This window comes from Frigoribacterium sp. AC759, assembly GCF_979256015.1.
In genome coordinates this window covers 1-82,690 of sequence record NZ_CEEDMT010000011.1, presented here as the reverse complement: position 1 = coordinate 82,690, position 82,690 = coordinate 1, and the positions used below count along the sequence as shown (strand labels likewise).

The 82,690-nt window shown below is 71.7% G+C and carries 84 protein-coding genes; 35 read left to right on the top strand and 49 right to left on the bottom strand.

Annotated features, from left to right (window positions below; all coding sequences use genetic code 11):
* The 3 genes from ACZ6JE_RS09905 to ACZ6JE_RS09895 all read right to left on the bottom strand — a co-directional run.
* On the bottom strand, window positions 1-1,156 hold a 1,156-nt coding region (locus tag ACZ6JE_RS09905; protein ID WP_464318846.1), incomplete at its 3' end, for a hypothetical protein.
* Between the two features lie 68 nt (window positions 1,157-1,224).
* Window positions 1,225-1,650: a DUF3060 domain-containing protein gene (locus ACZ6JE_RS09900; protein WP_243214107.1), complete on the bottom strand. Its 426-nt coding sequence runs from the start codon at window positions 1,648-1,650 to the stop codon at window positions 1,225-1,227.
* 101 nt (window positions 1,651-1,751) lie between these two features.
* Window positions 1,752-4,112 (bottom strand): hypothetical protein, encoded by a 2,361-nt coding sequence (locus ACZ6JE_RS09895; RefSeq protein ID WP_464318845.1) that lies wholly within the window; start codon window positions 4,110-4,112, stop codon window positions 1,752-1,754.
* 249 nt (window positions 4,113-4,361) lie between these two features.
* Between ACZ6JE_RS09895 and ACZ6JE_RS09890 the strand changes: the two genes are divergently transcribed.
* From ACZ6JE_RS09890 to ACZ6JE_RS09875, 4 genes are read left to right on the top strand one after another with little or no spacing between them, the layout of a single operon-like run.
* Window positions 4,362-5,495, top strand: a complete 1,134-nt coding sequence (locus tag ACZ6JE_RS09890; RefSeq protein WP_192061786.1) for an ABC transporter substrate-binding protein — start codon at window positions 4,362-4,364, stop codon at window positions 5,493-5,495.
* An 11-nt stretch (window positions 5,496-5,506) separates the two neighbouring features.
* A complete protein-coding gene (locus ACZ6JE_RS09885; RefSeq protein WP_464318844.1) occupies window positions 5,507-6,424 on the top strand; it encodes an ABC transporter permease in 918 nt (305 codons plus the stop codon).
* Window positions 6,412-7,368 carry an ABC transporter permease gene (locus ACZ6JE_RS09880; RefSeq protein WP_464318843.1) on the top strand — a complete coding sequence of 319 codons (957 nt, stop codon included), beginning with the start codon at window positions 6,412-6,414 and terminating at the stop codon, window positions 7,366-7,368. Before ACZ6JE_RS09885 ends, ACZ6JE_RS09880 begins: the two co-directional genes overlap by 13 nt.
* Window positions 7,365-8,438: an ABC transporter ATP-binding protein gene (locus ACZ6JE_RS09875; RefSeq protein ID WP_464318842.1), complete on the top strand. Its 1,074-nt coding sequence runs from the start codon at window positions 7,365-7,367 to the stop codon at window positions 8,436-8,438. Before ACZ6JE_RS09880 ends, ACZ6JE_RS09875 begins: the two co-directional genes overlap by 4 nt.
* A gap of 75 nt (window positions 8,439-8,513) precedes the next feature.
* Here the strand turns inward: ACZ6JE_RS09875 and ACZ6JE_RS09870 are convergent, their stop codons facing one another.
* Genes ACZ6JE_RS09870 through ribB form a run of 3 tightly spaced genes read right to left on the bottom strand, consistent with a single transcriptional unit; the run spans window position 8,514 to window position 10,824 of the window.
* Window positions 8,514-8,933 (bottom strand): SRPBCC family protein, encoded by a 420-nt coding sequence (locus ACZ6JE_RS09870; protein ID WP_192061788.1) that lies wholly within the window; start codon window positions 8,931-8,933, stop codon window positions 8,514-8,516.
* A complete protein-coding gene (locus tag ACZ6JE_RS09865; RefSeq protein ID WP_464318841.1) occupies window positions 8,930-10,141 on the bottom strand; it encodes a lysophospholipid acyltransferase family protein in 1,212 nt (403 codons plus the stop codon). Before ACZ6JE_RS09865 ends, ACZ6JE_RS09870 begins: the two co-directional genes overlap by 4 nt.
* Window positions 10,141-10,824, bottom strand: coding sequence for a 3,4-dihydroxy-2-butanone-4-phosphate synthase (ribB, locus tag ACZ6JE_RS09860; protein WP_192061790.1), 684 nt, complete (start codon window positions 10,822-10,824; stop codon window positions 10,141-10,143). Before ribB ends, ACZ6JE_RS09865 begins: the two co-directional genes overlap by 1 nt.
* 194 nt (window positions 10,825-11,018) lie before the next feature.
* Between ribB and ACZ6JE_RS09855 the strand changes: the two genes are divergently transcribed.
* The 3 genes from ACZ6JE_RS09855 (at window position 11,019) to ACZ6JE_RS09845 (ending at window position 14,534) form a co-directional block, all read left to right on the top strand.
* Window positions 11,019-13,235: an MMPL family transporter gene (locus ACZ6JE_RS09855; RefSeq protein ID WP_464318840.1), complete on the top strand. Its 2,217-nt coding sequence runs from the start codon at window positions 11,019-11,021 to the stop codon at window positions 13,233-13,235.
* Window positions 13,232-13,744 (top strand): MarR family winged helix-turn-helix transcriptional regulator, encoded by a 513-nt coding sequence (locus ACZ6JE_RS09850; RefSeq protein WP_464318839.1) that lies wholly within the window; start codon window positions 13,232-13,234, stop codon window positions 13,742-13,744. The genes ACZ6JE_RS09855 and ACZ6JE_RS09850 overlap by 4 nt, the downstream gene beginning before the upstream one ends.
* Window positions 13,745-13,835: 91 nt before the next feature.
* Window positions 13,836-14,534: a Rho termination factor N-terminal domain-containing protein gene (locus tag ACZ6JE_RS09845; protein WP_464318838.1), complete on the top strand. Its 699-nt coding sequence runs from the start codon at window positions 13,836-13,838 to the stop codon at window positions 14,532-14,534.
* A 66-nt stretch (window positions 14,535-14,600) separates the two neighbouring features.
* Here the strand turns inward: ACZ6JE_RS09845 and ACZ6JE_RS09840 are convergent, their stop codons facing one another.
* The 6 genes from ACZ6JE_RS09840 to ACZ6JE_RS09815 form a co-directional block, all read right to left on the bottom strand.
* Complete coding sequence (locus ACZ6JE_RS09840) at window positions 14,601-16,454, bottom strand: immune inhibitor A domain-containing protein (protein ID WP_464318837.1); 1,854 nt, start codon at window positions 16,452-16,454, stop codon at window positions 14,601-14,603.
* A gap of 190 nt (window positions 16,455-16,644) precedes the next feature.
* A complete protein-coding gene (gene mtnN / locus ACZ6JE_RS09835) occupies window positions 16,645-17,400 on the bottom strand; it encodes a 5'-methylthioadenosine/S-adenosylhomocysteine nucleosidase (protein WP_320479817.1) in 756 nt (251 codons plus the stop codon).
* Complete coding sequence (locus ACZ6JE_RS09830) at window positions 17,397-17,849, bottom strand: S-ribosylhomocysteine lyase (RefSeq protein ID WP_192061808.1); 453 nt, start codon at window positions 17,847-17,849, stop codon at window positions 17,397-17,399. The genes mtnN and ACZ6JE_RS09830 overlap by 4 nt, the downstream gene beginning before the upstream one ends.
* A gap of 233 nt (window positions 17,850-18,082) precedes the next feature.
* Window positions 18,083-18,928, bottom strand: a complete 846-nt coding sequence (locus ACZ6JE_RS09825; protein WP_374231384.1) for an ABC transporter ATP-binding protein — start codon at window positions 18,926-18,928, stop codon at window positions 18,083-18,085.
* A complete protein-coding gene (locus ACZ6JE_RS09820) occupies window positions 18,925-19,956 on the bottom strand; it encodes a FecCD family ABC transporter permease (protein WP_464318836.1) in 1,032 nt (343 codons plus the stop codon). Before ACZ6JE_RS09820 ends, ACZ6JE_RS09825 begins: the two co-directional genes overlap by 4 nt.
* Window positions 19,953-21,014 carry a FecCD family ABC transporter permease gene (locus ACZ6JE_RS09815; protein ID WP_243214120.1) on the bottom strand — a complete coding sequence of 354 codons (1,062 nt, stop codon included), beginning with the start codon at window positions 21,012-21,014 and terminating at the stop codon, window positions 19,953-19,955. Before ACZ6JE_RS09815 ends, ACZ6JE_RS09820 begins: the two co-directional genes overlap by 4 nt.
* Window positions 21,015-21,104: 90 nt before the next feature.
* Between ACZ6JE_RS09815 and ACZ6JE_RS09810 the strand changes: the two genes are divergently transcribed.
* From ACZ6JE_RS09810 to ACZ6JE_RS09780, 7 genes are all read left to right on the top strand, one after another.
* Complete coding sequence (locus tag ACZ6JE_RS09810; protein WP_464318835.1) at window positions 21,105-22,100, top strand: ABC transporter substrate-binding protein; 996 nt, start codon at window positions 21,105-21,107, stop codon at window positions 22,098-22,100.
* A 14-nt stretch (window positions 22,101-22,114) separates the two neighbouring features.
* Window positions 22,115-22,987, top strand: a complete 873-nt coding sequence (locus ACZ6JE_RS09805) for a siderophore-interacting protein (RefSeq protein WP_464318834.1) — start codon at window positions 22,115-22,117, stop codon at window positions 22,985-22,987.
* Between the two features lie 53 nt (window positions 22,988-23,040).
* The gene (locus ACZ6JE_RS09800; RefSeq protein ID WP_192061798.1) at window positions 23,041-23,409 is read left to right on the top strand and encodes a hypothetical protein; all 369 of its coding nucleotides are present in this window, start codon (window positions 23,041-23,043) and stop codon (window positions 23,407-23,409) included.
* Between the two features lie 176 nt (window positions 23,410-23,585).
* Window positions 23,586-25,892, top strand: coding sequence for a transglycosylase domain-containing protein (locus ACZ6JE_RS09795; RefSeq protein WP_464318833.1), 2,307 nt, complete (start codon window positions 23,586-23,588; stop codon window positions 25,890-25,892).
* 460 nt (window positions 25,893-26,352) lie between these two features.
* Window positions 26,353-26,805: an endonuclease/exonuclease/phosphatase family protein gene (locus ACZ6JE_RS09790; RefSeq protein ID WP_464318832.1), complete on the top strand. Its 453-nt coding sequence runs from the start codon at window positions 26,353-26,355 to the stop codon at window positions 26,803-26,805.
* 295 nt (window positions 26,806-27,100) lie between these two features.
* Window positions 27,101-28,408 carry a hypothetical protein gene (locus ACZ6JE_RS09785; protein WP_464318831.1) on the top strand — a complete coding sequence of 436 codons (1,308 nt, stop codon included), beginning with the start codon at window positions 27,101-27,103 and terminating at the stop codon, window positions 28,406-28,408.
* A 107-nt stretch (window positions 28,409-28,515) separates the two neighbouring features.
* Window positions 28,516-29,211 (top strand): DUF2238 domain-containing protein, encoded by a 696-nt coding sequence (locus tag ACZ6JE_RS09780; protein WP_464318830.1) that lies wholly within the window; start codon window positions 28,516-28,518, stop codon window positions 29,209-29,211.
* Here ACZ6JE_RS09780 and ACZ6JE_RS09775 read toward each other — a convergent pair.
* The 3 genes from ACZ6JE_RS09775 to ACZ6JE_RS09765 all read right to left on the bottom strand — a co-directional run bounded on the left by ACZ6JE_RS09775 (window position 29,201) and on the right by ACZ6JE_RS09765 (window position 31,693).
* Window positions 29,201-30,175 carry a glycosyltransferase family A protein gene (locus ACZ6JE_RS09775; protein ID WP_464318829.1) on the bottom strand — a complete coding sequence of 325 codons (975 nt, stop codon included), beginning with the start codon at window positions 30,173-30,175 and terminating at the stop codon, window positions 29,201-29,203. The two genes, ACZ6JE_RS09780 and ACZ6JE_RS09775, sit on opposite strands and share 11 nt — an antisense overlap.
* 329 nt (window positions 30,176-30,504) lie before the next feature.
* Window positions 30,505-31,215 (bottom strand): hypothetical protein, encoded by a 711-nt coding sequence (locus ACZ6JE_RS09770; protein WP_243214311.1) that lies wholly within the window; start codon window positions 31,213-31,215, stop codon window positions 30,505-30,507.
* A 187-nt stretch (window positions 31,216-31,402) separates the two neighbouring features.
* Complete coding sequence (locus ACZ6JE_RS09765; protein WP_192060625.1) at window positions 31,403-31,693, bottom strand: DUF4190 domain-containing protein; 291 nt, start codon at window positions 31,691-31,693, stop codon at window positions 31,403-31,405.
* A 159-nt stretch (window positions 31,694-31,852) separates the two neighbouring features.
* Here ACZ6JE_RS09765 and hutH point away from each other — a divergent pair, with 159 nt between their 5' ends.
* The gene (hutH, locus tag ACZ6JE_RS09760) at window positions 31,853-33,436 is read left to right on the top strand and encodes a histidine ammonia-lyase (protein WP_464318828.1); all 1,584 of its coding nucleotides are present in this window, start codon (window positions 31,853-31,855) and stop codon (window positions 33,434-33,436) included.
* A 181-nt stretch (window positions 33,437-33,617) separates the two neighbouring features.
* On the opposite strand, the gene ACZ6JE_RS09755 is transcribed toward hutH, so the two are convergent.
* Both ACZ6JE_RS09755 and ACZ6JE_RS09750 read right to left on the bottom strand, forming a co-directional pair.
* Window positions 33,618-36,221 carry an MMPL family transporter gene (locus ACZ6JE_RS09755; RefSeq protein WP_464318827.1) on the bottom strand — a complete coding sequence of 868 codons (2,604 nt, stop codon included), beginning with the start codon at window positions 36,219-36,221 and terminating at the stop codon, window positions 33,618-33,620.
* A 130-nt stretch (window positions 36,222-36,351) separates the two neighbouring features.
* Window positions 36,352-36,996, bottom strand: a complete 645-nt coding sequence (locus ACZ6JE_RS09750) for a TetR/AcrR family transcriptional regulator (protein ID WP_320477866.1) — start codon at window positions 36,994-36,996, stop codon at window positions 36,352-36,354.
* A 169-nt stretch (window positions 36,997-37,165) separates the two neighbouring features.
* On the opposite strand from ACZ6JE_RS09750, the gene ACZ6JE_RS09745 reads away from it, so the two are divergent.
* Window positions 37,166-38,464 carry an NAD(P)/FAD-dependent oxidoreductase gene (locus tag ACZ6JE_RS09745; protein WP_464318826.1) on the top strand — a complete coding sequence of 433 codons (1,299 nt, stop codon included), beginning with the start codon at window positions 37,166-37,168 and terminating at the stop codon, window positions 38,462-38,464.
* An 84-nt stretch (window positions 38,465-38,548) separates the two neighbouring features.
* Here ACZ6JE_RS09745 and ACZ6JE_RS09740 read toward each other — a convergent pair whose 3' ends face one another.
* From ACZ6JE_RS09740 to ACZ6JE_RS09685, 12 genes are all read right to left on the bottom strand, one after another.
* Window positions 38,549-40,639 carry a PTS fructose transporter subunit IIABC gene (locus ACZ6JE_RS09740; RefSeq protein ID WP_464318825.1) on the bottom strand — a complete coding sequence of 697 codons (2,091 nt, stop codon included), beginning with the start codon at window positions 40,637-40,639 and terminating at the stop codon, window positions 38,549-38,551.
* A gap of 33 nt (window positions 40,640-40,672) precedes the next feature.
* On the bottom strand, window positions 40,673-41,641 hold the full coding sequence (locus ACZ6JE_RS09735) for a 1-phosphofructokinase family hexose kinase (RefSeq protein WP_464318847.1): 969 nt from the start codon (window positions 41,639-41,641) through the stop codon (window positions 40,673-40,675).
* A gap of 83 nt (window positions 41,642-41,724) precedes the next feature.
* The gene (locus ACZ6JE_RS09730; RefSeq protein WP_243216470.1) at window positions 41,725-42,513 is read right to left on the bottom strand and encodes a DeoR/GlpR family DNA-binding transcription regulator; all 789 of its coding nucleotides are present in this window, start codon (window positions 42,511-42,513) and stop codon (window positions 41,725-41,727) included.
* Window positions 42,514-42,650: 137 nt separating this feature from the next.
* Complete coding sequence (locus ACZ6JE_RS09725; protein ID WP_192060632.1) at window positions 42,651-43,862, bottom strand: Fic family protein; 1,212 nt, start codon at window positions 43,860-43,862, stop codon at window positions 42,651-42,653.
* Window positions 43,863-43,982: 120 nt separating this feature from the next.
* Window positions 43,983-44,831 carry an NADPH-dependent F420 reductase gene (locus ACZ6JE_RS09720; RefSeq protein ID WP_464318824.1) on the bottom strand — a complete coding sequence of 283 codons (849 nt, stop codon included), beginning with the start codon at window positions 44,829-44,831 and terminating at the stop codon, window positions 43,983-43,985.
* Window positions 44,732-45,142, bottom strand: coding sequence for a hypothetical protein (locus ACZ6JE_RS09715; protein ID WP_464318823.1), 411 nt, complete (start codon window positions 45,140-45,142; stop codon window positions 44,732-44,734). The genes ACZ6JE_RS09720 and ACZ6JE_RS09715 overlap by 100 nt, the downstream gene beginning before the upstream one ends.
* Window positions 45,142-46,110, bottom strand: a complete 969-nt coding sequence (locus ACZ6JE_RS09710; RefSeq protein WP_464318822.1) for an Asp23/Gls24 family envelope stress response protein — start codon at window positions 46,108-46,110, stop codon at window positions 45,142-45,144. The genes ACZ6JE_RS09715 and ACZ6JE_RS09710 overlap by 1 nt, the downstream gene beginning before the upstream one ends.
* A gap of 148 nt (window positions 46,111-46,258) precedes the next feature.
* The gene (locus tag ACZ6JE_RS09705) at window positions 46,259-46,864 is read right to left on the bottom strand and encodes an Asp23/Gls24 family envelope stress response protein (RefSeq protein WP_192060636.1); all 606 of its coding nucleotides are present in this window, start codon (window positions 46,862-46,864) and stop codon (window positions 46,259-46,261) included.
* Window positions 46,861-47,439: a hypothetical protein gene (locus ACZ6JE_RS09700; RefSeq protein ID WP_464318821.1), complete on the bottom strand. Its 579-nt coding sequence runs from the start codon at window positions 47,437-47,439 to the stop codon at window positions 46,861-46,863. The genes ACZ6JE_RS09705 and ACZ6JE_RS09700 overlap by 4 nt, the downstream gene beginning before the upstream one ends.
* Complete coding sequence (locus ACZ6JE_RS09695; RefSeq protein ID WP_192060638.1) at window positions 47,436-47,789, bottom strand: hypothetical protein; 354 nt, start codon at window positions 47,787-47,789, stop codon at window positions 47,436-47,438. The genes ACZ6JE_RS09700 and ACZ6JE_RS09695 overlap by 4 nt, the downstream gene beginning before the upstream one ends.
* The gene (locus tag ACZ6JE_RS09690; RefSeq protein WP_192060639.1) at window positions 47,786-47,974 is read right to left on the bottom strand and encodes a DUF2273 domain-containing protein; all 189 of its coding nucleotides are present in this window, start codon (window positions 47,972-47,974) and stop codon (window positions 47,786-47,788) included. The genes ACZ6JE_RS09695 and ACZ6JE_RS09690 overlap by 4 nt, the downstream gene beginning before the upstream one ends.
* Window positions 47,971-48,411, bottom strand: a complete 441-nt coding sequence (locus tag ACZ6JE_RS09685) for an Asp23/Gls24 family envelope stress response protein (RefSeq protein WP_192060640.1) — start codon at window positions 48,409-48,411, stop codon at window positions 47,971-47,973. The genes ACZ6JE_RS09690 and ACZ6JE_RS09685 overlap by 4 nt, the downstream gene beginning before the upstream one ends.
* Window positions 48,412-48,668: 257 nt before the next feature.
* On the opposite strand from ACZ6JE_RS09685, the gene ACZ6JE_RS09680 reads away from it, so the two are divergent.
* The 4 genes from ACZ6JE_RS09680 (at window position 48,669) to ACZ6JE_RS09665 (ending at window position 51,464) form a co-directional block, all read left to right on the top strand.
* A complete protein-coding gene (locus ACZ6JE_RS09680) occupies window positions 48,669-49,265 on the top strand; it encodes an RNA polymerase sigma factor (protein WP_243216454.1) in 597 nt (198 codons plus the stop codon).
* Window positions 49,262-49,900 (top strand): Asp23/Gls24 family envelope stress response protein, encoded by a 639-nt coding sequence (locus ACZ6JE_RS09675; protein WP_192060642.1) that lies wholly within the window; start codon window positions 49,262-49,264, stop codon window positions 49,898-49,900. Before ACZ6JE_RS09680 ends, ACZ6JE_RS09675 begins: the two co-directional genes overlap by 4 nt.
* Window positions 49,897-50,292, top strand: coding sequence for a hypothetical protein (locus ACZ6JE_RS09670; RefSeq protein ID WP_464318820.1), 396 nt, complete (start codon window positions 49,897-49,899; stop codon window positions 50,290-50,292). Before ACZ6JE_RS09675 ends, ACZ6JE_RS09670 begins: the two co-directional genes overlap by 4 nt.
* A gap of 218 nt (window positions 50,293-50,510) precedes the next feature.
* On the top strand, window positions 50,511-51,464 hold the full coding sequence (locus ACZ6JE_RS09665; RefSeq protein WP_243216421.1) for a diacylglycerol/lipid kinase family protein: 954 nt from the start codon (window positions 50,511-50,513) through the stop codon (window positions 51,462-51,464).
* 111 nt (window positions 51,465-51,575) lie between these two features.
* Here ACZ6JE_RS09665 and ACZ6JE_RS09660 read toward each other — a convergent pair whose 3' ends face one another.
* Entirely contained in the window at window positions 51,576-52,361 is a 786-nt protein-coding gene (locus ACZ6JE_RS09660; protein ID WP_192060644.1) for an SDR family oxidoreductase, read from the bottom strand.
* A gap of 206 nt (window positions 52,362-52,567) precedes the next feature.
* Between ACZ6JE_RS09660 and ACZ6JE_RS09655 the strand changes: the two genes are divergently transcribed.
* Window positions 52,568-53,593: an SDR family NAD(P)-dependent oxidoreductase gene (locus ACZ6JE_RS09655; protein ID WP_464318819.1), complete on the top strand. Its 1,026-nt coding sequence runs from the start codon at window positions 52,568-52,570 to the stop codon at window positions 53,591-53,593.
* A 105-nt stretch (window positions 53,594-53,698) separates the two neighbouring features.
* Entirely contained in the window at window positions 53,699-54,301 is a 603-nt protein-coding gene (locus ACZ6JE_RS09650; protein WP_464318818.1) for a TetR/AcrR family transcriptional regulator, read from the top strand.
* A 7-nt stretch (window positions 54,302-54,308) separates the two neighbouring features.
* Here ACZ6JE_RS09650 and ACZ6JE_RS09645 read toward each other — a convergent pair whose 3' ends face one another.
* A complete protein-coding gene (locus ACZ6JE_RS09645) occupies window positions 54,309-55,598 on the bottom strand; it encodes an acyl-CoA dehydrogenase family protein (RefSeq protein ID WP_464318817.1) in 1,290 nt (429 codons plus the stop codon).
* A gap of 162 nt (window positions 55,599-55,760) precedes the next feature.
* Between ACZ6JE_RS09645 and ACZ6JE_RS09640 the strand changes: the two genes are divergently transcribed.
* From ACZ6JE_RS09640 to ACZ6JE_RS09625, 4 genes are all read left to right on the top strand, one after another.
* On the top strand, window positions 55,761-56,822 hold the full coding sequence (locus ACZ6JE_RS09640) for a MetQ/NlpA family ABC transporter substrate-binding protein (protein ID WP_464318816.1): 1,062 nt from the start codon (window positions 55,761-55,763) through the stop codon (window positions 56,820-56,822).
* On the top strand, window positions 56,819-57,856 hold the full coding sequence (locus ACZ6JE_RS09635; protein WP_320477879.1) for a methionine ABC transporter ATP-binding protein: 1,038 nt from the start codon (window positions 56,819-56,821) through the stop codon (window positions 57,854-57,856). The genes ACZ6JE_RS09640 and ACZ6JE_RS09635 overlap by 4 nt, the downstream gene beginning before the upstream one ends.
* Window positions 57,849-58,529, top strand: coding sequence for a methionine ABC transporter permease (locus tag ACZ6JE_RS09630; RefSeq protein WP_243215034.1), 681 nt, complete (start codon window positions 57,849-57,851; stop codon window positions 58,527-58,529). The genes ACZ6JE_RS09635 and ACZ6JE_RS09630 overlap by 8 nt, the downstream gene beginning before the upstream one ends.
* Window positions 58,530-58,631: 102 nt before the next feature.
* A complete protein-coding gene (locus ACZ6JE_RS09625; RefSeq protein WP_464318815.1) occupies window positions 58,632-59,219 on the top strand; it encodes a sugar O-acetyltransferase in 588 nt (195 codons plus the stop codon).
* 40 nt (window positions 59,220-59,259) lie between these two features.
* Here the strand turns inward: ACZ6JE_RS09625 and ACZ6JE_RS09620 are convergent, their stop codons facing one another.
* From ACZ6JE_RS09620 to ACZ6JE_RS09610, 3 genes are all read right to left on the bottom strand, one after another.
* Window positions 59,260-59,553, bottom strand: a complete 294-nt coding sequence (locus ACZ6JE_RS09620; RefSeq protein ID WP_192060651.1) for an ArsR/SmtB family transcription factor — start codon at window positions 59,551-59,553, stop codon at window positions 59,260-59,262.
* An 88-nt stretch (window positions 59,554-59,641) separates the two neighbouring features.
* The gene (locus tag ACZ6JE_RS09615) at window positions 59,642-59,797 is read right to left on the bottom strand and encodes a zinc transporter permease (RefSeq protein WP_192060652.1); all 156 of its coding nucleotides are present in this window, start codon (window positions 59,795-59,797) and stop codon (window positions 59,642-59,644) included.
* Window positions 59,798-59,935: 138 nt separating this feature from the next.
* Window positions 59,936-61,120, bottom strand: coding sequence for an ROK family protein (locus tag ACZ6JE_RS09610; protein ID WP_464318814.1), 1,185 nt, complete (start codon window positions 61,118-61,120; stop codon window positions 59,936-59,938).
* Between the two features lie 83 nt (window positions 61,121-61,203).
* On the opposite strand from ACZ6JE_RS09610, the gene ACZ6JE_RS09605 reads away from it, so the two are divergent.
* Window positions 61,204-62,211 carry a bile acid:sodium symporter gene (locus ACZ6JE_RS09605; RefSeq protein WP_464318813.1) on the top strand — a complete coding sequence of 336 codons (1,008 nt, stop codon included), beginning with the start codon at window positions 61,204-61,206 and terminating at the stop codon, window positions 62,209-62,211.
* 1 nt (window position 62,212) lies between these two features.
* Here the strand turns inward: ACZ6JE_RS09605 and ACZ6JE_RS09600 are convergent, their stop codons facing one another.
* Window positions 62,213-62,593, bottom strand: a complete 381-nt coding sequence (locus ACZ6JE_RS09600; protein WP_192060654.1) for an MmcQ/YjbR family DNA-binding protein — start codon at window positions 62,591-62,593, stop codon at window positions 62,213-62,215.
* 215 nt (window positions 62,594-62,808) lie between these two features.
* Here ACZ6JE_RS09600 and ACZ6JE_RS09595 point away from each other — a divergent pair, with 215 nt between their 5' ends.
* Entirely contained in the window at window positions 62,809-63,357 is a 549-nt protein-coding gene (locus ACZ6JE_RS09595; protein ID WP_243215040.1) for a GNAT family N-acetyltransferase, read from the top strand.
* Between the two features lie 8 nt (window positions 63,358-63,365).
* Here ACZ6JE_RS09595 and ACZ6JE_RS09590 read toward each other — a convergent pair whose 3' ends face one another.
* A complete protein-coding gene (locus ACZ6JE_RS09590; RefSeq protein ID WP_192060656.1) occupies window positions 63,366-63,749 on the bottom strand; it encodes a MerR family transcriptional regulator in 384 nt (127 codons plus the stop codon).
* A 203-nt stretch (window positions 63,750-63,952) separates the two neighbouring features.
* Here ACZ6JE_RS09590 and ACZ6JE_RS09585 point away from each other — a divergent pair, with 203 nt between their 5' ends.
* Window positions 63,953-65,467, top strand: coding sequence for a SulP family inorganic anion transporter (locus ACZ6JE_RS09585; protein WP_464318812.1), 1,515 nt, complete (start codon window positions 63,953-63,955; stop codon window positions 65,465-65,467).
* A gap of 61 nt (window positions 65,468-65,528) precedes the next feature.
* On the opposite strand, the gene ACZ6JE_RS09580 is transcribed toward ACZ6JE_RS09585, so the two are convergent.
* The 6 genes from ACZ6JE_RS09580 to ACZ6JE_RS09555 all read right to left on the bottom strand — a co-directional run bounded on the left by ACZ6JE_RS09580 (window position 65,529) and on the right by ACZ6JE_RS09555 (window position 71,232).
* Window positions 65,529-67,430: an ABC transporter ATP-binding protein gene (locus tag ACZ6JE_RS09580; RefSeq protein ID WP_464318811.1), complete on the bottom strand. Its 1,902-nt coding sequence runs from the start codon at window positions 67,428-67,430 to the stop codon at window positions 65,529-65,531.
* Window positions 67,431-67,478: 48 nt separating this feature from the next.
* The gene (locus ACZ6JE_RS09575) at window positions 67,479-68,126 is read right to left on the bottom strand and encodes a signal peptidase I (RefSeq protein ID WP_192060659.1); all 648 of its coding nucleotides are present in this window, start codon (window positions 68,124-68,126) and stop codon (window positions 67,479-67,481) included.
* Window positions 68,123-69,421: an RICIN domain-containing protein gene (locus tag ACZ6JE_RS09570; RefSeq protein ID WP_464318810.1), complete on the bottom strand. Its 1,299-nt coding sequence runs from the start codon at window positions 69,419-69,421 to the stop codon at window positions 68,123-68,125. The genes ACZ6JE_RS09575 and ACZ6JE_RS09570 overlap by 4 nt, the downstream gene beginning before the upstream one ends.
* 2 nt (window positions 69,422-69,423) lie before the next feature.
* Window positions 69,424-69,987: a hypothetical protein gene (locus ACZ6JE_RS09565; RefSeq protein ID WP_192060661.1), complete on the bottom strand. Its 564-nt coding sequence runs from the start codon at window positions 69,985-69,987 to the stop codon at window positions 69,424-69,426.
* Entirely contained in the window at window positions 69,987-70,553 is a 567-nt protein-coding gene (locus ACZ6JE_RS09560) for an alternate-type signal peptide domain-containing protein (protein WP_463463397.1), read from the bottom strand. The genes ACZ6JE_RS09565 and ACZ6JE_RS09560 overlap by 1 nt, the downstream gene beginning before the upstream one ends.
* 301 nt (window positions 70,554-70,854) lie before the next feature.
* Window positions 70,855-71,232, bottom strand: coding sequence for a winged helix-turn-helix transcriptional regulator (locus ACZ6JE_RS09555; protein ID WP_464318809.1), 378 nt, complete (start codon window positions 71,230-71,232; stop codon window positions 70,855-70,857).
* 90 nt (window positions 71,233-71,322) lie between these two features.
* On the opposite strand from ACZ6JE_RS09555, the gene ACZ6JE_RS09550 reads away from it, so the two are divergent.
* Window positions 71,323-71,973: an NAD(P)-dependent oxidoreductase gene (locus ACZ6JE_RS09550; protein ID WP_243215046.1), complete on the top strand. Its 651-nt coding sequence runs from the start codon at window positions 71,323-71,325 to the stop codon at window positions 71,971-71,973.
* Window positions 71,974-72,022: 49 nt separating this feature from the next.
* On the opposite strand, the gene ACZ6JE_RS09545 is transcribed toward ACZ6JE_RS09550, so the two are convergent.
* A complete protein-coding gene (locus tag ACZ6JE_RS09545; protein ID WP_464318808.1) occupies window positions 72,023-72,586 on the bottom strand; it encodes a hypothetical protein in 564 nt (187 codons plus the stop codon).
* 145 nt (window positions 72,587-72,731) lie between these two features.
* Entirely contained in the window at window positions 72,732-73,679 is a 948-nt protein-coding gene (locus ACZ6JE_RS09540) for a GlxA family transcriptional regulator (RefSeq protein WP_243215048.1), read from the bottom strand.
* Window positions 73,680-73,808: 129 nt separating this feature from the next.
* Here ACZ6JE_RS09540 and ACZ6JE_RS09535 point away from each other — a divergent pair, with 129 nt between their 5' ends.
* From ACZ6JE_RS09535 to ACZ6JE_RS09525, 3 genes are all read left to right on the top strand, one after another.
* On the top strand, window positions 73,809-74,447 hold the full coding sequence (locus ACZ6JE_RS09535) for an isochorismatase family protein (RefSeq protein ID WP_192060668.1): 639 nt from the start codon (window positions 73,809-73,811) through the stop codon (window positions 74,445-74,447).
* A 126-nt stretch (window positions 74,448-74,573) separates the two neighbouring features.
* Window positions 74,574-75,461 (top strand): helix-turn-helix transcriptional regulator, encoded by an 888-nt coding sequence (locus ACZ6JE_RS09530; protein WP_464318807.1) that lies wholly within the window; start codon window positions 74,574-74,576, stop codon window positions 75,459-75,461.
* An 86-nt stretch (window positions 75,462-75,547) separates the two neighbouring features.
* The gene (locus tag ACZ6JE_RS09525; RefSeq protein ID WP_464318806.1) at window positions 75,548-76,759 is read left to right on the top strand and encodes an MFS transporter; all 1,212 of its coding nucleotides are present in this window, start codon (window positions 75,548-75,550) and stop codon (window positions 76,757-76,759) included.
* An 88-nt stretch (window positions 76,760-76,847) separates the two neighbouring features.
* Here ACZ6JE_RS09525 and ACZ6JE_RS09520 read toward each other — a convergent pair whose 3' ends face one another.
* The 5 genes from ACZ6JE_RS09520 to ACZ6JE_RS09500 all read right to left on the bottom strand — a co-directional run bounded on the left by ACZ6JE_RS09520 (window position 76,848) and on the right by ACZ6JE_RS09500 (window position 80,106).
* A complete protein-coding gene (locus ACZ6JE_RS09520) occupies window positions 76,848-76,970 on the bottom strand; it encodes a hypothetical protein (RefSeq protein ID WP_464318805.1) in 123 nt (40 codons plus the stop codon).
* A gap of 400 nt (window positions 76,971-77,370) precedes the next feature.
* Window positions 77,371-77,955, bottom strand: coding sequence for a DUF1349 domain-containing protein (locus ACZ6JE_RS09515; RefSeq protein ID WP_192060671.1), 585 nt, complete (start codon window positions 77,953-77,955; stop codon window positions 77,371-77,373).
* 77 nt (window positions 77,956-78,032) lie between these two features.
* Complete coding sequence (locus ACZ6JE_RS09510; RefSeq protein WP_243215051.1) at window positions 78,033-78,254, bottom strand: hypothetical protein; 222 nt, start codon at window positions 78,252-78,254, stop codon at window positions 78,033-78,035.
* Window positions 78,255-78,413: 159 nt separating this feature from the next.
* The gene (locus ACZ6JE_RS09505) at window positions 78,414-79,613 is read right to left on the bottom strand and encodes a Fic family protein (RefSeq protein WP_192060673.1); all 1,200 of its coding nucleotides are present in this window, start codon (window positions 79,611-79,613) and stop codon (window positions 78,414-78,416) included.
* 136 nt (window positions 79,614-79,749) lie between these two features.
* Window positions 79,750-80,106, bottom strand: coding sequence for a VOC family protein (locus ACZ6JE_RS09500; protein WP_192060674.1), 357 nt, complete (start codon window positions 80,104-80,106; stop codon window positions 79,750-79,752).
* A 334-nt stretch (window positions 80,107-80,440) separates the two neighbouring features.
* Between ACZ6JE_RS09500 and ACZ6JE_RS09495 the strand changes: the two genes are divergently transcribed.
* Together ACZ6JE_RS09495 and ACZ6JE_RS09490 are read left to right on the top strand one after the other, a co-directional pair.
* Complete coding sequence (locus ACZ6JE_RS09495) at window positions 80,441-81,487, top strand: NAD(P)-dependent alcohol dehydrogenase (protein ID WP_192060675.1); 1,047 nt, start codon at window positions 80,441-80,443, stop codon at window positions 81,485-81,487.
* Window positions 81,488-81,697: 210 nt separating this feature from the next.
* On the top strand, window positions 81,698-82,534 hold the full coding sequence (locus ACZ6JE_RS09490) for an alpha/beta fold hydrolase (RefSeq protein ID WP_464318804.1): 837 nt from the start codon (window positions 81,698-81,700) through the stop codon (window positions 82,532-82,534).
* Window positions 82,535-82,690: the final 156 nt, after the last annotated feature.

Below are 82,690 nucleotides of genomic sequence, written 5' to 3'. Positions count from 1 at the left end.
TGCGAACCATGAACTTCAACTCGGAGGTCTCACCACGCACCAGCTCCGTGGCCGGGACCTCGAGCGCCGAGACGGACTCGAGAGCGTCCAGGATCGAGACCGGAGCGCTGCCCGCGGTCTGGAAGTTGCCCTGGGCCGAGACACCCGAGAACTCGAAGGCCATCTTGTTGCCGGGCACGTCGACCGCGTCGACGGCCGTCTCGACCTTCACCGTGTACTCGTAGTCACGGTTCGCACCGACCGAGATCCCCCGGCCGGTGTTGTCGAAGGTCAGGGTCTTGCCATCGTTCGAGACGGTTCCGTTACGCAGGACGTTCTCTTCCCAGCTACCCCAGAACTCACCATCGGGAGCATCGCGGTAGCGCGACGTCGCGGTCGACTGCTCGGGGAACGTGGTCCCCTCGGGCGCGGTCAGCACGACCTTCGGCGCGAAGCCCGTGTGCGCCTGCGTGTTTCGGACGACGAACTTCACATCCGTCACGGCACCGCGGACCAGCTCGACCGACGGCACCTCCAACGCCGACACCGAACCGAAGTCGCCGGGAATGGAGACCGGAGCGCTGCCAGAAGCCTGGAAGTCACCCTGGGCCGAGACACCCGAGAACACGAAGCCCATCTTGTTGTCGGGCACGTCGAGGGCGTCAGCGGCCGTCTCGACCTTGACCGTGTACTCGTAGTCACGGTCCGCTACAGCGGTGATGCCGTGGTCGCTGTTGTCGAAGGTCAGGGTCTTCCCATCGTTCGAGACGACACCGTTCTTGAGGTCGTAGCCATCCCAGACCAACCAGCCGTCCGCGGTCGTGGCCTTGTACCGGCTCGACGCCGTCGCCTGCTCGGGGAACGTCGTCCCCTCCGGTGCGGTCAGCACCACCTTGGGCGCGAAGCCCAGGTGCTCCTGGGTGTTGCGAACCATGAACTTCAACTCGGAGGTCTCACCACGCACCAGCTCCGTGGCAGCGACCTCGAGCGCCGAGACCGAACCGAAGTCGTCGGTCGAGGCGTCGGCGGCGGGGGTGTTCGCGCTGGTGACGCTCATGGACGCAGCGGGAGCGGCGACGGCCCCGGGGCCGAATGCGAGCCCGGAGACGACGGTCGCCGTCGCGAGTGCGGCAGCACCCAGGCGCTGCGCCGGGGTGTTCTTCTTCTTGTTCTTCATGTGGCGGTCTGTTCTTTCTTTCGGGCCGTCGAGGGACGGTGTGAAGGGAGAGGTCTGTCGGCGCCGGGTCAGCGCGCGCTGACGGCGACGTCGTCGGCGCCGGTGGCCACCTCGGGGGCGTCTCCGCCGTGGGTGACGGTGTTGCCGAACGACAGGTTGTTGATCGTCTCGACGGACTCGACGTCGACGGTGTTGCCGTCGCTCTCGAGGATCAGGTTCGTGACCGGGCCGAGCGTGATGGTGTTGCCCGAGCCGATGATGTCGACGGTCTCGCAGCCGTCGGGCAGCTCGTACTCGGTGTCGTTGTCGACGAACGTGGCGATGCCGTCGATGCACTCGCCGGTCGGCTTCGGGAAGTCCGTGGCCGAGGCGGTCTCCGAGGAGGCGGGGGTCGGCGTGGCCTCGTCGGCCTCGGTCGTGCCGCTGGTGCAGCCGGTCAGGGCCAGCGCGGCGAACGCGATGCCGGCGGTGGTGGTGAGGAGTGTGCGGCGCATGGTGGTCCGTTCTGTCGTGTGGCGGCGAGCCGGGCGGCACGCCGAAGGGGAAGCTGAGAGGGAAGAGGAGGGCGGAGCAGAGACGGCCTGAGTTCCGAGCGTCACCGGCCCGCCTCGAGGCGGATCTCGTGTCGGCCGTTCTCGACGTCGGCGCGCGCGCTGGTCACCGTGACGGTGACGGGCCCGGCACCGATCCATCGGCGCGCGGTCCACGAGCCGTCGTACTGGACGGTGGCGACCGAGGGTGGTGTACCGGTGCCATCGTCGATCGAGATGCGTGACCAGGTCGTGCCGGTGCCGGTGAAGGTGACCCAGCCGGCCTGCGAGTGGTCGTCGCCGTCGACCGGGGCCGACACGACCAGCTCTCCTTGCGGCACCTGGTCGGAGTAGAGCCGGAGCTGCTGCTCGGTCGACTCCCCGCCCGTCGTCGTGTAGGTCACGGTGAAGGCGATCGAGCCGTTGCCGAGCCACCTCTGGATCGACCAGCGACCGCTGAGGTCGACCCGCGCCTCCAGCGGGGCCAGGCCGGGCGCGGTCAGGGTGACCGTGTCGCCGGTGGATCCGGTGCCCGAGAAGGTGATCGCGCCGGGGGTGAAGGTGCCGCCGTCGGAGTGACTGTCGATCGTGAAGGGCCGGTCGGTGACACCCGTGTTGAATGCGACGGTCTCGGACCCGTTCTCGACGTCGGCCCGGGAGGACGTCACCGTGAACGTGGTCGGCTCGGTGCCGACCCACCGCCGTGCCGTCCACGAGCCGTCGTACTGCACGGTCGCGGTGGTCGGGGCGATGGCGGAGTCGTCGGCGATCGACACCCTCGACCAGGTCGTGCCCGTGCCCGAGAAGGTCACCCACCCCTGTGCCCTGTGACCATCGCCGTCCGAGGGAGACGCCAGGGTGAAGTCGCCCTCGGCCACGGCGTTCGAGAACAGACGGATGCCCTCGATGGTGTTCTCACCCTCGGAGGAGGTGTGCGAGACGGTCAGGGTGTACGCGCCGTTGCCCAGGTAGCGCACCGCGCGCCAGGTCCCGTCGGGGCGGACCTCGGTCGAGACGGGGGCGCCCGAGGCCGGTGCGATGGTCACCGTCGCGCCGGGGAACCCGGAGCCGGTGAACTCGACCTCGCCCGGAGTGAAGCGATCACCGTCTGCGAAGTCGTCGAGGGTCCCGTCGCGGTACCGGTCGACGAACGAGACCGCCGAGCGACCGAAGACGTGGAAGGCCCCGCTGTTCGCCGTGCCGGAGTGCAGGAGGCCTAGCGAGCCCTGGTCGGCGACGCCGAACGGGGTGCGCACGACGGCCTCGAACCGCAGCCGGGACCCGGCCGGGAGGCGGAAGCCGCCGTTCGTCGTGTCGGCGTCGTAGGTGAGGGAGGTCGCGTCGGCCGACGGGGTGCCCCCGGTCAGACGCAGATAGGCGGACTCGCGCCAGTCGCGAGCCCCGGGCAGCAGGTAGGCCACCGGCCGATCATCGGCCGAGGCGAACGTCGTCCCGGCCGGCGCCGTGAAGGTGACCGTCGAGTCCATCGAGGTCAGCTCGGCGGTCGTCTCGACCTGGGCGGTCACCGCGCTGTCCAGCCCGCGGGGGATCTCGGCCGACGGCAGCTCGACGGGGGTGAACTCGCCGGAGGCCGCCGGGACCTCGACATCGAGCGTCGTCGTGCCGTGCACCTCGTCGTTCGGCAGGGTCTGGGTGACCACGAGCGAGGTGACGCCGACCTCGAGATCGGTCAGCGTGAGCGTGTACTCGCCGGTCTCGCCGACGACGACCGACTCGTCGCCGATCGAGACCGTCGACCCCGTGGAGGCGACCCCCGAGACCGCTGCCGAGCGCTCCATCGCGTCGACGACGGCCGACGCGGTGATCTCGCGCTCGGCGAGCATCGCCCCGTCGAGGGCCATCGGCCGCGTGTACGAGGCCCCGTCGACGGCGTGCACGTAGGTGCCGGCACCGCGCGGTGCGATCGCCCGTGCCGTGGCGGTCGACGGCGAGAGCGCCTTCGAGAAGCCCTGCCGCTCGGTCGTGTCGGTCCACTGCCAGTCCTGCTGGGCGGAGGCGTTGCAGCTCGCGATCGTGACCGTGCCGTTGCTCGGCGACGCCTTGGTCAGGCAGCGATCCGCCTTGTCGCCGACACCACGCACCGGGCCGACCTGGCCGACGGCCGGCACCAACCAGTAGTCGGCCTCGGCCTGCGCCTCGGCGAGGGTTCCGCCGCCGCCGGTGCGCATGGTGTCGGGATCGGCTCGGAGGCCGAAGGCGTGGGTCTCGCTCTGGACGATCGCGAGAGGCCCGACGAGGCGGGTGGATTCGGAGGCGATGACGACGGGCGTGCTGCCCGAGGCCCTCACCGACGGGTCGCCCGGCGAGGCGTCCGCGGCAGCGGCTGCTCCGTCGGCGATGCCGCCGAGCACGGTCGCCGTGGCGAGCGCGACTGCTCCGACTCGGAGTGCGGTCCTTCTCGTCATGTGTTCTGGTCTCCCCTGGTGTCATGCCCGGCGGGTCCCGGTGACAATGCGTCAAATATTACCAGAGGAATTCGTATATCGCATGCTAATACGTGTGATGCATGAGCTAGGACGACGCCAGCCGTTCATCTGCGCGACGTGCGGCGGCATCCCCACCGTCGCCGCGCCTCCCTACGGTGCTCGTGGGTCGACCGGCACCCCTTCGTCGCTCCCCGCGACGAGCCTCGGCCCCGCACCCGAAGGATCCCGATGCTCGCCAAGCGCCACCTCGCCGGAGCCGCCACCCTCGCCGCCCTGGCACTGGGCCTCACCGCCTGCTCGTCCGCCGACGCGGGGAGCTCAGGAGGCGCGGCGGGCGACACCGACGCCGCCACCGCCACCAGCGCGGAGGACTTCGGCGGCATGGACCAGCTCGTCGCCGCCGCCGAGGCGGAAGGCGAGCTGAACGTCATCGCGCTGCCCGACACCTGGGCGAACTACGGCGAGATCATCGACGCCTTCGAGAACGAGTACGACATCACCGTCAACTCGGACAACCCCGACGTGTCGAGCGCCGAGGAGATCACCGCGGCGCAGAACCTGAAGGGGCAGGACGGCGCCCCCGACGTCTTCGACCTCGGCTCGGCCGTCACCCTCGAGAACCTCGACCAGTTCGCGCCGTACAAGGTGACGACCTGGGACGACATCGCCGACGATCGCAAGGACGCCGACGGCAGGTGGGTCTACGACTACACCGGTCTGATGTCGATCGGCTACGACGCCGACGCCGTGCCCGAGCCGACCAACCTCGACGACCTGCTCGGCGACGAGTACAAGGGCAAGGTCGCCCTGAACGGCGACCCGACCCAGGCCGGCGCCGCAGCGGCCGCGATCCAGTGGGCCGCCCTCCAGGACGGCGGCAGCGTCGACGACATCACCCCCGGTGTCGATTTCTTCGGCGAGCTGAACGACGCCGGCAACTTCCTGCCGACCGACCCGACGCCCGCCACCATCGCCTCGGGCGAGACCCCCGTCGTCTTCGACTGGAGCTACAACAACCTGGCCGCCGCGGCCGACGCCGGCGGTCGCGACTGGAAGACCGCCGTGCTGCCCGGCACGGCCCTCGCCAGCTACTACAACCAGGCCATCAACGTCGACGCCCCGCACCCCGCGGCCGCCCGCCTGTGGCAGGAGTTCATCATGGGCGACACCGCCCAGAACCTCTACCTCGCCGCCGGCGCCTACCCCGTCCGACTCGACGCCATGGTCCAGGCCGGCACGGTCGACCAGGGCGCCCTCGACGCGGTCGGCGAGCAGCCCGCCGACACCGTGCAGTTCACCAGCGAGCAGACCGAGGCCGCCTCGGCGGTCCTGGCCGAGCGCTGGGCCGCCGTGATCGGCTGATCGTGACGACCGTGGCGAGAGGGGCGGAGTCGTCGACCCGCGCCTCCTCGACCTCCGGCGGCGCCGACTCCCCCCGGGGCCGGCGCCGCCTGCCGGCGTGGTGGGGGCTGACCCCGTTCGCGCTCTACGTGCTGGCGTTCCTGGTGCTGCCGTGCCTGCTGGCGCTCGGCACCGGCTTCGTCGACGGCGACGGCCGGTTCACCCTCGACAACATCGCCGTGCTCGGCGAACCCAGCGTGCTGCGCGCGTTCGGCAGCTCGGCGTTCGTCTCGGGCGTGACCGCCGTGGTCGGCGCCGTGGTCGGCGCCGTCGTCTGCTGGGGTCTCACCGCCCTCCGCCCCGACGGGCTCGTGCGCGGTCTGGTCGACTCGGCGGCCAGCGTGCTCGCCCAGTTCGGCGGCGTCATGCTCGCATTCGCCTTCACGGCCACCATCGGCATCCAGGGGGTCGTCACCCAGCTGCTGCTGACCCGCTTCGGCGTCGACGTCTTCGCCGACGGGGTCTGGTTCTATCAGGTGCCGGGGCTGCTGCTGCCGTACATCTACTTCCAGGTGCCGCTGATGGTGATCACCTTCATGCCGGCCGTCACCGGACTGCGGCCGCATTGGCAGGAGGCGGTGGCCACCCTCGGCGGAACGGGGTGGCAGCACTTCGCCCGCGTCGTGGTGCCCGTGCTCACGCCCGCATTCGTCGGCAGCCTGCTGCTGCTGTTCGCGAACGCGTTCTCGTCGTACGCGACGGCGGCGGCGATCATCAGTCAGGGCGCCCAGATCGTACCGCTGCAGATCCGCGCCGCGCTCGTCAGCGAGACCGTGCTCGGTCGCGAGAACGTCGCCGGGGCGCTCGCGCTCGGCATGGTGATCGTGATGGTCGTGCTGATGTCGCTGTACTCGGTGCTGCAGCGCCGGACCGAGCGGTGGCAGCGGTGACCGGCGTGTCGACCCGCGCCTCCTCGGGGCGCGCCCCCTCGGCGGGTGGGCCTGCCGGCCGCGCTTCGACGACGGCCCGCAGGGTCGCGCTCGGCGTGGTCGGGCTGGTGTTCGCCGTGCCGATCGCGGCGATGGTCGCGTTCTCGCTACGGAGCGCCGACGGCAGCGGGCACGACCTGAACCACTGGCTCGCGATCGTCGACCCCGAGAACGAGCGGGCGTATCGCAACCTCGTCGAGGGCGTGACGAACTCGCTGGTGCTGGCCGTCGTCGCCGCACTGCTGGTGCTCGCGCTGCTCGTGCCCGCCATGGTGCTCGTGCACCTCCGCTACCCGCGACTCGCGCGCCCGCTCGAACTCGTCTGCCTCGTGCCGATCACGGTGCCGGCCATCGTGCTCGTCGTCGGGCTCGCGCCGGTCTACTCGGTGGTGACGCGCATCGCCGGGTCGGGCGCCTGGACGCTCGCGCTGGCCTACGGGATCACCGTGCTGCCCTACGCGTACCGGGCCGTGCAGTCCGACCTCGCCGGCACGGATCTGCGCACCCTCACCGAAGCGGCCCGCACCCTCGGGGCCGGCTGGGCGCACATCGCCGTGAGCGTCGTCGTGCCGTCGCTGCGCCGAGGGCTGCTCGCGGCCGCGTTCATCACCGTCGCCGTCGTGCTCGGCGAGTTCACCATCGCGTCGCTGCTCAACCGCGTGACGCTGCAGACGGCCCTGGTGCAGGTCTCGCGGAGCGACCCGTACGCCGCGGTCATCTTCGCCCTGCTGGCGCTGGGCTTCGCGTTCGCACTGCTCGTCGTGATCGGGCGCGTCGGCACTCGCGGGCCGGGCGCCTCGCCCGCGGTCTCGGCAGGCGCCGCGTCTCCCGCCGGTGCTGCTGCGCCCGCCGCTCTCGCTGCACCCGCCCCTCCTGCTCCGCCCGCTCGAAAGGCCCGCTCGTGACCGCCACCCTCACCGCCCCCATCGACGTCGACCGGCGCGGTGGCGCGGCCGTCGAGTTCCGCTCGGTCGTCAAAGACTTCTCGGGGCACCGCGCGCTCGACGGCGTCTCGCTGTCGCTCAGGCCGGGCGAGCTCGTGGCCGTGCTCGGGCCGAGCGGCTGCGGCAAGACCACCGCGCTGCGGGGCCTGGCGGGTCTCGAGAGCGTGACGAGCGGCAGCATCACGATCGACGGCGACGACGTCGTCGGCGTGCCGACCCATCGCCGAGACGTGGGCATGGTCTTCCAGGCGTACTCGCTCTTCCCGCATCTGACGGTGCTGCAGAACGTCGAGTTCGGTCTCCGGATGCGCCGCGTCGGGCGTACGGAGCGCACGAGTCGCGCGCGCTCGATGCTCGAGCTGGTCGGCCTCGGCGACCTCGGCGAGCGCTACGCCCACCAGCTCTCGGGCGGCCAGCAGCAGCGCGTCGCTCTGTCCAGGGCACTCGTCACCCGGCCCCGCGTGCTGCTGCTCGACGAGCCGCTCAGCGCCCTCGACGCGAAGGTGCGGGTGCATCTGCGCGATGAGATCCGGCGGATCCAGCGCGAGCTCGCGATCACGACCATGTTCGTCACCCACGACCAGGAGGAGGCGCTCGCGGTCGCCGACCGCGTCGCCGTGATGAAGGCCGGGTCGATCGAGCAGATCGGCACCCCCGAGGAGCTCTACCGCGAGCCGTCGTCCGCGTTCGTCGCGGAGTTCGTGGGCACGAGCAACCGGGTGCGGGCCGAGGTGGTCGACGGGCGCGTGCGCCTGCCGGGCTGCCGTGAGATCGAGGCGGTCGGGTCACCGGCCGACGGCGCCGTCTGGGCCTGGGTCCGCCCGGAGGACGTCGTGTTCACCGACGATCCGCACGCGATCGCCGGCACGGTCGAGTCGGTGTCGTTCAGAGGGGCGGTCTCGCGGACAACTGTGCGGACCGACCCCGGCACGGTGCTCACCCTCGACCACCGCCCCGAGGTCGGCCGCCCGATCGGCACCGAGGTGCTCGTCTCGTTCGTCCCCGCCGCCGTGGCGGTCGTCCCGGTCTGATCGCCCCGGTCTGATCGCCTCGGCCGATCCGAGGCGGCCGGTCGACGTGAGCCGGGCGGCCGCCCCGGAGACCGATCAGCCGGCGCGTGCGTCGCCCGCCGTCTGGTCGAGCCTCTCGAGCCGCCACGACGGCACGGGTTCGAACGCCCGCCGCATCAGGCGGAGCACGGCGCCGCGGTGCTCCATCCGATGCGACACGAGGGTGCCGCCCGGCACCCTGTCCATCCGCCATTCGCCGAGCTCGTCGGCGCCGGGGGCCACGAGACGGTAGGCGACTCGTGCCGGCCCGGTCTCGAGGTACGTGATGTGGCCGCCGACCAGCCCTCGGATCCGGATCGGGTACGCCCGGCCGATCGTCGCGGGCCCAGGAGGCGCGGTGACGGACGACAGCGCCGGGTTCCAGTCGGCGACGGCCGAGACCTCGACGAGCACCCGCAGGACGTCCGCCGGGCGACGCCGCATCGAGCGGCTGGCCGAATGCACGACGGGCATCACGTCGCGGCCCCCCGCAGCTCGCCGACCAGGCGTTCGGCCCGGCGCACCCGAGACGCGTGGTGCGGGTGCTGCGTCGGCGTCTCGGCCACGACCCGTCGCAGCTGCTCGAGCGCCTGCCGATGCCGACCGAGCCGCTGCAGGGCCTCGGCCGAGGCCATGGCGGTGCGGGTCGGGTCGGCGGCGTCGGCCGCGGCGACCGCGAACCGTTCGAGCGCCCGCTCGGCGCCGCCGCCGAGGGCCGTCGGCACGGCGAGACACCATCGACCCAGCAGGTAGTTGGCCAGCGGATGGGCGGGGGCCTCGCCGAGGAGGCGCGCGAGGCGTCCGCGGATCACCATCGCGGCCACGAGACGGACCGGCCCCCGCCACCGGGTCGCCCGGAGAGCCGCGAGTCGGATCCGCTGCGTCCGCAGGTCGAGACCCCGACGCTCGACGGTGCCGACCACGGTGGTCAGCATGCGCAGTCGACGGAGCACCGCGGGGGCGATCCGCCCGTCGTCCGTCAGCTGGCGGACGATGGAGGCGTCGACGGCGTCGGCCGCGGGCGGCAGGGGGATCGCCGACGAACGCGCTGCGTTCCGGGCCGCCCGGGCCACGAGCGACTCGACAACCGCCCGGCTCGACCCGGCGAGGGCCTGCGCCGCCTCGGGCTTCGTCAGTGTGGAGTCGACCTCGAGGGGCGCGCCGATCACGACGTCGACGCGACCTCGTCGGAACCACCGGTCGCCCTTGCGGAGCACGTCGGCGGTGCCGTGCAGACCGATGGGGATCATGGGCGCCCCGTGGGCGAGGGCGAATCGGAAGGCCCCGGGCTTGAACTCGCGCATCGGACCGCCGTCTCCGCGGGTGCCCTCCGGATAGACGCAGAGCCCGTCGCCCGAGCCGAGCACCCGCCGGACCTCGCGGAGGGTGTCGGGCCCGGGGACGTCGCGGTCGACCGGGATGCCGTACCAGGCCGTCGCCCACAGACGAGGGAACGGCCGGGCGAAGCTCTCGCGCTTGGTGAGGAACCAGACAGGACGGCCCCGGAGGGTCTGGACCACCACCTGGACGACGAAGTGGTCGAAGTAGCTGGCGTGGTTCGGGACGACGACGAGCGGACCGTCGAGCGGGATGTTCTCGAGCCCTTCGACGCTGCCGATGCGCCGTCGGACGATGCGCCACACCACCGACCGGGTCGCCCCGCGGATGACGCGGAGGGCCAACATCAGTCGCGACCCTGCTCAGTGCGAGCCTCGTCGGCGCGGTGGCGGACGAGCTCCGCGATGCTCGTCAGCACGAGGCCGTGCTCGGCCGCGAACTCGCGCAGGGCGTCGAGACGGAGCATCTCGCCGTCGACCCCGATGATCTCGACGATGACGCCGGCGGGCGCGCACCCGGCCAGACGGGCGAGATCGACCGACGCCTCGGTGTGACCGGGTCGCTCGAGGACCCCGCCGGGGCGGGCGATCAGCGGGAACACGTGCCCGGGTCGGGCGAGGTCGTTAGCGTCGCCCGACACGGCGAGGTGGATGGTGGTCGCCCGCTCGGAGGCGGAGATGCCCGTGGTGACGCCGTGAGCGGGTGTGCCGTCGATCGACACCGTGAAAGCGGTCGACTGGTGGTCTTCGTTCTTCTCGACCATGGGGTCGAGTCGCAGCTCGGCCGCGCGCCCCTCGTCGAGCGCGAGGCAGACCAGGCCGCGACCGTGGGTGATCATGAAGTTCACGATCTGGGGTGTGACGTGCTCGGCGGCGACGATGAGATCGCCTTCGTTCTCGCGGTCCTCGTCGTCGACCACGACGACCATCTCGCCGCGGCCGATGGCGTCGATGGCGGCTCGGGCGTCGCTCAGGGGCGCGGCGCCGATGGCGGCGGGCGGTGCGTCGGGGGTCTCGGTCTGCAGGGTCATGGTGCTCCTCGTGAGGTGATGTGTCGCGTGGCGGGCTGTGCCAGCAGCCAGAATGTCAGATGTATGACTCCACAACAAATGTCGAGACATCTATCGGCCTCGAGTCTCGAATCGACGTCGGACCCGCTACGTGATACAACATGCATGTTCCATCATCTACCGGCGTCGTCCGACGCCCTCGACGGGAGACCGCCATGTCACGACCGAACCATCCCCTCCGGCGAGCACCTCGCCTCGTCCTCACCGCGTGGGTGATCCTGGTGGCGGTCGCCGCGGCCCTCGCCCTCCAGCTCGACGGCGCCCTGTCGGGCGGCGGCTTCACCGCACCCCGGGCGGAGGCGCTGGTCACCCAGGCGGGCATCGAACGCGACTTCGGCGACGCCCCCAACCAGGTCGTCGTGGTGCTCGACGGCGACGACGCCATCTCCCCCGCCGCGATCGACGAGACGACGGCGCTGCTCACCGACCATGGAGCGGTCTCGGTGACGACACCCGGGCAACGACCCGACTACGCGTCCGCCGACGGCCGGACGGTCGTGATCACCGCGGGCTTCGACGGCGACAACACCGTCGCTCAGAACCTCACCCCCGACCTGCAGGAGGGCGTCTCCGACCTGGCCGGCGGCGTCGACGGCTACGTGACGGGTCAACCCGCACTCGACTACCAGCTGAACGTCCACTCGAAGGAGGACGCCCTCCGGGCCGAGCTGATCGTCTTCCCCGTGCTGATCGTCGTCCTCCTCATCGTCTTCCGCTCGGTCGCCGCCGCCGTCGTGCCCCTGCTCATCGCCGGCTCGTCGCTCGCGATCGCCCTGGGAGTCGGCTACCTCATCGCCCGCGAGACCGACGTCTCGAACCTGTACTCGAACATCGTCTCGATGATCGGCCTGGCGGTGTCCGTCGACTACTCGCTGTTCATCGTGAAGAGATTCCGCGAAGAGCTGAGCCACGGTCGGAGCGTGCGCGACGCCGTCGACGTCGCGATGGCCCGCGCGGGTCATTCGGTGCTGTTCTCCGGCGCCGCGGTCATCGTGGCTCTGGCCGCCCTGCTCGTCCCCCGCGTCATGGCCTTCACGAGCATCGCCCTGGGCGGCATGATCGTCACCGCGGTGGCGCTGGTGCTCACGCACACCGTCCTGCCGTCGCTCCTGATCCTCCTCGGTCGTCGCATCGACTGGGGTCGCGTCCCCCTGCCCAGTCGTCGACCTCGCCGGGCGTCCGGCTCCACCGCCGCCGACTCGACGAGCACCGGCACGGGCCTGCGCGGTCGTCCGAGCCCGACCCGCGCGATGTCGGCCGTCGTGGCCCTCGTCGGCGTCGTGGGGCTTCTCGCCGTGTCGTCGCCGGCCCTCGGCCTCTCGCTGCAGTCGCCGGTCGCGAGCGCCACCGTCCTCCCCGAAGACGACCCCGCTCGCATCGGACTCGACGTGGCCGCGGCCCGGATCGGCGTGGACGACCTGTTCCCGCTCCAGGTCGTCATCGGCGCGGACGACGCATCGGAGCTCGTCGACGACGTCGCGAAGGCCAGCCGCCTGCTGCAGGAGCACGCCGACGTCGCCTCGGTCACGAGCGTCACCACCTCCGGGATCGACCCGGCGCTGCTCCCCGCGCTGCTGGCCAGCGACGAGGCTCCCGCCGAGCTGGGGGCGCTGTGGGCCGAGGGCTCCGCGGGGACGGTCGCGCGCCTCCTCGTCACCACCGACGACGGACCGGACTCGGTCGAGGCGCACGACCTCGTCCGCGAGATCCGCGACGAGCTGCCCGACGAGCTCGGCTCGTCGTCGACCGTCGCGGTCGCCGGGGCGACCGCCCAGGGGCTCGACTTCGACGAGACGCTCGTCGACTCGCTGCCGACCATCGCCGTCCTCGTGTTCGTCGCGACGTTCCTGCTGCTGATCGTGGCGTTCCGATCCGTGACGCTCTCGCTGCTGGCGCTCGCGTTCAACGCGCTCGTCGTCGGAGCGAGCCTCGGGGCGCTCACCCTCGTGCAGTCGCTGACGAGCGACGTGCCGCTGAACTCCGTCACCCCCGTCCTGCTCTTCGCCGTGATGTTCGGCCTGAGCATGGACTACATGGTGATCATCATCGCCCGGATCGCCGAGACCTACGAGCGCGGGGCCGTCTTCGGCTCGGCGGTGACCGACGGGCTGCGGGCGACCCGACCCATGATCAACAGCGCCGCCCTCATCATGATCGTCGTCTTCCTCGCGTTCATGACCGGGCAGATCAGCATCGTGCGCGAGATCGGCCTGGGGCTGGCGATCGCGGTGGCCCTCGACGCCGTCGTCATCCGCACGATCGTGCTGCCGTCCGTGCTGCGGGCCATCGGCCCGGGTGTCTTCGGGGCGCGGAGTCGTCGACGTCGACGTCGACCGCAGCCCCAGACGGCGGGCGGTAATCTCGTGTCGTGACATCCTCTGGCGGACCCCGAGCCGAGCTGGCCCCCTCCGAGTTGCGCTACCTCGTGCTCGCCGCCCAGCGCGAAGGCAACCGAGCCGTGGCCGACGCGCTGGCCCCCGTCGGGCTGACACCCTCGCAGGCCGAGGTCGTCGGGGTGCTTGACGACTCCGGCCCCCTGACGCTCAAGGCCCTGGGCGAGCTGATCGTCTGCGAGACCGGCAGCCCGAGCCGGATCGTCGACGCGCTGGTCCGCCGTGGGCTCGTCGCACGGGAGACGAGCCCCGACGACCGTCGCGCCGTCGTCCTCAGCCTCACCGACGACGGCCGGTCGCTCGTGCCGCACGTGCGGGCGGTCGACGCGGGGATGGACGACGTGCAGGGTCGCACCTCGGGCGACGACCTGGCCGGGCTCGTCGCGGTGCTCCGCGGGTTCCTCGCCGGCTCGGCCAGTGCGGAGGTGCTCGACCGCCGATTCGGCGCCGACCGCACGGTGGTCGAGGACGCTCCGCGTTCCGACTGAGCGGACTCCTCGACTCCCGCCGGCGGATCGGTCGGGCGCCGGAAAGGCATGAGGGGGTTGTGCGTACACCTCGAGGGTCGACAATGTCGGAGTGAGCAAAAAGATCAAGACAGCCCTCAGAGATCTCGTCGACGCCCTCGAGAAGCACGCGGCAGTGACCGCGGAGCGACCGACATCGTCCAAACGCGCTGGTCGTGCGACGGCGAAGGTCCGCTCCGCGGCCGCCGCCTACACGTCGATCGTCGCCGACAAGACCGGGCAGCCCAACCCGTTCGTCGACTTCCTCGACGACGAGACCGTCGCCTCGCTGCGCGCCGAACGCGACGCCGTCGCCCGCAAGCACGACGACAAGAAGTCGAAGGGCGACGAGAAGACCGTCGTCGCGCCGACCCCGTCTCTCGACGAACTCACGAAGTCGGAGAAGAAGGGCAAATCGGACAAGAAGGGCAAGTCCGACGAGAAGGGCAAGACAAACAAGAAGGGCAAGTCCGACAAGAAGGGCAAGTCCGACGGGAAGGGCGAGTCCGAGAAGACTGACAAGAAGGACAAGTCCGACAAGCCTTCGAAGACCGCCCCCGTCGCGTCGTCGATCTTCGTCCCGCCGCTGCCCCCCGTCGTCACCGTCGACGAGACCGTCGCCGACGACACCGCTACCGACCCGTCTCGCGACCTCACCGCGATGACGCTCGTGCAGCTGCGCGCCCTCGCGCGCGAGGCCGGGCTCTCCGGGGTGTCGCGGGCGACGAAGGCGCAGCTGATCGAGCACCTGCACCGCGGCGCCACCAGCTGAGTCGACGGACGACGGGAGGCGCGGGTCCACTGGACCCGCGCCTCCTTCATGTCTCCCCGCCTGCGCTCAGTCGACGCGGAGGGTCATCATCCCCTGCTTGTTGCTCTGCAGCACCTGGATGGTCGTTCCCGACCCGGCGACCTTGACCGAGCCCTGCGGGTTCGACGCGTCGTAGTACGCGAGCGGGTCGCTGTCGTCGAACATCGACACCGCCGGTCGCGCCGGCGCGGTCATCGTCAGCGACGCGCCGCCGAGCTCGCGGTGCAGCGTGATCGGGTCGGTGCGCTGGATGCCGAACGTGGCGTCGAAGCTCTGGATCCGGTTGCGGGCGACCGAGCCGTCCGACCAGGTCAGCGCCGTCGGATTCGCGTCGACCGGCAACGCGAGCCCCGCACCGGGGTGCTGCGCCGTGTTGTTGTCCGACTGCGCGGAGTCCCAGTAGGTGATGCTGAGGCCGTCCTGATACGGGAAGTGCTCGACGCGGTCGGGCTGCGACTCGAGCCAGCCGAAGTTGTACGGACCGGTGCGCAGGGTGTCGTCGTAGCCGCCGTACTGCCGGTTCTCGGCGAGATAGAAGCGGGCGTTCCCCTTCTTGTCGAAGGGCAGCGTGACCACGACGGCCTGCGGCTTCTTCGTGGCGTGGAACGACGGGCCGATCTGGTGCGTGGACTTCGCCGCCTTCGGGCCGCCCACGGCGATCTCGTAGTCGAGCCAGCCGAGCTGCAGCTTCTCCCAGGCGCCCATCTGGTTCGGGGTCGTGCCGATCGCCCCGTCGCCGTGACTCAGCCACGAACCCGAGCTCATGAGAGTCCAGAAACCGGTGCCGTTCTCGCCGCCGCTGGTGTCGTAGAGGTCGGGCAGACCCAGGTCGTGACCGTACTCGTGGGCGAAGACGCCGAGGCCGCCGTTCTCGGGCTCGGTCGTGTAGTCGCGCACCCAGAAGTCGGTGTCGCCGATCTTCACTCCGCCGAACGGGTTGACCGCGGGGCCAGCCGTGCCCTCCGCGTCCTGACCGACCGCCCAGCGGTGCGACCAGATGGCGCTCGAGTCGGCGCCCGCCTCCTCGCCCTCGCCGGCGTGGATGGCCTGGAAGTGGTCGATGTAGCCGTCGGGCTCGTCGAAGACGCCGTCGGCGTCGTAGTCGTAGCGATCCCACTGGTCGAAGGTCTGCAGGTACTCGGTGATCTGCGCGGCAGTCTTTCCGCGCGCGATCTGGTCGTCGTACCAGGCGTCGGCGGTGTCCTGCACGAAGCGGGTCATGTCGGCCTGACTCTCGGTCTCGCCGTAGCTGGCCGACGAGTACGGCACGGTGACCCAGTCGCTGACGTCGCCGTCAACCGTGTACCGGCCGCTCGACATCTCCTCGTAGACGCCCTTCAGCGACTCGCCCTGCTGGTCGAAGAACATGTCGAGGTAGTGGCCGCGGCTGAAGTCGTTGGTCCAGTACGTGGAGTTGTCGTTCGCCCTGTCGGGCTGGGCGATCTCGTTGTGGATCGGGCCGGCCGGCGCGTCGGCGTAGCGCGGGTCGACCTCGTCGCCGAAGTCGACGAGGAACGACAGGATCTGATCGCTCGACTCGACGCCGTACTGGGCCCACTGACCCGGCTTGATCTCGACCGACTCGCTGTCGCTGCGCGCGCTCCGCTGCTGCGGCTCGGCCTGACCGGTGATCACCTGGGCCACCGCCTCGCGGTTCAGCTCGCGCTGGGCCTCGGCGGCGGGATCGGGACGATCGTCTCTGCTGCGGGGCGAGAGCTGACCGTCGGCACCGGGTGCCGCGGCGGCGGCGGATGCCGCGGCGGCTGAAGGCCCGGCGGCGGACCCGGTGGTGGGAGCGGCGCCGGCCGGCGAGGCGAGCGAGGCGACGAGGAGCGACGCGAACGCCACTCCCCCGATCGCATTGACGTGGCGTTTCTTCACGAAGTGGACCCCTGTCGTTCATCCGAGAAAACTCTTAGGGAGAACATAGGTTCATGGGGACTTCGTGCACAGTGGGCACTTCAGAGGTCGATCGTGTCCCCCGAACGAGGGTGCAGGGAGCCGAGGAGGCGCGGGTCGACCCGACCCGCGCCTCCTTCATGCCCGATGGCGCGTCGGCGGACGCCGCCGGTCAGCGGCTCGCCAGGCCCCGCACCAGCGCGAGGGCGACGTCGGCCGAGCGCCCGGCCGTCAGGGCCAGGTTCTCGTCGTGCACGTCGTGGGCGTCGGGCCCCGCGAGATCGCTGACGCCGCGCACCGAGACGAACGGCACGCGATAGACGTGGCAGGTCTGCGCGATGGCCATCGACTCCATGTCGACCGCGTCGACGTCGACCACGTCGGCGAAGGCGCTGCGGACGCCGACCACCCGGTCGGCGGTCATGAACGCGTCGCTCGACGCGATCAAGCCGGGGCGCACGGCCCAGCCGGCCTCGGACGCGACGGACGTCCCGTAGGCGAGCGCCGCCTCCATCAGGTGGTCGTCGGCGTGGAAGCTGGCCGGCATGCCCGGCACCTGACCGAGGCGGTACCCGAAGACGCGCGCGTCGGCGTCGAGGTTGACGTACTCGGCGCCCGCGACCACGTCGCCGATCTCGATCCCGTGGCCCATGCCGGCCGCGGTGCCCGCGCTGACGACGGTCGGTACGACGCCGTCGAGCGCGCCCGCCCGCACGATGGCCGACGTCGTCGCACTGGCGGAGTTGACGAAGCCGATGCCGCCCTGCACGAGCAGCAGCTCGACCCCGTCGATCTCGACGACGCGCTGCAGCGAACCGCCGACCGCCACGGGCTCGTCGACCCGGGAGGCGCGGTCGACGAACGGCTGGGCCTCGTCGCTCATCGCGACGACGACGATGATCGGCGGGACGGCTGCGCCCCGGCTCATCGGGTGACGGTCGACCACTGGTCGCGGGCCGCGAGGAACCCGCGAGCGACCTCCTGTGCGGCCTCGAGCGAGTGGTTCGCACCCCAGCCGCACTGCGTCTCGTTCGCGGCCGGCACCTCGGTCGCCGTCGTGATGTCGGTCAGCGTGCCCTCGACGAGCGACATGACGTCGTCGATCTCGGGGGTGCCCTGCAGGATCAGGTAGAAGCCGGTCTGGCAGCCCATCGGCGAGAAGTCGATGACGTCGTTCGAGCGGTTGCGCGAGTGCTCGGCGAAGAGGTGCTCGAGCGAGTGCACGGCGGGCATCTCGAGGTGCGCCTCGTTCGGCTGCGTGAAGCGCACGTCGAACTTGGTGATCGTGTCGCCCTTCGGGAGCGTCTTGTGATCGGCGACACGGATGTAGGGGGCCGCGACGGTGCGGTGGTCGAGGTTGAACGACTCGACGTTCATCTTGGGCTGGGTCACGATGTCTCCTCTGCGCCCGGGGCGCGGTCTCGATGGGCGGATCACCCTGGGGGTGCAACGCCCGTACGAACCTAGGCCATTCCCTCCGGCCGTGTCGGCGGCGGCATCGAGGTGACGCGGAAGGGGCATCGTGCGGCGTGCAGGGGTCCCGTTGCGTCACCTCGATGCCGCGCGGGGGCGCGGGTGCAGGGGCGCAGCGGCGGCAGAGTCGGGGCGGGTCAGCGGCGGCGGGGGACGACGAGGGGCGTGCCGGTGACGGGGTCGGGCACGATCAGGCAGGGCAGGTCGAACACGTCGGCGACGAGCTGCTCGGTGAGCACGTCGGCGGGTGCGCCGGTCGCCACGACGTCGCCGTCTTTCATCACGATCAGGTCGGTCGCGTACCTCGCCGCCTGGTTGAGGTCGTGCAGCACCGCGACCACCGTCGTCCCCTGCAGGTGCAGTCGGGCGAACAGGTCGAGCAGGTCGTACTGGTGCGCGATGTCGAGATAGGTCGTCGGCTCGTCGAGCAGCAGCACGGGGGTCTGCTGCGCGAGCGCCATCGCCACCCAGACGCGCTGCCGCTGGCCGCCCGAGAGCTCGTCGACCGCCACGTCGACCAGCCCGGTCAGGTCGGTCTCGACGAGGGCGGCGTCGACGGCCTCGCGATCGGCCGTCGTCCACTGCCGGAACAGCCCCTGGTGCGGGTAGCGCCCACGCGACACGAGCTCGGCCACGGTGATGCCCTCGGGTGCGGTCGAGGTCTGCGGCAGCAGCCCCACCGTGCGGGCCGCCTCCTTCGGCGGGACGGACGCGAGCTCGCGCCCGTCGAGCAGCACCGACCCCGACCGGGGCTTCAGGAGGCGCGCGAAGGCCCGCAGGAGAGTCGACTTCCCGCACGCGTTCGGCCCGACGATCACCGTGAACGAGCCGTCGCGGATCTCGGCGTCGACGGACTCGCTGACCGTCCGCCGGTCGTAGGCGAGGTGCGCGGACCGGGCGACCAGACGCGGCGACGGAGCGACGGGCGCGGCGCCGGACCCGTCAGCAGCGGCGGCGGTGGTGGTGGGGGTTCTCTCGGTCACACGGACCTCCGACTCTCTCCGACGAGCAGCGTGATCAGGTAGACCCCGCCGATGACGAGTGTGACGAGCCCGACCGGCACCGGGCTCGACGTGATGTGCTGCGCCACCAGGTCGGCGACGAGCAGCAGGACGGCGCCCGTGAGGGCTCCGGCGACGAGGGGCACGCCCGCCGACCGGACGAGACGCCGGGCCAGCTGGGGGGCGGCGAGCGCGACGAATGCGATCGGCCCGGTGCTCGCGGTCACGACGGCCGTGAGCGCCACCCCGACGACGACCAGGGCCAGCCGCGCCCCCTCGGCCCCGAGGCCGTGCGACCGCGCGGCGTCGTCGCCGAGCTCGAGCTGACGCAGCGGGCGGGACAGCATCATCACGAGAGGCGTCAGCACGGCGATGAGCACGAGGGCGGGCACGAGCTGCGCCCAGCCGACGAGCGCGAGCGACCCGGCGCCCCAGAACGACGCGGTGAGGGCGACCTCGTTCTGCGCCCGCAGCAGCAGCCAGCTGTTGACGGAGTGCAGCAGCGCGGTCACGCCGATGCCGACGATGATCAGCCGCAGGCCCTGGACCCCGCCGCGGTAGGCCAGCAGATACACGACCAGCGCCGTCAGCAGCCCTCCGGCGAGGGCGCCTCCGGCCGTGCCGAGCGTCGACGACGCCCCCGTGACGATCACGACGATCGCGCCCGTGTACGCGCCGGTCGAGAAGCCGATCACGTCGGGCGAGCCGAGCGGGTTGCGGGTCAGCGACTGGAAGATCGCGCCCGAGACGCCGAGCGCGGCGCCGAAGACGAGGGCGGCGAGCACGCGCGGCAGTCGCCAGCCGAGCACGATGGTCGACGCGAAGCCGTCGCCGCCGGACAGGGCGCGGACGACCTCGATCGGGCTGAGCGGGTAGTCGCCGATGCCGAGCGCGACGATCGCCACGACGAGGGCGACGACGGCGAGCGCGATGGTCGCGATGCGGCGCCGGCCCCGTGCCGTCGCGACGCGGCGGGGGCGGGGGCGTGGGCGTGGGCTCAGGGCGGTCATGCGCCGCCCACCCGGCGTCGACGGGCGATGGCGATCAGCACCGGGGCACCGACGGCGGCGGTCACGAGCCCGGCGGCGAGCTCCCCGGGAGGCGCGACGACGCGACCGAGGACGTCCGCCAGCAGCAGCAGCGCCGGTCCGAGCAGGGCCGAGAGTCCGGTGATCCACGGCTGACTCGGCCCGACCAGACCTCGGGCGGTGTGCGCGACGATCAGGCCGACGAACGCGATGGGCCCGACGATCGCGGTCGCGCCTCCAGCGAGGAGCGTGACGACGATCAGCGACAGCACCCGGACGGTCGGCACCGAGACCCCCACCGACGCGGCGTGCTCGTCGCCGAGCGAGACGGCGTCGAGCGGCCGGGCGGCGACGAGGGCCACGACGAGGCCGACGACGACGAAGGGGGCGACGGTGAGCACGGGCTCCCAGCCGCGGTCGGCCAGCGAGCCGACCTCCCAGGCGCGGACCGCGTCGAAGCGGCGGGGGTCGGACAGCACGATGGACGACGTGATGCCCGCGAGGACGGAACCGAGCGCGAGACCGGCGAGGGTCAGACGGGCCGGACCACCGCCTCCTCGGCCCGCTCCGCCGATGAGCGAGACCGCGACCGTCGCGAGACCGGCCCCGACCAGCGAGAACCAGACCCAGCCGCTCGCGGCGGAGACGCCGAAGAAGCCGACCGCGAGGGCGACGGCGAAGGCGCTGCCCGAGGTGACGCCGAGGATGCCCGGGTCGGCGAGGGGGTTGCGGGTCACCGCCTGGACGACGGCACCGGCCACCCCGAGACCCGCCCCCGCGACGATGGCGGCGACCGTTCGGGGCAGACGGAGGTCGAGCACCGCGGCGGCGTCGGCGGAGTCGCGCGACGCGGCGCCGACGATGATGCGGACCACCTCGTCGAAGGCCACGGGTCGAGCCCCGACGGCCAGCCCGAGGACGGCGGCGAGCACGAGGAGGAGGACGGCGATCACCAGGGCGAGCAGGCGGGTGCGGCGTCGGCGGACGCCGCCGGCCGGCCGCTGAGCGCGGTCGACCCCGTGGACCTCGGACGTCGCCATGCGGATTAGCTTAGGCTACCCTCACCTGAGACCCCGTCGAGGGTCCGCCCCCCCCTCTCGTCGCCCACCCCTCCCCCACGCAAGGAATCCATGCGCAAGTCACTCACGCTCGCCTCCGTCATCGCCGTCGCCGCCCTCTCGCTCGCAGGGTGCTCGGCCGACTCCGACAACGATTCGGATGGAGGGTCGACCGGCGGCGGCGCCGGATTCCCTGTCACGGTCGAGACCGCCTTCGGCGACGTGACCGTCGACGAGAAGCCGCAACGCGTCGTCGCGCTCGGCTGGGGCGACGCCGAGACGGCCCTGGCGCTCGGCGTCCAGCCCGTCGGCGCCTCCGACTGGCTCGCCTTCGGCGAGGAGAACGACGGCGTCGGCCCCTGGGCGCAGGGTCTCTACGACACCCCGCCCGAGATCATCGGCACGCTCGAGCCCTCGTACGAGGCCATCGCGGCGCTCGAACCCGATCTCATCCTCGACACGAAGAGCTCCGGCGACCAGGCGCGCTACGACCGCCTCTCGGGCATCGCGCCGACCATCGGCGTCCCCGAGGGCGGCGAGAACTACCTGACCGACTTCGAGGACCAGATGGACCTCGTCTCCACCGCGCTCGGCGAGGAGGCCGAGGGCGATCGTCTCGTCGCCGAGAGCGAGGCGGCCGTCGAGGCCGTCGCCGACGCCCACCCCGAGTGGGACGACCTGACCGTGACCGCCGCCACGAAGACCAGCGAGGGCTGGGGCGCCTACATCGAGGGCTCCGAGCGCGTCGACCTGCTCGAGGAGTTCGGCTTCGACCAGAACCCCGAGATCGCGGCTCTGACCCCGAACGCCGGCGGCTTCTCGGTCGACATCTCGTCCGAGCAGCTCGACGTGATCGACGCCGACGTGATCATCGCGTTCCCGATCTTCATCGAGACGACCGAGATCACCGACGACCCGCAGTGGCAGCAGCTGCCCGCGGTGAAGGCCGGTCACGACATCGTGATCGACGGCGACGTCTCGTCGGCCTACTCGCTCGGCACCTCGCTCTCCCGTCAGTACGCCCTCGATCAGCTCGTCCCGCTGCTCGAGGACGCCACGGCGAACTGATCGGAGGGGACCGCGTGAGCGAGACGACTCCGGAGACCGGCACCGCGCCTCCTCGGCGCCCGGCCCGGCGGCAGCACGTGCTCGTCGTCGACCGGACCGCACGCGTGTCGCCGCATCTGATGCGCGTGCACCTGGGCGGACCGGCGTTCGACGGGTTCGTCGAGGCGGGCGAGGCCGCGCTGACCTCGACCGACCGCTACGTCAAGCTGCTGCTGGCCCGCCCCGGTCTCGGCCTGCAGCCGCCGTTCGACCTCGAGGCGCTGCGGGCCGAGCTCGCACCCGCCGACCTGCCGGTCCGTCGCACCTACACCGTGCGGTCGATCGACCGGGCGACGCGCACCATCGCGATCGACTTCGTCGTGCACGGCGACGAGGGTGTGGCCGGGCCGTGGGCTCTCGCGGCCCGGCCGGGCGATCGACTGCAGATGTCGACGCCCGCCGGTCTCTGGGCACCGGTCGACGACCCCGCGGTGCTGCACCTGCTGCTCGCCGACGACTCGGCGCTGCCTGCAGTGGCGTCGGCCCTCGAGTCGATGCCCGCCGACTCGCGCGGGCTGGCCCTCGTCGAGGTCGACACGACCGACGACGAGCTCGACCTCGTCCGACCGGCGGGAGTCGAGCTGCGCTGGCTGCACCGCCGCGGCACCGCCACCCCGGGGGCGCCGCTCGTCGCCGCCCTCGCGGCGCTCGACGCCCCCGAGGGCCCCGTCGCCGTCTTCGCCCACGGCGAGCGCGGAGCCATGAAGGAGGCGCGGGCCATCGTGCAGGACGCCTGGGGTCTCGATCGCGCGGCCCTCTCGGTGTCGGCGTACTGGGCGCTCGGTCGGGCGGAGGATCGGTTCCAGGAGGAGAAGCGCGAGCCGATCGGGGCGATCTTCACGGAGTGACCCGGGCGGTCGACGACGGCTGTGGTGCACAGGGAGCCGCGAAGAGGCGCAAGATGTCTTCCGTGCAGAATGTGCAGAACGACCTGATGTCGCCCGAGAACAACGTCCAGCGGATCATGTGGACGGGGACCTACTGGTTCATGGCCGCCGTCGGGAGCGTCGCGGTGAGCCTCGGTCTCCTCCTCTCGTCGGGCTGGCGCCCCACCGTGCTGCCGACCGGACTCGCCGTCCTGTTCTGGGCCGCCTTCGGCCTGGTGGCCTTGAGCATCGGCCTGATCGGCTGGTCGGGCTGCCCCATCCTCGAGGTCGACGTGCCCACCGCCAGTCGCAACAAGTCGCTGACCATGCAGGGCGGCACGATGTTCTTCATCGTCGGGATGACCGCCGCGGCGGCCGCCGTGCTGCTCGGCCCCGCCGCCTGACGGGGCGTCGCCGGCACCGTCTCCGTCGACCGACTAGGCATCACGGTCGGCTGACAATGTGCTGACGGGGCCCTGTGCGGGCTTCGCCGGGAGGCGGACCGGACCGTACGGTCGGAGGCGATGACACGACGACTCGACTCCCCCAGCCAGGCCGCCGCATCGATCGGCGCGATCGCATGAGCGACGACGGACACCGCGCCTCCTGGGCGTCCCGGACGGGCGGCGCCCTCGGGGCGATCGCCGGCATGACCGGGCTCTCGGTCGTGGTCGGCGTGCTCGTCACCGTGCTCGTGACACCGGTGATCGCCGTGGCCGGCAGCGGTGCCAGCTTCGGGGTCAGGGCGTTCAACACGATCCCCGAGGCGCTCGAGATCGGCGAGCAGGCCCAGACCAGCGAGCTCTACGCCACCCGCGGCGGCGAACCGGTCAAGATGGCCGAGTTCTTCTCGCAGGACCGCCAGGAGGTCGGCTGGGACGCCGTCGCCCAGAGCGCGAAGGACGCGGCCATCGCCACGGAGGACCCTCGGTTCTACGAGCACGCGGGCGTCGACTCGTTCGCGGCCGTCCGCGCGGTGTTCCAGAACGTGGCGAGCGGCGGCGTCGAGAGCGGCGCGTCGACCATCACGATGCAGTACGTCCGCAACGTGCTCGTGCAGCAGGCCGAGGAGATGCTCGAATCGGGCGACCCCGAGATCGTCGAGGCCGGCGAGGCCGCCTACGAGGAGGCCACCGTCACGACCCTGCCGCGCAAGCTGCGGGAGATCAAGATGGCGATCGGCGTCGAGGAGCGCTTCGAGAAGGACGAGATCCTGCTCGCGTACCTCAACATCGCCAACTTCGGCGGGCGCGTCTACGGCATCGAGTCGGCGGCGCAGTACTACTTCGGGGTGTCCGCCGCCGAGCTGACCCCGGCGCAGTCGGCCAGTCTCGTGGCCACGGTCAACTCGCCCGCCGAGCTCCGCATCGACGACGAGTCGAACATCGCCCTCAACACACAACGCCGCGACCTGCTGCTCGCGAACATGAACGAGCAGGGCATGCTCTCCGACGCCGACTACACGGCGGCCGTCGAGACACCCGTCGCGCCCGTCATCACCGCGGCCACCAGCGGCTGCGCGAACACGCAGCCCGCCTCGGCCGCGTACTTCTGCGACTACGTGCGATCCGAGGTGCTGAACGACCCGGCCTTCGGCGAGACCGCCGACGAGCGCGCCGCGCTGCTGAACCGCGGCGGACTGCGCATCATGACGACGCTCGACCTCGACGTCCAGGACGCCGCCGCGGGCACCCTGCAGGCCCAGGTGCCCGGCAGTGTCGGGTTCGCCGACCTCGGCGGATCGCTCGTGTCGACCGAGGCCCGCACCGGGCGCATCGTCGCGATGGCCCAGAACACCGCCTACGGCAGCAGCCAGGACGCCGCCGGCACCACGCAGGTGAACTACGCCGCCGACTCGAGCCACGGCGGCTCGACCGGGTTCCAGGTCGGGTCGACGTACAAGGCCTTCACGCTGGTCGACTGGCTGCGCAACGGCAACTCGCTCTACGACGTCGTCAACGCCTCGAAGAACAACTGGAACACCTCGGAGTTCTCGTCGTGCCAGGGCGGCTTCGGCGCGCAGCCGTACCCCGTGACCAACGACACCGGAGGCGCACGCAGCGACATGACGCCGCTCCGCGCGACGACGCAGTCCGTCAACACGGCGTTCATCGCGATGGCCGCCGAGCTCGACCTCTGCGACATCGCCGACGCCGCCTCCGACCTCGGGGTCACGAACGCCGACGGCCGCGAGCTCAGCATCTTCCCCTCCGACGTGCTCGGCTCGGGCGCCAACACGATCGCCCCGCTGCAGATGGCGTCGGCGTTCGGCTCGATCGCGAACGGCGGCACCGCCTGCTCGCCGATCGCCATCGACAGCGTCACCCGCCCCGACGGCTCGACAGTCGCACCGCCGTCGGCCGACTGCCGCGAGGCGGTCGACCCCGCGGTCGCCGCCACCACGGCCTTCGCCCTGCGCTCCGTCGTCGCCCCCGGCGGCACGGGCTCGGCCTCGAACCCCGGCGACGGCGTGCCGCTGATGGGCAAGACCGGCACCACCGACAATGCGAAAGACACCTGGATGGTCGGCTCGACGACCGAGGTGGCCACCGCGATCTGGGTCGGAAACGTCCAGGGCGAGGTGAGCATGCGCCGCAACACCCTGCCGGGCGGCGGAGCGGACACCGCGCGGCACCGCGTGTTCCAGCCGTACATGCAGGCCGTCAACGACCTGTACGGCGGCCAGCCGTTCGCGGCGCCCAGCGCGGCTCTGACCGAGCGACCCGCACCCCCGCCCGCGCCGACGCCGGCGCCGTCCGCGAGCCCGTCGGCACCCGCGCCGGCACCCGCACCCGCACCCGCACCCGCCCCGGGATCGCCCGGTGCGGGCGAACAGCCCGAGCCGGGTGACGGCGAGGGCGGCGAAGACTCCCCCGCGGGCGGATGACGCCCGGTCGCGACGGGGCCGCGGGGGCCGGATCCGACGGCACCGGGGCCGACGGCGACGTTGACGGCTACCGTGACGGCACGGCCGCGGCTCGGCCCACCGTCGGGCCCGTCGCCGCACCCGGGCTGCACATCATGACCTTCAACCTGCGGCGGCGTCTGCCGGCGGTGCGGGCCGGCAGCCCCGACCGCTGGAGCCGGCGGGCACCACTGGTGTCGCGCCTCCTCGAGGCGGAACGCCCCGCCGTGCTGGCCGTGCAAGAGGTCATGCCCGATCAGTCCGTCGAACTCGCCGCGATGCTCGGACCGCGCTACGCGTCGATCGGCAGCGGCCGAGAGCGCGACCGTGGGGGCGAACGCGTCGAGCTGCATGTCGACACCGAGCGCCTCCGCGTGCGTCGTCGCGCACCTGGTGGCTGTCCGACCGACCCGAGACGCCGGGGTCGCGGGGGCCGGGGGCGGTGTTCGCTCGCGTCGTCGTCCAAGCGGATCTGTCGGACCTCGCGACCGGGGCGCGGTTCACCGTCGTGGCCGTGCACATCGACCCGTTCTCGGCCCGGGCGAAGCTCGACGCCGCCCGGCGGATCCGCGCCGTCGTGGCACGACTCGACGGGCCGGTCGTCGTGCTCGGCGACTTCAACGCCGACGACGACTCCCCATCGCACGCGGAGCTGACCCGCGGCGGGCTCCTCGTCGACGCCCGCGCCGTCGCCGACCGACTCGTCGACCCGGGGTGGGGCAGCTGGTCGCACTACGGGCCGCCGCGCCCCGGCGGCCGTCGGCTCGACTGGGTGCTCGTCAGCCCCGACGCCCAGGTCTCGGCGGCGGGGGTCGGGGCGCCCCGGTTCGCGGGTGCCGCGGCGTCGGACCACGACCCCGTGCACGCCGTGCTGCGCTGGCCTGCTGCGCACTGAACCTCGGCATGCTGGTCTGCCGCGCCGAACCCCTGAGTGCAGGCCCGCCGGGCGCCGAACCTCGGCGTGAGCATCGCACCCCCGCACGACGAGGTGCGATGCTCACGCGGGGGTTCTCGCAGCGGTCGGGGCGGCGGTGTCCCCCGGAGGCGCGGAGACGGGGGACGGAATGGTGACGATCCGGTGTCGGAGGCGCCGTCCGCTCGAACGGGGGGCCGTGCGGCACCCGGCGGGTCACCTAGGTTCGGACCGACGCGCCCACCCGAGGCGCCGTACCGTTCCAGGGGGAACACGCATGCCCAGATCACACCGCCTCCGCTCACGAGCCGGCGCCGCCGCCGCGCTCGTCGCCGCGATGGTCCTCGCCCCGACCGCCGCACTCGCCGCCGAGGCACCCGCGACGCCTGCCGCACCCGCCGCGCAGGCCCCCGTCGACGTGGTCGAGGTCGCACCGACCGACACCGCGACCATCGCGCCGGCACCGGCCGCGCCGGCCGAGACCGGCACCGGCACCGGCACGTCGGTCGTCGTCGGGGACAGCCCGGCCGCGACGCCCGCTCCCGCTGTGACGCCCGCACCGGCCGCGACGCCCGCTCTGAGCGAGACGCCCGTCCCGGCATCGAGCGCCCCCGCGCCGTCGTCGGTCGTCGTCGTGCCCGAGCGGTCGGACCCGAGTATCGACGTCTTCTTCCCCGTCGTGAGCCCCGGCGACTCCGTGACCGTCGATGCGGACGGATTCACTCCGGGCGCAGGCATCGTCATCGACGTCGACGGCCCCGCCGTGACCGAGAGCACGAGGTTCATCGTCCACACAGTCGACGACCCCTTCGTGGTCGATTCGGACGGCTACGCGAATTTCACGATGGACATCCCCGCCGACCTCGCTCTCGGCACCTTGACGATGACCGTCGCGGATGCCGAAGGCGTCTCGGCCTCAGCGGACATCGAGGTGCGAGCGGCCGTGCCCGCTCCCCTCGTCACGCCACCGACCGACGCCACCGCGGGCGTCGTCACGATCACGGGAAGCACGGGCGTCGCCGGCGCTGTGGCGGTCATCACCGTCGTGGACGCGGACGACGCCGAGGAATGGGACTTCACCCCCGGGCAGGACTCGTGGACCATCCAGCAGGACACCGTGGTCATGTCGGCACGCGCGGCCGCCGACCCGTGGGGGGACGTCCCCTTCGACACGGAGCCCGTCGAGTGGGACGCCGATTTCGGCGTGTCCTCCGCCGTCACCCGAGTCGAGGCCGACGGCTCGTTCTCGGCCCGTTTCGTCCTCCCGGCCGGCGACTACCTCGTGAGCGCGTCTCTCGCCGTCGACCCCGAGATCCCGTTCTTCTCCGCAGACAGCGAATTCGTGTCGTTCGCGGTCGCCGAGGCCGTCGCCACCCCGACGCCCGGCGCCACGACGCCCCCCGTCGTCGTGCCCGCCGGCAACACGACCGTCGTCGCCGGCGGCGTGGACGAGCGACGTGCGCGCGGAGCCCTCGCCTACACGGGTGCCGATCAGGGCGTCTGGATCGCCGGCGCCGCCGCGCTGCTGGCGCTCGGCACGGCACTGGTGGCCGCACCGCGCCTCCGGCGTCGCTTCGGTCGCTGAACCTCCGGGTGAGCATCGCGCCCCTGCACCACGAGGTGCGTTGCTCACACCCGGGTTCTCGCCCCCGGATGCGGGCACGATCGGGCCGAGGCGAGTGCAATGGACTGATGATCGAGACGTTCCTGCAGCGCCCGGCCCGCCCGACGGAGTGGGTCGCCGACGCGGTGCGGGCGCTGGCGGCCCTCAGCGTGGTGATTGTCGGCATCGGCTGGGGCTTCGTCGAGATCGCCGTCATGATGCTCGCCCTCGCCGCCGTGCTGGCCCCGAGGTTCCTCGGGGTGCGACCGGGGTTCGACGTCTTCGCCGGCGCGACCGTGCTCGTCGCCGCCTGGAGCAGCGTCTTCGAGCTGTACACGCGCATCGCGGGCTGGGACACCCTCGTGCACTTCGCCCTCAACGGCGTGCTCGCGGCTCTCGCCGTCATCGTGGTGCAGCACACCGGGTTCGTGCCGTCCCGAGGCCACCGACTCGGACTCGCCGCCGCCACGGTCGCGATCGGTCTCGCCGCGGGCGTCCTGTGGGAGATCGGCGAATGGTGGGGTCACCACGTCGTCGACGACGCGATCTTCGTGACCTACGACGACACCATCGGCGACCTCGCCGCGGGCGGAGCCGGAGCTCTCGTCGCGGGCATCGCCCTCCCGGTGCTGACCGCCGGGCGCCGCCGACACGATGCAGGCGGGCCCACGGGCGGCACCCGCACCGACACGGGAACCGTCGACACAAGGCCGGCCGACACGGGGCCCGCCGACGACATGCTCACCCCGCCGACCGACCGACGAGGCGCACCGCTCACCTGGTGACGCGCCGTCGCCCGCCCCGTCGGAACAGCCGAGGAGGCGCGGGTCGGCTCCGCGCCGGAGCCTCGCGTGCTCCTGCGGCGTCGTCAGCGGCGCCTGCGGAGGCGTCGACAGCGTAGTCAGCGGCGTCGTCGGCGGAGCCTCCTGAGACCTCGACGGGCAGATGCCCGCCACCCGACAGCACATCGACCGCGGCGACCTCGTGGGTCAGCCCGAGTCGACGGAACACGCCCGCGGGGTCGGCCCGCAGCCAGCGCCACCAGGGTCGACCGTCGACGCCGTGCACCGTGAACGAGTGCAGCGCGCGGTAGGTGCGCAACCAGGGGCCGTTGCGGAGACTCAGCGGACGGGCCGAGATGCCGGCGACGAGATCATGCCGGTAGGCGATCCGGCCCTGCCCGGCGAGCTGCAGATCGCCGAGGTGGACGGCGAGATCCATGTCGTCGTGCAGCATCCGGTCGTGCCGGTGCACCACGTCGCGCACCCGCGACCACGCCGAGCGGCGCATCATCATCGTCGAGCCGAACAACGGCCAGTGCGCCAGCCCGGCCCCGACGATCAGGTGATAGGCGCCGACGTAGAACGTCGAGAGGACGGTGCCCGCCAGGACGGGCGCGTCGTAGAACCGGGCGTTCGTGCTGACAGCCAGCACGTCGGCGTCCTGCTCGAAGGTGCGGACGAGCTCGGCGACCCAGTGTCGCGGCAGCACGCTGTCGGCGTCGACGCGACCGATCAGGTCGGCGGTCGTGGAGTCGTAGCCGGTGCTCGCCGCCGCCGCGATGCCGACCTCGGACTCGGTGACCACACGGGCGCCGTACCGTCGCGCGACCTCGACCGTGTCGTCGGTGCTGCCGTTGTCGACCACGACGACCTCGTCGGGGAGACGGGTCTGCCGCGCGAGCGACCTGAGGCAGGCGTCGAGCAGATCGCCGTCGTCGCGAACAGGGACGACCACGCAGACGAGCACCGCACCAGTCAACCCCGTCGGGGGCGTTCTCGGGCGTCCGCCGCGCCTCCTCGACCGGGTTCGGCCCACCCGGGGTCGTCGTGCGCCCGGCCGTGGGCCTCCGCCCGGGGTCGAAGAGTCACGACTCGCCGCCGGGTCGGGAGGGTGCGCGGCGTGTCGTGACTCATCGAGCGGGCGAGCAGGGGGCGGGCGTGCGGGCGCACGGGAAAACCCCACCTCGCGAAGCCGTGAGGCTGGCGGGGTGGGGTTCCACCGGGAACACGGGCCCCGGCCGGGGGCCGGAGCCCGAGTCGTCGTACTGAGAAGCGATGCCGCCGGAGCGGCGCCGACTACTCGGTCGCGACGGTGATCTTCGCGACGCCGACGAGCATCTCGTCCTGGACGGCGTCGGTGCTGAAGGTCTCGTTCAGCAGCGCGGCGGCGTCGGGGCTGATGTGCACGGTCGTGCCCTCGAGGACGGCGTTGGTGCCCTCCATCTGCAGGGGCTTCAGGGTGCCGCCCCAGAGGTTGAACAGGTAGGCGTCTTCGACGACGACCTCGCCGTTGGCGGACACGGTGCCGTAGAGCTTCGACTCGCCCGGGTCGATGCGGAAGTCGGTGAGCTCGACGGTGGTGTCACCGGCGGTCAGCGACAGGCCCGAGCCGTCGTGGTCGAGCTCGCCCTGGACGTAGGGACGCACGTCGGAGGAGGGGTCGTAGTAGTCGACGTTGCCGCCGGTGATCGGGAACGCGAACGTGCCCGTGGCGCCGTCGAAGGTGCCGGTGCCGACCGGGGCCGGGGTCAGACCCAGCGAGGTGAGCGCGTCGACGAAGGACTGGTCGACGGTGACCTGGGTGTCGACGCCGTTGCTGAGATCGGGGAGCGAGGCGACCGGGGTGGCCTCGGCGCTGGGCTCGGCCGATGCCGAAGCCGAGGTCGTCGACTCGGTGGAGCCGCTGTTGGAGTCCATCGAGCACGCGGCGAGCGAGAACACGAGGGCGCCGGAGGCGACGAGGCCGAGTCCGACCTTGGTGATCTTCTTACGGGAGAAAGCATTCATGATCAGGTCCTTTTCTGTGATTCCCGGTGGGGATGAAAAGGATTCGCCACCCTCCCCCGAAAGGATTGGAACGATCTTCTTTCGTTATCGCCCCGTTACCTGCGCGGGCGACCGGTGATCCGTCGCGCGCCTCCTCAGGGGGGTACGACGAAGGGGCCGGGCACATGGCCCGGCCCCTTCGGCTGGATCAGCCCTGGAACGTCTGGACGGCGATCATCGCTCCGACGACCATCGAGGCGATGTTCGCCGCGATGCCCACGAAGCCGAGGATGATGCCGACGAGCGCCATCGTGCGGGCGTTCTCGCGCTTGCGCGACAGGAAGCCGAGGATGACGGCCGCGATCGCCATGAGGATCCACAGGATCGGGAAGAACGGGCTGAGCACGACGCTCACGATGCCGAAGACGAGCGACAGGACGGCCATCGTCTTCTTCTGCGTGGCGGGCGTGGCGTCGGGTGCCGGGTTGGCGTAGGTCATGGGTTCCCCTTGGTGTGAAAGATGACAGGCCGTCGTGATCGAACGGCCCGGTACGGATCGAAGATACCGGCAACCGGGGCGGCAGGCACGGACTCGACTCGAAAGGCGCCCACGGCGCGCCCACGGTGCGCGGCCGGGGCGACGCGGTGTGATGTGGTCATGACCGACTCGACCCGCGCCTCCTCGTCCACCACCGCCCCCGACGAGACGCCGGTCGTCGTCGGGATCGGCCCCGTCTCGGCCGCCGACGTCGTGCGCGTGGCGCGCCACGGCGTCCGCATCGGGATCGCCGAGGAGGCGCGGGTCGCCGTGGCCGCCAGCCGCACCGTCATCGACGCGCTCGCCACCGACGACCGCCCGCACTACGGCATCTCGACGGGCTTCGGCGCCCTCGCCACGACCTACATCGACGCCGACCGTCGCACGCAGCTGCAGAAGAGCCTCGTGCGCTCGCACGCCGCCGGATCGGGGCCCGAGGTCGAGCGCGAGGTCGTGCGGGCCCTGATGATGCTGCGCATCTCGACCCTGCTGACCGGGCGGACGGGCATCTCCCCCACCACCGTCGAGCGCTACGTCGATCTGCTGAACGCCGGCATCACGCCGATCGTCGCCGAGTACGGCTCGCTCGGCTGCTCGGGCGACCTGGCCCCTCTCGCCCACTGCGCGCTGGCCCTGATGGGCGAGGGCGACGTGCGCGACGCGTCGGGCACGGCCACGCCCGCCGCCGAGGCCCTGGCGGCCGCCGGCATCGAACCGGTCGTGCTCGCCGAGAAGGAGGGTCTGGCGCTGATCAACGGCACCGACGGCATGCTCGGCATGCTGACCCTCGCCCTCGCCGACCTCGACCTGCTGCTCGCCACGGCCGACGTCTCGGCCGCGCTGTCGATCGAGGCGCTGCTCGGCACCGACGCCGTGTTCGCGGCCGATCTGCACGCGCTCCGCCCGCAGGCCGGGCAGCAGTCGTCGGCCTCGAACCTCCGCCGACTGCTCGCCGGGTCGCCCATCGTCGCGAGTCACGCCCACCCGGGTCACACCGTCGTGCAGGACGCCTACTCGCTGCGCTGCGCCCCGCAGGTGCACGGCGGCGCGCGCGACACCGTCGACCACGCCCGCCTGGTCGCCGACCGCGAGCTCGCCTCGGCGGTCGACAACCCCGTCGTCACCGTCGACGGGCGCGTGCAGTCGAACGGGAACTTCCACGGGGCGCCGGTCGCCTACGTGCTCGACTTCCTGGCGATCGTCGTCGCGGACGTCGCGAGCATGTCCGAGCGGCGCACCGACCGCCTCCTCGATCCGCATCGCAACCACGGGCTGCCGGCGTTCCTGGCGCACGACGCCGGGGTCGACAGCGGGCTGATGATCGCGCAGTACACGTCGGCGGGCATCGTCTCGACGCTGAAGCGGCTGGCCGTGCCGGCGTCGGTGGACTCGATCCCGTCGTCGGCCATGCAGGAGGACCACGTGTCGATGGGCTGGTCGGCCGCCCGCAAGCTGCGGACCGCCGTCGACGGACTCGCCCGCGTCGTGGGCATCGAGGTGCTGGCCGCGGCTCGCGCCCTCGAGCTGCGCGCCCCGCTCGAGATGGGGGCTCCGGCGCGCGCGGTCGTCGAGGCCCTGCGGCCCGAGGTGGGCGGACCGGGGCCGGATCGCTGGCTCGCGCCGGAGATCGACGCCGCGCACGCCGCCGTCGCGTCGGGCCGGGTGCGGGCTGCGGCCGAGTCGGCCGTGGGGGCGCTGGACTGACCCGCCGCGGATGACGGGAACCCGCCGAACCCGATGGGGACACGCGGGAGGCGCGGTGCGGGAACCCGCCGAACCCGATGGGGACACGCGGGAGGCGCGGGGCCGGAACCCGCCGGACCCACGCGGGGATACGCAGGAGGCGCGGTGCGGGATATCCCCGCACCGCGCCTCCTCGGTTCCGCTACGCCCGGTGCGCGGGCGGGCCGTCCGACCCCTGCACGTGCGGAGCACCGTCGGGTGCGGCACCCTCGATCACGTGCGACGCGTGCTCACCGTCGGCGTTCGCTGCGGCGTCGGTCGAGCTGCCGGGGTGCGACCGCTCGAGCGAGGCTCCCTCGACGTCGACGTCGGGCAGGATCCGGTCGAGCCACTTCGGGATCCACCACGCGGCGTCGCCCAGCAGGTGCATCACCGCGGGGATCAGCAGCAGGCGGACGACGAAGGCGTCGACCAGCACGCCGAGCGCGAGCCCCAGACCGATCGACTGGATCATCACCGAGTTCGAGAACACGAAGCCGGCGAACACCGCGGTCATGATCAGCGCGGCCGCGGTGACGACGGTGCGCCCCGCGTGGACCCCGCGCTGCACGGCGAGACGCGCCCCCGCGCCATGCGCGTACGACTCGCGCATGCCGCTGACGAGGAACAGCTGGTAGTCCATCGCGAGCCCGAACAGCACGCCGACCATCAGGATCGGCAGGAAGCTCAGGATGGGCCCCGGGTCGTGCACGCCGAAGACGGGCGCCAGCCAGCCCCACTGGAACACCGCGGTCACCCCGCCGAACGCCGCGAACAGCGACAGCACGAACCCGATGGTCGCCGTGATCGGCACGAGGATCGACCGGAACACGAAGATCAGGATGATCAGCGAGAGCCCCACGACGACGAGCAGGTAGAGCGGCAGCGCGGCCGACAGCTTCTCGCTGACGTCGATGTTGCCGGAGGCGTTGCCGGCGACTCCGAACTCGGACACCCCGTCGAGCTCGAGACCGCGCAGATCGCGGACGAGCTGCTCGGTCGACTCGTCGGTGGGACCACCGTCGGGCACGACCTGGAAGGCCAGCAGCGTGTCGTCGTCGGAGGCGCCGATGGGCGCGACGGCGACCACGTCGGCCTGGTCTTTGAGCAGTGACCCGACGCGGACCTGCTCGGCGACGAGATCGTCGTCGGACACGGCCTCGTCGAGATCGGCGACGACGAGCAGCGGACCGTTGACCCCGGCGCCGAACTTGTCGGCGACGAGCGTGTACGCCTTGTACGCGCTCGAGTCGACGGGCTCGGACGAGCCGGCCGGCAGACCGAGACGCATCGAGAGCGCGGGGATCGCCACGATCAGCAGCACGATGACGCCGCCGATCAGGGTGAGAACGGCACGGCTGGTCTTCATGGGCTTGCTCGGCACGCGGACCGGGCCGGTGTGACCGACTCGGGCGCGGACCTTCTTCGGCAGGATGCGCATCCCGACGATCGAGAGGAGCGCCGGCGTGAGCGTGATCGCGATGAGGATGGCGGCCAGCACGCAGACTGCGCCGACCGTCCCCATCAGGCCGAGGAACGGGATGCCCGTGAGGTTCAGCGCGAGCAGGGCGATGAGCACCGTCGAGCCGGCGAAGACGACCGCGTTGCCCGACGTGCCGTTGGCCAGCCCGATCGACTCGGGCAGCGGGGTGCCGTCGCGGAGCTGCGTGCGGTGCCGGTTCAGGATGAAGAGCGAGTAGTCGATGCCGACCGCGAGACCCAGCATCACCCCCAGCACGGGCGTGACCGACAGCATCTCGACGGTGCCCGAGAGGGCGAGCGAGGCGAGCACGCCGACGCCCACGCCGATCAGCGCGTTGATGAGCGGCAGACCGGCGCCGATGAGGGTGCCGAGCATGACGAGCAGCACGATGGCGGCGATGACGACACCCGCCACCTCGCCCGGTCCGAGGATCTCGGGGATGGAGGCGGCGATGTCGTTCGACACCTCGGCGCGGACGCCGTCGATGTCGGCCTCGTTCATCTCGGCGACCACGGCCTCCTTCGACTCGGCCGGGACGAGGTTCAGCGCCTCGTCGAACTGGATGGTCGCGACGGCGGTCGTCTCGTCGGTCGAGACCTGACGGATGTCCTCGGCGAGGGCGAGCAGGGCCGCGCCGTCCTCCAGGGTCGAGCTCTGCGTCTCGAGCTCGGTGCGGCTGGAGTCGAGGGTCGCCTGCTGCTCGTCGATCTGCTGCTGGCCGGCGTCGATCTGAGCCTGTTGCGCGTCGAGCTGCTGCTGCGCGGCGGCGAGCTGACCCGCGGCCTCGGCCTGGGCGCGCGCGGCGTCGAGCTGCTGCTGACCGGCGGTGAGCTGGTCTTGCGCCGCGTCGATCTGCGACTGGCCCGCCTCGAGCTGCGCGGTGCCGTCGGTGATCTGCTGACGACCGTCGGCGACCTGCTGCTGCTGATCGTCGAGCTGCTGCTGCGTGTCGAAGGGGTTCGTGCTGCCCTTGACGTCGTCGAGCTCTTCGGTGGACGTCAGCAGATCGCCGACGGCGGTCTTCTGGGCGTCGGTGAAGGGGGCGTCGTCGGTCGTGGTGAACACCACGGTGCCGGTGCCGCCGCTGGCCTGCGGGAACTTGTCGGCCAGCTCGTCGCTGACCTCCTGGGTGGCGGTGCCGGGGATGCTGACGGCGCTCGTGAGCGTGCCGCCGAACAACGCGAACGCGCCGCCGGCGAGGCCGAGCACGACGAGCCAGGCGACGACGACCGTCCAGGCCCGGCGGGCGGCGAACCGTCCGAGTCGATAGAGCAGAGATGCCATGGTGCTGGGTTCCTCCAGAAGGTGAAGCGGGGTGTGCTGCGGTGGGGGTGGTGGAGCCTCGCGTCGCGTCGTCGGGAAGGAGGTGCGGGTCGGCCGTCGCGGGCGGCGGCCGGGGGGCGGTCGGGGGCGGTCAGTCGGCGGGTGCGTACCCGCGTCGGACGGTCGAGACGAGTCGGTCGAGGAGGGCGTCCCACTCGGCGCGCGAGGCGGGGTCGAGGGAGGCGCCGGTCGCGGTGATCCAGCGGTGCGAGACGACGGCGATGCCGTTCATCATCGAGCTGACAAGGATCTCCGCCTCGAGTCCGTCGACGTCGCTGCCACGGACGGCGAGCTCGGCGGAGAGCTCTTCGGTCGTGCGGGTGAAGACGTCCTGGATGAGGTGGTGCGATCGCGGATCGGTGCCGTCGTCGCCGAGCACCGTCCAGAGGTAGGCGATCACGGCGGGCAGGTCGATGCCGCGCATGGCGGCGGTGATCTCGGAGAACATCGACGCCGGCGAGCCGTCTCCGACGGGCGTCGCCGCGGTCGCGGCCCGGAACTCGTCGACGGCGCCGGTGAGCACGCGAGTGCAGGCCGTCATGACGACCTCGTCGAGCGAGGCGAAGTGGTTAAAGACGGTGCGGCGCGAGACGTCGGCCCGCTCGGCGAGCTCGTCGACGCTGAACCTCGGGGCGCCCCGTTCGGCGATCAGGGCGTCGGCGGCGTCGACGATCGCGAGGCGGTGCCTGGCCTTGAGGGCGGCACGGCGATCGGGCGCGAGGGTCTTGACGGTCACGTGCCTACACTAAGTGCACCGACGCACTCGGTGCACGGTGCGGGGCTGGGGATCGACTGGGACTTCGGAGGCACGCCGAGGCGAGTAAGCTCGCGGCTGGCCGCACGAGGGCCGCGAATTCAAGGGTCGATGGGGATCCGCACACCATCGACACCCGCAGGAGCTCAGCATGAGCGAAGATCACCGTAAGCACGTCGTCATCGTCGGCGGAGGGTTCGCCGGCATCGCCGCCGTCAGGGCGCTGCGCAATGCCGACGTCCGCGTGACCCTCGTCGATCGCCACGTCTACAACATGTTCCAGCCGCTCATGTACCAGGTCGCGACCGGCGGCCTCAACGCCGGCGACGTCACCTACTTCCTGCGGAGCCTCCGCTCGCGGCAGTCGAACGCCGACTTCCGTCACGGCCTGCTCACCACCATCCGCCCGGACGAGCGCATCATCACGCTGCGCGACGGCGAGGAGATCGCCTACGACGCCCTCGTGCTCGCGAACGGCGTGAACACCAGCTACTTCGGAACGAAGGGCGCGTACGAGTACGCCTACTCGATGTACTCGCGCTCGCAGGCGCTGCGGATCCGCGACGAGCTCTTCACCCAGCTCGAGAACGCGGCCGCGTCGCAGGGCAGCGGGGAGGTGCGGGTCGTCATCGTCGGCGGCGGTGCGACCGGCGTCGAGATGGCCGGCTCGCTGGCCGAGCTGCGCGACCAGGCGCTGAAAGACGCCTACCCCGAGATCGACGCCTCGAGCATCACGATCACGCTCGTGCACCGCAGCGGCGAGCTGCTGAAGCCCTTCGCCCCGCGCCTCCGCCGCTACGCCGCCAAGGTGCTGCGCAAGCGCGGCGTCGATCTGCGCCTCGACACGGGTGTCGAAGAGGTGCGCCCCGACGGGGTCGTCGCCGCCGACGGCGAGTTCATCCCGGCCGAGCTCGTCATCTGGGCGACCGGCGTCGCCGCGCACGCCGAGGTCGCCGGCTGGGGTGTGCCGCAGACCCACGGCGGGCGCATCCAGGTGAACGACGACCTCACGGTCAAGGGCCTGAACTGCATCTTCGCCGCAGGCGACATCGCCGCCACCGACGACGCCCTCGCGCAGCTGGCCCAGCCGGCCATCCAGGGCGGCGAGCACATCGGCGAGCAGATCCAGCGGATGTTCGCGGGCAAGCCGCTGACCAGGTTCAAGTACCACGACAAGGGCACCATGGCCACGGTCGGCACCAACGCCGCCGTCGTCCAGCTGCCGAACGGCTTCACCCTGACCGGCCCGATCGCCTGGCTGCTCTGGGTCTTCGTGCACATCACGAGCCTGCTCGGCAACGGCAACCGCCTGTCGACCCTCACCCACTTCACCGTCCGGTACCTCTGGGCGATGCGCAAGCGGGCCATCCCGATCGTCGGCGACGTGCGCCCGGTGCGCCCGAACGGCGACCGTGCGCCCGAGAAGTGGCAGACGGAGAAGACCGAGTAGCGCCTCCTCGGCCACCCCGCCACAAATTCAACAGCCCGCCACCGGATTCGGTGGCGGGCTGTCGAGTGTGTGGCGGCGTGCGGCCTAGGCGACGACGGGGCTGCGCTGACCGACGACCGAGCCGGCCTCGGCCGCCTCGACCGACGCGTCGGCACCGGCCGGCGTCGAGCGACGGACGAACTTCTTCAGCAGCACGAGCACGACCGCGCTCACCACGGTGCCGGCGAGGATCGCGACGACCCACATGCCGAGACCCGTGATCGCGAAGAACACGAAGAAGCCTCCGTGCGGGGCCTGCGACGTGACTCCGGCGGCCATCGAGATGGCTCCCGTCACCGCGCCTCCCACCATGCTGGCGGGGATCACGCGCAGCGGGTCGGCTGCAGCGAACGGGATGGCGCCTTCGGAGATGAACGACGCGCCCAGCAGCCAGGCCGCGGTGCCGTTCGAGCGCTCGACCTGGGTGAAGCCCTTGCGGTACAGCACCGTCGACGCGAGCGCCATGGCGAGCGGGGGCACCATGCCGGCGCCCATGACGGCGGCCATGATCATCAGCGGTGCGGGGTTGTCGGTCAGCGAGCCGGCCGAGAGACCGGCGACCGCGAACGAGTACGCGACCTTGTTGACGGGTCCGCCGAGGTCGACGCACATCATCAGACCGAGGATGACGCCGAGGATGATCGCCCCGCCGCCGTTGAGGCCGTTGAGGAAGTCGGTCAAGGCGACGGTCAGCGCGGCGATGGGGCCGCCCAGCACGAGGACGAGCAGACCGGACGCGAAGATCGAGCCCAGCAGCGGGATGATCACGACGGGCATCAGACCGCGCAGCCACCGCGGCACGCTCAGACGGCCGATCCAGTAGGCGGCGAAGCCGGCGAGCAGACCGCCGACGAGACCGCCGATGAAGCCGGCGCCCATGAAGACGGCGACGGCACCGGCGACGAAGCCGGGCGCGATGCCGGGTCGATCGGCGATGGCGTAGGCGATGTAACCGGCCAGGGCGGCGACCAGGAAGCCCATCGACAGATTGCCGATCTGGAACGCGGCGGCACCGAGGAAGTACTGCAGACCCTCGGGCGGCAGGTTGGTCAGCGAGTAGTCGGTCAGCACGGTCGCGGCGTTGCCGGCGATCTCGTAGCCCGACAGCAGGAACCCGAGCGCGAGCAGCAGACCGCCGCCGGCGACGAACGGGATCATGTACGACACGCCGGTCAGCAGCCAGCGCTTGAGCGACGAGCCGAAACCCTGCTTCTCGGCGGTCGAGCCCGCGGCGGCACCGGCGGCACCGGCCGTGCCGCCCACGCGGGCGGCGTTCGGGTCCGTGGCGGCGGCCAGGGCCTCTTTCACCATGGCGTCGGGAGCGTCGACGCCGCGCTTGACCGGTCCGCGGACGACGGGCTTGCCGGCGAAGCGGCCCTGGTCGCGCACGTCGACATCGACTGCGAAGATCACCGCGTCGGCCTCGGCGATGACGGCCGGGTCGAGCGGAGTGACCTTGCCCGAACCCTGCGGCTCGATCTGCAGGTCGGCGCCGAGGCGCTTCGCCGCGGCGACGAGGGCGTCAGCGGCCATGAAGGTGTGCGCGATGCCGGTCGGGCAGGCGGTGACGCCGACCAGCTTCGGGCGGCGGGCGCCGTCGGTCGAGCCGGCGGCACCGGCGGCCGAGGAGGCGCTGGTCGCGTCGGTCGCGGTCGTCGCGGTGGCGCCGCGCGTCTCGGCGACCTCGCCGCTGACCTCGTCGTCGACGAGCTTCACGATGTCGGCAGGGGTCTTCGCGGCGCGGAGAGCAGCGGTGAAGTCGTCGCGGATGAGCGCACGGGCGAGCGTCGAGAGCACCGTCATGTGGTCGCTGTCGGCGCCCTCGGGCACGGCGATCATGAAGACGATGTCGGCGTCGCCGTCGGGTGCGCCGAAGGGCACGGTGCGGGCGAGGCGCGAGAACGCCAGCGTGGGCTCGGTGACCGAGGCCGACCGGGCGTGCGGGATGGCGATGCCGCCGGGCACGCCGGTGCCGACGGAGGCCTCGCGCTTGATGGCGTCGTCGGCGAGCGAGTCGGCCGAGCCGGCGCGTCCGGTCGCCGCGACACGGGCGGCCAGGGCGCGGATCACGTCGGTCGACGTGCCGCCCAGGTCTTCGTCGAGACCGACGAGGTCGGTGCTGATGAGGGATGACATGGTGTTCTGCTCCTTGGGTGTGGGCGACGCTGCTCAGAGGTGCCCGACGGCCGCGGGGGCCACCGGGACGACGTCGATGTCGTCAGGGAAGGTCTGGTCGAGAGAGGGGACGATGCTGCCGGGCAGGGCCGCCGCGGCGGCTCCCGACGCGACGGCCTGGGCGAGACGGGCGGGTGCGGGGGCGCCCGCCGTCTCGGCGAGCAGGTAGCCGGACAGCGACGAGTCGCCGGCGCCCACCGTGCTCAGGGCGGTGATGACGGGGGCCGCGGCGAACCACGAGCCCTCGCCGTCGATCAGCAGGGCGCCGGCGCTGCCGAGGGTCAGCAGGACGGTCTCGACGCCGAGCCCGCGGAGGCGACGCGCGCCCTCGACGGCGGACGCGGGGTCGGCCTCGTACTCGGCGGGGTCGCCTCCGACGATCTCGGCGAGCTCCTCCGCGTTCGGCTTGACCAGATCGACGCCGACGCCCGAGGCGATGAGAGCGGCGAAGGGCTCGCCCGACGAGTCGACCGCGATGCGGGGTGCGTCGTCACCGCAGGAGGCGCGCACGGCCCGGACGACGTCGGCCAGCCAGGTGGTCGGCAGGCCGGGCGGCAGCGAGCCGGCCAGCACCAGCCACGAGGCGAGCGGCGCGTGCTCGACGATCAGCGCGGTCAGCGCGTCGGCGTGGGCGCTGAGATCGGGGCCGAGCTCGTTGATCTTGGTGGTGGTGCCGCCAGGCTCGGTGACGGTGACGTTCGAGCGCAGCCGCACGTCGATCGGGAGGTTGACCGTCGGCACGCCCCGCTCGCGGAGGGCGACGAGCACCGGGTCGTCGAGCGCGCCGGGCAGCACGGCGACCGTCTCGGCACCCGAGGCGACCAGTGCGCGCGAGACGTTGACGCCCTTGCCGCCCGGCTCGTCCGTTGTGCTCACGGACCGCTGGACGGCACCGCGCTGCAGGTGACCCGAGAGCTCGATGGTGCGGTCGAGCGAGGGGTTCGCGGTGACGGTGAGGATCATGCGGGCTGCTCTCTGCGGATCGGCGTGCTGGATGTCGAGATGCTGCGGGGTCGGGCTCTCGGAGACCGGCTGCGGGGTGGCGGTCATGCGACGATCACCTCGACGTCGGCCTCGGCGAGCGCGTCGGCCAGATCGGGGGCGGGGGCGGCGTCGGTGACCACGGTGTCGATCTCGGGGAGGCGCGCGAACCGGACCAGCGCCTCCTCGCCGTGCTTGGTGCGGTCGACCACGGCGACGATCCGACGCCCGGCACGGACGTAGGCGGCCTTGACCGCGCCCTCGAACTCGTCGGGGGTCGACAGGCCGAACCCGGCGCTGACGCCGTTGGCCCCGACGAAGACGATGTCGGGGCGGAGGGCCTGGATCTGCTCGACGGTGGTCGTGCCGACGGCCGCGCTGGTGAGCCCGCGCACGCGACCGCCGAGCAGGTGCAGCTCGATGTGCGGGCTGTGCTGCAGCAGCGCGGCGATCGGAACGGCGTTCGTGATGACCGTGAGCACGGTGCCGGTCTCGGCCGGGACCCACGTGGCGAGCTGCGCCGCGACGGCCGCGGTGGTCGTGCCGGCGTCGATCGCGATGGAGCCGGTGAAGGTGGCGGGGACGAGCCGCGCGGCGGCGGAGGCGACGGCGGTCTTCTCGGGCGAGTGCTGCCCCTCGCGCTCGCTGAGACTCAGCTCGCGGATGCTGGAGCGCCCCGCGGCGACGGCTCCGCCGTGCACGCGCTGGAGGAGACCGGACTGCTCGAGCTGATCGAGGTCGCGGCGGACGGTCTCGGGGGTGACGTCGAAGCGGACGGCCAGATCGGCGACGGAGACGCGGCCCACGGTGCGCAGGTCGTCGGCGATGGACTCGTAGCGCTCTGTCGCGTACATCCCGGTGACCTCTTCGTCGTCTGCGTGCTCTCACGACGGGTGCTCTCGTCGTGCTGACGAGACTCTACGTCGATGAACCCACAGAAAACAAGATCAGCGAAGAGAAACACAGAAACCGCGCGTCGGGCGCGCAGGGGTCACGGGTGTCTGCGCTTGGCCCGCTGCGCGAACGCGTCGAGGGCGACGAGCACGTCCGGCGCCTCGAACACCCGGTCTCGCCGCGCCTCGCCGATCGGCCGGATGATCCCGTCGGCGGCGAGCCGGTCGATGCCGGCCCGCGCGTTGTTGGTCGCGACACCGAGCTCACGGGCCACGAGCGACACGTCGACCACGGGCTGGCGCTGCAGCAGATCGAGCATCCGGTGCCCTGCCGAGCCCTGGCGAGCGCTCGTCAGATCACCCCACTCGAGGCGGAGTTCGGTCAGATCCGTGACGAGCGCCCTGCCGTTGACGACCGCTGCGAGCGTCGCGTCGACGAAGGCCCGGACGACGGGCTCGACCTCGCCCTCGCGATAGGCCCCGAGCGCCGCAAAGTACCCGGACGTGTCACTGAGCAACCCGGCCGAGACGGGCACGGTGACCTGCCTCGTGATGCGCAGTCGGCGGAGCATGGAGTGCACGATGGCCCGACCCGTCCGCCCATTGCCGTCGGGGAACGGATGGATGGTCTCGAACTGCGCGTGCGTCAGGGCGACATGGGCGAGGGCCGGGATGTCGACCCGTCGTGCGAAGCGGATCAGGTCGTCCATGGCGGCGGGCACCCGGTCGGCGTGCGGCGGGACGAAGTCGGCGGTGTGCGGGCTGCGACCGGAGCCCCCGATCCAGACCTGCTGATCACGCCACGAGCCCGTGAGGTGCGGCTGGTCGTCGGCCAGCAGCGCCGCGTGCATGCCGATCACCGCAGCCTCGTCGAGGTCGTCCGCCAGGGTGAGCGCCGCCTCCATCGCGTGCACGTTCGCCACGACCAGCCGTGCGTTCGGGCCGGCCTTCTTACCGAGGGCCGCCAGGGCGATGCCTCGGGGCAGAGCCGTGAGATTCTCGATCTCGGAGCTCGAGGCGCTCTCGCTCCGCAGCAGGATGGCGGCGAAGGGAGCGGTGAAGGCCCCGACCTCGGTGTCGAAGCGGGACAGCTCGGCGACGGCGTCCTCCGCATCGACGACGAGATCGGCGGACAGCCCGGGAGGCGCGGTGGCGGCGATCTCGGGCGTCACCGCTGCGAGATACGGACCCCGCGCCCGGAGTCTGGCACGGCGCGAGGCCGGTGCATGCTCGTCGTCGTCCCACGCGTACGACTCGAACCGGACGCCTGGCCATGCCGCCGATGCGGCAGAGGACGCGACTGACTCCATGCGACGATCTTAGCCATGGTTATGGACTTAACCATGGTTAAGAGAATCTCTCAGCCATGGTTGCCTCGATGACCATGGTCAGTGAGGGCGGTGTCGACGCCTCGGAGAAGGAGGCGCGGGTCAGGCGGGCTCGACCGCCGAGTCGCGCGAACGCGCACGACCGACGGCGAGGCCGCGTTGCGACGACCAGAACGAGCGGGCGGTCTCGACCAGTTCGGCGGCGCCGACGTTCGCGCCGAAGGCGAGCGATCCGGGCTCGAGCGAGATGCCGTCGGCGAGGCTGGGCAGCGCGACCGGGTCGAAGCCGATGGCGTCGACGATCTCGGCGACGCGGGCCAGAGCCGCCTCGTCGTCGGCGGCCAGCGCGATCGCCTTGCGCTCGGGGTCGCCGGCGGGCAGCGCGCCCTCGTCGAGGTCGTGATATCCCATGTGGTTGAAGCCCTTGACGACGATCGAGTCGGGCAGGTGCCGCTGCACGAGCTCGCTGGTCGACTGACGCACGTCGGCGAGGTCGTCGCGGATGCCGTCGGTCTCCCACCAGTAGTTCATCGCGTCGACGACGATCTTGCCGGCGAGGGCGTCGACCGGCACGGAGTCGAGCTTGCCGAGCGGGAGCGCGAGCACGACGATGTCGGCCTCGCGCGCCGCCTCCTCCGACCAGACGGCCCGGGCACCCGGGGCGATCACGTCGACGATCAGACGGATGCGCGCGGGGTCGCCCGACCCGGAGAGGAGCACCGGGTGCCCCGCGGCGTGGAGGAGGCGGGCGAGCACCGTGCCGACCTTGCCGGCGCCGAGTATTCCGATGGTGGCAGGAGACGTCATGCGTCGTGCAACCGCGGAGTCGCCGTGGTCATTCCTGGTGCGGATCAGGCCCCGGGGAAGTACTGCCGGATGAGGTCCTGGATGAACGGGACGACGTCCTGCACCTGGTCGACGCCGGCGATCGCCACGGCGACCAGCGGCCACAGCGACACGAGCAGCGTCGAGATGACGGCCGCGACACCGAGGATCCAGGCGAGCGCGCCGTTGCGGACCTTGATGATCAGCGCCAGCAGCACGAGGGCGAGGATGTAGCCGATCGCGATCGCCGCGACGATCTGGCCGACGGGCACGTCGAGGGCGCCGGCCGTGCCGCCGTCCGCCGCGCCGATCAGCGTCAGCACGGGCACGAGCACCCCGACGACGATCAGGAAGCAGACGATCGCCGAGGTGACCAGCGCCGCCCAGACCGCCCGAGGGCGGGGGCGTCTCGTCGAGCCCGACCGAGCGCCGCGCATCAGCGGGCCTGGCCGTTCTCGTCGCGGGCCGCCTCCGCGGCGGCCGCGTCGGCGGCGACGTCCGCCGCAGCCTGCGCGGCGTCGGCGGCGGCCTGCGCCGCATCCGCTGCGGCCTGCGCGGCGGACGGGGCGGCCGTCGTGGTCTCGCTCACGTCGTCGGAGCGCTCGGCGTCGTCGGCGGCTTCACGGGCGCGACGGGCGTCGTCCTCGGCCGCATCGGCAGCAGCATCGGCGTCGGCGGCCGCATCGGCGTCCCCGGCGGCGTCGGGGCGGCCTGCGTCACGGCGAGCCTGCTCGTCGTCGACGGCGTCGGCGATGCCGTCGAGGGCGTCGGCGGTCTTGCTCTTCGCCGTGTCGACGACGTCGGCGGCGACCGTCTTCGTGGTCTCGAGCGCGTCGGACGCACCCTGCCTGCCGTTCTCGAGCGCGTCGGACGCACCCGCCTTCGCCTTGTCGGCGGTCTCGGAGGCCTTCGCACCGGCGGTGTCGAGCGCCTCCTTCGCCTGGGCCTTCTTCTCGGCGATCGCCTGCTCGCGCCGCTCCTTCTTCTCGGCGTCGGCCGCGGCCTTGGCGGCGTCGGCCTCGTCGAACGGGCCGTGCACGTCGGTCACGGTCACATCGATCGTCACCGGCTCGCCGTCGAGCTGTCCGACGGCGTGACGCACCTGGGTGCGGATGGTGTCCGCCAGCTCGGTGACGTTGGTCGGGTACTCGGCGACGACGGACACGTCGACGGCCAGACCCGTGTCGGTCGTGGTGACCTTCACCCCGGCCGAATCCGCCGAGCCGACGGCGTTGCGGACGGCGCCGACGACGCGAGCCGCTCCGGTGCCGAGACGGTGCACGCCCGTCACGCCGAGCACGGTGACCGCGATGGTGCGCTCGAGTCGCTGCTCGGGCGTCTCGGGAGCGGACTGACCTGCCGAGTCGAGGTCGATGGGGGTGACGTGGTGGGTGGACTCGGACATGAGGCCGTCCTTTCTTCGTGATGCGGGAGGCGGTCTGCGCGATGCAGGCGGCGGGGTCGTGCGGGTCGGGGGACGGCGATGGCCCTCGTCCTCGTCGGAGGTCGAGGGCCATCACCGGGGTGGTGCGGATGCTGCGGCGGAGCGCTTCTCAGTCGAGGCGCGTGGCCGAGGCCATCTGCGTGCGGAGACCGCCGTTGATCTGGATGACCACGGGCGTCTCGGTGCCGAGCAGCTCGTCCCAGCGGGCGACCGCCTGGTCGATGCTGCGACGGATCTCCACCGGCGAGGCGCCCTTGCGAGCGTCCGCCGTGACGCGGAGGACGTTCTCGCCCTTGACGCGGAAGGCGGTGACGTCGATCGAGACGATCCCCGCGGTGTCGGCCAGCGCCTCCTCGAGGACCTGCTCGGCGACCTTCGCGTCGATGACGAGGCGTCCACCGGTCGGCTCGTCACGGCCCGACCCCTCGTGGACGGTCAGCAGCTCGCCGGTCTGACCGTGCCCCTGACGGAGCGCGAACCAGACGAGCAGGAGGATCAGCACCAGGGAGGCGGCGGCGACGACCCAGAGGATCCAGACCTGGTCACCCGACAGGGCGTCGGAGACCGGACCGGACGCGTCGGAGGCGGCGCCGGAGACGGTGTCGCGGACGTCGGGCCAGAGGGCCCCGACCGCCACGGCCGCACCGCCGGCGAGCAGCACGAGGCCGATCACGAAGACGAGGAGACGGTTGAGGGCGCGATTGGTGTTGTTCATGCTCCGACCGTTCCTTTCTTGGACAGACGCACGGTGTGCGTGAGCGTGGGGCTGAAGTCGTACGCGTCGAGCTCGTCGCGGACGGCCTCGTCGATGCTGCGCACGTCGGTGTTGCGACCGGAGGTGCGGGTCACCTCGATCAGGGCCTTCCGCTTGCCGACGCTGACGCTGACCTGCGAGGGGTCGACGTCGCCGGCGTAGCTCGCGGTGCGGGCCAGCGAGCGGGCGATGACCCGGTCGTCGACGATCGCCGCGGTGCGACCGACCTGACCGCCTCGACGACCGCGGCGCCCGGGGGCGAGTGCGACGACGATGAGGACGATGCCGATCACGGCGACGACGGCGCCGATGGCCGTGAGCACGCCCACGGCGGCCCCGGCGGCGCCGAGCACGGCGCTGGCGGCGTCGGCCGGAGCGACGAGCAGCGGCTGCTGCCCGATCGCGGCGAGCACGGACTCCGTGCCGATCCAGGCGAGGACGACGATCAGGATCACCGCGAGGGTGATCGCGATGACCGCACGCGACGAGTGCGTCTCACGACGCACGACGCGGCGGTAGAGCGGACTGCTGCTCATGAGACCCGCTTCCTTTCACGGAGTTCGGCGCCGGTGATCTGGAGATCGACGCGATCGATGGACGACCCGGTCAACTGCAGGACCCGGTCGCGGATGGTGCCCTGCGCCGAGGTGAGGCGTTCGAGCAGGGTGCCCGACGAGCGGGCGGGGATCCCCAGCGGAGTGATCCGGATGGGGGTCTTGGCGATCACGCTGAGCGCGCCGTCGCGGTCGGCCAGTTCGACCGACACATCGGACGCGGTGACCTCGAGGGCCTCCGCGGTGACGGCCGACACGACCCGGCGGACGGCACGCGACGTGATCTTGTTCCGGCCGTGGAGGGTCTGGTCGGCCGTCACCGCCGCGGTCACGACGACCGCCGCCCGCGGAGGGCGTCCGCGAGACCGCGGACGTCGAGCTTGCCCTCGACGACACGACCGACGCCGAAGCCGATCGCCATGGCGATGGCCACGAAGACGAAGGCCCAGAATCCGAAGGCCACCGCCGTCAGCGCGAGGACCGCGCCGACGAGGATGCCGGTTGTCGTGGCGGTCACTTGACGCGGCTGTCGTCGGTGTCGTCGTCGTTGTCGTCCGAGGGGATGTAGACGTCGGAGACGGTGACGTTGATCTCGGCGACCTCCATGCCGACGACCTGCGAGATGGCCTCGGCGACCGACTTGCGGACGTCGTCGGCGACGCGCTGCAGCTCGACGGGGTACTCGGCGACGATGACGATGTCGGCGGCGACCTGCTTCTCGCCGACCTCGACGGAGACGCCCTGGCTGCGGTCCTGCTGGTTGATGGCGTTGCGGATGGCGCCGATGGCACGGGCCGCTCCGTTGCCGAGGTCGTGGACTCCACGGACCTCGCGGGCGGCGATGCCGGCGACCTTCGAGACGACGCCGTCGGCGATCGTGTTCTTGCCGGTGGCCGACGAGCCCGAGGTCTTCGCGGCGGCGGAGCCGGTCGTGGTGGGGGTGACGTTGCTCATGGGATTGCTCCTTGATGTCGTTGTCGCTGGATGTCGTGGTCGCCGACCCGGGGAGGTCCGCGATGCCCGTGAAGCGGGACACATCATTCAGACGCATCGAGCATCTCGGAGGTCACGGTCGTTCAGGTTCCTATCAGGAACGATCGACGGGCCACTCGTTTTCCGGCCGGACGACGGCCCCGGTCGGGGGGCCTCCACCGTTACCGGCCAGCGCGGACGCACCGCCTGCGACGAGGTGGTATCCACGAAGAGCGCGGGTGATCGACCCGCGCACCGCACGCCATGAGGAGGTCGTCATCACCACCGACGATCCCCTCCTCGACGCCGGCGACGCACTCCTCGCCGCTCGAGCCCGCGACGGCGACGTCCACGCGTACGAGGTCCTGGCCCGTCGGCACGGTCCCCTGATGCGCGTGTACGCCTCGCGCCTCCTCGGCTCCGATCTCGAATCCGACGACGTCGTGCAGGACGCGTTCCTCACCGCATGGCGACGACTCGGAGATCTGGAGAACCCCGCGCAGGTCCGCAACTGGATGATGCGCATCGTCAGCAACAAGAGCATCGATCGCCTGCGCGCCCGGCGCGACCACGACGACATCGATCAGCGCGACCCCGCGGCCCCCCGGTCGCAGTCGCCCGACCGGGTCGTCGAGGCCCGCCTCCAGATGGACGCCATGTGGACGGCGCTCGACAAGCTCCCCCTCGACCAGCGACGCTGTTGGCTGCTGCGCGAGACCGCCGAGTACTCGTACGCCGAGATCGCCGAGGCCCTGGGCATGTCGGTCTCGACCGTCCGCGGGCGGATAGCCCGAGCACGCACCTTCCTGATGACGGAGATGGAGGCATGGCGATGACGACACCCGACGACGCCCTGCCCGGTGCGACGCCTCCCGACGGCGCGCTGCCCGACGAGGCGCTCCCCGACGAGACCGTCGACGGGTACTCGGTCGAGCGTCTGAGCGACTACCTCGACAGCGGCAGGTCCCCCCGCGACGCCGGCATCGAGGGGTCCGCCGCGTGCCGTCTCTATCTGATCTCGCTGGCCCAGGTGCACGAGCTCTCGCGCGCCTCCCTCGAGAGCGAGGCCACCCGCGAGCCCGACCGCGACGGACTGTGGATCAGCAGCCTGCTCGAGTCGATCAGGCGCGAGGTCGTCGGCGGCCGCGAGATCCCGGTCAGGCACCCCGACCCCGGCATCGACCTGCGCATCACCGAGGCCGCCGCCCGCGGTCTCGTGCGGCGGACGGGCGACGCGGACAGCGGCGTCGTGCTCGGCGCCACGACCTTCTCGGGCGACGTCACCCAGCCGGGCGAGCCCATCACGGTCGAGGTCACGGCCGCCGTCCGCTACGGCCGCGACATGCGACTCGTCGCCGACGAGCTGCGCGCCCGCATCGTCGAGACGCTGACCCGACACACCCACCTGACGATCGCCGCCGTCGACATCGTGATCGACGACGTGCTCCTCCCCCGAGCGGACGACCGATGAGCACCGACGACCGACTCTCGCAGAACCTGACCGACCTGCTCCGGCGGATCGACGGCGTGATCGACGTGTTCGACGCGCACCCCGCCGTCGAGTCGACCGTGCGCGCCGTCGCCGTTGAGCTCGACTGGGCCGAGTCGACGGGGCTCGTGCACGTGCATCGCTCCGCCGGGATCGTCGCCGTCACGGCGAAGGTCGCGACCGACCTCGACGGCTCCACGCCGGAGATCCTCGCTCGCGCGGCCGAGGCCCTGAAGGCACGGGTCGAGCGGGGCGCGGACGACGTGGGCGTGGACGAAGGCGCGGGCGCGGGCGTCGACGGCGACCGCGCCGAGACGCTCGTGACCGTGACGGCGCATCTCGTCGACCGACCGAGCGGCCCCGCCTCCGTCTGACCGGGCCGCGGGACCACGCGGCGGCGGCGCGGGCCGCGGCCTGGCGCCGACGGGCCTGGCGCCGACGGGCCTGGCGCCGGGGGGCTGGGGGTCGGATGGCGACCCCGTGACCCGCCGGGGCTCCGGACGCGACGGGCACCGCGCCTCCTCGGCTCTGCGACCTTCGGCGTGCGTTCTGCGGTTTCATGGAGGACCACCCCGCACTCAGAAGGTCGTCCATGCGCGCAGCCGTCGTCTACAACCCCATCAAGATCGATCTCGACGCCGTCAAGGCGGTCGTCGATCGCGAGCAGAAGGCCGCGGGATGGGACGACACGCTCTGGTTCGACACGTCGAAGGAGGACCCGGGGCGCGGTGCCACGCTGGAGGCGCTGGAGGCGGGGGTCGACCTGGTCATCGCAGCCGGCGGTGACGGGACGGTGCGCATCGTCGCCGAGACGCTCGCCGATCACGACGTCGCCTTCGCCCTGCTGCCGTCGGGCACCGGCAACCTCCTCGCGCGCAACATGAACCTGACGCTCGACGACGTCGACCACTCGATCCACACCGCGTTCACCGGTCAGGACCGCGCCATCGACCTCGGACGCATCGAGATCCGCGCGGCCGACGGCTCCATCTCGAAGCACGCGTTCCTGGTGATGGCGGGGGTCGGCATCGACGCGAAGATGCTCGCCGCCACCGACGAGGACCTCAAGGCGAAGATCGGCTGGCTCGCCTACGTCAAGGCGATCGTCGTCGCCCTGCGCGACGAGAACACCCTCAAGCTGCGGTACCGGTTCGACGACGGGCCCACGAAGCGATCGCACGTGAACACGGTGATCGTCGGCAACTGCGGCACCCTCACCGGCAACATCCTGCTGCTGCCCGATGCGGCGCTCGACGACGGCCAGTTCGACATCATGCTGCTGCGCCCCGAGGGTCTCGGCCACTGGCTGCAGATCATCGGGAAGGTGCTGATCGAGAACGGCCTCGTGCAGCGCACTCCGCTCAAGCGCATCGTCGGCTCGCGCGAGATCGCGGCGATGAACTACGTCAAGGCGAAGCAGCTGACGGCCCGCCTGTCGGAGCCCCAGGAGATCGAGCTCGACGGCGACGGCTTCGGCAAGGCGATCGGGTTCCGCACGACGATGGACGCCGGGGCGCTGCGCGTGCGGGTGCCGCGCGACGCGTAGGCCGCTGCGCGACGCGTAGGCCGCGCCGGGCGCGACGAGACCCCAGGAATTCGCTGAGACCCCGGTGCGCGCACTGGGGTCTCAGCCATTTCCTGGGGTCTGAGCCGAACGCTAGTACTTGGCCGACTGCCCGCCGTCGATCGGCACGACCGCCGCGTTGACGTACGTCGCGTCGTCCGACAGCAGGAACGCGACGACCGAAGCGATCTCGGCGGCCTCGCCGTAGCGCTTGGTCGGGTTGATCTGGATGAACTGCTCGGCGGCGCCCTTGGGGTCGTCGGCGTCGAGCTGGCGCATGGAGGCCTCGACCATGGGGGTCCAGATCGCTCCCGGCGCGATGGCGTTGACGCGGATGCCGAACTGGCCGTACTCGACGGCCGAGTTGCGGGTCAGCCCGACGACGCCGTGCTTCGCGGCGGCGTAACCCGACTGGTTGCCGACGCCGCGGATGCCGCCGACGCTCGCCGTGTTGACGACCGCGCCGCCGTCGCCCTGGGCGCGCATGACGCCGAGCACCTTCTCGAGCCCGAGGAAGACGCCGCGGAGGTTGATCGACACGACCTTGTCGAACTCGTCGGCCCCGAAGTCCTCGGTGAGGTTCTGCCGACCCTCGATGCCGGCGTTGTTGAAGAACGCGTCGATGCGTCCGAAGCGCTCGAGCGTGGCGGTCACGTAGGCGTCGACGTCGGCTGCGCTCGACACGTCGGCGACGGCGGTCAGCACCTCAGCACCGGGGACGGCGTCGAGCACGGCCTCCTGCGAGGCGGCGAGGCCCTTCTCGGAGATGTCGACGAGCGCGACGCGCGCACCTTCCTGTGCGACACGGACGGCGGCGGCGCGGCCGAGGCCGGACCCCCCGCCGGTGATGAGGACGACCTTGTCGGTGAAACGCTCCATGGGGATGACTCCGGTTCTCTCGGTGACTCGGCGGACCCGACGCTTCGCCGAGCCCTCGGCACGCGACGTCGCGCACCTCGTTTCACGCTACACCTGTCGCTTTACCCTCCCCCCAGGTCGTGCGGCGACGACATCCGGCCCGCTCCCAGTAAAACGAGACAAACTGTCTCGAAATAAGCCGCCCGACCCATGGAGAAGAGACCCGCATGCCCGAGAACACCGCCCCCCTGACCGGTTCGAGCACGATCGGCCGCTGGCTCGAGCACTCCGAGGGCGGGCCGGCCCTGCGGGGCGCGCTCGCCCAGGGCGGGGAGTTCGACGAGAGCACCCTCACCCCGGTGCTCGGCCTGCCCCTGCAGCAGCTCGTGTCGCTCAGCCAGGGCCGACTGCCCCAGGAGCTCGTCGACGGCCTCGTGCTGCAGGTCAACGGCGGGGTCCGGCCCGACGACACCGACGACGCCGACGGCCCGTGGCGCGAGACCATCACCGCCGGTCGCTTCGCAGGGCGGACGGTCGTCGTGACCGGGGCCGCGGGCGGCATCGGCAAGGCCACCGCGTCGCGTGTCGCCCGAGAGGGCGGGCGCGTGATCGCCGTCGACATCACCGCACCGGGGCTGGAGGCGCTGGTCGCCTCCCTGCCCGACAGCACCGTCGAGACAGTGGTCGGCGACATCACCAGCCAGGCCGACATCGACCGCATCGTCGAGGTCGCTGGCGGCCGCATCGACGCGCTGGCGAACATCGCCGGCATCAACGACGACTTCTCGCCGCTGCACGAGACGAGCGACGCCATGTGGGAGCGCGTCATCGGCATCAACCTGACCGGTGGGTTCAAGCTCTCGCGCGCCGTCATCCCGGTCATGCTCGCGGCGGGCCGGGGCTCGATCGTGAACGTCGCCTCCGAGGCGGGTCTGCGCGGCAACGCGTCGGGCAACGCCTACACGGTGTCGAAGCACGGCGTCGTCGGGCTGACGAAGTCGGCCGCGTTCATGTACGCGAAGCAGGGCCTGCGGGTCAACGCGGTCGCCCCCGGCGGCGTCGCCACCGGCATCCCGTTCCCCGCGAACGTGTCCGAGGCGGGGTCGGCGCGACTGCGGCCCTTCCAGGCGGCCATCCCGACCGTCGCCACGGCCGAGGAGCTCGCCGCGTCGATCACGTTCCTGCTGAGCGACGACGCGGTCAACATCAACGGCGCGGTGCTCGCCTCGGACGGCGGCTGGTCGGTCCAGTAGGCGGCGCGCCTCTGCAGGCGGCGCATCTCAGGAGGCGCGGGTCGGCGAAGCCCAGGAGGCGCGGGTCGGCGATCACCGGCCCGCGCCGTGCACGAGGATGACCGTATGACGACAGCACGCCCCGGCCGGGTCCGCAGCGAGGCGGCGCGCCTGGCCATCCTCGAGGCGACGACGAGCGAGCTCGCCGAGCGCGGCTACGACAAGCTGTCGCTCGACCGGATCGCGGCGGCCGCCGGGGTCGGCAAGGCGACCATCTACCGCTGGTACCCGAACAAGGGGGCGCTGGTCGCCGAGGGGATGCTCTCGGGGCACCTGCTCCCCCGGGTCGCCGTGCCCAGCAGCGGTGATGTGCGCCGCGACGTCACGCACTGGCTGATCGAGACCTCCGCGTCGCTGACAGAGCCGACGACGGGGGGTCTCATCCGTGCGACGATCGCGGCGACGGCCGAGGACGCCGACGTGGCCCGGCACTACGACGACCACGTCACCTCCGTTGCCCGGGCCGAGCTCGTCGCACGGCTCGAGTCCGGTCGGCGCGACGGTCAGGTCGACGCCGAGGCCCCCCTCGACGCGCTGGTCGAGGCGCTGGTCGGCGTCGTCCTGCTGAACGTGCTGACCCGCCGCGATCCCGACGCGACCGCTCTCGCCGCCACGGTCACGCTCCTCTTCGACGGCGCCGGCTCGGCGGGAGGTCGCGGCGGTCGCTGATATCGGCTCACTTGCCGGCAGCGGCAGCGGAGCCTACGCGGGCAGCGGCGGAGCCTGCGGCAGCAGCGGCGGAGCCTGCGGCAGCAGCGGCAGTGCCTGCGGCAGCGGCGGCGGCATGCGGGCCGGTGCGGAACGGCGTGCCGTTCAGCCGGTGGTCGCCCAGGGCCCGCTCGCGGTGGATCGCGGGGTTGTGCGAGGCGATCGTGCGCGCGTTGCGCCAGTGCCGGTCGAGCGACCGGTCTGCGTCGACGGCCGACGCGCCTCCCACCTCGAAGAGCGAGGTCGCCGCCTCCAGCACCAGGGGCAGCACGACCTGCTGCGCCTCGAAGACGGTGGCCAGCGCCCGCTGGTACTCGTCTTCGCCGGCCCCGTCGTCGCCGTCGAGCGCGTCGAGACCCCGCACGGCGGACAGCGTGATCGCCTCGACCGACGACGCGATCGCCGAGAGACGACCGACGACGCTCTGGACAGACGGATCCTCCCGGGGCAGCGACACGCCCGCCACCCCGTACGTGCGGGTGCGCGGGCGGACGAACCCGACCGCGTCGCGCAGCACGGCCCGCGCCGTGCCGGCCTGCGCCGCGAGCAGCACCAGCTGGTACAGCGCCTGCGTGTGAGCCAGCGGTCGGCGCTCGGCGTTCTCGCTCCAGGGCAGCACCTGCCGCGGGTCGACCTCGACGTCGTCGAACACGGTGGTGCCGCTGCCCGTGAGACGCTGACCGAAGCCGTTCCAGTCGTCGACGCGGGTGACCCCCGGCGCATCGGCCGGCACCGCCAGAGCCACGGCCTCGTCGCCCCGCCTCGCCCCGACCCAGATCCAGTCGGCGTAGATCGTGCCCGTGCTGTAGAACTTCCGCCCCGAGAGCAGCAGGCGACCGCCTCTCTCGTCGAGGCGCGTCTCGGTGGCCGTCGCGTCGCCGCGTTCCGCCTGGGCGTTGCCCACGAGGGTGCGACCGGCACCGAGCCTCCTGAGCCATTCGGTGCGGAGCGCCCCCTCGGGCTGCGCTCGCTGCGTCTCGACGAACGCGATGTGACCGCGCAGCAGCTGGGGCAGGTTGGAATCGGCGGCGCCGAGGCGGATGAGGAGGCGGAACTCCTGTTCGAGGGAGATCCCCCAGCCACCGAATGCGGTCGGCACGCGCAGGGCCCCGAAGCCCGCCTCCTTCAGGGCGGCGACCTCGTCACGAAGGAGGCGGCGGTCGCGTTCGCGCGCCACGGCGCCGTCTGCGATCGCCTCGATCACGGGGCCGAAGGCCGACTCGAGGCGCTCGTCGAGGTCGCGGTTCTGTTCGCTCATGCCGTCCTTTGTGTCACGGGCGGGACCGGTCGCGACAGTGCCCCGTCACATGACGACACGTCGTGACACACGGCGAAAGACGGCGACACATGTCGCACGGCGCGGCGCGGGGCTCTGGCAGGGTTCACAGCCATCACCCGCCCCTCGACGTCAGGAGTCACCGTGTCCGATCACGACGCACCGCAGCAGTCCGCACCGCAGCAGTCCGATGCGCAGGAGTCCGATACGCAGCAGTCCGCAGGCGGAGGACGTGCACCCAGCGGGCTCCGCGCCTCCCTCGACGACTCGCGGCGACGGCGACGTCGCGGGCTGCTCGCCGGCGTCGGGGTGGCCGTCGCGGCGGCGCTCGTCGGCGGCGGCTTCTGGGCGGGCACCGCCGTCGGGGGCGCCGACGCGCAGGCCGCGGGTTCGGGCGGGTCGGGCGAACGGCTCAGCGTGCGGATCGCGGGCAGCGGCGAGAGCGACCTCCAGGACGCCGTGAAGACGGTGGCCGCCGAGGAGGGGCTCGACGTCACGTGGGTCAACTTCGACGACTGGACGCTGCCGAACTCCGCGCTCGTCGCCGGCGAGGTCGACGCGAACGCCTTCCAGCACACGGCGTTCCTCAGCGCCTACAACGTCGCGAACGACACCGACCTGACCCCGGTGTTCTCCACCACGATCACGCAGTGGGGCGTCTTCTCGGCGACCCTCGACTCGATCGGCGACATCGGCCAGGGGGCCCGGATCGCCATCCCCGACGACGCCTCGAACGGCGGCCGCGCCCTGTTCATCCTCCAGGCCGCGGGATTGATCGAGCTGGGCCCCGACGTGGGCGTCTACCCGACCGTCGACGACGTGACGGGCAACGACCTCGGGCTCGAGTTCGTGCCGATCGGCGCGACGACGATCCCCACCCAGTTCGACGACCCGAGCCTCGACGCCGTGGTGGTCGGCACGTCGTACTTCGACCCCTCGCAGGACGTCGACGCCGACGACGCCCTCTACCTCGACGACTCGCTGAGCGCCGAGTCGCGGCCCTACGTCAACGCCGTCGTCACGCGCGCCGACGACGCGGACGACGAGGCGTGGACCCTCCTCGCCGACGCCTACGCCGACCCGCGAGTGGCGGACGCGCTCGAGGAGGAGTCGTTCGGCGCCACGCAGCTCGTCGACGTGTCGGCCGCCGATCTCCGCAGCACGCTCGCCGAGCTCGAGACCGCCGCGCGCGAGCTGGACTCGTGACCGCCGCCCCGGTCGTGACCTTCGAGGAGGTCTCGAAGTCGTACACCGTGCAGGGCCGGCGCTTCGAGGCGCTCAGCGACGTGAACCTGGAGGTGCGGCGCGGCGAGGTCTTCGGCATCGTCGGCTACTCGGGGGCCGGCAAGTCGACGCTGCTGCGCACGGTGAACGCGCTCGAGCGGCCGACGAGCGGTCGGGTCGTGGTCGACGGGCGGGAGGTGTCGTCGCTGAAGGGCAGGGAGCTGTACGCGGCCCGCCGCCGGATCGGCATGGTGTTCCAGCAGTTCAACCTGCTGTCGTCGCGCACCGTCTACGGCAACATCGCCTATCCCCTGCGGCTGTCGGGGCTGTCCCGAGACGACACCGTCGACCGGGTCGACGAGCTGCTCGACTTCGTCGGACTCGCCGACAAGGCGCTCGAGTACCCGGCCAGACTGTCGGGCGGGCAGAAGCAACGGGTCGGGATCGCCCGCGCCCTCGCCAACCGGCCCGACGTGCTGATCTCCGACGAGGCCACCAGCGCGCTCGATCCGCAGACGACCGGCGAGGTGCTCGACCTTCTCCGCCGGGTCAACGACGAGTACGGCCTGACGGTGCTGCTGGTCACCCACGAGATGGACGTCATCCGCGAGCTCGCCGACAGCGTCGCCGTGATGCAGGGCGGCCGGGTCGTCGAGAGCGGGTCGGTCTACGACCTCTTCGCCGACCCGCAGCACCCCACGTCGAGACGGTTCGTCTCGTCGGTACTGCACCACGAGGCGACTCCCGGAGCCCTCGCGCGGATCCGTGAGGTGCACACGGGACGCATCGTGCGCCTCCACGTCGAGGACCGCGAATCGAACGACCCGTTCCTCTCCCGCGTCGCCCGCACGCACGGCATCGACTTCAACGTCGTCTACGGCGGCATCAGCGAGCTGCAGTCGAGGCTGTTCGGCGATCTGACCGTCGAGCTGCTCGGCGACGACACGGCCATCGACCGGGCGGTCGTCGACCTCCGACGGACGACGACCGTGACGGAGGTGACCGCCGGTGCGTGACATCGACCCCGCCGTCCTCTGGCCGAAGATCGTGACGGCGCTGCTGCAGACCCTGCAGATGGTGACCGTGTCGTTCGTCCTGGCGACGGTGCTCGGTCTCGTGCTCGGGCTCGTGCTCTACTCGACCCGGCGCGGCAACCTGCTGCAGAACGCGGTGGTCTTCACGTCGCTGAACGCGGTGATCAACGTGATCAGGCCCATCCCGTTCATCATCCTGATCGTCGCGATCTCGCCACTGACGCGTGTCGTGATCGGCACGAGCATCGGCACGGAGGCCGCGATCTTCGCGTTGACGATCGTCGCGACGTTCTCGATCGCGCGCATCGCCGAGACGAACCTGGTGGCCGTCGACCGAGGCTCGGTCGAGGCGGGCGCCGCGATGGGGGCGTCGCCCGTGCGGGTGCTCGCGACGATCGTCGTACCCGAGGCCCTCGGACCCCTCGTGCTCGGCCTCACCTACATCTTCGTCGCCCTGGTCGACGCGACCGCCGTGGCCGGACTCGTCGGCGGAGGCGGACTCGGCAACCTCGCCATCACCTACGGCTACCAGCGGTTCGACACGTTCGTCATGGTGACCGTGATCGTGCTGATCATCGTGCTCGTGCAGGTCGCGCAGCTGCTCGGCAACCTCGTCGCCCGCAAGGTGCTGCATGAGGAGCCGGCCGGTCGGTGACCGGTCGGCGAGCCGTCAGCGACGACGGCGACAGCGACGCCGACGGGCAGCGCCGACGGGCCGAGCCGACACGGCGGGGGTTCGATGTGTACGGTCGTCCACATGACTGTCGACCACTTCGCCGGAGACGACCGCAGCAACCGCGAACGGATGCTCGCCGGAGACCTCTACATCGCCGACGACCCCGAGAACGCGCGCCTCGCGCAACGGGCCGTGCGCCTCGCCGACGCCTACCATCGGGCGGCCGTGGAGGACGAGGCCGCCGCCAGGCCCCTCCTCGAAGAGCTGGTCGGATCACTCGGCGTCGACGCGTTCGTCAAGCCGCCTCTGTTCGTCGACTACGGCGAGAACATCCACATCGGGGCCCGCACGTTCGTCAACTACAACCTCACGGCGCTCGACGTCGCCACGATCACCATCGGCGACGACTGCCAGATCGGGCCGAACGTCCAGCTGCTCACCCCCACGCACCCCGTCGACCCGCAGCCGCGACGAGACAAGCTCGAGGCCGCCCGGCCCATCACGATCGGCGACAACGTCTGGCTCGGCGGCGGAATCATCGTCTGCCCCGGCGTGACCATCGGCGACGACAGCGTCATCGGCGCCGGGGCCGTCGTCACCCGCGACATCCCATCGGGAGTCGTCGCCGTCGGCAACCCGGCGAGGGTCGTCCGACGCATCGCGACCTGACACGGATGCGCGACCGGCTCGGCGCCCAGGGCGACGAGGCTCAGGCTCGAGACGCCTCGCCGGCATGCTCGACGGCGTCGTCGACGATGTGCGAGACGTGTCGGTCGGCGACCGAGTAGATCGCCTCGCGGCCGACGCGCGTGACCTCGACGAGACCTGCCGACCGGAGGACGCGCAGATGCTGCGACACCAGGGGCTGAGCCAGACCCGAGGCCTCCACGAGCGCGGTCACGCCCGCCTGCCCCTCGCCGAGGAGGCGGAGGAGTCTGAGTCTCGAGGCCGACGACAGGGCCTTGAAGAGCTCCGCCGCGGAGTCGAGGGCATCGGTGCTCATGACCGACACATTAGCCTCCGCGAATGCGACGAGGGCCCCACCGACCGGTGGGACCCTCGATCATGCGGCGCAGTCGGCCGTCGGACGATCAGTGCTCGTCGTAGTGGTCGCCGTGCTGGGCGTGCTTGTGCTCGCCGTGGACGTAGTCGACGTGGTCGTCGTGCGTGACGGTCTCGTGGCCGCACTCGGTGCCGTGCTCGTGCTCGGTGACGGTGTGCTCGGCGTGGACTTCTGCATCGGTCATGGTGGTGCCTCTCTCATCGGGGGGATGCACCCATCACATCAGACGCATGCATCTATGGCAATACGTTTATCCAATCGATGATGAGAACCGGAACCATCGTCACGTCACGTCCCCGCCGCGACCCCGCACCGACGCGGCTCAGCCGATCCGCCCGATGCGGGACTGGATGGCCATGGTGGCGGCCCCGCGAGCCCAGATGCCGAAGTCCGAAGCGCCGATCAGGAGCTCGACGACCGACGCGTCGGGGTCTCGATCCTCGGCCAGCGACTCCTCGATCCGCGTCCGCACGAGCGGCACCAGCCCGATGCCCTCGCCGGCCAGCACGACGGTGTCGACCATCGTGAGATTGGCGACCGCGGCGATGAACCGCCCCAGGGCACGACCGGCCTGCTCCGTCACCGTCCGGGCCGCCGGGTCGCCCGCACCGGCCAGAGCGAGGACGTCGTCGTACGAGACGTCCCTCCCCGACCCCTCCGAGACGGAGGCGCGGATGCTCGGGATCGACAGCATGGCGCTCGAGCACCCGCGATGCCCGTCCGAGCACAGCGGCCCGGTCGGGTCGAGGGGGTGGTGCGCCCCGAGCCCCAGCCCGGTGTCTCTGGTGATCCGCTGACGCCCGTGCACGACCAGGCCGTACCCGACACCGGCACCGATCGTGATGACCGCGAAGTCGTCGACCCCCCGGCCCAGTCCGAACCAGTGCTCGGCCTCGGTGAGCGCGACGACGTCGTTCGCCACGACGACCGGCAGAGCCAGCCGGGTCGCCAGGAGCCCCCCGAGGTCGATGTCGGACCAGCCGAGGAAGGGCGCTCGGACGACGACGCGCGAGCCCGACACCCGACCGCCGATCGAGACGCCGAGAGCGGTGGGCGCGACGGTGCCGACCGCGCTCGTGAGCTCCGCGACGATCTCGGCCACCGCCTCCACGATGCGCTCCGGCGAGTGGTCGCCGAGCTCGACCACGGCCTCGGCGAGGACCGCCGCACGGAGGTCCGTCGCGACCCCGAAGGCGTGCTCTCCGGTGAGCTTGACGCCCACGTGCCAGTGGGCGTCGACCCGGACGTCCAGCGGTCGCACCGGGCGTCCGATGCCGCCCCGGGCGCGCTCGTCGCTCTCGATGAGGAACCCGTCGTCGAGGAGCGGCCTGCTCAGACGCGTGAGGCTGGCCGCCGAGAGCCCCAGCCGGCGGATCAGGTCGCTGCGGGCGATCGGCCCGTGGATGAGCACCTCGCGGGCCAGCTCGCGAGTGGGCGACCGCACGTCGGGACCGGTGCCGAGCGGAACCCCGACCTCGTCGCCTGAGAAGTGATCCGATGCGCCCACACGCTCATCATGACCCACCACGACCGCTCGCGGAGACGGCGGGGCGTGCCCGGCCGCCCCCGCGAGGCCTTACCGTCGTTCGGGTGCCCTCCTCTCCGCCCGTCGACGCCCACCTGACCGGCGCCGTGTCCTGGCTCGAGCGGCACCAGATCGGCCTCTACCTGGCGGCGATCGTCGCAGCGGCCCTCGTCGGGCTGACCGTGCCGGCCGCGCACACCCTCGAGGTGGCGATCGAGCCCGTGCTCGCCCTGTTGCTCTTCGCGACGTTCCTCGGTGTGCCGTTCGCGACCATCCGGCGGGCGCTCCGCGACGGGCGCTTCCTCGTCGCGATCGGGGTGCTGAACTTCGTCGTCGTCCCGGTGGTGGCGTTCGGCCTGTCGCGGTTCGTCGACGACGAACCCGCCCTGCTGTTCGGGGTGCTCCTGGTGCTGCTCACCCCGTGCATCGACTACGTCATCGTCTTCGCGGGCCTCGCAGGCGGAGCCTCCGCCCGTCTGCTCGCGGCGGCACCGGTGCTGATGCTGGCCCAGATCCTCCTGCTCCCCCTGTACCTGCTGCTGATGATCGGCCCCGACGGCGTGGCCGTCGTCGAGATCGGGCCTTTCACCCGCGCGTTCGTCGTGCTCATCGCCGTCCCGCTGGCGGCGGCCGCGGCGGTGCATGCCGTCGCACGCCGTCATCGAGCCGGTGTCGCGATCGAGCGGACGATGCTGGCGCTGATGGTCCCGCTGATGACGGCGACGCTGTTCCTGGTCGTCGCATCGCAGGCCGGAGCCGTGGGCGCGTCGTTCGGGCGGCTGCTCGTGCTGGTGCCGATCTACGCGGGGTTCGTCGTCGTCATGGTCGCCCTCGGCGTGGGGGCGGGACGGGTGTTCCGGTTCGACCCGCCCGCGACCCGGGCGCTGGTGTTCAGCGGCACGACCCGCAACTCGCTCGTCGTGCTGCCCCTCGCACTCGCGCTCCCGGCATCGATGTCACTGGCGCCGGTGGTCGTCGTGACCCAGACCCTCGTCGAACTCGTCGGCATGGTGGTGCTCGTCCGAGTCGTCCCCCGACTCGTGCCGAGCCTGAGGGGGCGCCCTGCGAGCTAGGTCACCGCTCCGCGAAGGCGTCGGGGTCGACCGGTCGCCGGGCCCTCGGGAGCCCCTGCACGACCAGCAGATACGACTCCGTGACGAGCTCGTCGACGAGGCCGGCATCGAGGCCGCCGTCGGGGTGCAGCGTGATCCAGTGCCGTTTGTTCATGTGGTAGCCGGGAGTGATGTCGTCGTGGTCGCTGCGGAGCGCCTCCGAGTCGGCGGGTGACGATTTGAGGACGACGATCGGGTCGCCGCTCAGCGCCGTCTGCAGCATGAAGACCTTGTCGCGGACCTTGTAGACGTCCCACTCCTCGCCGAAGGGATGGGTCAGCTCGGCCCCGGGCAGCTCGTCCGCCCGAGCCGCGGCCCGCTGCTGGAGCTCGTCACGTCGCATGATGCGTCCTCTCATCCGGAGCCGTCCGTCCGTCCCTCCAGGCTAGGACGCGAGCGCGTCACGTCGCGGCGACGGCTCCGGGTTCGCCCCAGCGGGTCGTCGCGCGGGGCGGGACCATGTCGCGCGCGATCGCCCGACGGGCCCATCATGGACTCATGCCCGATGCGGAGCCCTTAGCCGGCTGCGCACACGGCGCATGCAGGAGGATCGAGGTCATGGACAGTGACACGGTGGCGTCGACTCCTCGCCTGACCCTCCGCCTGCATCGCGAGAGCGACCTCGATCGACTGGTCGCGATCTACTCCCGGCCGGACGTCGCCAGGTACCTCCTGGAGGAGCCGTGGACGGCCGAGTCCGGCCGGGTCCAGCTCGATCGACGGCTTCGTCGGACGGGTCTGGCCGAGCCCGTGGGTGCGCTCTCACTCGTGATCGAGCGGGCGGGTCTGGCGATCGGGGCGATCTCGATCTGGCGGACGGAGGCGGAGCGGCGCACGGTCGAGCTCGGGTGGACGGTGGATCCCGAGCACGGAGGCAGCGGCTACGCGACCGAGGCGGTCTCGGCTGGTCTGCGGATCGCGTTCGGACAGGACGACGTCCATCGCGTCGTCGCTCAGATGGACGCCCGCAACGCGTCGTCCGCGCGCCTCGCGACCCGGGTCGGCATGCGACAGGAGGCGCACCACCGTCAGGATTTCTGGAGCAAGGGCGAATGGACCGACAGCCTGGTCTTCGCCGTTCTCGCCGGAGAGCACCCTCCCCGGTAGGCGGCCGGTCAGCGGGTGCGGAGGAGCTCGAGGAACTCGTCGGCCATCTCGAGCTGCCGGCGCAGCTTCTCCCGCCGCGTGATCGTCTGCTCGACGAAGCCGCTCAGCTCCGCACGCAGCTCCGCCCGACGGTTCTCGTCCGAGCCGTTCTCGAGAGCATCGATGATGCGGAGCAGGTCCGCCATCTCGTCGAGACTGAATCCGAGGGGCTTCATGCGACGGATGAGGATGAGCCGCTCGTAGTCCGTCTCGGTGTAGAGCCGGAAACCGCCCTCGGTCCGACCCGAGGCCGACAGCAGACCGATCTCGTCGTAGTGCCGCAGGCTGCGCAGCGACATCTCGGAACGCTCGGCGAGCTCACCGATGTGCATCATGCCGTTCGATGTCGCCATGTGTGACCGACCTCCTAACTCGACCCTTACGTTAGGGTAGAGTTCAATTCGTCGGCTGATCAGCCGAGCACCAGAACTTCCTCCCGCCATTCTCCCGCCTTCAGATGCGGTCGAGCAGATGGCGTGGCGCCGACGCGCGCCGACCCCTCCGTCGACACCCACCCGGCTCACACGATGCGAGCCCCTCTCCCCCAGGAGTCCTCATGACCACAGCGACCACCCCGTCCACCACGAGCCGGTACCGCGCCGAGCCCTCGGTGCTGACCGCGCTCCGCACCCCGAAGATCCTCAGCCGGGAGGTCCTCGCCGGCCTCGTCGTCGCGCTGGCCCTCATCCCCGAGGCGATCTCGTTCTCGATCATCGCCGGCGTCGACCCCCGGGTCGGTCTCTTCTCCTCCTTCGTCATGGCCGTCTCGATCGCGTTCCTCGGCGGGCGCCCCGCGATGATCACCGCGGCCACGGGCGCCATCGCGCTCGTCATCGCACCCGTCGCCCGCGACCACGGACTGGACTACTTCATCGCGACGGTCATCCTCGCCGGGATCATCCAGATCGTGCTCGGCGTGCTCGGCGTCGCCAGACTCATGCGCTTCATCCCCCGCAGCGTCATGGTCGGCTTCGTCAACGCCCTCGCGATCCTCATCTTCACCGCTCAGCTGCCGAACCTCATCGGCGTGCCGTGGCTGGTCTACCCGCTCCTGGCGGTCGGCATCGTCGTCATGATCCTCATGCCGCGCCTGACGCGGGTCGTCCCCGCTCCGCTCGTCGCGATCGTGCTGATCACCGTCGCCGTCGTCGTGACCGCGATCGACGTGCCCACCGTCGGCGACGAAGGCGAGCTGCCCCGCAGCCTGCCCGAGCTCCTCATCCCCGGCGTCCCCCTCACCTGGGACACCCTGAGCATCATCGCCCCGTACGCGTTCGCGATGGCGCTCGTCGGACTCCTCGAGTCGCTGATGACCGCGAAGCTCGTCGACGACATCACCGACACCCCCTCGCAGAAGACACGCGAGTCGCTCGGTCAGGGCGCGGCGAACATCCTCTCCGGCCTCTTCGGCGGGATGGGCGGCTGCGCCATGATCGGCCAGACGATGATCAACGTGAAGGCCTCCGGCGCGCGCACCCGCATCTCGACGTTCCTCGCCGGCGTGTTCCTGCTGATCCTCGTCGTCGCGCTCGGCGACGTCGTCGCCATCATCCCGATGGCGGCCCTCGTCGCCGTCATGATCATGGTCGCCGTCGCGACCTTCGACTGGCACAGCATCCGCCCCTCGACCCTGAGGCGGATGCCGATCGGCGAGACCATCGTCATGGTCGCCACCGTCGCGGTCGTCGTCGTCACCCACAACCTCGCGATCGGCGTCGTCGTCGGCGTCATCACCGCCATGGTCGTCTTCGCGCGCGGCGTCGCCCGCCTCGCCACCGTGGAGCGCACACTCGCCGACGACGGCACCGCAGCGCACTACACCGTCACCGGGGCGCTGTTCTTCGCCTCCAGCAACGATCTCACCACCCTGTTCCGGTACCGCGACGACCCCGAGCGCATCGTCATCGACCTCACGCAGGCGCACGTCTGGGACGCCTCCACCGTCGCCGCCCTCGACGCGGTCACGACGAGATACGAGCGGCGCGGCAAGCACGTCGTCCTCGAGGGGATGAACGAGGCCTCCAGCCGGATGCACGACCGGCTCGCCGGCAGGCTGGGCGCCGGCCACTGACCCGTCCGCCTGCGCGCCCGCGAGCGGCGAGACGTCGGCGCAGGGCTCGACGCTTCGGGGGCTACGACCCGCCCCGCGCCTCCTCGTCGGCTGCGACGTCCTTCTGCACGGCGAACTGGGTCCGGTGCAGCTCTTCGTAGCGGCCCGCCGCGGCGATCAGCTCGTCGTGCGTGCCGCGCTCCACGATGGAGCCGTCCTCCACCACCAGGATCATGTCCGCGCTGCGGATGGTGGAGAGGCGGTGCGCGATCACCATCGCCGTCCGTCCCTCGAGCGCCTCGCTCAGCGCCGCCTGCACGGCCGCCTCGGACGTGGAGTCCAGGGCCGCCGTCGCCTCGTCGAGGATGACGACGCGCGGCTGGGCGATCAGGAGGCGCGCGATGGTCATCCGCTGACGCTCGCCTCCTGAGAGCCGGTAGCCGCGCTCCCCCACCATCGTGTCGAGCTGGTCGGGCAGCGAGCGGATGAGCGGCTCGAGCCGCGCACGGCGGATGGCGTCCCACACCTCGTCGTCGGTCGCCTCGGGCCTCGCGAACCGCAGGTTGGAGAGGATCGTCTCGTGGAACAGATGGCCGTCCTGGGTCACCATGCCCAGGGTGCGCCGCAGGGAGGCGGAGGTCACGTCGCGGACATCCGCCCCCGCGAGGCGGACGGCGCCGCCGTCGACGTAGTACAGGCGCGAGAGCAGCTGCGCGATCGTCGACTTGCCGGCACCGGACGTGCCGACGAGGGCGACCGTCTGCCCCGGCTCGATGCGGAACGACACACCGTGCAGCACCTCGTCGCCACCGCGGGTGTCCAGTGTGGACACCTCCTCGAGGGAGGCGAGGGACACCTTGTCGGCGGACGGGTAGGCGAAGCGGACGTCGTCGAACTCGACGGCCACCGGGCCCTCGGGCACGACGACGGCGTCGGGCTTCTCGGTGATGAGCGGTTCGAGGTCGAGCACCTCGAAGACGCGCTCGAAGCTGACCACGGCGCTCATGATCTCCACCCGGGCGTTCGCGAGACCGGTCAGCGGCACGTAGAGGCGGGTGAGGAGGAGCGCCAGGGTGACCACCTCGCCGGTGTCCAGCTGACCGGCCAGGGCGAGGAACCCGCCGAGCCCGTAGACGAGCGCCAAGGCGAGCGCGGAGACGAGCGTCAGCGCGGTGACGAAGACGAACTGCAGCAGCGCACTGCGGACGCCGATGTCGCGGACCCGGGCGGCCCGGACGCGGAACTCCTCGGCCTCCTCGTCGGGGCGGCCGAACAGCTTGACGAGGGTGGCGCCGGGTGCCGAGAAGCGCTCGGTCATCTGGGTGCTCATCGCGGAGTTGTGGTCGGCGGCCTCGCGACGGAGCGCGGCGAGACGGCTGCCCATGCGCCGCGCGGGCACCAGGAAGATGGGAAGCATGATCACGGCGAGGACCGTGACGAGCCAGGACGTGCTGAGCATGACGATCAGGGTGAGGACGAGGGCCACGATGTTCGTGACCACGCCCGACAGCGTGCCGCTGAAGGCCTGCTGGGCGCCGATGACGTCGTTGTTCAGACGGCTCACGAGGGCGCCCGTCCGGGTGCGCGTGAAGAACGCGATCGGCATCTTCTGCACGTGGTCGAACACGGCGGTGCGGAGGTCGAGGATCACGCCCTCGCCGATCCGCGCCGAGAACCAGCGCGTCACGAGCGACACGGCGGCGTCGGCCACGGCGACCGCGGCGATGAGGACGGCGAGCCGCACGATCGTGGCCACCTCGCCCCGCGCGACGATGACGTCGACCACCCGGCCGGCCAGCACCGGCGTCGCGACCGCGAGGAAGGCCCCGACGATCGACAGGGCGATGAACACCACCAGCCTGGACCGGTAGGGCACCGCGAACTTCATGATGCGCCGCACGGCCTCGCGGGAGATGCCGTGCTGGCCGTCTCTCGCGCTCGAGATCTTGTAGAGCGAGCTCCAGGCCGCGCCTTCCATGCTCATCGCGGTTCCTCTCGTCGCAGCCGATCCCCTCTCGTCAGGATAGAGCGGTCAGCCCTGCCGATCCGCGCGGCGACGGCGGACGACGCCGCGCCCGGTGAGGAACGCCGCGTACCCGAGCAGCCCGACGCCGACGGCCGGCACGAGCCACGCGCGCGCGCCCGCCGAGACGCCCGTGTTCAGCCGCCCCAGCCACGGCACCGAGTACCAGACCTCGCCCATGACCTGCCCCTCGACGACGGCGTCGCGATCGGGCTCGGCGTTGGCGTCGCCCTTCAGCGTGAACGTGCGGCCCGCCTCCCCGACGGTCACCCCCACCACACGATGCGAGATGACGCCGGGCACCCCGGGGCGGATCTGATAGGTCACGACGTCGCCGACCCGGATATCGGCCGGATCGACCGGGCGCACCACCACGAGCGTCCCGGGAGGCAGACCGGGCTCCATCGAGCCGGTCAGGATGGTCAGCGGCACGCCGCCCACCACCCGCGGCACGACCACGGCGAGCAGCCCGACGGCCACGACGCCGATCAGCACGACCACCGCGACGGCCTGCGCGAGCATCGAGCCGAGGCCCCGGCCCTGCCGATCCGACCCGCCCCGCGCGTGCGAGCCCGAGCCCGAGCCCGACCGCGAGCGGGAGCCCGACCGCGAGCGCGACCCCGCCCGCGACCCCGACGGCGGGGCCGCGTGCGTCACGACGACGCCCCGAGGGTGAACAGCTGGGTCTCCGACGACGTGCACGCCGACACCTGCATCTGCGTCGTCACACCCGACCCGGTGCTGGTCAGGCACAGCGAGTTCCTGTCTCGGAACTGGAACATGCCCGTCCCGGTGCCGACCGGCACGGCGGTCCAGCGCTGAGCGCTGATCGCGTTGTCCGAGCGCAGCACGGACTGGCGATCGCTGGCGCTGTCCCAGTACAGACCCGAGACCGCGGGCGAGGTGATCTTCAGGTACTGCCCCTCGGCGACGAACTGCCACAGCTGCGTCGTGGTGCCCCGGCAGCCGCTCGACCAGAGCGGTGATCCGCTCGTCGAGCCGCCGACCGTCGCGCACCGGTTCGTGGCGACGTCGCGGACGACGTATCGATCGCTGTTGGTGAAGTACGCGGTCGCGTGCCGGATGGCCGGTGACGCCGGGGAGGTGCGGGCCGGGTTCGACGCGTCGAGCGCGCGGATGGCGTACGCGTAGTACCGGAAGGCCCCCAGCCCGGTGTCGGTGTAGCTGCGCGTCGACGCCGGCACGGTGCCGACGAGCACCCCGTCGCGGTAGACGCCGTAGCGGGACACCGCGGCCGAGTCCGACGAGGCGGCCCAGGTCAGCGAGATGCTGCTGTCCGTCTCGGAGGTCTTGGTCGGCGCCCCGGGCGTGAGGGTGTCGGCGACGGTCTGCGTCGACGTCGCCGAGCCGGCGCTGGTCCATGAACCGAGGCGCGCGGTGAGCGCGGCGGTGAGCCTCGCCGTCTGGCCCACCGAGTCGAACCGGTCGGCCTGGGTGATCGACGTCTGGACGCACCAGGACGAGGAGGCGCCGACCGGCAGGGTCCCGGAGGGTGCGCCGACCGTCGCCCACGTTCCCGACGAGGCATCGGCGGGTCGGCTGCCGCAGCGACCCGAGGTCAGCGGCCAGAGTGAGACGCGGGTCGCGGTGGCGAGGGTCGAGCCGCCCGCGGGGGTGATGGCGAGAGTCCACGGGGCGGGCACGGTGCCGGTGTTGGCGACCGTGACGGTCGCCAGATGCGAGAGGGCGGACGACGAGTAGGTCGTGGCCAGGCTCTCGACACCTGTCAGCGCGACGGCCAGCCGCCCGGTCGAGGTCGTCGCCGACGCGGTCTGCACGGGTGCCGTCCAGGTCGCCTCGGCGGGCACGGCGATCAGCGCCGTGAGCACGGCGACGACGAGGGCGGCGCCCCACACCGGGGCGCGACGCACCGAGCGGCGCGGGCTCGGTGGCCGGCGCGACCCGCGATGCGATCGGGTGTTCGTGGGCACGGTCAGACCTGCGTTCCGGTGAGACGCAGGGCGAGGGCGAGGTCGCCGAGTCCCTGCGAGGTGCTCCGACCGTCGTCGCCCATCGCGACGGAGACGCAGAGCGTGCGGGACTCCCCCGCGGCGAGGACGACGCTGGTCGGCGCCGACGCGGCGGCAGGTCGATCGGTCGCGGTGCCCGACCAGACGGAGGCCGCGCGGCCCGCGCGGCAGTCGGTCGCCGAGGTGGCCGTGCCCAACCCGAGCAGGAGGGCGGGCACGGGCGCCGTGTCGGCGTGGACGCTCGTCACGGTCGCCGCGGCCACCCCGAGCGAGAGTCCGACGGTGCCGGTGTTCGTCGCCGTGACGGGGCCGCGCAGGGTGAGCCCGGGGTAGAGCGGGTCGGCGGGCAGGGCGAGCGCGTCGAGGGTCAGCGACGCCGACCCCGACGTCACGACGACAGGACCGTCGGAGGTGCTGGCCGAGTCGCTGAGTCGGGCCGACGAACCGCCCACCTCGCCGAGCGACACGACGGCCGCCACGACGGTCGCGACGACCCCCACGACGAGCCACGTGCCGCGGGCGCCCACTAGATCTGGGTCAGGGTCACGGCGACGGCCCCGAGGTCCACCGAGCCGAGCTGCGTGTCGTTCTCGAAGCCGACGGTGGTGCTCTTCGGGAACTCGATGGTGACCGCCACGGTGACGTCCTCCTCGAGGCCGTCGCGCCCGGTCACGGTCACGGCGTCGGGGGTCGTCGTGATGCCGTCGCCGGTGGCGGTCAGCTGGGCCGTCGACGAGAGGTAGTCGGCGAGCGCCACGTCGGACGACGACGTCGAGCTGGGCTCGATCGAGGCGGGGTCGAGGCTGAACGCCGCGTTCAGACCGTCTCCGTGCGCGGTGACCGTCATGTCGCGCGAGTAGACGACGACGTCGCCGGGCACGATCGGGTAGCCGGCGATGGTCGACTGCGGTGCGCCTCCGTTGACCGTCCAGGTGGCGGCCTCGGCGCTGGGTTCGACCTCGAGGCCACCGGAGACGATCGTGCCGCCGGCCGTCTCGGCGCTGGTGTTCCAGAGCGCGAACGTGCCCGCGCCTCCCAGGAGGAGGGTGACGCCGGTGGCGGTGGCGATGGTGCCCTTGACGATGGTCTTCATGGTGCGGTCCTTCCGGGCGGCACGGGTGCCGTCGGCTGGTGTCCCGGCTCCTGGCGACCGTGGTCGGCTCCACTCGGTTCAGGGAGAGGGCGACCGTCGGGAGGAGGCACTTGAGATGCCGCGGGAGGCGGCACAGGCAGGGGACGGTATCTGCATGCAGGACCGGTGGATCCACCGGGATGTCTGCTTATCTCAACCATCTCACGGATCGGTGCGATCGATGCGGATGCATCGGAAGCGCAGGCCGATTGCCAGGGTCACTCCGGCGGGCGGGTGCCGATCGGGACCCGACCCGCGCCTCCTAGGCGATCCGCTCGTCGTATTCGCCCCAGGCCTCTCGCACGTCGCCGAAGTGCTCGATCGACCATTCTTCGAGGGCCTTGAGCGGCGCGCAGAGGGTGCGACCGGCCGTCGTGAGCTCGTACTCGACGCGGGGCGGCACCTCGGCGAACACCGTGCGGGTCACGAGCCCGTCGCGCTCGAGACCGCGCAGCGTCTGCGTCAGCATCTTCTGCGAGATGCCCGACACGCTCTTGCGGATCTCGGTGAAGCGATGCGGGCCCGACTCGAGGGTGCCGACGATCAGGACCGTCCACCGGTCGCCGATGCGATCGAGCACCCGCCGCGTGGGGCAGCCGTCGGCGTAGGGGTCGAGCGCGAGAGCGGGGTCGGTTACCAAGAAGTGCCTACTTCCCATGAGTGACTAATGGATCTACCGTAGCCGTGCGACCCCGCAGCGGGGAAGCCCCAGCACAAGAAGGAGCACGCCATGAGCACCATCACCGTCGTCGGAGGAACCGGCTACGCCGGCAGCGCCATCGTCCGCGAGGCCGCATCGCGCGGTCACGAGGTCGTCTCGTTCAGCCGTTCCGTCCCCGCCGAGGAGGCGCGGGTCGACGGCGTCCGCTACGAGACCGGTTCGATGCTCGACGCCGAGGCCCGCCTCCGTGCCGTCACCGGCAGCGACGTCGTGGTCTCGTCGCTCTCACCCCGCGGCGAGCTCGACGGGAGGATCGTCGAGGCCGATCTGGCCCTCGCCGCCCTCGCGGCCGAGCACGGCGTCCGCTTCGGCGTCGTCGGCGGCTACAGCTCGCTCCGACTCGAGGAGGGCGGCCCGCGTCAGGCCGACACCGACCAGCTGCCCCCCGAGTTCGCGAGCGAGGCCAAGCAGATGAACGAGGTGCTCGAACTGCTCGGCGGCACGGACGACAGCCTCGACTGGTTCTTCGTCTCGCCCGCCCAGCTGTTCGGCGCGTACGCCCCCGGCGAGGCGCGCGGCGAGTACCGCACCGGCGGCGACCTGGCCTTCACCGACGCCGAGGGCGTCTCGGCCGTGAGCGGGCAGGACTTCGCCCTCGCGATCGTCGACGAGATCGACACCCCGAAGCACCGCCGCGCGCACTTCAGCGTCGCCTACTGAGCGTCGCCTGGCGGGCATCATCTGACGGGCGTCGCCTGACGGGCGTCGCCTACTGAGCGTCGCCCTGCAGGTCGGTCACACAGTCGCCGGCGACCCGCTCGTCGAGCGCACGGTCGTCGGCGCCGTGGTCGCCGACGGCGCTGCCGTCGAGCGCGCGGGTCGCCGCCTGCGTCACGTCGCGTGCGAGCGCGATGGCGTCCACCCGCAGCAGACGGGCCGCCCGCGACCTCGACACGTCGAAGGCCACGGCGAGGGCGGAGGCGGTGTAGCCGGCCGCGCCGAGTTCGCGTGCGATGCGTCGCTGCTCGACCCGCGCCTCCTCGTCCGGAAGGTCTGGTCGTGTCGCGGCCACCCAACGACGCCGTGCGTCTTCGGGGATGTCGATCACGAGGCGCACGTCGATGTCCTCCGGGCGGAGGGCCAGCCAGAGGGCGGCCAGCTCGCGGGCCTCGTCGACCAGGGTGTCGACGTCGACCACCGAGCCGTGGGCGGTGAACGTGCCGGTGGTGCGGACGCCGCCCTCTGCGCCGGATCCGGTCACGACGACCGTCCACGACGTGGGCGTCGGCCGCACCGCGCGGGCCTGGACGGACCTTCTGCTCGGGGTGGTCATGTCGGGACGCTCCTGTCGTGGACGCCGATCGACAGTGAGACGGCCTGATTCTGACGACGGGCCCGAGTCGTGACGCTGTCGGTGCGCTTCGGGCCGCGCCTCCATTAGACCCCTTTTCGCGACCACCGGGTTCTGACACGCCCCGTCACGCCCGGGCGTCGAACCGGCGTCGGTAACTCGACGGCGTGCTGCCGAAGGCGCTCGCGAAGTTCTGCCGCAGCGTGACGGGGTTGCCGAACCCGCACGACGCGGCGACCTGGTCGATCGGGAGGTCGGTCGTCTCGAGCAGGCGTCGCGCCTCGTCGAGGCGTCGTGATCGCACCCAGGCGGCCGGTGTCGTCCCGGTCGACGCCCGGAACGCCCGCACGAACGTCCGGCGACTCAGCCGCGCCTCCGACGCCAGACGGTCGACGCCGAGCTCGTCGCCGAGATGCTCGAGGGCCCAGGCGGTCGCGACCGCGATCGGGTCCGTCGCCGCATGCTGCGCGACGGGTCGCTCGATGTACTGCGCCTGACCGCCTTCGCGATGCGGTGCGACGACCAGGCTGCGGGCCACCCTGTTCGCGGCCTCCGCCCCGAGGCGGGTCCGCACGACGTGCAGGCACGCGTCGATGCCGGAGGCGGTGCCCGCCGAGGTCAGCACGTCGCCGTGGTCGAGATAGAGGACGCCCGGCTCGACGGTGATCCCCGGGTGCCTCCGCGCCAGCCCCTCGACGGCGTGCCAGTGGGTGACCGCGCTGCGACCCTCCAGCAGGCCGAGGTCCGCCACGGCGAGGGCGCCGAGGCAGAGACCGACGATCGTCGAACCCCGGTCGTGCGCCGCGAGCACGACCCGGCGTAACGCGGCGCCGGGCTCGCGGCCGTCGTCGACCCACGACGGGACGACGACCAGATCGGCGTCGGCCACGGCGTCGAGACCGGCGACGCCGCCGAGCGAGTAGCCCTCGGCGGTCGTGATCGATCCGGCCCGCTCGGAGAACAGCGTCGTCCGCCATGGTCCGAGCCCCTGGCGGGCGACCTCGTCGAAGACGATCTGCGGCACAGACAGATGGAACATGGAGACGCCCTCGAAGGCGTAGACGGCGATCTTCACGGGCGGACCTCCTCGATGGCCTGGATCCATCGTATCGACGCACACGGGCCACTCGTGCGAGGCGCCCCCCGCGAGGAGGATCGTCGGTGGATCGCATCCCGCGCCGACGCCCTCGAACAAGGAGCCCCCATGACCACACCGAACCGCGCCCTCATCGTCGTCGACGTCCAGCAGGAGTACTTCGCCGGCCCGCTCGAGATCCAGTACCCCTCCGTCGACGACTCCCTGGCCCGTGTCGCCGAGGCCATCGACGCCGCCTCGGCCGCCGGCATCCCCGTCGTGGTGTTCCAGCACACGTCGGGCGAGGGCTCCCCCGTGTTCGATCCGAGCACCGAGGCGTTCGCCCTGCACCCCGAGATCGAGAGGCGTCGCCGCTCCGACTGGAAGTCGATCACCAAGCAGTACAGCTCGGTCTTCGCCGACACCGACCTGCTCGACTGGCTGCACGAGAACTCGCTCGACACCGTCACCCTGGTCGGGTACATGACGAACAACTGCATCCTCGCCTCGGCCGCCGGGGCCGAGGCGGTCGGCATCACCGCCGAGGTGCTGTCCGACGCGACGGGCGCCATCAGCCTCGGGAACGACGCCGGCCACGTCGACGCCGAGACCGTGCACCGCACCCTCATGGCCCTCCTCGATTCGAACTTCGCGGCCGTCGCCACGACGAAGGGGTGGACGACCGCGGTGTCGGCGGGCCAGCCGCTCGCCGCGAGCAACCTGCCCGAATCGGCGACGGCGGGCGCCGCGCGCTTCCCCCGCGGCTGAGCGACGAGGAGGCGCGGCCCGCCCGCGCCGGCGCCCGCGCCGGCCCGTCTCCGCTCGCCCGACCCACCGGACGGGGGTTCCGGCAGGGCCTGGCTGGGCCTGGCGGGCGGCTCTAGGGTCGGTGATATGGATGAACGAGCCGAGGTCCGCGAGTTCCTCGCTTCACGCCGGGCACGGCTGTCGCCCGAGCAGGCGGGCGTCGTCAGCGTTGGCGGGCGTCGACGCGTCCCCGGGCTGCGCCGTGACGAGGTCGCCCGTCTGGCCGGTGTCAGCGTCGACTACTACACGCGTCTCGAGCGGGGGAACCTCGGCGGGGTGTCCGACAGCGTCCTCGACGCGATCTCCCGTGCGCTCGGGCTCGACCAGGCCGAGACCGATCACCTCCACGACCTCGCCAAGGCGTTCGCCCCGTCGCGTCGCAGGCCGCCCATCGGCGCCGGGCGGAAGATCGCGCAGTCGCCCGTGCAGCACATGCTCGACGCGATGACCGGCGCACCCGCCATGGTGACGAACACCCGCATGGACCTCGTCGCCGCCAACACGCTCGGTTTCGCCCTGTACTCCGACATGTACCGCGGCACGCTGCGCCCCGGCAACCACTCGCGCTACATCTTCCTCGACCCGGGCGCGCGCGACTTCTACCCCGACTGGCAGCGCGCGGCCGACGTCAACGTGGCCATCCTCCGCCGCGACGCGGGGCGCGACCCCCACGACACGGGGATCGCCGCGCTCGTCGGCGAGCTCTCGATCCGCAGCGACGAGTTCCGCACCCGCTGGGCGGCGCACGACGTCCGCCGCCACTACACCGGCGCGAAGCAGTTCCGGCACCCGGTGGTCGGCCTGCTCGAACTCGACTTCCAGGCGATGGAGCTGCAAGACACCCCGGGCCACTCGCTCACCGTCTACACGGCCGTGCCCGGCTCGCCCTCCGACGAAGGGCTCAGGCTCCTCGCCTCGTGGGCCGCCACCGAGCACATCGTCGAGCGCGCCCGCGCGATCGACACCGTCTCCTGACCCTCGACCCTCCGCCGCACCGCGGCATCCCCCACCACCGGGCACGCCCCGAGGAGGCGCGGCTCCGCGCCCGAAAGGACCTCACGATGACCACCGCGCCCGTCCCCACCCGCTCGACCCGCGCCTCCGGCCCCACCGCGCCCGTCGACCGCCTGCCGCTGTTCTCGCTCGTCGTCCTCGCGACGATGGGGTTCATCCTCGTCGCGATGGAGACGATGCCGGCGGGTCTGCTGCCCGTCATCGCGGACGGCCTCGACACGAGCGAAGGCGCCGTGGGTCTGCTCATCAGCGCCTACGCGCTCGGCACCGTGCTGGCGACCGTGCCGGCCATCGCGCTCACCCGGGGGATGCGTCGAAAGCCGCTCCTCCTGATCGCCATCACCGGGCTGGTCGTGGCGAACACCGTGACGGCGCTCTCGCCCGTGATCGCGCTCGCCCTGGTGTCGCGGTTCGTCGCCGGGGCCTTCTCGGGCGTGATCTGGGGCATGCTCGCCGCCTACGGCCGCCGCATCAGCCCGCCGAGCCGCGCCGGTCTCTCGCTCGCCGTCGTCTCGGCCGGCGCACCCGTCGGCTTCGCGTTCGGCACGCCGCTCGGCTCGTGGCTCGGCATGACCTTCGACTGGCGCTGGTCGTTCGGCGGATTGACCCTGATCGGCGTCGTGGTGTTCGCGCTCGTGGCCGCGGTCGTCCCCGACGCCGCACCGGCACCCGAGGGGGCGCGCCTGTCGCTCGGGCGCGTGTTCCGCATCCCCGGCATCGCGGTGATCCTCGCGGTGATCGCCGCCTGGATGCTCGCGCACAACACGATCTACACGTACGTCTCGCCGTACCTGCGGGCCGGCGGCTCGGGGCTCGGAGTCGACGTGATGCTGCTGATCTACGGCGTCGCCTCGATCGGCGGGATCGTCGTCACCGGGGCGCTGCTCGACCGGTACCCGCGGGCGCTGCTGCACGGCAGCGTCGCGCTCTTCGTGGTCGCCGGGGTGATCCTGCTCGCGGGTCACGCGTCGGTGCCGGCCGTCGTCGCCGCCGCGGTGCTCTGGGGCGTGACGTTCGGCGGGGCGTCGGCTCAGCTGCAGGCGGCCCTCACGACCGTCGGCGGAGACAACGCCGATGTCGCGAACGCGTTCCTGCCGGTGGCGTTCAACGTGGCGATCTTCTTCGCCGGCATCGTTGGTGCGGCTCTGCTGACCGCGGCCGACGGCCTCGTGCTGCCCGTGCTGATGATCGGGTTCGGGGTCGTGGCGTTGGCGCTGACCGTGTACGGGCGGCGCGACGCGTTCCCCGCGGCACTCTGACCGTCGCTGGGTCGCCCGCGACGAAGGCCCTGCCGATCGTTCGGGAGAGCCTTCGCCCTGGCTTCATCGCATGCGGTGATGCGCGGGACTACGGGCGGATCAGCACCCTGAACGCCTCGTGGGAGTCCATCAGTTGGCAGCCCCCCGCGATCTCCCACAGGCGCACTTTGCGGTCGAACACGCGGCCCGGGTCGATGGTTTCGTCGAGCACCTGACAAGTGGAGCTGACGATCGACTGGGGAGTGCTCGACGCCAGGTACGACTACACAGCCATCGTCTGAATGTCGGAACCGGGATCACCGTCGCAGAAGGGGCTGTCGCGTCTGGCTGACCCTCTGAGAGTTGGTCGAAGTCGTTTGGTCAGCGTAAGACACGGCGCGAGCTAGTCGCACCGTCCTCTGTGTAGGGGGGCTCTCCTCGATGCAAGCATTCGGCCACGCTCCAAGCACCCTCGGACCAACATCTCGTCGGGGCCGAGGATAAGACGAGGAAAGTTGAACCCGTACTGCGTCTGCTCGCCGTGGATGAAGCGGAGCTCGTCCGGGGAGTCGAAATCGATGGTGCCCGAGACCTGGATGGTGGTGCTGGTGCCACGACCCTAGCCCGAGCGGTCAGTCCTCGGGGTGCAGGCTCTCATCGGCGGGCATCGTCCTCCATGCGGTGAAGTGCACGGTGAGGTCGGCGCGCGACGGGGCGCAGCAGAAGGGGCCGGCGCTCGCCGCGGCATCGGGAGCGAGCGGGGCGACCCGCACCAGACGCCAGGGCTCGGCGTCGACCCGCGCCCGGACCGTGAGCGCATCCCCCGAGCGGCTGGCTCGGATCGTCACGGTCCGGCCGGTCCAGTCGACCGGTGACAGCGACCAGTCGGACTCTCCTCGCGTCACCACGGCACCGAGGCTCTGCTCGCCGTCGCTGAGCTCCACCCCGGCCTTGACCCAGGTCTCGGGGTCGACCGAGACGAAGAGGCCGGCCTGATCGAACTGGGCGGCGAAGTCGAGCACGAACGACACCTCCATCGCCGTGCCCTGCGGGAAGGGCGCGACCAGGGCGTGCTCGGTGTCATGGACGAACCCGTACGAGGTGAGGCGCCAGGCGTCGCTGCCCTCCGTCGCCGTGACCCGCATCCCGTCAACGGCGACGGCGACCGCTGTCGGCTCGGTGGTCCAGGTGCCGGTGGTCCAGGCGATGTCGGTCATGGCGTCCTCGTTCTCGGTGGTCGTCGGGGGTGACGGCGGCAGCGGCGGCAGCGGTGGCAGCGGTGGCGCCGGCGGCGTCAGCGCTCGTGCGTCGGGGCGTCGCCGGCCTGGAGGGCGGCGTGCTGCCTCTCGACGCGTCGGTTCACGGCCATCGCCCGCAGCCCGACCACGATCGAGAACGAACCGCTGACGATCATCAGCACGCCCAGGAGGCCGCTGTCACCTTGCGTGAGCAGCGCACCGCACACGACCACCACGGCGGAGAGGATGAGCTGCAGGGTCGTCCATGTCGTCGTCATCCCTCGACCCTACGAGCCTCCGACCGCGAGCGGCTCGCCCGCACGGCGGAGCGCGCGGCGGAGGCGCGGCGCTCAGACCCCAGGAGGTGGCCGAGACCCCAGCGCGCAGGCGGGGGTCTCGGCGACCCGCTGGGGTCTCGGCGTCTCAGCGGACGTGCGTCACGCCCCCCGCAGTCGGGTGATGCGCTCGCGGATGCGGGAGTCGAGATCGTCGAACTCGTCGAGGACGTCCATCGCCGCGTAGGCCCGGCCGCGGACGCGCTCCGTGACGGCTTCGACGATGTGGTTCTCCGCCAGCACCTCGACGCCGCGATACACGCTCCGCTCAGGGAGGTCGCGCAGCTCGTCGACGAGCTGCTCGACCGTGAAGACGGGCAGCGTCAGCAGAACGGGCAGGATCCGGTCGGCTGCACTGCCTGCCCGAGGTCGGGCCTGTTCCCGCCAGTCCTCCACGTACCGGGCGAATCGGCGCGCAGTGCCTCGCGCCTCACGGGCCGCGGTCTCGACAGAGAGCGCGAGGTCGGTGACGATCGGCGCGACGTCGCCGGTGCGGTAGGCGGTGAGCAGCGAGAAGTAGTGGGTCGTGTCCGCAGCGAGGGCGCTCGCCACAGGCAGCACCGTGTGCGGCGTCACGCCGCGGCGGCGGAGGATCGCCCCGATGAGCGCCCGGCCGATGCGGCCGTTGCCGTCGGTGAACGGGTGGATGCTCTCGAACTGCGCGTGGGCGATCGCCGCCTGAGTGATCGGTTCGACGTCGGCCCGGTTCGAGAAGACGACCAGATCGCGGAGGAGGGCGGGGACGTCATCCGGGGGCGGCGGGACGTAGAGCGCGTTCCGCGGGGAGTGCTGCGAGCCGCCGATCCAGTTCTGCACGTCGCGCACGCGTCCGGCGTACGGGCGCTCGGTCACGTCCGGGTCGTCTCGCATGAGCGCCCCGTGCGCGGTGAGGATCTCGTCGAGCGCGATGGTCGCACCGGAAGCAGCGATGAGCTTCGTGATGGCGGCCCCGGCGGCCACCATCGACATCGCCGAGTCGTTCTCCTTCAGGCCGCCGATGGCCCGTGCGAACGCGAGGGGCGATGCCTCGACGTGTTCGATACGGCTCGAGGCCACCGACTCCATGCGGATCAGGAAGCCGGCGAGCGGGCTGAGCACACCGTCGGCGACCCGCTCGAGGTCGGTCGCCTCGTGGCGGGCTCGAGAGAGATCGCGACTTGAGACGACGGGTACCTCGAGATCGGCGATCATCGGGGGGATCGACGCCCGGACCTCGGAGAGCATCCGGTCTTCCCGCGTGCCGCGGCGGCTCGCGCTAGCCCAGGGCACGGTTCGCGTCGTGTGGGCCGGCCACTCCGCCATCGGGCATCCTCTCGTCGACGACCGAACTCATGATGACAGTTGTCGAGCCTAGATGACAATAGCGAGGAGGTCGTCGCCGCTCGGTGTCGGCGCGGTGCCGGTCCGACCGACACCGCGCCTCCTGCAGGCCCCGAGGTCAGTCGGTCGGGGGCGTGTAGAACTGCAGGTCGTTGCCCTCGGTGTCCTTGAACGGCAGGATGCGGCCCCACGGGTGCTCGCTGATCGTGCCGGTCACGTCGGCGCTGCGCGACTGCAGGTCGGCCAAGGCGTCCTCGAGGGTGCCGTCGGGCTGGAACGTGATGACCGCGCCGCCCTCGCTCGACGCCGCAGCCTCCTCGCGACCGTTCAGGCCGATCATCAGGCCGTTCGCGTCGATCTCAGTCCAGTCGTCGCTCTCGCTCGTCACCGTGAGACCGAGTGCGTCACGGTAGAACGCCGTCGCCCGCCCCATGTCGGTCACGGGCACCCACACTGTTGCCACTCCGCTTGCCATGTCGACTCCTTCGTCCGCCACCGGAATGCCCGATGCAGCGTCTGATCCTTGCTACGCCCCGCACCGTGCGAGCCGTGTCGCTAGTCAAGGCGCTTTCCCACCCGGAGGCGTGTCTCACGGGGGCCGTCGCTCTGCCGGGCCACCCGCAGGAGGCGCGGTGCCGGTCGGACTCGCACCGCGCCTCCTGCAGGCCGTCTCCTCGGGGGGCCCTCTCAGGGCCACCCACGGTCGGCGCGGGAGCGTAACGTCGCAGACGGAGGGCCCGTCGTCGAGCACCGTGTTCCGACCCGCCCCTCGAACCCCCGCGAACCGAACCCACCACCCCAGGAGAACCATGCGCACCGTCAACGCCTACGCGGCACCGTCCGCCACCGAGCCCCTCGTCAAGACCACCATCGAGCGCCGCGACGTCGGCCCGAAGGACGTCATGATCGACATCGCCTACGCCGGCATCTGCCACAGCGACATCCACACCGTCCGCGGCGAGTGGGGCGAGATCCAGTACCCGCAGGTCGTCGGTCACGAGATCGTCGGCACCGTCTCGGAGGTCGGCTCCGAGGTCACCAAGCACAAGGTCGGCGACCGCGTCGGCGTCGGCTGCATGGTCAACTCGTGCGGCGAGTGCGAGTACTGCAAGCGCGGCGACGAGCAGTACTGCGCCAAGGGCAACGTCGGCACCTACACGGGCGTCGACCCCGCCGACGGCACCATCACGCAGGGCGGCTACTCGCAGGCCGTCGTCGTCACGGAGGACTTCGTGCTCCGCGTGCCCGAGTCGCTCGACTACGACAAGGTCGCCCCGCTGCTCTGCGCCGGCATCACCCTGTACTCGCCGCTGCACCACTGGGGCGTGACCGAGGGCACCAAGGTCGCCATCGTCGGCATGGGCGGACTCGGCCACATGGGCGTCAAGATCGCCGCCGCCCTCGGCGCCGAGGTCACCGTGCTGTCGCAGACCACCTCGAAGAAGGACGACTCGCTGCGCTTCGGCGCCAAGGCGCACTACGCGACCAGCGACGAGCAGACCTTCACCGACCTGGCGAACTCGTTCGACCTGATCATCAACACCGTCTCGGCGAAGGTCGACATGGGCGCGTACCTCGGTCTGCTGGCCGTCGACGGCACGCTCGTCAACGTCGGCGCCCCGTCCGAGCCGCTCGAGGTGCCCGCGTTCGCGCTCATCCCCGCGCGTCGCAGCTGGGCCGGTTCGGCCATCGGCGGCATCCGCGAGACGCAGGAGATGCTCGACTTCTGCGCCGAGCACGGCATCGTGCCCGAGACCGAGCTCATCGACGCCGACCAGATCAACGAGGCGTACGAGCGCGTGCTGAAGTCCGACGTCCGCTACCGCTTCGTCATCGACGCCGCGACGTTCGCCTGAGCCCAGGCCCGGCGGCCCGGGGCTTCCGAGCTCCGGGCCTCGAGCTCTCGGCCCGGGGCCCTGGCTCCGAGGCTCCGTCCTCAGTGCCCGAGCGATAGGCACCGGTTATCCGCATTGCGCAACCCCGACAGCCGGCTGACCGAACCGTCAGCCGGCCCGGGTACGAACGTGGGGGGAAGGCCGCAGCAGCGGCCGGGAAGGCACAACCTCATGACTGAGATCACCGCCCACCACGGGCTCTTCAAAGACACGAACCTCCACGTCGACGACTTCGGCGGCTCGGGACGCACTGTCGTGCTCATCCACGGCTGGCCCCTCTCCGGCGAGTCGTGGAGCAAGCAGGTCCCCGCGTTCCGCGACGCCGGCTACCGCGTCGTCACCTACGACCGCCGAGGCTTCGGACGCAGCGACAAGCCGAAGACCGGTTACGACTACGACCACCTGACCGAAGACCTGCACACGGTCCTCACCGAGCTCGACCTGAACGACGTCACGCTCGTCGGGTTCTCGATGGGCGGCGGCGAGGTCGCCCGCTACTTCACGAAGTACGGCACCGAGCGTCTGCACAGCGTCGTCTTCGCCTCGGCCGTCCCGCCGTACCTGATGAAGACCGACGACAACCCCGAGGGCCCTCTCACCAAGGAGGCGGCGGCCGAGATGACCGCCGGCCTCACCAAGGACGAGGACTCCTTCTACGACGAGTTCACCACCGGCTTCTTCTCGGTCGACGGCGTGCTCAAGGTCTCCGAGGCCGACCGCCAGGACGCCCTGCGTCTCGCGAAGCAGGCCGACAAGGCCGCCGCGCTCGAGGCCATGGCCTCGTTCGCGAACACGGACTTCCGTGACGACCTCGCCAAGGTGACCGTGCCCACGCTGGTCATCCACGGCGACGGCGATGCGACGGTCCCCTACGAGGGTTCGGGTGCTCGTACGCACAAGGCGATCGCGGGCTCCGAGCTGCACGTCATCGCGGGAGCGCCTCACGGCGCCAACGTGAGCGACGCCGACGAGTTCAACCGCGTCGTGCTCGCCTTCCTCGCGAAGTAGCACTGCTCGCGAAGTAGCACTTCTCGCGAAGCAGCACTGCTCGCGAAGTAATACCGCGCTCAACGCAGCACGGCACCCCAGGAGGCGCGGTGCCGGCGAGCGATCCGCCCCGGTCGTGTCCGCACCTGCGAAGCCGAGCGGGTAGACGTGCCACCA

Coding starts and splice junctions, on each gene's coding strand:
- ACZ6JE_RS09535 (WP_192060668.1), top strand. CDS start 73,809: ATGACCACACCGAACCGCGCCCTCATCGTCGTCGACGTCCAGCAGGAG.
- ACZ6JE_RS09550 (WP_243215046.1), top strand. CDS start 71,323: ATGAGCACCATCACCGTCGTCGGAGGAACCGGCTACGCCGGCAGCGCC.
- ACZ6JE_RS09820 (WP_464318836.1), bottom strand. CDS start 19,956: ATGACCGCCCTGAGCCCACGCCCACGCCCCCGCCCCCGCCGCGTCGCG.
- ACZ6JE_RS09595 (WP_243215040.1), top strand. CDS start 62,809: ATGGACAGTGACACGGTGGCGTCGACTCCTCGCCTGACCCTCCGCCTG.
- ACZ6JE_RS09810 (WP_464318835.1), top strand. CDS start 21,105: ATGCGCAAGTCACTCACGCTCGCCTCCGTCATCGCCGTCGCCGCCCTC.
- ACZ6JE_RS09710 (WP_464318822.1), bottom strand. CDS start 46,110: ATGTCCGAGTCCACCCACCACGTCACCCCCATCGACCTCGACTCGGCA.
- hutH (WP_464318828.1), top strand. CDS start 31,853: ATGACCGACTCGACCCGCGCCTCCTCGTCCACCACCGCCCCCGACGAG.
- ACZ6JE_RS09700 (WP_464318821.1), bottom strand. CDS start 47,439: ATGAGCAGCAGTCCGCTCTACCGCCGCGTCGTGCGTCGTGAGACGCAC.
- ribB (WP_192061790.1), bottom strand. CDS start 10,824: ATGACCCTGCAGACCGAGACCCCCGACGCACCGCCCGCCGCCATCGGC.
- ACZ6JE_RS09830 (WP_192061808.1), bottom strand. CDS start 17,849: ATGAACGTCGAGTCGTTCAACCTCGACCACCGCACCGTCGCGGCCCCC.
- ACZ6JE_RS09645 (WP_464318817.1), bottom strand. CDS start 55,598: ATGAGCGAACAGAACCGCGACCTCGACGAGCGCCTCGAGTCGGCCTTC.
- ACZ6JE_RS09715 (WP_464318823.1), bottom strand. CDS start 45,142: ATGCGCGGCGCTCGGTCGGGCTCGACGAGACGCCCCCGCCCTCGGGCG.
- ACZ6JE_RS09755 (WP_464318827.1), bottom strand. CDS start 36,221: ATGGCATCTCTGCTCTATCGACTCGGACGGTTCGCCGCCCGCCGGGCC.
- ACZ6JE_RS09685 (WP_192060640.1), bottom strand. CDS start 48,411: ATGAGCAACGTCACCCCCACCACGACCGGCTCCGCCGCCGCGAAGACC.
- ACZ6JE_RS09515 (WP_192060671.1), bottom strand. CDS start 77,955: ATGACCGACATCGCCTGGACCACCGGCACCTGGACCACCGAGCCGACA.
- ACZ6JE_RS09585 (WP_464318812.1), top strand. CDS start 63,953: ATGACCACAGCGACCACCCCGTCCACCACGAGCCGGTACCGCGCCGAG.
- ACZ6JE_RS09660 (WP_192060644.1), bottom strand. CDS start 52,361: ATGGAGCGTTTCACCGACAAGGTCGTCCTCATCACCGGCGGGGGGTCC.
- ACZ6JE_RS09490 (WP_464318804.1), top strand. CDS start 81,698: ATGACTGAGATCACCGCCCACCACGGGCTCTTCAAAGACACGAACCTC.
- ACZ6JE_RS09895 (WP_464318845.1), bottom strand. CDS start 4,112: ATGACGAGAAGGACCGCACTCCGAGTCGGAGCAGTCGCGCTCGCCACG.
- ACZ6JE_RS09705 (WP_192060636.1), bottom strand. CDS start 46,864: ATGAACAACACCAATCGCGCCCTCAACCGTCTCCTCGTCTTCGTGATC.
- ACZ6JE_RS09495 (WP_192060675.1), top strand. CDS start 80,441: ATGCGCACCGTCAACGCCTACGCGGCACCGTCCGCCACCGAGCCCCTC.
- ACZ6JE_RS09800 (WP_192061798.1), top strand. CDS start 23,041: ATGTCTTCCGTGCAGAATGTGCAGAACGACCTGATGTCGCCCGAGAAC.
- ACZ6JE_RS09780 (WP_464318830.1), top strand. CDS start 28,516: ATGATCGAGACGTTCCTGCAGCGCCCGGCCCGCCCGACGGAGTGGGTC.
- ACZ6JE_RS09865 (WP_464318841.1), bottom strand. CDS start 10,141: ATGTTGGCCCTCCGCGTCATCCGCGGGGCGACCCGGTCGGTGGTGTGG.
- ACZ6JE_RS09615 (WP_192060652.1), bottom strand. CDS start 59,797: ATGACCGATGCAGAAGTCCACGCCGAGCACACCGTCACCGAGCACGAG.
- ACZ6JE_RS09600 (WP_192060654.1), bottom strand. CDS start 62,593: ATGCGACGTGACGAGCTCCAGCAGCGGGCCGCGGCTCGGGCGGACGAG.
- ACZ6JE_RS09560 (WP_463463397.1), bottom strand. CDS start 70,553: ATGAAGACCATCGTCAAGGGCACCATCGCCACCGCCACCGGCGTCACC.
- ACZ6JE_RS09890 (WP_192061786.1), top strand. CDS start 4,362: ATGCTCGCCAAGCGCCACCTCGCCGGAGCCGCCACCCTCGCCGCCCTG.
- ACZ6JE_RS09855 (WP_464318840.1), top strand. CDS start 11,019: ATGTCACGACCGAACCATCCCCTCCGGCGAGCACCTCGCCTCGTCCTC.
- ACZ6JE_RS09745 (WP_464318826.1), top strand. CDS start 37,166: ATGAGCGAAGATCACCGTAAGCACGTCGTCATCGTCGGCGGAGGGTTC.
- ACZ6JE_RS09725 (WP_192060632.1), bottom strand. CDS start 43,862: ATGGAGTCAGTCGCGTCCTCTGCCGCATCGGCGGCATGGCCAGGCGTC.
- ACZ6JE_RS09590 (WP_192060656.1), bottom strand. CDS start 63,749: ATGGCGACATCGAACGGCATGATGCACATCGGTGAGCTCGCCGAGCGT.
- ACZ6JE_RS09735 (WP_464318847.1), bottom strand. CDS start 41,641: ATGATCCTCACCGTCACCGCGAACCCCTCGCTCGACCGCACCATCGAG.
- ACZ6JE_RS09770 (WP_243214311.1), bottom strand. CDS start 31,215: ATGAATGCTTTCTCCCGTAAGAAGATCACCAAGGTCGGACTCGGCCTC.
- ACZ6JE_RS09670 (WP_464318820.1), top strand. CDS start 49,897: ATGAGCACCGACGACCGACTCTCGCAGAACCTGACCGACCTGCTCCGG.
- ACZ6JE_RS09580 (WP_464318811.1), bottom strand. CDS start 67,430: ATGAGCATGGAAGGCGCGGCCTGGAGCTCGCTCTACAAGATCTCGAGC.
- ACZ6JE_RS09530 (WP_464318807.1), top strand. CDS start 74,574: ATGGATGAACGAGCCGAGGTCCGCGAGTTCCTCGCTTCACGCCGGGCA.
- ACZ6JE_RS09545 (WP_464318808.1), bottom strand. CDS start 72,586: ATGACCACCCCGAGCAGAAGGTCCGTCCAGGCCCGCGCGGTGCGGCCG.
- ACZ6JE_RS09625 (WP_464318815.1), top strand. CDS start 58,632: ATGACTGTCGACCACTTCGCCGGAGACGACCGCAGCAACCGCGAACGG.
- ACZ6JE_RS09785 (WP_464318831.1), top strand. CDS start 27,101: ATGCCCAGATCACACCGCCTCCGCTCACGAGCCGGCGCCGCCGCCGCG.
- ACZ6JE_RS09505 (WP_192060673.1), bottom strand. CDS start 79,613: ATGGCGGAGTGGCCGGCCCACACGACGCGAACCGTGCCCTGGGCTAGC.
- ACZ6JE_RS09650 (WP_464318818.1), top strand. CDS start 53,699: ATGACGACAGCACGCCCCGGCCGGGTCCGCAGCGAGGCGGCGCGCCTG.
- ACZ6JE_RS09675 (WP_192060642.1), top strand. CDS start 49,262: ATGACGACACCCGACGACGCCCTGCCCGGTGCGACGCCTCCCGACGGC.
- ACZ6JE_RS09730 (WP_243216470.1), bottom strand. CDS start 42,513: ATGTACGCGACAGAGCGCTACGAGTCCATCGCCGACGACCTGCGCACC.
- ACZ6JE_RS09655 (WP_464318819.1), top strand. CDS start 52,568: ATGCCCGAGAACACCGCCCCCCTGACCGGTTCGAGCACGATCGGCCGC.
- mtnN (WP_320479817.1), bottom strand. CDS start 17,400: ATGAGCCGGGGCGCAGCCGTCCCGCCGATCATCGTCGTCGTCGCGATG.
- ACZ6JE_RS09740 (WP_464318825.1), bottom strand. CDS start 40,639: ATGTCATCCCTCATCAGCACCGACCTCGTCGGTCTCGACGAAGACCTG.
- ACZ6JE_RS09510 (WP_243215051.1), bottom strand. CDS start 78,254: ATGACGACGACATGGACGACCCTGCAGCTCATCCTCTCCGCCGTGGTG.
- ACZ6JE_RS09665 (WP_243216421.1), top strand. CDS start 50,511: ATGCGCGCAGCCGTCGTCTACAACCCCATCAAGATCGATCTCGACGCC.
- ACZ6JE_RS09815 (WP_243214120.1), bottom strand. CDS start 21,014: ATGGCGACGTCCGAGGTCCACGGGGTCGACCGCGCTCAGCGGCCGGCC.
- ACZ6JE_RS09500 (WP_192060674.1), bottom strand. CDS start 80,106: ATGGCAAGCGGAGTGGCAACAGTGTGGGTGCCCGTGACCGACATGGGG.
- ACZ6JE_RS09900 (WP_243214107.1), bottom strand. CDS start 1,650: ATGCGCCGCACACTCCTCACCACCACCGCCGGCATCGCGTTCGCCGCG.
- ACZ6JE_RS09525 (WP_464318806.1), top strand. CDS start 75,548: ATGACCACCGCGCCCGTCCCCACCCGCTCGACCCGCGCCTCCGGCCCC.
- ACZ6JE_RS09765 (WP_192060625.1), bottom strand. CDS start 31,693: ATGACCTACGCCAACCCGGCACCCGACGCCACGCCCGCCACGCAGAAG.
- ACZ6JE_RS09795 (WP_464318833.1), top strand. CDS start 23,586: ATGAGCGACGACGGACACCGCGCCTCCTGGGCGTCCCGGACGGGCGGC.
- ACZ6JE_RS09620 (WP_192060651.1), bottom strand. CDS start 59,553: ATGAGCACCGATGCCCTCGACTCCGCGGCGGAGCTCTTCAAGGCCCTG.